The sequence below is a fragment of the Streptomyces scopuliridis RB72 genome, assembly GCF_000718095.1.
Lineage (GTDB): Bacteria > Actinomycetota > Actinomycetes > Streptomycetales > Streptomycetaceae > Streptomyces > Streptomyces scopuliridis.
Map to the genome: position 1 here is coordinate 114,880 of NZ_JOEI01000010.1, position 93,606 is coordinate 208,485.

At 70.8% G+C, this 93,606-nt stretch carries 64 protein-coding genes and 3 pseudogenes (1 of these 67 only partly in view); 36 read left to right on the forward strand and 31 right to left on the reverse strand.

The window, feature by feature from the left end:
- The 7 genes from IF11_RS0115210 to IF11_RS0115240 form a co-directional block, all read left to right on the forward strand.
- Positions 1 to 912, forward strand: partial view of a B12-binding domain-containing radical SAM protein gene (locus tag IF11_RS0115210; protein ID WP_030352119.1) — the 3' portion only. 396 nt of this gene lie to the left of the window's left edge; only the last 912 of its 1,308 coding nucleotides appear in the window; the start codon falls outside the window, past its left edge; it ends in the stop codon at positions 910 to 912.
- Positions 913 to 916: 4 nt separating this feature from the next.
- A complete protein-coding gene (locus IF11_RS0115215) occupies positions 917 to 2,023 on the forward strand; it encodes a Gfo/Idh/MocA family protein (protein WP_030352120.1) in 1,107 nt (368 codons plus the stop codon).
- Positions 2,020 to 2,877 (forward strand): class I SAM-dependent methyltransferase, encoded by an 858-nt coding sequence (locus IF11_RS0115220; RefSeq protein WP_240627760.1) that lies wholly within the window; start codon positions 2,020 to 2,022, stop codon positions 2,875 to 2,877. Before IF11_RS0115215 ends, IF11_RS0115220 begins: the two co-directional genes overlap by 4 nt.
- On the forward strand, positions 2,877 to 4,511 hold the full coding sequence (locus IF11_RS0115225) for a serine hydrolase domain-containing protein (protein ID WP_030352122.1): 1,635 nt from the start codon (positions 2,877 to 2,879) through the stop codon (positions 4,509 to 4,511). Before IF11_RS0115220 ends, IF11_RS0115225 begins: the two co-directional genes overlap by 1 nt.
- A 30-nt stretch (positions 4,512 to 4,541) precedes the next feature.
- Positions 4,542 to 5,666: a methyltransferase gene (locus tag IF11_RS0115230; protein WP_051745937.1), complete on the forward strand. Its 1,125-nt coding sequence runs from the start codon at positions 4,542 to 4,544 to the stop codon at positions 5,664 to 5,666.
- A gap of 164 nt (positions 5,667 to 5,830) precedes the next feature.
- Positions 5,831 to 6,958 (forward strand): cytochrome P450, encoded by a 1,128-nt coding sequence (locus IF11_RS0115235; protein ID WP_037727796.1) that lies wholly within the window; start codon positions 5,831 to 5,833, stop codon positions 6,956 to 6,958.
- A 727-nt stretch (positions 6,959 to 7,685) separates the two neighbouring features.
- On the forward strand, positions 7,686 to 10,508 hold the full coding sequence (locus IF11_RS0115240) for a helix-turn-helix transcriptional regulator (RefSeq protein WP_030352125.1): 2,823 nt from the start codon (positions 7,686 to 7,688) through the stop codon (positions 10,506 to 10,508).
- Between the two features lie 101 nt (positions 10,509 to 10,609).
- On the opposite strand, the pseudogene IF11_RS42065 reads toward IF11_RS0115240, so the two are convergent.
- Positions 10,610 to 10,744: pseudogene (locus IF11_RS42065) on the reverse strand (right-handed parallel beta-helix repeat-containing protein); the annotation flags it as partial.
- Positions 10,745 to 10,799: 55 nt separating this feature from the next.
- Positions 10,800 to 10,892, reverse strand: a pseudogene (locus IF11_RS38910) (hypothetical protein); the annotation flags it as partial.
- Positions 10,893 to 11,256: 364 nt separating this feature from the next.
- Between IF11_RS38910 and IF11_RS0115250 the strand changes: the two are divergent.
- Positions 11,257 to 12,702 carry a glyceraldehyde-3-phosphate dehydrogenase gene (locus IF11_RS0115250; RefSeq protein ID WP_030352127.1) on the forward strand — a complete coding sequence of 482 codons (1,446 nt, stop codon included), beginning with the start codon at positions 11,257 to 11,259 and terminating at the stop codon, positions 12,700 to 12,702.
- 8 nt (positions 12,703 to 12,710) lie between these two features.
- On the opposite strand, the gene IF11_RS0115255 is transcribed toward IF11_RS0115250, so the two are convergent.
- From IF11_RS0115255 to IF11_RS0115265, 3 genes are all read right to left on the reverse strand, one after another.
- On the reverse strand, positions 12,711 to 13,436 hold the full coding sequence (locus tag IF11_RS0115255) for a restriction endonuclease (protein ID WP_030352128.1): 726 nt from the start codon (positions 13,434 to 13,436) through the stop codon (positions 12,711 to 12,713).
- 426 nt (positions 13,437 to 13,862) lie between these two features.
- Positions 13,863 to 14,108, reverse strand: coding sequence for a hypothetical protein (locus IF11_RS0115260; RefSeq protein WP_133243282.1), 246 nt, complete (start codon positions 14,106 to 14,108; stop codon positions 13,863 to 13,865).
- A 147-nt stretch (positions 14,109 to 14,255) separates the two neighbouring features.
- Positions 14,256 to 14,594 (reverse strand): MerR family transcriptional regulator, encoded by a 339-nt coding sequence (locus IF11_RS0115265; RefSeq protein WP_030352130.1) that lies wholly within the window; start codon positions 14,592 to 14,594, stop codon positions 14,256 to 14,258.
- 543 nt (positions 14,595 to 15,137) lie between these two features.
- Here IF11_RS0115265 and IF11_RS0115270 point away from each other — a divergent pair.
- A complete protein-coding gene (locus IF11_RS0115270; RefSeq protein ID WP_030352131.1) occupies positions 15,138 to 15,611 on the forward strand; it encodes a carboxymuconolactone decarboxylase family protein in 474 nt (157 codons plus the stop codon).
- A 348-nt stretch (positions 15,612 to 15,959) separates the two neighbouring features.
- Here the strand turns inward: IF11_RS0115270 and IF11_RS42070 are convergent, their stop codons facing one another.
- The 7 genes from IF11_RS42070 to IF11_RS0115305 form a co-directional block, all read right to left on the reverse strand.
- Positions 15,960 to 16,460 (reverse strand): SRPBCC domain-containing protein, encoded by a 501-nt coding sequence (locus IF11_RS42070; RefSeq protein ID WP_030352132.1) that lies wholly within the window; start codon positions 16,458 to 16,460, stop codon positions 15,960 to 15,962.
- Complete coding sequence (locus IF11_RS42075) at positions 16,457 to 16,777, reverse strand: ArsR/SmtB family transcription factor (protein ID WP_030352133.1); 321 nt, start codon at positions 16,775 to 16,777, stop codon at positions 16,457 to 16,459. The genes IF11_RS42070 and IF11_RS42075 overlap by 4 nt, the downstream gene beginning before the upstream one ends.
- A 262-nt stretch (positions 16,778 to 17,039) precedes the next feature.
- Complete coding sequence (locus IF11_RS0115285; RefSeq protein ID WP_030352134.1) at positions 17,040 to 18,659, reverse strand: VWA domain-containing protein; 1,620 nt, start codon at positions 18,657 to 18,659, stop codon at positions 17,040 to 17,042.
- Positions 18,660 to 18,678: 19 nt separating this feature from the next.
- Positions 18,679 to 19,896: an AAA family ATPase gene (locus IF11_RS0115290; RefSeq protein WP_030352135.1), complete on the reverse strand. Its 1,218-nt coding sequence runs from the start codon at positions 19,894 to 19,896 to the stop codon at positions 18,679 to 18,681.
- A gap of 91 nt (positions 19,897 to 19,987) precedes the next feature.
- Positions 19,988 to 21,088, reverse strand: a complete 1,101-nt coding sequence (locus IF11_RS0115295) for a winged helix DNA-binding domain-containing protein (protein ID WP_030352136.1) — start codon at positions 21,086 to 21,088, stop codon at positions 19,988 to 19,990.
- A complete protein-coding gene (locus IF11_RS0115300; protein ID WP_240627776.1) occupies positions 21,085 to 21,387 on the reverse strand; it encodes a hypothetical protein in 303 nt (100 codons plus the stop codon). Before IF11_RS0115300 ends, IF11_RS0115295 begins: the two co-directional genes overlap by 4 nt.
- Before the next feature lie 77 nt (positions 21,388 to 21,464).
- On the reverse strand, positions 21,465 to 22,043 hold the full coding sequence (locus tag IF11_RS0115305) for a DinB family protein (protein WP_030352138.1): 579 nt from the start codon (positions 22,041 to 22,043) through the stop codon (positions 21,465 to 21,467).
- 112 nt (positions 22,044 to 22,155) lie between these two features.
- On the opposite strand from IF11_RS0115305, the gene IF11_RS0115310 reads away from it, so the two are divergent.
- The 4 genes from IF11_RS0115310 to IF11_RS0115325 all read left to right on the forward strand — a co-directional run bounded on the left by IF11_RS0115310 (position 22,156) and on the right by IF11_RS0115325 (position 26,534).
- Positions 22,156 to 23,193, forward strand: coding sequence for a helix-turn-helix transcriptional regulator (locus tag IF11_RS0115310; RefSeq protein WP_030352139.1), 1,038 nt, complete (start codon positions 22,156 to 22,158; stop codon positions 23,191 to 23,193).
- 213 nt (positions 23,194 to 23,406) lie between these two features.
- Entirely contained in the window at positions 23,407 to 24,672 is a 1,266-nt protein-coding gene (locus IF11_RS0115315) for an ABC transporter substrate-binding protein (protein WP_030352140.1), read from the forward strand.
- Positions 24,669 to 25,619, forward strand: coding sequence for a carbohydrate ABC transporter permease (locus IF11_RS0115320; RefSeq protein WP_051745948.1), 951 nt, complete (start codon positions 24,669 to 24,671; stop codon positions 25,617 to 25,619). The genes IF11_RS0115315 and IF11_RS0115320 overlap by 4 nt, the downstream gene beginning before the upstream one ends.
- Positions 25,620 to 25,622: 3 nt before the next feature.
- A complete protein-coding gene (locus tag IF11_RS0115325) occupies positions 25,623 to 26,534 on the forward strand; it encodes a carbohydrate ABC transporter permease (protein WP_078490698.1) in 912 nt (303 codons plus the stop codon).
- Between the two features lie 71 nt (positions 26,535 to 26,605).
- On the opposite strand, the gene IF11_RS0115330 is transcribed toward IF11_RS0115325, so the two are convergent.
- The 6 genes from IF11_RS0115330 to IF11_RS0115355 all read right to left on the reverse strand — a co-directional run bounded on the left by IF11_RS0115330 (position 26,606) and on the right by IF11_RS0115355 (position 34,782).
- On the reverse strand, positions 26,606 to 27,988 hold the full coding sequence (locus IF11_RS0115330; RefSeq protein ID WP_030352143.1) for a family 43 glycosylhydrolase: 1,383 nt from the start codon (positions 27,986 to 27,988) through the stop codon (positions 26,606 to 26,608).
- Positions 27,985 to 29,454 (reverse strand): glycoside hydrolase family 43 protein, encoded by a 1,470-nt coding sequence (locus IF11_RS0115335; protein ID WP_030352144.1) that lies wholly within the window; start codon positions 29,452 to 29,454, stop codon positions 27,985 to 27,987. The genes IF11_RS0115330 and IF11_RS0115335 overlap by 4 nt, the downstream gene beginning before the upstream one ends.
- Before the next feature lie 123 nt (positions 29,455 to 29,577).
- Positions 29,578 to 30,525, reverse strand: coding sequence for a carbohydrate ABC transporter permease (locus tag IF11_RS0115340; protein WP_030352145.1), 948 nt, complete (start codon positions 30,523 to 30,525; stop codon positions 29,578 to 29,580).
- Position 30,526: 1 nt separating this feature from the next.
- Positions 30,527 to 31,432: a carbohydrate ABC transporter permease gene (locus IF11_RS0115345; protein ID WP_030352146.1), complete on the reverse strand. Its 906-nt coding sequence runs from the start codon at positions 31,430 to 31,432 to the stop codon at positions 30,527 to 30,529.
- Between the two features lie 34 nt (positions 31,433 to 31,466).
- A complete protein-coding gene (locus IF11_RS0115350; RefSeq protein WP_078490699.1) occupies positions 31,467 to 32,810 on the reverse strand; it encodes an ABC transporter substrate-binding protein in 1,344 nt (447 codons plus the stop codon).
- A 130-nt stretch (positions 32,811 to 32,940) separates the two neighbouring features.
- Positions 32,941 to 34,782, reverse strand: a complete 1,842-nt coding sequence (locus tag IF11_RS0115355) for a glycoside hydrolase family 2 protein (protein WP_030352148.1) — start codon at positions 34,780 to 34,782, stop codon at positions 32,941 to 32,943.
- A 140-nt stretch (positions 34,783 to 34,922) separates the two neighbouring features.
- Between IF11_RS0115355 and IF11_RS0115360 the strand changes: the two genes are divergently transcribed.
- The 3 genes and pseudogenes from IF11_RS0115360 to IF11_RS0115370 all read left to right on the forward strand — a co-directional run bounded on the left by IF11_RS0115360 (position 34,923) and on the right by IF11_RS0115370 (position 38,146).
- Positions 34,923 to 35,945, forward strand: a complete 1,023-nt coding sequence (locus tag IF11_RS0115360; protein ID WP_030352149.1) for a LacI family DNA-binding transcriptional regulator — start codon at positions 34,923 to 34,925, stop codon at positions 35,943 to 35,945.
- Between the two features lie 91 nt (positions 35,946 to 36,036).
- Positions 36,037 to 36,819, forward strand: a pseudogene (locus IF11_RS0115365) (carboxylesterase family protein); the annotation flags it as partial.
- A 178-nt stretch (positions 36,820 to 36,997) separates the two neighbouring features.
- Positions 36,998 to 38,146, forward strand: coding sequence for a site-2 protease family protein (locus IF11_RS0115370; protein WP_030352151.1), 1,149 nt, complete (start codon positions 36,998 to 37,000; stop codon positions 38,144 to 38,146).
- 27 nt (positions 38,147 to 38,173) lie between these two features.
- Here IF11_RS0115370 and IF11_RS38915 read toward each other — a convergent pair whose 3' ends face one another.
- The 4 genes from IF11_RS38915 to uvrA form a co-directional block, all read right to left on the reverse strand.
- Positions 38,174 to 38,419: an LSm family protein gene (locus IF11_RS38915; RefSeq protein WP_078490700.1), complete on the reverse strand. Its 246-nt coding sequence runs from the start codon at positions 38,417 to 38,419 to the stop codon at positions 38,174 to 38,176.
- On the reverse strand, positions 38,403 to 38,654 hold the full coding sequence (locus IF11_RS0115375; protein WP_030352152.1) for a DUF6400 family protein: 252 nt from the start codon (positions 38,652 to 38,654) through the stop codon (positions 38,403 to 38,405). Before IF11_RS0115375 ends, IF11_RS38915 begins: the two co-directional genes overlap by 17 nt.
- A gap of 228 nt (positions 38,655 to 38,882) precedes the next feature.
- Entirely contained in the window at positions 38,883 to 39,902 is a 1,020-nt protein-coding gene (locus IF11_RS0115380; RefSeq protein ID WP_078490701.1) for an RNA polymerase sigma factor, read from the reverse strand.
- Positions 39,899 to 42,748, reverse strand: coding sequence for an excinuclease ABC subunit UvrA (gene uvrA / locus IF11_RS0115385; RefSeq protein ID WP_030352154.1), 2,850 nt, complete (start codon positions 42,746 to 42,748; stop codon positions 39,899 to 39,901). The genes IF11_RS0115380 and uvrA overlap by 4 nt, the downstream gene beginning before the upstream one ends.
- Positions 42,749 to 43,043: 295 nt before the next feature.
- Between uvrA and IF11_RS0115390 the strand changes: the two genes are divergently transcribed.
- The 3 genes from IF11_RS0115390 to IF11_RS41605 all read left to right on the forward strand — a co-directional run bounded on the left by IF11_RS0115390 (position 43,044) and on the right by IF11_RS41605 (position 46,206).
- Positions 43,044 to 44,192, forward strand: a complete 1,149-nt coding sequence (locus IF11_RS0115390) for a winged helix DNA-binding domain-containing protein (protein ID WP_030352155.1) — start codon at positions 43,044 to 43,046, stop codon at positions 44,190 to 44,192.
- 186 nt (positions 44,193 to 44,378) lie between these two features.
- A complete protein-coding gene (locus IF11_RS0115395) occupies positions 44,379 to 45,554 on the forward strand; it encodes an epoxide hydrolase family protein (protein WP_030352156.1) in 1,176 nt (391 codons plus the stop codon).
- 256 nt (positions 45,555 to 45,810) lie between these two features.
- Positions 45,811 to 46,206, forward strand: coding sequence for a hypothetical protein (locus IF11_RS41605; RefSeq protein WP_030352157.1), 396 nt, complete (start codon positions 45,811 to 45,813; stop codon positions 46,204 to 46,206).
- A gap of 51 nt (positions 46,207 to 46,257) precedes the next feature.
- On the opposite strand, the gene IF11_RS0115405 is transcribed toward IF11_RS41605, so the two are convergent.
- Together IF11_RS0115405 and IF11_RS0115410 are read right to left on the reverse strand one after the other, a co-directional pair.
- On the reverse strand, positions 46,258 to 46,890 hold the full coding sequence (locus IF11_RS0115405; protein ID WP_030352158.1) for an SRPBCC family protein: 633 nt from the start codon (positions 46,888 to 46,890) through the stop codon (positions 46,258 to 46,260).
- The gene (locus IF11_RS0115410; RefSeq protein ID WP_030352159.1) at positions 46,883 to 47,236 is read right to left on the reverse strand and encodes an ArsR/SmtB family transcription factor; all 354 of its coding nucleotides are present in this window, start codon (positions 47,234 to 47,236) and stop codon (positions 46,883 to 46,885) included. The genes IF11_RS0115405 and IF11_RS0115410 overlap by 8 nt, the downstream gene beginning before the upstream one ends.
- A 197-nt stretch (positions 47,237 to 47,433) precedes the next feature.
- On the opposite strand from IF11_RS0115410, the gene IF11_RS0115415 reads away from it, so the two are divergent.
- Positions 47,434 to 50,709: a LamG-like jellyroll fold domain-containing protein gene (locus IF11_RS0115415; protein WP_420894614.1), complete on the forward strand. Its 3,276-nt coding sequence runs from the start codon at positions 47,434 to 47,436 to the stop codon at positions 50,707 to 50,709.
- Between the two features lie 83 nt (positions 50,710 to 50,792).
- Here IF11_RS0115415 and IF11_RS0115420 read toward each other — a convergent pair whose 3' ends face one another.
- Entirely contained in the window at positions 50,793 to 53,075 is a 2,283-nt protein-coding gene (locus tag IF11_RS0115420; RefSeq protein WP_240627777.1) for an AbfB domain-containing protein, read from the reverse strand.
- 619 nt (positions 53,076 to 53,694) lie between these two features.
- Here IF11_RS0115420 and IF11_RS0115425 point away from each other — a divergent pair.
- The 8 genes from IF11_RS0115425 to IF11_RS0115460 all read left to right on the forward strand — a co-directional run bounded on the left by IF11_RS0115425 (position 53,695) and on the right by IF11_RS0115460 (position 63,425).
- On the forward strand, positions 53,695 to 54,780 hold the full coding sequence (locus tag IF11_RS0115425) for an ABC transporter substrate-binding protein (RefSeq protein WP_030352162.1): 1,086 nt from the start codon (positions 53,695 to 53,697) through the stop codon (positions 54,778 to 54,780).
- Positions 54,781 to 54,893: 113 nt separating this feature from the next.
- A complete protein-coding gene (locus IF11_RS0115430; protein ID WP_030352163.1) occupies positions 54,894 to 56,504 on the forward strand; it encodes a sugar ABC transporter ATP-binding protein in 1,611 nt (536 codons plus the stop codon).
- Positions 56,501 to 57,487, forward strand: coding sequence for an ABC transporter permease (locus tag IF11_RS0115435; protein ID WP_030352164.1), 987 nt, complete (start codon positions 56,501 to 56,503; stop codon positions 57,485 to 57,487). The genes IF11_RS0115430 and IF11_RS0115435 overlap by 4 nt, the downstream gene beginning before the upstream one ends.
- Positions 57,484 to 58,545 carry an ABC transporter permease gene (locus IF11_RS0115440; protein WP_030352165.1) on the forward strand — a complete coding sequence of 354 codons (1,062 nt, stop codon included), beginning with the start codon at positions 57,484 to 57,486 and terminating at the stop codon, positions 58,543 to 58,545. Before IF11_RS0115435 ends, IF11_RS0115440 begins: the two co-directional genes overlap by 4 nt.
- Positions 58,546 to 58,646: 101 nt before the next feature.
- Positions 58,647 to 59,690, forward strand: coding sequence for a LacI family DNA-binding transcriptional regulator (locus IF11_RS0115445; RefSeq protein WP_030352166.1), 1,044 nt, complete (start codon positions 58,647 to 58,649; stop codon positions 59,688 to 59,690).
- A gap of 92 nt (positions 59,691 to 59,782) precedes the next feature.
- A complete protein-coding gene (locus IF11_RS0115450; RefSeq protein WP_030352167.1) occupies positions 59,783 to 60,883 on the forward strand; it encodes an aldose epimerase family protein in 1,101 nt (366 codons plus the stop codon).
- A 220-nt stretch (positions 60,884 to 61,103) separates the two neighbouring features.
- Positions 61,104 to 62,426, forward strand: a complete 1,323-nt coding sequence (locus IF11_RS0115455; RefSeq protein ID WP_030352168.1) for an NAD(P)/FAD-dependent oxidoreductase — start codon at positions 61,104 to 61,106, stop codon at positions 62,424 to 62,426.
- Between the two features lie 147 nt (positions 62,427 to 62,573).
- Entirely contained in the window at positions 62,574 to 63,425 is an 852-nt protein-coding gene (locus IF11_RS0115460) for an alpha/beta fold hydrolase (protein ID WP_030352169.1), read from the forward strand.
- Here the strand turns inward: IF11_RS0115460 and IF11_RS0115465 are convergent.
- Both IF11_RS0115465 and IF11_RS42710 read right to left on the reverse strand, forming a co-directional pair.
- Positions 63,422 to 64,246, reverse strand: a complete 825-nt coding sequence (locus IF11_RS0115465) for an NAD(P)H-binding protein (protein ID WP_051745939.1) — start codon at positions 64,244 to 64,246, stop codon at positions 63,422 to 63,424. The genes IF11_RS0115460 and IF11_RS0115465 overlap by 4 nt on opposite strands.
- Positions 64,247 to 64,367: 121 nt before the next feature.
- Positions 64,368 to 67,631 (reverse strand): AfsR/SARP family transcriptional regulator, encoded by a 3,264-nt coding sequence (locus IF11_RS42710; RefSeq protein ID WP_030352171.1) that lies wholly within the window; start codon positions 67,629 to 67,631, stop codon positions 64,368 to 64,370.
- A 174-nt stretch (positions 67,632 to 67,805) separates the two neighbouring features.
- On the opposite strand from IF11_RS42710, the gene IF11_RS0115475 reads away from it, so the two are divergent.
- The 4 genes from IF11_RS0115475 to IF11_RS0115490 all read left to right on the forward strand — a co-directional run bounded on the left by IF11_RS0115475 (position 67,806) and on the right by IF11_RS0115490 (position 72,520).
- The gene (locus tag IF11_RS0115475) at positions 67,806 to 68,417 is read left to right on the forward strand and encodes an NADPH-dependent FMN reductase (protein WP_030352172.1); all 612 of its coding nucleotides are present in this window, start codon (positions 67,806 to 67,808) and stop codon (positions 68,415 to 68,417) included.
- 27 nt (positions 68,418 to 68,444) lie between these two features.
- Entirely contained in the window at positions 68,445 to 69,200 is a 756-nt protein-coding gene (locus IF11_RS0115480) for a thioesterase II family protein (RefSeq protein WP_037727797.1), read from the forward strand.
- Between the two features lie 224 nt (positions 69,201 to 69,424).
- Positions 69,425 to 71,809: an ATP-binding protein gene (locus tag IF11_RS37765; RefSeq protein ID WP_133243295.1), complete on the forward strand. Its 2,385-nt coding sequence runs from the start codon at positions 69,425 to 69,427 to the stop codon at positions 71,807 to 71,809.
- Positions 71,810 to 71,854: 45 nt separating this feature from the next.
- Complete coding sequence (locus IF11_RS0115490) at positions 71,855 to 72,520, forward strand: hypothetical protein (protein WP_030352175.1); 666 nt, start codon at positions 71,855 to 71,857, stop codon at positions 72,518 to 72,520.
- A gap of 53 nt (positions 72,521 to 72,573) precedes the next feature.
- Here IF11_RS0115490 and IF11_RS37770 read toward each other — a convergent pair whose 3' ends face one another.
- Positions 72,574 to 74,823, reverse strand: coding sequence for an ATP-binding protein (locus IF11_RS37770; RefSeq protein ID WP_165840676.1), 2,250 nt, complete (start codon positions 74,821 to 74,823; stop codon positions 72,574 to 72,576).
- A 138-nt stretch (positions 74,824 to 74,961) separates the two neighbouring features.
- Entirely contained in the window at positions 74,962 to 76,578 is a 1,617-nt protein-coding gene (locus IF11_RS0115500; protein WP_037727798.1) for an aspartate aminotransferase family protein, read from the reverse strand.
- Positions 76,579 to 76,770: 192 nt separating this feature from the next.
- On the opposite strand from IF11_RS0115500, the gene IF11_RS0115505 reads away from it, so the two are divergent.
- The gene (locus IF11_RS0115505) at positions 76,771 to 77,319 is read left to right on the forward strand and encodes a flavin reductase family protein (protein ID WP_030352178.1); all 549 of its coding nucleotides are present in this window, start codon (positions 76,771 to 76,773) and stop codon (positions 77,317 to 77,319) included.
- 79 nt (positions 77,320 to 77,398) lie between these two features.
- Here IF11_RS0115505 and IF11_RS0115510 read toward each other — a convergent pair whose 3' ends face one another.
- Positions 77,399 to 77,818, reverse strand: a complete 420-nt coding sequence (locus tag IF11_RS0115510) for a YybH family protein (RefSeq protein ID WP_030352179.1) — start codon at positions 77,816 to 77,818, stop codon at positions 77,399 to 77,401.
- A gap of 102 nt (positions 77,819 to 77,920) precedes the next feature.
- On the reverse strand, positions 77,921 to 78,253 hold the full coding sequence (locus IF11_RS0115515; protein WP_326609219.1) for a YybH family protein: 333 nt from the start codon (positions 78,251 to 78,253) through the stop codon (positions 77,921 to 77,923).
- A gap of 291 nt (positions 78,254 to 78,544) precedes the next feature.
- Between IF11_RS0115515 and IF11_RS42090 the strand changes: the two genes are divergently transcribed.
- From IF11_RS42090 to IF11_RS0115525, 3 genes are all read left to right on the forward strand, one after another.
- Positions 78,545 to 82,930, forward strand: coding sequence for a type I polyketide synthase (locus IF11_RS42090; protein ID WP_244888235.1), 4,386 nt, complete (start codon positions 78,545 to 78,547; stop codon positions 82,928 to 82,930).
- On the forward strand, positions 82,927 to 91,968 hold the full coding sequence (locus tag IF11_RS36655; protein ID WP_244888236.1) for a type I polyketide synthase: 9,042 nt from the start codon (positions 82,927 to 82,929) through the stop codon (positions 91,966 to 91,968). Before IF11_RS42090 ends, IF11_RS36655 begins: the two co-directional genes overlap by 4 nt.
- A gap of 64 nt (positions 91,969 to 92,032) precedes the next feature.
- Positions 92,033 to 93,606 (forward strand): type I polyketide synthase (locus IF11_RS0115525; RefSeq protein ID WP_037727799.1); only part of this gene is annotated, 1,574 nt, incomplete at its 3' end.

Consider the following 93,606-nt stretch of genomic DNA (forward strand, 5'->3'; position numbering starts at 1 on the left):
CTGAGCGCGGGCGTGACCGCCCCGGTCCTGTCCGGTGACATCGCGCCCGCCTCCCCGCTCGCCATCGTCGGGGACCGCCCGAAGCCGTACGCGAACATCCCCTTGGAGGAGTTCGCGCTCCCCGCCTACGACCTGGTTCCCCTGCGGAGCTATACGGCCGAGGTCATCGTCGACGGACTGCCGCAGCCCGGCCCCTGCGGGATGGTGCTGGCCGCCCGCGGCTGCACGTACGGCTGCACGTTCTGCCATCTGCCGTTCGGCAACCGCATGCGGATCCAGCCCGTCGACCGGGTGATCGCCGAAGTGGAGGCCCAGCAGGCGGCCGGCCTGGATTTCCAGTTCTTCCTGGACTACGTCTTCGGCATCAACAAGACCTTCTACACCGACATCTGCCGGCGCCTGCGCGGCCAGGGAGTCGGCTGGGTCGGCCAGACCCGGGCCGAGATCGTGCTGAAGAGCGATGTCACCGAATGGGCCAAGGCGGGCTGCCAGGGCATGTGGCTGGGCGCCGAGTCGCCCGCCGTGGCCGGCACGGGCGTCCACAAACGCGTCAGCGAGCAGCAGATCCGCGACGCCGTGCTCAAGCTGAAGGACGCCGGGATCGTCCCCTTCGCGTTCATCCTGCTCGGACTCCCCGACGACGACGCCTGCATGTCCGACTGGCTGGTCGACTGGGCGGGCGGCGTCCCCGGGTGGTTCGGCATCAACCAGCTGTTCCTGCGCCCCGGGACCAGCCTCTACGACCAGCTCGCCCCGCAGTACAACGATGGCTCCGTGCCCACGAGTTGGCGTGAGATCCAGGAAGTGACCCGGCGCTACCGCGAGAGGTACCCGGCCGACCTGGACGACCAGGAACGCCGTCTCACCCAGCTGCCGAACTATCTCGGGAACGCCATTGTCCCGGTCGGCTGACCCCGTGGAGCTGAGGTTCGGGATCATCGGCTGCGGGTCCATCGGCGGTTTCCTGGGGCGGCTCCTCGCCCGGGAGGACCCCGAGCTGAACGGCCGGGCCCGGCTGACCGCCGTGGCAGGACGCGACCGGGCACGTGCCCGGGAACTCGGCGCCGAACTGGGCTGCGACCACCTCGACGTGCCCGGACTGCTCGCTCGTACGGACGTGGACGCCGTCCTGCTGTGCACACCGAGCGGAACACACGCCGACCTCGGAGCCGCCGCGCTCCGCGCGGGAAAACACCTGCTCGTCGAGAAGCCCATCGATGTGTCACCCGCCGCCGCCGACCGGCTGATCTCGGTCGCGCGGCAGGAGGGCGGAACGCTCGGTGTGGTCTCCCAGCGCCGCTTCGACCCGGCGACCCGCCTCGCCCGGTCGGCGATCGACGCCGGGGAGCTGGGGCGTATCACCTCCGTCCTGATCGAGCTGCCCTGGTGGCGCGAGCAGTCCTACTACAGCTCGGGCAGCTGGCGCGGCACCCGCCTCCTCGACGGGGGAGGGGCGCTGATGAACCAGGCCGTGCACGCGGTGGACCTGGCCCAGTGGCTGGCCGGACCGGTGGTGGAGGTGGCCGCGCACACCGCCCTGCTCGCACACCACGACATCGAGGTGGAGGACGTGGCCACCGCGAGCCTGCGGTTCGCGAGCGGCGCGCTGGGCGTACTGCTGGCCACCACCGCCGCCTACCCGGGCCGTACCGCCCGGATCTCGGTGCACGGCGACCGGGGCTCGGTGGTCATCGACAGCGACGAACTGGAGTACTTCCACGTCGCGCGCGAAGGTGAACGGGCGCCCGCCTACGGGGCGTTCGGCAGCGCCAACCAGGCGGCCGACCACGCCCCGTCCCAGAAGCGCGACACGGCCAGGGACCGGATCGGCCTGCTGTACCAGCCGCATCGCGACCAGCTTCTGGACTTCCTCGACGCGGTACGGGACGACAGGCCCCCGCTGGCGGACGCGGAGGCCGGACGGCAGGCGGTGGCCGTCGTGACCGCCGTCTACACATCGGCGGCGACCGGAGGACCGGTACGGCTCAGTACCGGCACGCGACACGAGGAAGGCACAGCGTGAGCGACGTCATGCACGACAGGGAAGCCGACCGGAAAGCGGCGCTGGCCCAGCTCTTCGACCGCAGCTCGCCGACCTACGAACGGGTCGGGGTCGAGCACTTCAACGACCTCGGCCGCCGGCTGGTCGCCCACGCCGGGGTCGCGGCCGGGCACCGAGTGCTGGACGTCGGGTGCGGCACCGGCGCCGTACTGATTCCCGCCGCACGGGCGGCCGGACCCGACGGCGAGGTCATCGGCGTCGACCTGTCCGGCGGGATGGTGGCACGGGCTCAGGAGGAGGCGGCCCGGCAGGGACTGCGCCAGGTGCGGGCCGTCGTCGGCGACGCGGAGACCGTCGCCCTGGAGGACATCGCCACCGCACCCGGCTCGTTCGACACCGTCCTCGCCGGGATCTGCCTGTTCTTCTTCCCCCGCCCGCAGACCGCCGCGGCCCGCTACCGCGAGCTGCTGAAGCCGGGAGGACGGTTCGGGGTGTCCTGGTGGGGGCGGCCGGACCCGCTGTGGGACCCGGTGTACGCGGCCGGCGCACCGTACGGCCGGGGCCCCTCCTCGCACACCCTGCCCGAGACAAGCCCCTTCCGTTCCGTGGACGCCCTGCACGCCATGCTCGCGGAGGCCGGCTTCGCCGAGGCCGAGACGGCCGAGGAGGACTGCGTCACCCACTTCACCAACGCCGAACAGTGGTGGCGGTGGGTGTGGTCGACCGCCGGGCGCCAGTTCTGGGAGAGCGTCCCCGACGACGAGCGCGCGAAGGCCGTCGCCGCCGTGAACGCGAAACTGGACTCCCTCAAGGCCCCCGACGGGAGCCTCACCATGACCTCGAAAGTACGGTTCACCCTGGCCAAGAGGTCCTGATGGGGACGGCTCCCGCCAGGACGGACCCGTCCGCCACCACTGTTCCGGCCCGGTACGCACTGTTCTCGCCGGAGTGGCTCGGCGGCTCCAACGCCGCGTTCGCCGCGCTCCCGGCCGACGAGAGCGCCGCCATCCGGGTCTCCCTGGACATCACCGACGCGCCCGAAGGCACCGCCGACGCGCTCGACATTCTGATCGACCTCACCACCGGCGCCCTCCGGTTCACGGCGGGCCACAGCGCCGTACGCCCCACCCTCGCCTTCACGCTCACCCACGCGGACGCCGGCACGCTGCTGTTCGGAGACCAGACGCGGCGGACGCGACTGTTCGAACACGGCGGCCTCCGGCTGGAAGGCGCGTTCCTGTTCGTGTTCTTCCTCGACCGGATCTTCCAGCAGGACGTATCGGGGGAGCTGGCGAGACTGCGGGCCGGAACCGCCGGCCTCGTGGAGCCTCCGGGCCCGCCGCCCGCGCGGCGGACACACCGCCCGGTCGTCGGCCGGGAGGAGGACGAGACAGCGGCGGTGGAGTCGGCGCACGACACGCTGCCACGGACCATGGCGGTCCTGCGCGCCGAGCTCGGCCGCACCACCCCCGGGGCGCAGCTGTACGTCTCGCACGCCTCGTCGCGTACCGCCGTGTCCGTCGCCCTCGGGGAGAGCCGGCCCCAGGTGCCCTTCACCCGCCGGTCGTGGCCGATCTGGTACTGCTGCTCCAAAGCGGTCGGGGCCGTGGCCGTCGGACAGCTCTGGGAGCGGGGGCTGCTGGACCCGCTGCGTCCCGTCGCCGAGTACCTCCCGTGGTTCGAGGGCGAAGGACGGGAGAAGATCACCCTCTTCCAGTTGCTGACCCACACCACCCCGGTCCCCATGGCACTGGACCCCCTGCACGGCACCTTCGCCGCCCCGGCCGGAGTGCGCCGCGAGCAGCTGCGCACGATGCGGATCCCACTGGGCGCCGCACCGGGGACCAGGATCAACTACGCGCCCTGGTGGGCCTGGTTCCTGCTGGCGGACATCGTCCGTGCGGTTGACGGCCGGAGTTACGAGCGCTACCTGACGGAAGAGGTACTGGCGCCCTGCGGGATGACGGACACCCGGATGGTGCTCACCGCCGAGGAGTACCGGGACGTGGCCGGCCGGCTGCCGCTGATCCACATCACCGGAGGCGGCTTCCCGGCCGAACCGACCCAGTGGTACGCCACGGAAGCCTCCTGCACCCGCCCCATCCAGGGGCTCAACATGCGCGGACCGATCGAGGACCTCGGCCGGTTCTTCGAAACGCTGCTGGCCGACGGCCAGGGAACAGGCGGCCGGATCCTGCGGCCGCAGACCGTCATGGCGATGACCGCACGACACCGCGTCGGCCTCACCGACGCCTTCGGCAATGCCGACTGGGGGCTGGGATTCCGGCTGGAATCACACCACCTCGGCAAGGAGTACACAGCCTTCAGCCAATACGCCTCCCGCCGTGCCTTCGGCCACTACGGACTGTGGACGTCCGTGGCCTTCGCCGACCCGGACACCGGAGTCGTGGCCGCCGTACATCTCAACGGCAAGGCGTCGCAGGACGAACACCAGCAACGGATGCTCGCCATCGGCGACGCCATCCATCACGATCTCGGCCTCGTGTGATGTGCCAGTTCTTTCAAGAGGGGAATCAGAATGACTCAGTCGCGGAATGACGCCGGATCTCCCGGATCTCCCGGGTCTCCCGGGTCTCCCGGATCTCCACACGCGATCATCGACATCGCCACCGCGTTCTGGAAGTCGAAAGTCTTGCTGAGCGCAGTTGAACTTGGCATATTCACCGAGCTGTCGGGGCGGTCCCGTACGACCGAGGAGCTGTGCGCGCGGCTCGGGATCAAAGGCCGGGGAGCGCCCGACTTCCTGAACAGTCTGGTCTCTCTGGGAATGCTGGAGCGCATGGAGGGGCGCTACCGTAACTCCCCGGTGGCCGAGGAATACCTCAACCCCCACAAACCCGCCACGGACGTGTCCGGTTATCTGTCCTTCCTGAATTCCGGATTCGGCTGGTGGTCCCGGCTCACCGAAGGGCTGCGCAGCGGCGATCGGCTGGACTTCTCCGGTGCACTCGCCGAATCGGGCGGCGGCGACGGCCGTACGGCGGGCGACGGCACGCTGGTGGAGGCCGACGCCGAAAGCGACACCTTCGGCGAGGCGTTCGCGACCCCCGACCAGGTCACGGGCTTCGTACGGGCCATGACCGGCTACAGCATGGGGGCGAATCAAGCCATCGCCACCGCGTTCGACTGGAAGCCGGTACGCACGGTCGTGGACGTGGGCTGCTCCGAGGGCGCGCTGCTGGCCCAGGTACTGGGCGCCCACGAGCACCTGCACGGCGTCGGGTTCGACCTGCCCGCCGTGAGCGACCGCTTCACCCACCATCTCGACCAGGCGGGGGTCACCGACCGGGCCCGATTCGCCGGCGGCGACTTCTTCCACGATCCGCTGCCGGCCGGGGACGTGATCGTCATGGGCCATGTGCTGCACGACTGGAACGTGGACATCAAGCAGATGCTCATCCGGAAGGCCTACGAGGCGCTGCCGTCCGGCGGCTCGCTGCTCATCTACGAGTCGCTCATCGACGACGAGCGCCGGACCAACACCACAGGGATGCTGACCAGCCTCAATGTCTCGTTGGTCTCCGCCGGGGGACTGGGCTACACCGGTTCCCAGTGCCGGGACTGGCTGACCGAGGCTGGCTTCGGGTCCATCACCGTCAGCCACCTCGACGGGCCCGAATACATGGTCGTCGGCGTCAAATAGACGGATCCGGCCAGATGACGACCGACGAAGGAGAGCCGTCCCTGTCCGGGACCGCTCCCGGCGGCTGTCCCCGGACCAGGTCCGGGGACAGCCCTCCAAGTCCCCTCGGAAATCAGGCGGTTGCCGCGCACACCCAGCACGCCACCGGGGTGCAGCGCGGCCCCATGCTCCCCTACCTCCCACGGCATCCGGTGCCGGACGTCGTGCGTGTGCTCGCGCCGACCGGCGACCGTCTCTGGCTTGTCACCCGCTACGAACTCGGGCGTCAGGTGCTGACCGACCCCCGGTTCAGCCGGGCCCTGGCCGTCGCGGGGTCGGCACCCGCCATCCACCCCCTGCGGCCGGACCCGGTGGCCCTCACCAGCCTCGATCCGCCCGCGCACGGCCGGCTGCGCAAACTGGTCAACCGCGCCTTCGTCCCCGAGGCCATGGCCGCCCAGGAGGGCCCGATCCGGCGGACGGCCCGTGGCCTGCTCAAGGACAGGCGCGCGATCGACCTCGTATCCGGCTACGCGATGCCGCTGTCGGCCTCCACGATCTGCCAGGTACTGGGCGTACCGGAGGCCGAACAGGACCGATTCTCCCGGCTGGCCGACCGGGCGCACGGCATCACCCCTTGCTCACCACAGGAGTCGGAGTCGGCCAGGAGCGAACTGCGCGCGTACTTCGCCGCGTTGGCTGACCTCGCACGCCGTGAACCCGGGGAGCATCTGCTCGGCACGCTGATCCTGGCCCAGGAGCAGGACGGCGCGCTGGACGAACAGGAACTGCTCGCCCTCATCGAGCTGCTGCTCAACGCGGGGTACGAGACCACGATCGGCCAGACCGGTCTCGCGGCGCTCGCTCTGCTGGAACACCCGGCGCAGTGGCGGGAGACGGTGTCCCGGCCGGGGCTGATCCCAGGGGCGGTGGAGGAACTTCTGCGGTACGCGCCCGTCGTCCCGATCAGCTTCACGCGTGTGGCGCGGCAGGACATCGAGCTGGGCGGGGAGCGGATCGGGACGGGGGAGGGTGTCGTCGTATCGCTGCTGCACGCCAACTTCGACGCGGCCGAACACGCGGACCTCGAAGTCCTCGACGTCCGGCGTGACATGCCCAGAAATCTGACCTTCGGGCATGGACCGCATGTGTGTCTCGGGGCCCAACTGGCCCGGCTCCAGCTCCGCGTCGCACTGGAAGAACTGGTCCGGGCGGCCCCCGGGCTGCGCCTGACCGTCCCTCCGACCGCCCTGCGCTGGCGGCCGGCCGAGGCCGTCGTACGCGGGCCGACCACACTCCCGGTGTCGTGGTGACGCGCGGCCCCGGGAGGTGAAGCGGTACGCCGTGCGGCGGCGGTGAGCCAATCCGCGGGCGACGACCGGCGTCGGAACAGTCCGCCCATGCCCGTCCTTCCCTTGTTTTCGCCCGTTGTTCGTCGCCCGTCGCGGTCTTCGCGGCGGGCGACGTCTGTTGTCGTCCTCCCGTAGTTATCGGCGGCGCGGTAAATCGCGGCAAAGCAATGGCCGGATATCACTGGCGATGATTGGTATGTACCTGATGGGGTCGCGCGGAGAATCAGTCCGGCAAATCGTAGCTGTGTGGCCGATCCCTCCACTCAATGGACGGAGCGGAAACACCGGGTCACTCCGTCGCCAAACTCCTGGATTTGGCTTGTATTTTCTCACGCGATGTTCATTCGCCGTTCTTGCTGGTTCATGATTCCGGCCCGGGGTGGCGGCCGGGCCGGACGCCTGAGCGGCGCACTTCGCGGAAGGGTGAAACCGTGAGGATGGCGAATACGCGTGGTCTTCCACTCGTCCGGGTCCGGGCCCGGTCGTGCTCCCGGAGTCGACGAAGAATCAGCTGAGTGATGTCCGTTCGGGCATGTCGAAAACGTTTACCTGAGGGATTCGGACCCCTCTGCGAACTCAAGACAGTTCGCACTCGACTGATTACACTGGATTACCAGGAGGTTCGGATTGCGATGATTCTACGTTCCTGAGTTTGAGCGACGTATTCCTTGAGTGCAAAGGTAGGACGATGAACTGGGCGAGCCCACGGGATTACGCGGCGGAATTCGGTGAGCTGCTGGCGGAAGCCGGGCCACATCAGGGCGGCGTGATGGCCCTGCACGGAGGTCCGGGGACGGGGAAGACCACGCTGCTGCGGAGATTCCGCGAACACGCGGCGGAGTCCGGAGCGTTGTATCTGGCCGCCACCGGTTTCCGGAACGAGAGCGACGTTCCCTTTGCCACCATCGAACAACTGACGCACTCCTCGGGCCTGCCCGCGGAGGCGCGGGCGGCCGTGCACCGGTTGTGGGAGGGCGGTGTGCCGCGGGAAGCGTCCGACAGCGGGCATGTCGAGCGGATGCGGGATCTGACCTCGGCGCTGGAAGCCGCCGCGCGGAAGACGCCCCTCGTGGTCGCGGTCGATGACACGCAGTACGCGGATGAACTGTCCCGGGCCTGTCTGCTCCATCTGGCCCGGCGCGCCCAGAACAGCGGAATCATCATGGTCATAACCTTCGGTCAGGCGCTGTGCGAGGGCCACGCGGATCGAACGGAGGAGTTCCTCCTCGTTCCGGGATGTCGCGTGGGGGAGATCGCACCGCTGTCGAAGGCGGAGGTACGGCGGCTGCTGGAGGGCAGGCTCGGCGCGGGTACGGCGGAGGAGCTGCTCGCCGCCGTGCACCGTGTCAGTGGCGGCAGCCCCGCCCTCGTCCACGCGCTGATCCGCGACTACAAGGCCGCCCGCAAGGCCCGCCCGGAGCCCGGGGCGGCCGGTGAAGAGGACGCCGTGGTGGGTAAGGCCTTCGAGTGGGTGTATGTGGCTCGTCTGAAGCACCACCCTCAACTGCTGGCGTATGTAAGGGCGCTGGCCGTCCTCGGCCCACACGCGACCCCGGCCCGGCTGGGGCAGCTGCTCGACCGTGGCCCGGAGCGGCTGGCCATGGAGATGAGGGAGCTGGAGCTGGCGGGGTTGCTGGAGGACGGCGGGTTCCGGCATCCGGCCGCCCGCAGGGCTGTGCTCAAGGCGCTGGGCGGTGACGAGTGCGCCGGGCTCCATCTGCGTGCGGCGGGGGTGCTGCAGGCGGAGGGGGTGTCCGTGACCACGGTGGCGGAGCACCTGGTGGCCGGCGGCGGGATACCGGACGACGCCGGCGTCGCGGTGTTACTCCGCGCGTCGAGGCAGTTGCTGGCGGAGGGGAAGGTGGACGCCTCGCTGCGGTGCCTGCGACTGGCGGACCGGGCCGAGCCGGCGGAGCCGCAGCGGGTCGAGGTCGACCTGGGGTTGCTCGGCGCGCTGTGGTGCGTCAATCCCGCGGCGGCGGAGCCGGAGGTGAGCCGTCTGATGTCCGCGATGAGTGCGGGAGCGCTCGACGCGCGGGCCGTCCACGCGCTTGTCGCGTGGCTGTTGTGGTTCGGCCGGACGAAGGAGGCCGGCGAGGCGATCACTCATCTGGGGAAGTCCTACGACCCACGGGATCCGCGCGCGGGGGAGCAGCTGACGGCCACCCGGGCGATAGTGGCGCACTTGAGTCCGGCGTTGCTCCCCGACCTGCCGGAGTCGGATCCGTCCTCGGGCATACGGGACATGACGTCAGCCGCCTATCTGGAGCACGCGGCGCACATGTCCCTCGGCCCGTCGGGCGTACCGCTCGGCGACAACGACCTGCTTGTCCTCGACCGCGACGAGACGGACACGGGCGACGCGGGGACGTTACCGCCTCCCGTCCCCGGAGCGCGGTACTCCTGGGACCGTGACGCCATCACGCTGCTGGAACTGGTCCAGCACGGGGATCTGTCCCAGGCCGAGCGACTCGGTGCGGCGTTGCTGGCCCGGCTTCCCGCCGAAGGATCTCCCGCCCGCTTCGCGATCTTCCAGAGCGTCCACGCCTATATCGCCCTGCAACGAGGTGAGATGGACACCGCGGTCACTCGCGCGGCCACCGCTCTGGAACACCTTCCCCACCACGGCTGGGGTGTGGTCATCGGCACTCCCCTGTCCACCCTGGTGCACGCCCACACCGCCATGGGCCGGTCCGACGAAGCCGCCCGCTACCTCGAATATCCCGTCCCCGATGAGATGTTCCACTCCACCATCGGCCTGTTCTACCTCGTCGCCCGCGGCCACCACAGCCTGGCCACCGGACGCCCCTACGCGGCTCTCAACGATTTCACCGCCTGCGCCCCGCTGGGCGAGAAATGGCACTCCCGCTCGCGCCACCTCCTCGGCTGGCGCACCGGAGCCGCCGAGGCCTACGTCGCACTCGACGAACCGGCCCGCGCCCGCACCATGGTCGAACGCGAACTCGCCGACATCGGCCCCCGTCCCTCGCGCTTGCGTGGCAACGCCCTGCGGATCCTGGCCGCCACGAGCCCTCCGGATCAGCGCGAGGCACTCCTCCGGGAAGCCGTGCACATCCTGCGCCTGTCCGACAACCGCTTCGCCCTGGCCCGGGCTCTCGCCGATCTCGGCCGGAGCCAGCTCGACAACGGCCGCGTCCAGGAGTCCCGCACCGCGTGGGAGGAGGCACAGCAACTCGGACACCAGCCCGAAGCCCGTACTTCCCCTTGGATGACGTGGATGCCCAGCCACCCCCGCACCACCTCCGACCTTCCCGCCGTCAGCTCCTCCTCTGCCGACAAGCCTCTTCTCTCCGACGCCGAACGGCGCGTCGCCGCCCTCGCCTCCGAGGGCAAGTCCAACCGGCAGATCGCCCGGCACCTCTACATCACCGTCAGCACCGTCGAGCAACATCTCACTCGCGTCTACCGCAAACTCTCCGTGCGCCGCCGGGCCGAACTCTCCCAATTCCTCGGCCTCCTGACCAACGGGATGGACTTCCCCGCCGACTGAAGTGCCTGGTGTGGCCGCGGGAGCAGGGCGCGCCGAAGCGACCGTGGCTGGACGCTCGGGCTGCCGGACGGGCCGGCCCGGTGGCCAGGTGGCGGGGTCGGTTACGGCGTTACCGCATTGCCGCCGAAGGTCACGACGAGGCGGCCATCCGCGGCGAAGGACCAGTTCAGTGCGCCGTTGTACGAGGCGCACCGGGACCCGTTGGAGCCGGACCAGAACTGGTTCGAGCTGTCGGCCCTTGGTGACCAGGTCCCGAGTGCGCAGTCCGTCGACGACGCGGGTGATACGGCTGGGAGTCAGGCCCATCGGCGCAGCGAGCTCAGCCATCCGCAAGCGGTGCTCGGGTGCTTCGCTGAGCCTGAGGAGGACGGCGAAGTCCGTCATCGTCAGGCCCGCGGTCCGGTTCACCCCGCGCAACTGCGCGGCGCGGTCAAAGACGCCGCCGACGGGCTCGGACGCCTCGACATCCTCGTCAACAGCGCCGCGGTCATGGTGCCCGGCACCATCGACCCGGCAATCTACCGCTCCGCGTGCTGTCTCGCGCCCCGGGTTGACCGCCTGCGAGTTGACCGCCCGCGAGTTGGCGCCCCGTAACGGCGGGTACCCCCGCAACCCCCGTAACGGCGGGTCCCCCGTAATGGCGGATCGTCCGGGGCCGGTCGGGCATCCCGCTCAGGTGGCACCGTTTGAATGATCAAAACAGCGAGGGGTTACCATATGAGCGCCGCCTAGCTCGAAAGATAAATCTGTGACTGTCGCTGAGGAATCGTTCACCAACTGGAAGAACCGCGAGGAGATCGCGGAGGCGATGATCCCGATCATCGGGAAGCTGCACCGGGAGCGGGACATCACCGTCCTGCTCCACAGCCGCTCCCTGGTGAACAAGTCGCTGGTCAGCATCCTCAAGACCCACCGATTCGCCCGGCAGATCGCCGGCGAGGAACTCTCGGTCACGGAGACGCTTCCGTTCCTGCGAGCTCTCACCACGCTCGATCTCGGCCCTTCTCAGATCGACATCGGCATGCTCGCCGCGACGTACAAGGCAGACGACCGCGGTCTCTCCGAGGAAGAGTTCACCGCCGAGGCCGTCGCCGGCGCCACGGGTGACAACAAGATCGAGCGCCGCGAGCCGCGCGATGTCGTCCTCTACGGGTTCGGCCGCATCGGCCGCCTCCTCGCCCGCCTGCTCATCGAGAAGACCGGCTCCGGCAACGGCCTGCGGCTGCGCGCCATCGTCGTACGCAGGGGCGCCGGCCAGGACATCGTCAAGCGCGCCTCGCTGCTGCGCCGTGACTCCGTCCACGGCCAGTTCCAGGGCACGATCACCGTCGACGAGGCGAACAGCAAGATCATCGCCAACGGCAACGAGATCAAGGTGATCTACTCCGACGACCCGACGTCGGTGGACTACACGGCGTACGGCATCAAGAACGCCATCCTCATCGACAACACCGGCAGGTGGCGGGACCGCGAGGGCCTGTCGAAACACCTCCGCCCCGGCATCGACAAGGTCGTGCTGACCGCGCCCGGGAAGGGCGACGTCCCCAATGTCGTCCATGGCGTCAACCACGACATGATCAAGGCGGACGAGCAGATCCTGTCCTGCGCGTCCTGCACCACCAACGCGATCGTCCCGCCGCTGAAGGCGATGGCGGACGAATACGGCGTCCTGCGCGGTCACGTGGAGACCGTCCACTCGTTCACCAACGACCAGAACCTGCTGGACAACTACCACCAGTCCGACCGCCGCGGCCGGTCGGCGCCTCTCAACATGGTCATCACCGAGACCGGTGCCGCCTCCGCCGTCGCCAAGGCGCTGCCCGACCTCAAGGCGAGGATCACCGGCAGCTCGATCCGCGTCCCGGTGCCGGATGTCTCGATCGCGATCCTCAGCCTGCAACTGGCGCGCGAGGCCAGCCGCGAGGAGGTCCTCGATTACCTCCGTAACGTGTCGCTGAACTCGCCGCTCAAGCGGCAGATCGACTTCATCAGCGCCCCCGACGCGGTCTCCAGCGACTTCATCGGCTCGCGCCACGCCTCGATCGTCGACGCCGGGGCCACCAAGGTCGAGGGCGACAACGCGATCCTCTACCTCTGGTACGACAACGAGTTCGGCTACTCCTGCCAGGTCATCCGCGTCGTCCAACACGTGTCCGGCGTGGAGTACCCGACGTACCCGGCCCCGGCGGTCTGATCCTGGTATCAGGACAGTGCGGACGGTTTCCGGGGCGGGGGCAGCCGGTTGAGGATTTCCCACAAGGGCCGGGAGCCGGCGGCCCATTCGCCCAGCAGGTGCCGGTCGACCAGATGAAGACGCTGGGACTTCGCGTACGGGGGGCACTTCGAGCTGAAGCGGCCGTTCGTGACGAGGACGATGACATCGCCGCCGTGAAGCTGGCGCCCGGTGCCGTTCAGGACGTGGAGGTCGGGGGTGCCGATCGCGGATCCGGACCAGCCGGCCCGGCGGTGTTTGCACTGGATGACCCAGCGGCGCCCGAGCGGGTCGGTGGCCTTCACGTCCGCGCCGTTGTCGCCGCGGCCACCGACCTGGACGGCGTCGTGGCAGCCGTCCCGCTTCATCAGATCCCGCACCGCGTACTCGAACTCCCGGTGATGCAAGGCGTCCAGCTGCGAGAGCTGGTAGCGCAACCCCTGCTCCTTCACCCGTGCCCACTGCGCGTGCTGGCCGCGCCAGTGCACCCAGGCCGCACCGGCCCCGCCCGCCAGTACGGTCAGGACCACCAGCACCCACCGGTGCGCGGCCAGCCACTGGAACACTGCCACCGTGACGGACGCCCCCGCCACCACCATGAGCAGCCGTCCGATGCCCTCGATCGGCGCGGCCTGCTTCCCGCGCGTCCGCTGGCCCACCACCCTGCCGCGTCGTGCCGCGGGACGGTACCGGGTGGGCGGCCTGCGCCGGGTCATCGCCGCGCCTCGGTATCGATGGCGATGCGACCGTCTCCGGCCGCCCGGGCGGATAAGACCGCCAGGCCCAGCGCCGAGTCCCCTTGGCGCGCTCCCGTCGCGGACCGTCGAACCCCCGGAACCTGGGGGCCGTTCCGCTTCACGTAGGCGTCAATCCCCATAGCTCTCCCCTTGGTTGGAACGGCGCTCCCCGCACCGGTGAACATCCAAGCACTCGCCGGAGACGGTCAGCGACCGATTGTCCACACTCTGTTATGGGATTGGCGGGTGAGACCACAGAGGCATCTGCCCATCCCGGCAGGGGGAACTGCTCCGCCCTCAGGCCGTCGGCTTCGAGCCGCCGCGCCCCGGGGCCAGGGCCTGGGCGCACCAACCGCCGGCGTGCCGCGAGGCGGGTGGCGCGGGACACGCCGTTGGCGGTCAGGGTCAGGACGCGGTCCTCGGCGTCGAGGACGTGCCGACCGCGCAGGCGGCGGCGATCAGGATGAGGACGGGCACCGGGCGGGTGCGGCGGACCGTGAGCGCGACAGCCACCAGACCGCCTACCAGCGTGGCCGCCAGGAGGTCCGCGGCCGTCGGAGCGGCACCACGCGACAGCGCGTACCCGGGCCACACCGCGGCCTGGGCGCCGAGCAGCAAGACCGGGAGGAACTGGTTGTCAGTTCGTTCCATGATGTGCCGCACGCTACGGTCACGTGCGGACCGCGGGCATCCGGCCGCAGGACGATCACCACCTCTCACCAGAGATAGGGACAGGCCCCGCGGCCACCCCCGCACGGCCCCAGCCGCGCACCGCAGGGCCGCGGCCAACGCCGAACGTCAGGCGTCGGTTGTGTGGTGGGGCGTCGCGTGTGAGTTACGCAGTTCTTCGTTGAGGCGCTGGGCTTCTTCGAGTTGGTCTTCGAGGATGACGATGCGGCAGGCTGCTTCGACGGGGGTGCCCTGGTCGACGAGTTCGCGGGCGCGGGCGGCGATTTTCAGCTGATAGCGGGAGTAGCGGCGGTGTCCGCCTTCGGAGCGCAGGGGCGTGATCAGGCGGGCTTCGCCGATGGCTCTCAGGAAGGCGGGGGTGGTGCCGAGTATTTCGGCGGCGCGGCCCATGGTGTAGGCGGGGTAATCCTCGTCGTCGAGACGGTCGAGAGAGCTCTCTGCGCTCATGTGCACCTCTGATCAGGGGAACGCGTCGAGGGGCCTCGATGCCGTACGCCGACGCGGCCCCGCGTGTTGTGCAACACCATCTGCCGGCCTACTGGGATGGCCAGCCTTCTGCACCTCTTGCCTACGAGCACGACATTAGTCCCGACAGGCCCGCATGTCTACTCTCGCCATAACAGATTTTCTATGAGGGGGAATGTCGGTCTTCTGCCGTCACCGCTACGTCGACCGGAGCGCCGTAGTGCTTGCTCATGGCGAAGCTGAAGCCCCGCAGTCGGAACAGGGCGACGTCGAGCGTCCAGCCCGTCCTATGTTCGCTCCACGTGCAGCCGCAACCGGGTGGCCACGGGCTGCACCGGCAGTGCCAGCCCTCCGAGGAGAGGCGGAAGACGCGCGGGAGCCGGCGGTGGCAGCGGTGTGGTCGATGCGTGATGCCTCTGATTCGCGGTGCGGCAGGGGAGACGCACGTCACATCCGCTCATGTCACAGCTTGCCGAGCTGTTCCGTCGTATCGGTACAGCCACCAACAACGGCAAGGAGTGCATCATGGGTGCTCGCTTGAATCTCTTCGACAACCCGGTCGCGGCCAAGTCCCTGAGGCACATCACCTCGGCGGGCAAGGTGGTCTCGGACTCGACGCTGCCGGCCGCGACGCGCGACCTGGTGCTGCTCCGGGCCAGCCAGATCAATGGCTGCGGTTTCTGCACCGACATGCATACCAAGGACGCCGCACACGCGGGGGAGACCTCCACCCGCCTCAACCTGGTCGCGGCCTGGCGAGAGGCCACGGTGTTCACCGATGCCGAGCGCGCTGCCCTGGAGCTGGCGGAGCAGGGCACCCGCATCGCCGACGCGGCCGGTGGTGTCACGGACGACGCTTGGGCGAATGCCGCCAAGCACTATGACGAGGACCAGCTCGCCGCCCTGGTATTGCTCATCGCCGTCATCAACCTCTTCAACCGCGTGAACGTCATTGTCCAGCAGCCCGCCGGTGACTACCAGCCGGGCCAGTTCGGATAACGGGAGTACCCGGCCGGGACCGCCGGAGCCGTCCCGCACCAGAGGCGGCACACGCCCCGGGTGCCCCTCGTCAGGGCCCGGGGCGTTGTTGTGTGGCGTGTCGTCAAAAGTAGCGCCGTACTCCCGCAGTGAGGGGACGGTTGTCATCCGCATGCTGCCGCTGAGGCAGGCGGACACTTTGTGCTCGGCCCAGATGCAGCGGAACTCATCGCTCGCTCCAGCATACGGTGCACGCCATGCCCGACAGGCCGCCGAAGCGGGCGGCATTCATCCCCTTCGGTGGCCTGTCAGGCGCCAGGGCTCACGTCCGACGCGGCCGCTCCTCACACGACGGACAGGGCGATACACCTAGTTGGTCATCGCTTTGCCGGTCTCCAGCAGGGTCTTCAGGTCGCTGAGCACGAGACTCCAGCCGCCGCCCGCTTCGCTGATCTCTCCCGCGACCTGGGCCGCGTGGGCCGGCGCGCCGGTGACGTCGTGGGTCACGGTGAGTCTCGTGACGCCGCCGTACGGCTCTTCCTCGATCTCGTAGGTGAGGCGCGTGAACGGCTCGCCCGCCAACTCGGGGGAGAAGAGCATCCGGTACGTCTGGACGAGCTTGCGCGGCGGATCGGCTTCGATGATCTCGCCCTCGATGATCTGTTCCGGCGCGCCGTGGCGGCGCATCTCGTCGCTCGACAGCACCCGGTATGCGCCGCCGGTGCGGGGATCGAGTTCGGACGCGCAGCGGTAGCCGTACTTCTCGCTCCACCCGGGCTTCGTGATCGCGTCCCAGACCGCCTGGGGTGTCGCCCTGATGTAGACCCGGTGGACCTGAACGGTCGTGGTCTCCTCGGCTGCGACTGTCATGTGTTTCCCTCCAGCTCGTTCTTGAGTTCTGCGAGCGCCGTCACCTGACGCTCGGTGTACTTGTCGATCCACCGGTCATGGATCAGCCGGATCGGCACCGGGTTCAGGAAGTGCAGCTTCTCCCGGCCGGACTTGCGCGTGACAACGAGTCCTGCCTCCTCCAGCACCTTCAGGTGTTTCATCGCTCCGTACCGCGTCATCTCCAGCTCGGACTCCAGCTCGGTCAGCGTGCGGCCGTCGCGTACGAAGAGCAGGTCCAGCAGGAAACGACGCGTCGGATCAGCCAGCGCCTTGAAGACACGGTCGTCGTCGGTCACAGCTCCAAAATAGGTGACCAGAAGGTCACATGTAAAGGGTGTCAGCCTCACGGTCATGAGCCTCGACCCGACCGGCACTGGCCCGGACTCGGGTACGGCGATAAGGGGGCAGCCCATCGACTCGACCCCCCGGTCCACCCACGAACTCGGCCTCCAGCCCGAGGCGTACGACCCGCAGGCGGGGTGGGGGCCCCGGTTGACGGGTGCCCAGCTGCGGGAACTGACCCTCTCTCGGGTCGGGGTTGTGCGGGAGGAGGCCGGGTCAGATCACGCGGAAGAGGTCGGCGGCGGCGTGGACGTCGGTGAGGTCCTCGATGGAGCGGAGGTTGTCGCACAGAGCCTCCAGGACCGAGCCGGCTTCGGCGGCGCGCGGGGCGCCGATGGCCACGCCGAAGACCCGGAAGCCCAGCAGGTGCTTGGCGTCGTTCCAGCCGCGCATCCATTCCTCGGTGACGCCGCATTCGTCGTCGGTGATCATCACGATGTCGCCGCGCGTGCGGGCGGTGTCGTTGAACTCCTCCTCCAGCAGTTCGCCGGCCGCTGTCAGCGGCCTCTGGTAGCTGGTGCCGCCGCCGAGAAAGGTCTCCGCGAAGTCGAGCACCTGGGCGATGCCGGCGGGCCGGCCGGCCGGGAAGCGGAAGACCTGGATCTTGTCGGCGGCGGAGAACAGGATGCCGACGAAGTCACGCTCGGCGTGGCGGGCCTGATCCAGCAGCGCCAGGGCGCACGCCTTGGACCACGCCTCCCGGGTGACTCCGCCGGGCCCTGTCTCGTACATGGAGTGCGAGGTGTCTACGCACGCGATGATGGCGCCCCGGCCGGTGCTCTGCTCTCCCTGGCTGTCGTAGAGCATCAGCTCCCCGGCGGCGTAGCGCGCGGCGAACACCGCACGCAGCTCAGGCAGGCCGAGGTTGGCCAGCTCGGAGGGGATCACGCGGGAGAGGTCATCGCCGAGCGTGACGCCGACCAGCTCCCCGGCGGTGTTCTCCACCTTACGGGCGCGCTCACCGCTGGCCATCTGCCGGAAACGGCCGATCAGCTCGGCCCACTGTGCGAGACGGCTGGTGCGCAGCCGCTCGGCGAGTTGGGCACGCTGGTCGAACGGCATCCGCTTCAGGTCGCCGGGAGCAACGCCCCATGCCCGCATCAGCGCGGCCTCCTCCCGCGCGGCCTCGGCGGCCTTCGCCGCCGCGTTCCGTGCGCCGGCACGGGTACCGGGGGCCGCCGCCGCGAGGGCCCGCGCGGCGTCCTGGGCGGTCCGCTGCGCAGCGGACTCGGCGGACTCGGAGGCGTCGATCGCCTGTTGGACGGCGTCGGCGGCCGGGGTCGGCACGGTGCCGTCCTCGTCGGCCTCGTCGGCGGCCCGCTGGAGCGCCGCGCCCACGGCGGTCGCCGCGCCTTCGGCGTTCTGCTGGGCCGTCTTCGCCTGCTCGGCCTGTTCCTGGGCATCCTGGGAGCGCTCCAGCATCCGGCGCAGCGCGGCAGCCTGGGCGAGCACGGCCATGGCGGCGGCGTAGGGGTCGCCGGCAGTCTCCCGGCGCAGTTCGGCGAACTCCAGTGACTCCACCAGTGAGGCGATGACCTGGTGGTTGACCAGTCGGGAGGCGTCCATCTCCGCGCGCTCGCGCAACCGCGGGCCGACTTTGTAGGCGGCCAGGAACGCGTCGGTCAGGAGGTCGGTGGCGTAGTCGTAGCGCTCGCTCAACTCATGGGCCAGCTCGCGCAGTCCGGCCGACTGCTCGTAGGTGTCGCGCCATGCGATCTGTTCGAACCGGTCCGCGACCACGGCCGCGGTGTGCCGCTCGGAAGCGGCAGCGGACAGGCCCAGCCACTTCCCGGCCCGGCTCGCCAGCTCGTCGAGCTTGCTCGGTGTCGTGCCCATGGTCCTGCTCCCCCGGCGTTCAGAGCTGGGCCTGCACCATGCTCGCGTCCACGCCGAGGGCCTCGGTGAGAACGCGGGCGCGGACGGCGCGCTGGCGGCCGGTGACTCGGTCGATGGCGGCGGTGGAGCGGCCGGCACCCGCCGCCTCCTCGCGCAGCTTCTCCAGCCGCTTCCCCGCCATGGCGAGCTTGTTGTGCGCCTTCTTGATGACCCACTCGCTCAGCGCCTCGCGGGACTGACCGGCCATGGCGTCGAGCTGGGCCTCCAGCTCCTCGATGGCGTCGGCCAGGTCGAGTGCCTCCTTGGCGTCGGGGTTGACCAGTTGCAGCACCTCGCGCTCGACGGTCGGGCGTTCGGCGGGGGAGTCCCACAGCACGTGAGTCAGCACCGACAGGTCGGTCTCGGCGACCGCCGGGCGGCCGTCGAGGTACGCGGACGCCTGGAGCAGGCCTACCGCCTGGCGCCAGCGGCGGTCGGAGGCGACGAGTTCCTTGCGGCGCAGGGCGGCCCGCAGCGTACAGATCGCGTCCACGATCACGTCAGGGACGTCTACGGCCGGGACGGCTTCGGTCACGGCGTGCTGTAACGCGGCCAGCTCGATGGTGGTACGTGTCGGTGCCGCCGGGCGGCTGACGGCGGAGCGGACCAGCGCGGCGAAGTTCGAGGGGTCCGCCAGGTACCCGACCTCGATCCGCACCAGCAGCCGGTCGTAGATCGCGGCCGAATCCTCCCCGCCGGGCAGTTCGTTACTCGCCGTGATGGCCCCGATCAGGGGGCAGCGGATCGGCTCGCCGCCGCTCTCGGGGTGGTAGATCCGCTCGTTGAGGTAGCCCAACGTCTCGTTCAGCGCCGCCGTGGAGCACTTGAAAATCTCGTCGATGAACGCGACATGCGCGGTCGTGGCGCGGCCGTCGTAGACCTGGCGGTACTCACCCCGGGCCAGCGCGGCGACGTCGATGGGACCGAACATCCTCGTCGGCGCGGTGAACTTCGACAGGAGGATCTCCCAGTAGGCCGCCCCCTCGACCCTGCCCGTGAGCTCCCGCGCCATCTCGGACTTCGCCGTTCCGGGAGGGCCGAGCACCAACGAGTGCTGACCGGCCAGGAGCGTCACCAGCAGCGTCCGCACCACGTCAGTCCGCTCGTAGAAACGGTCCGACACCTCGTCGCTGATCGCCCGCAGCTTCTCAGCCGTGTCCTGCGCGTTCCGCGTGTCCTGCGCGTTCTGTGCGCCCATCTTCAACTCCTGCCCAGTGAAGCCCTGTTGGGCTGACGAGACGGCCCTTTGCCCGAGCAAGATAACTTGGGGTTCGGAGCGGGTGTGTCGCTCAGTGGGGAGACCCGGCGATCTGTACGCGGTCGCTGTCGTTGTCGGAGAGGAACGACGCCAGTTCCCGCCCCTGCTCGGCCACGGCGGTGCGGTCGGCTGCGGAGAAGCGGCGCAGCGGCGTGACGAGCACGGTGCCGGCCGTGACGCTCCAGGTCGCGGCCACCCGGCCGTCGACCAGGACGACGCGGGCGCCGGTGACGGACAGGCCGCGGTGGGCGTCGTCGATGATCCGGGTGCGGTCGTGGTAGCCGAGGATCGCGTTGTCGAACGCCGGCAGGAACCGCACCGGGGCGGGCGTGTCGGGGTCGGGGCGCGGCGCGTCGGGGAGGTCAAGCAGTTCCCGGCCTCGCTCGTCGCGGAAGGTGACCAGCTCCTCGCGTATCGCGGCCACCGCGGCCGGCAGTCCGGCCAGGCCGCACCAGGCGCGCAGGTCGGCCGAGGCCGCGGGGCCGAACGCGGCCAGATAGCGCCGTACCAGCGCCTGGCCCACCGGATCGGAGCCGTCCGGGGACGGAGGGGCGATCTCGCGACCCAGCCAGGACGAAAGCAGGACGTTGCGCACTCCCGCCTTCGTGCGCCAGAGCCCGCGCGGTGGCAGCTGTGCCATCGGTACGAGGGCGGCGACCAGCATCTCGCCCAGTGCGCGCGTTCCCGGCGCCGGCCAGCGCTCGGCGAGCGCCCGCGCGAGCTCGGTCATCGAGCGGGGCTCGCCGTCGGCCATGACCGCCCGGCCCGCCGCGGCGAGTTCGTCGAGGTCTGTCCCGGCGAGCTCGCGACGGTAGGTCCCGAGTACCCGTTGGCGCAGCATGGTGTCGTGGCGGGCCCGCCAGGCCAGGGCGTCGTCGGCGGTGAGGAGGTGGACGGTACGGCGCATGAGGTGGGTCCGTACGACGCGCCGCCCGGTCAGCAGGTCCGAGAGCACCGCCGGGTCGAACGCGCGCAGCCGCGACCAGAGCCCGACGAACGGTTCCTGCGGTTCCTGCGCTTGCAGACCGCCGAGGTGCGCGACGGCGTCGAGGACCGGCACGTCGGCGCGATCGAGCAGCAACTGCCGTGCCAGCGTCGCGCGGTTGAGCGCCCGGGTGTCGAGAACGGTCATCGGGTCACGCCCGCGGCACGCTGGTCGGCCGGTCGCCGGCGCGGAGCCGCCCGTCTGAGGGCCGGTGGCGTGTACGACACGTCGAGCGGGCCGAGGCCGGTTCCGGGCGCCACGATCCGGTCGATCCGGTCGAGGACTTCGCCGTCGAGAGTGGTCGCGGCGCCGGAGAGGAGATCCTCAAGATGCTCCATGGTGCGGGGGCCGACGATGGCGCCCAGGCGGTAGGGGCTGACCTGAATCCCGGTCCGCCCCAGCTCGCGCATCTTCACGGTGACGCCATTCCCTTCGATTCCGTTCACGTCCTGGTTCACCGCGTCCGGTGCGCGGTACCGGATCGGGCCGGTGGCCCGATCCGGACAAGGTCCGTCACCGGTGGTCAGGTCGACTTCTGCCCGTCGAGCGTCTCGCGCAGGATGTCCGCGTGCCCGGCGTGCTGGGCGGTCTCGGCGATGACGTGCGTCAGCACCCGGCGGACGCTGCGTACCGCTCCCGGCTCGTTCCAGGGCGCCTCCGGCAGCGCGTGCGTCGCCGACAGGTCGGGCACGGAGGCGATGACCTCCTCGCTCCGGGCGGCGACCCGCTCGTAACGCGCGACGATCCCGGCCAGCGTCTCGCCGGGCAGCAGCTGGAAGTCGTTCTGGTGGTCGATCGCCCACTGCGGGAACTCGCGTGCGGTGCCGGCCGCGAGGTCGTCCCAGGTGACACCGTCGGGCAGGTCGTAGCGCATCGCCGAGGGGCCCTCGACCACGAAGCGCATCCAGCCTTCCTCGATGGACGCGACGTGCTTGATCAGCCCGCCCAGGCACAGCGCGCTGACCGTCGGGCGCTCGCCCGCCTGCTCGTCGCTGAGCCCGCGCACCGTCTTGGTCAGGGCGGATCGCGCGGTCGCGAGCGCGTCGAGCAGGTCGGCTCGCTCGGCGTCGAGGGGGGAGAGAGGCGTGGTCGTGGCGGTCACGGTGATCAGGTCCTTCCGGTTGTTCTCGTTCTTGTTCTCGTTCTCTGGCACGAGACAACAATCGCAAGAGAAGCGGACAGGTTGTGGCCGCTTCTCAGGTCAAGATGGAGTCATGCCGAAGACCTCAGCGCGACTGCTCTCCTTGCTCTCGCTGCTCCAGGCGCGCCGGGACTGGCCCGGGGCGCTGCTGGCCGAGCGGCTGGACATCAGCCCGCGCACCGTGCGCCGCGATGTCGATCGCCTGCGCGAGCTCGGCTATCCCATCGTTGCCTTCAAGGGGCCCGACGGTGGGTACCGCCTCGACGCCGGTTCGGAGCTGCCTCCGTTGCTGTTCGACGACGAGCAGGCCGTCGCCCTCGCCGTCGCCCTCCAGATCGCCACCACCAGCGGCGCCGGCATCGAGGAAGCCGCGGTACGCGCGCTGAACACCGTCCGGCAGGTCATGCCCGCCCGGCTGCGCCACCGCATCGACACCCTCCAGGTCACCGCCGTCGAGCGGCCCGCGATCCGGCCGAACCCGCAGGTCGACAGTGGCGTGCTCATGACGCTCAGCGCGGCCGTCCACGCCCGCGAAGTGCTGCGCTTCGACTACGTCCCAGCGTCCCCACCGGGAGCCACCGACGACGACCGCGCCGAACCCCCTCCGCGCCGGGTCCAGCCCCATCACCTCGTCACCTGGGGCGGGCGCTGGTACCTCGTCGCCTGGGACCTCGACCGCGAGGACTGGCGCACCTTCCGCGCGGACCGGATCACTCCGCGTACCCCCACGGGGCCCCGCTTCACCCCGCGTGAACTGCCCGGAGGGAACGTGGCGGCCTTCGTCGCCGGCAGATTCCGCGGCTCAGACGGCTCAGACGGCTCACACGGCTCGGGCGACTGGCCCTGCCGCGGCGAGGTGATCCTCGACCTCCCCGCCGCCGCCGTGTCCCCCTACACCCGCGACGGAGTCGTCGAGGAACTCGGCCCTGACCGCTGCCGGCTCGTGCTGGGCTCATGGTCATGGCCCGGCCTGGCCGCCGCCCTCGGCAGGTTCGACGCCGGCATCGAGGTCGTCGGCCCGGCCGAGCTCAAGGACGCCTTCGCGCACCTGGCCCGCCGCTACGCCGACGCCGCAGCCGACGCACCCGCCCCACCGCCCCCGAGCCCATGAGCCGAGCGCACGTCGACCACCGTTCGGCGTGGCTCGGGCAGTGCGAAGAGCTGACACCGCGCCGCTTCACCGTCATCCATTCGGCTGTTCTTTCACGAGCCCGCGGAATGGGGGCAATCGACCGCTGACGGGCCCAGCGGCCGGCCGGCTCAGGTGGGACGTTTCATGTGCGAGCAATACCGCTTACACGTAGCGGCGTCACACTGATGAACCATGCGCCACTCAAGATCCTCCACCACCCGCATCAGCCGTCGGCAGCTGCTCGCCGTCTCCGGTGCCCTCGCGCTGACCGCCGCCTGCGGCTCCAACACCGGCCGCGGCGGGGGAGCGGGCGGTGGCCCCGCGCTCGGTCAGTGGTATCACCAGTACGGCGAGGCCGGCACCGAGGAGGCGGTGAAGCGCTATGCGGCCGCGTACGGGAAGGCGCGGGTCAACGTCCAGTGGCGGCCGGGGAATTACGACCAGCAGACCGCCGCGGCACTGCTGACCGAGAACGCGCCGGACGTCTTCGAGGGCGGGCCGACCCTGGACCAGATCCGGGGCGGTCAGGTCGCCGATCTCACCGGCCTGCTGAAGGGCGTACGGGACGACTTCCATCCCGCGGTGCTCGCCCCCAAGACGTATCAGGGCAAGGTCTACGGCATCCCGCAGGTCATCGACACGCAGATGCTCTACTACCGCAAGAGTCTGCTGGACAAGGCCGGTGTCCGGCCGCCGGGGACGCTTGACGAACTGATCGACGCCGCAAAGGCGTTGACCACGAAGGACGTCAAGGGCCTCTTCCTCGGCAACGACGGCGGCGCCGGTGTCCTCGGTGCCACCCCGCTGCGCGCCGCCGGCCTGGAACCGGTCACCGCCGACGGGGAAGTCGGGTTCGACGACCCGCGGGCCGCCAAGACCCTTGGCAAACTGCACCGGTTCCACGCCGACGGCTCCCTCCTGCTCGGTGCACCCACCGACTGGTCCGACCCGTCCGCGTTCGTCCAGGGGCTGACCGCCATGCAGTGGACGGGACTGTGGGCCCTGCCGCAGATCCAGAACACACTGGGCGACGACTTCGGCGTCCTGCCCTTCCCCGAGGACGGCCCACAGGGCGGCCCGTCGGTCCCGGTCGGCGCCTACGGCGCGGCCGTCAGCACGCACAGCGGTCATATCGACGCGGCGAAAGCGTACGTGAAGTGGCTGTGGGTCGAACGCACCGACTTCCAGGAGGACTTCGCGCTCTCCTACGGCTTCCACATTCCCGCCCGGATCTCGCTGGCGAAGAAGGCGGCCAAACTCGCCAAGGGCGCGGCGGCCGACGCCGTCCGGTTCACGGCCGACCACGGATACGCACAGCCCCTGCTGTGGACCGAGAGGAGCCGGACCGCCTACCAGGACGCCCTGAGCCGGATCATCACCGACGGCGCCGCCCCGGACGCACAGCTCAGGACGGTCGTCGCGACGACGAAGGCCGAGCTGAAGCGGGTGCGGTCATAACCACCCGGACAACTCACAAGAACTGCGACTCACTTGGGCGGCGACTGCGCGGACCCCAGAACCGCTACGTGTGGTTCTGGGCCTTCGTCGGCCCCTTCGCCGCCGGGCTCGCTCTCTTCACCTACGTACCGCTGGTGTGGAGCGTCTGGCTGAGCTTCTTCGACGCCCACAACACGGTGACCCCGACCGAGTTCGTGGGCTTGGACAACTACACCGAAATCCTCGGCGACCCCTCCTTCACCTCCAGCCTCACCACCTTCGCCGTCTTCTCCCTCTTCATCGTCCCGGCGACATACGCCCTCTCGCTCGCCCTCGCGCTGATGGTGCACCGGCTGCGCTTCGCCCAGGCGTTCTTCCGCTCGGTCTTCTTCCTGCCCACCGCCTGCTCCTACGTCGTCGCCGCGATCATCTGGAAACTGTCGGTCTTCAACGGCGTGCGGTACGGGCTGGCGAACACGGTGCTCGGCTGGTTCGGCGGCTCCGACATCGCCTGGCTGTCGACCACCAGTCCGCCGTGGTACTGGCTGGTCATCGTGACCGTACGGCTGTGGCTCCAGGCCGGGTTCTACATGGTGATCCTGCTGGCCGGACTCCAGCGCATCCCCGCCACCCTCTACGAGGCCGCCGCGGTCGACGGCGCCCGCCCCGGCTGGCAGGTCTTCCGGCACATCACCTTCCCGCAACTGCGCGCGACCTCCGTCGCCGTCGTCCTGCTCCTGGTGGTCAACGCCTTCCAGGCCTTCGACGAGTTCTACAACCTGCTGTCCACCGCGGGCGGTTACCCGCCCTACGCCAGACCGCCCCTGGTCTACCTGTACTACGCCGCACTGGGCCAGGGGCAGAACCTGGGGCTCGGCAGCGCGGGGGCCGTGATCCTCGCACTGATCATCGCTGTCGTGACGGTGATACAGGCACGCTGGTTCGGCCTCGGACGCCGGGAGGACTGACCCATGCGACGACACCCCAGACGCCCCGGACGCCTCAGACATTCCAGACACCCCACGAACGGTCCGGCGCCGTACCCGACGAGCCGGGCCTTCCACCGGCTCGCCCGCGGACTACGGCTCGTCCCGCTCATCGCACTCGCCGGGCTCTTCCTCCTCCCGTTCTACCTGCTGGTACGCAACGGACTGGCCGCCGAGGCGGACATCACCGGCACCGACTGGACGTTCTTCCCGGACAGCCCGCACTGGGAGAACCTCCGGGAGCTGTTCGACGACAGCAGCGTCCCCATGCTGCACGCCCTGGGGAACTCGGCCGTGATCGCCGTCCTCACCACCGCCGGAACCCTGCTGCTCGCCTCGCTCGCCGGATACGGTCTGGCCCGTATCGAATACCCCTACGCGAACCACGTCTTCTACGCGTTCCTGGTCACCCTCATGATCCCGTCCGCTGTCACGTTCCTCCCGAGCTTCGTCCTGGTCTCCTCGCTCGGCTGGATCTCCACCCTGCGCGGACTGATCATCCCGACCCTCTTCAGCGCCTTCGCGGTCTTCCTCTTCCGTCAGTACTTCCTCGGCTTCCCGCGCGAACTGGAGGACGCGGCCAGGGTGGACGGGCTCGGCCACTGGCGTACGTTCTGGCGGATCGTCGTGCCCAACACACGGCCGGTCTTCGCCGCCGTCGGCGCGATCGTCTTCATCGGCTCCTGGAACTCCTTTCTGTGGCCGCTGGTGATCGGCCAGGACCGCGACGCCTGGACCGTGCAGGTCGCACTCGCCACGTTCACCACCGCCCAGACCGTCAATCTCCATGAACTCTTCATCGCCGCCGCCGTCTCGATCCTGCCCCTGCTGGTGGTCTTCCTGGTGCTGCAGCGCCAGATCGTCGCGGGCGCCGAGCGCTCCGGCATCGACGACTGACCGAGCCCGGCACGGACACACCGGCGCCCCGGAGGCCCGGAGGCCGGCGGGGCGCCGGTGCGTTGCCCGGGTCAGGCCAGTTCGATGCCGTCGAGTTCGGCGTACAGGGCGCCCTTGCTCAGCCGGATCGTGTTCCAGCCCTCGCGCAGGCCGATGGTCGCCCGCGCGCTCTGCCAGTTGTCCCAGCCCGTGTACGGATAGCGCATCTCGCCGGACGCGGTCCCGTTGACGGTGAGACGGTGGGAGGACGCCGCGGGGGAGCCAGCGGCTGTGAGCGAGCCGTTGCCGAAGCGGACGGTGAGCGTGTGGGAGCCCGGGGCCGGGGTGAAGACCGAGAACTCCACATAGCTGTCGTCGTAGTCGATGTGTCCGACGGCCCTGCCGTCCCACGCACCCGCCGCGTCCCGTACGACAGCGTGGTGCACCAGCGCGTTCTCCGCCTGATAGATGACTTTGCTGCCGTCGACGACAGGGTAGCCGTTCGCCCAGCCGAGGCCGGCGACGTACAGACCGCGGTGGGAGCGGTCGGCACTCCAGCCGTGGAAGACGATCAGGTCGCGGCCGTCGGGCCCGGTCACCACGTCCTGGCCACCGGGCCCGTGGACCGTGCCGGAGAAGGAGTCGGTGGTCATCAGCGGAGCCGCGGCCTTCGTGTACGGGCCCGTGAGGCTGTCGGCGACCGCGTAACCGGTCTTGTAGCGGTCGTCGCCGTAGTGGTCGGCCGAGTAGAACAGCACGTAGCGACCCGCGCGCTTCACCAGGGCCGGTGCCTCGATGACATTGCCCTCCCAGGAGCGGTCCTGGCGGATGAGACGTACGGGATCCGCGGTGGTGCGCGTCCCGTCCCAGGTCACCTCCTGGAGGTGCAGCCAGGTGTCCTGGCCGCAGCAGTTGCCGTCGTTCTTCCACAGCAGATAGCGGTGGCCGTTCTCGGTGTACGACGACGGGTCGATCGCGCCGCCGAGGCCGGCCGGGCACACCAGCGGTCCGTCGCCCACGGGCCGGAACGCGCGGTCCGGTGAGGCCGCTTGAGCCACCCCGATGCACTGCTTGTCGCTCGCCCGGTCCCGGGCGACGTAGTAGAGGGTGAAGCCGGCGCCGTTGTCGAACACTTCGGGCGCCCACACCAGGGAGCGCTCCGGCATCGCCCAGCTTCCCACGGCGGGCAGGGCGTCGGCGGTGGCCACGGACCAGTTCACCAGGTCCATGGACGTGCCGTGCTGGATGTTCTTGCCCTCCGCGTTGGTGGCGAAGGCGTGGTAGGTGTCGCCGGCCTTCACGACGTCAGGGTCGGGGAAGTTGCGGTCGAGGACCAACAGGGCGCCGCCCGCGGCCGACGCGGGTGCGGTGCTCAGACACAGCGCCATGGTGGCCAGGGCCGGCACGGCCGCGGCCAGGCGGGCGGCGCGGGGGAGGAGCCCGGCCTTTCCGCTACGACGTCCACGACCGGTCACGAGGTGTACACCTCCGCCCGGTCCACACTCACGAACCCGCCCTGGGACGCGGCATTGTGCTCGCCGGTCACCCGTACGCGCAGGGTGTGCCGGCCGTACGGCAGGCGGGGGCTGAGGTACTGGACGCTCTCGCCGGTACGGATCGCGCCGTAGAAGTCGACGCGTCGCTCGGTGCCCCCGTCGATACTCAGGGCCGCGATGCCGTTGCCGGTGTCCCGGACGGACAGCAGGGCGACACGGGTGCCGGTGAAGGTGAAGGTCGCGGTGTTGCCGGCCCGGTCGCTCCAGTGGTCGTCGCCCCAGAAGCACTGAGTGGCGCAGCCGGTACCGGAGTTCCAACCGCCGGTGTAGGCGACGGTCCCGTCGCCGCTGGAGCGGCCGTCGTCGTTGATCCAGTGGCCGCCGGATCCCGGGTCGCCGGAGGGCAGGTCCTGCGTCGCGCCCAGGGCGAGCGGGCGGCCGAGGTTCGGGCTGCCGTCGGCGTTCCAGGTGATCTTCTGGGCGCGGGTGGTGCGGTCGGTGTAGGTGTACGTGGAGGTCGTCTTGGCGTGGTAGACCATCCAGTCCTCGGTGCCGTCGGGGGAGCGGAAGAAGGCGTGGTGGCCCGGTCCGTACACGCCACGGTCGTCGGCGCGGGAGAACACCGGCCCGGAGCGCTGGGTCCAGTTACGGGGCAGGAGCGGGTCGGCGCCGTTCGGCAGGGACATCATCCAGACCTGGTAGTCCGGCTTGCCCGTGTCGCACGTGGAGTACGTCATCCACGTACGGCCGTTGCGGTTCAGGAACTCCGGTCCCTCGCGGACCTCGGGGCAGCCGCCCGCGGCGTCGAGGGCGACCGCGTCGCCGGAGACGGTGTAGGGGTTCGACATCGGAGCGATGTTGAGGCCGTTGTGCTGGTAGGGGTTGAGGCCGCTGTAGGCGAGATAGAGGCGGCCGTCGTGCTGGAAGACGCTCGGGTCGATCGCGAAGTCGGAGGCGTGGTTGGGCGGGGTGAGCCTCGCCTTGAAGTGGTACGGGCCGGCCGGGTCGTCGCGTTCCGACTCCAGGACGTAGAGCCGGTGGTGTTCGTCGGTGCCGTCGTCGGCGGTGTAGTAGAGGTACCAGCGGTCGCCGAAGCGGAAGAACTCCGGAGCCCAGATGTTGCGGTTGCGCGAGGTGTCGGTGTCCGTCCACACCGTCACGGGGTCGGCGGAGAGCAGTGTGCTCAGCGAGGGCGAGCGCCACATCCGGATGCTGTCGCCCTGTGTGCTGGTCAGGTAGTACGCCCCGTTCCAGTACGTCGTGAACGGGTCGGCGCTGGGGTTGAGCGGATTACGGAAGGTGGTGCCCGCGGCAGCCGGGGCCGGGCTCGCGGCGATGGCCGGCGGGGCGGAGACGGCCGGCGGGGCGGAGAGAAAGCCGAGCAGGAGGGCCAGGAGCGCGGTGACGAGTGCCGCGCGACGGGCTGTGCGGGGTTCTGTATGCATGGGCAGTCCCTTACATCGATGTAAGTCCGGTCGGCACCGTAGGGAAGAGGCGTGGAGGTGTCAACGGCACGGGAGGTAAAGGCAGTTAGTCCGGACAGGGCTCAGCAGCCCTGACCGCTCGGTTCACTGCCCGCCGAGCCCCGTCGTGGACACGGACTTGACGATGTGCCGCTGGAAGAACATGAACACCACGACGAGCGGCAGCGCGGCCAGGACGGCGGACGCCATCGACTGGGCGTACTGGATGCCGTAGGCGTCCTTCACCGACGTGATGCCCACGGGCAGGGTCATCAGGGCGGGGTCGGAGGTGGAGATGAAGGGCCACAGGAAGTTGTTCCACGCCCCGATGAACACGAAGATCGACACGGCGGCGAGCATCGGCCGGGACAGCGGCAGCAGCACCGACCAGAAGATCCGCCAGTGGCCCGCGCCGTCGATCCGGGCGGCCTCTTCCAGCTCGTGGGGCAACGAGTCGAAGTGCTTCTTCAGGATGAACACCATCACCGGTGCCACGGTCTGCGGCAGGATCACCGCCGCGTACGTGTCGAGCAGACCCAGGCTGAGCATCTGCTGGAACCACGGCACGATAAGGATCTGGGGCGGGACGAGTACGGCCGCCACGGTGAGCGCGAACAGCCACCGACGGCCGGCGAACAGCGTGCGGGAGAAGGCGTATCCGGCCATCGCGGAGACCAGCACCGTGATCACGGTGACGGCGGCCGAGATGAGGAAGCTGTTGAGCATCCACAGCGGCAGGTCACCGCGCTCCCAGACGCTGCTGAAGCCCCGGAGCGTGAAGCCGTGGGAGGGCAGGAACCAGTGGACGGGATCGCTCGCGTCCTGCTCGGACTTGAAGGCGGTCAGCAGCGCCCAGGCCATGGGCAGCAGCCACACCAGGGCCATGACCGCGAGGGCGGCCAGGGCGAGCACACGCGCGGTCCGGCCGTCCCCGAGGGTGAGGTGCGCCCGAGGCCGGGGTGCGCGGCGCCGGTCCGCCAACGCCCGTACGGATCCCGGGACGTGTGGGGCGGGGGAAGGGGCGGAACGGACGGGCAGATCGGTGGAGGTCATGTCACTTCTCCCGGCGGCGAAGGGCGGCGTACTGGGCGGCGGAGGCGAGGATGACCAGGGCGAAGAAGATGTAGCTGATCGCCGAGGCGTAGCCGAGCCGGTAGCCCGTGAAGCCGACGTCGTAGACGTACTCGACGACCGGGCGGGTGGAGTTGTTGGGGCCGCCCTTGGTGATCAGATAGACCTGGTCGAAGACCTTCAGCGAGGCCAGGATCTGCAGCACGGTGATGACGACGGTGATCCGGCTGAGCTGGGGCAGCGTGATCGACCACAGGCGCCGCCAGGCCCCGGCGCCGTCGATGGCGGCCGCCTCGTACAGATGGTCCGGAATGGACTGCAACGCGGCCAGATAGAGCAGGAAGTTGAAGCCGACGGTCCACCACAGCGTGGTCAGGGCGATCGCCGACATGGCCACCGACTCGTCGCTGAGCCAGGCCACTTGACCGAGTCCGACCGCGTCGAGCAGGTTGTTGTACAGGCCCAGGTCGGGCTGGTACAGCCAGATCCACAGCAGGCTGACGACACCGACGGGCAGCAGGTACGGGGCGAAGAACGCCAGCCGCCACACCCACTGGCCGGGCAGACCGGTGTGGACGAGCAGCGCCATCCCGAGCGCGACCGCGACGAGGGGAACCGTCGACAGGGCGGTGAACCACACGGTGTGGCCCAGGGCGCGCCACATCTCGGCGTCTCCCAGGGCCTCGGTGAAGTTGTCGAGGCCGATGAAGGAGGGGGCGTGGGCCGACAGGGAGGTGTCGGTCAGGCTCATCCACAGTCCCTGGCCCAGCGGCCACAGCATGAAGACGGCGAGCAGGACGAGGAAGGGGAGCGCGAAGAGCAGGCCGGGGGAGAGCAGCCGGCGCGCCGACAGGGCCCCGGGGCGGGGTGCTGCGTGGGGAGAGGACATCGTTGTGCCTCCTGCGCGGTGGTTCGCAGCCGGGTCAGGCCGGGCTGGGCTTGGAGAGGAAGGTGTTCAGGCGCCGCACCATGGCGCGGGCCGCACGGTCGGGGGCGAGGCCGTCGAGAAGGGCCTGCTGGAGGACCTGGGACATGGCGTTCTGGAAGTCGGATCCGGCGCCGGCGAACCAGACGGCCGGGTCGAGTACGACATGGCTCTGCGCCTGCACATAGTGCGCCTGGGGCCGCAGACGCTCGTACGCCTTCGTACGGGTGACCGGCCGGTAGGCGGGGATGTGGCCTGCGGTGGCCCAGATCTGACCGGCCTTCAGCAGAGCGGCCGCTGCCTGGTGGGTGCGGCGGCGCTGTGCGCGGTCCGGATCGGGGCGGTGCGGCAGGACGAAGGAGTGCGCGTCGGCGTATACGGCGGGTGTGCCGAACACCGTGGGGAACGGGGCCGCTTGGACGTTCTTGTCCGCGGCCCGGAAGGTGCCGAGTTCCCACTCGCCCGACAGGATCATCGCCGTCTGCCGGTTGGCGAAGGCGGCGATGGCGGCCGCGTAGTCGAGCCGTTTGGGATTGACGCGGCCGTCGACGAGCCGGGCCATGAAGGCGATCACCTCCGCCATGCGGTCCTCGTCGACCTCGGCCGGTCCGCCCGCGGGCAGCCGGAAGGCCCCGCCGGTCTGCCGGTACAGGCCGTAGAACAGGCGCCAGCCCTGTGCGGTGTCGGTGACATACCCGAAGGCGATGCCCTGCTTGCCGGAGGCCTTGGCCAGCTCCCTCCCGGCGGCCAGGAAACGGTCGGGCGAGCTGAAGGCCTCCGCGTCCAGGGTGCCGTCCTTGGCCAACAGACCCGCGTCGGCGGCCGGTTCGGGGTGGAAGAAGACGATGAACGGATGGGTGTCCAGCGGGATCGCGTACGTTCTGCCCTCGGACTGCGTGCGGGACCACACCGCGTCGGCGAAGTCGTCGCGCGTGACACCGTACTCCGCCAGGACGTCCAGGTCCCACGGGTCCAGCAGGCCGGTGGGCGCGTACCCGGCCAGGCGGGACATGTGTGCCACCGCCATGTCCGGGCCTCGGCCGCCGGCGGATGCCATGGCGAGCTTGGTGTAGTACGGGGTGCCCCACTCCAGGACAGTGCGTTCGATCCGCGTGCCCCGCATATCGGGACGCGCGGCGTGCACCATGTCGTTGAGAAGACCGCCGTCGGCCCCGCTGAACAGATCCCAGAGGCGGACGGCGGGCTCGCCGGCCGCGACCGCGGATCCGCAGCCGCTGAGCGCACCGCCGCCGAGGACCGCCGCCCCGGAGGCGAGGGCCGCCGTCAGCGCGCGGCGCCTGGTCAGGCCGGGGCGACCGACTGGTACGGGCATGCCGGTCATGTGGCTCCTTTCCCGCGGGCGGCGGTGCGGAGGGCGGGGCACTGTGGCCGCACCTCGCCGACACCGCCGCACTGCGGTACTACATCGATGTAAATCATGGACAGGGCAGGCTGCTTCCGCTCGCGCGGAATCAGGGGACGCGGTGCTGCGGAGCGCCTTCGAACGCCGCCGGGCGGGTCTGGGCGTCGCGCAGCGGCGCGGTGTCGACCTTCTCGGAACGGTCGAAACGGTAGACGCCGTTGCGTTCCTGGAAGACGTCGGTGAGCTGGGTGTAGCAGTAGCCGAACATGTCGGGGTCCGAGAGGAGTACGCCGGTCAGACCGGTGAAGCGTGCGATGAACTCCTCGGCGGTACGGGGCCGTTCGCCATAGCCCCAGGAGGCCTCCCGCTCGTCGCCGGCCGTCCCGGCCGCCGCCTGCGGGTCCCACCAGATGCCGCCGAACTCGCTGCAGAAGTAAGGCTGTCCGCGGTAGGGCACCGACCACGGCTGTCCGTCCGGTGCGGCGTTGGCATAGGGCCGGTCTTCCGCCAGGCCGTCCATGGTCCTGGCGAAGGCGGCCGGGTCCTGCTCGTAGCAGTGGGAGTCGTATACGTCGGTCTCCGGCACCCGGTGCGCGTATCCGGAGGCGTCGATCACCGGGCGGGTGGGGTCGGCCTGCTTGGTGGCGAGGAACATCGCCCGGGTGACGTCGTCGAGTGCGGTGATGCGGTCGTGCAGCGGCTGGTACGTCTCGTTCAGTGGGCACCAGCCGACGATCGAGGGGTGCGAGTGGTCCCGCTCCAGGGCCTCCAGCCACTGGGTGACATACGACGCGTCGGGGCGCTGGTTGTCGTCGCGGGCGCCGACCTCGCAGCCCCAGTCGCCGAACTCGCCCCAGACCAGGTAGCCGAGCCGGTCGGCATGGTGGAGATAGCGCTCCTCGAAGACCTTCTGGTGCAGCCGGGCGCCGTTGAACCCGGCGCGCAGGCCCAGCTCGATGTCGCGGACCAGGGCGGCGTCGCTCGGGGCGGTCATCAGCCCGTCCGGGTAGTACCCCTGGTCGAGCACCAGGCGCTGGAAGACGGGTTCGCCGTTGAGTACCAGCCGCTTGCCGTGGACGGCGACCGAGCGCAGACCGGCGTACGAGCGTGCCGTATCGACGACCGTGCCCTCGGGGTCGAGGACTTCGAGGGACAGGCCGTACAGATGCGGATCCGTCGGCGACCAGACACGCAGGCGGTCGTCGGGCAGCCGCAGTACGAGGCGCGGGCACAGGTCGAGGTCCGCGCGGGCCTCGGCCGTGGTGATGGCGCCATGGCTGTCGCTGAGCGTGGCGCGTACGCGGTGGCCGGGGGCGTTCGCGGTCAGCGGCAGTTCGAGGTGGAAGGAGCCGGAGGCCAGGTCGGGGGTGATACGGGGACGCTTGAGGGCGACGGTGCGCGGGACCGGCTCCAGCCACACGGTCTGCCAGATGCCGGTCGTACGGGTGTAGTGGCAGTGGGAGTTGGCGTACCAGGTGGCCTGCTTGCCGCGGGCCTGGACACCGTGCCGGCTGTCGCGGGCCCGTACGACGATCGTCAACTCCCCGCCGGACACGGCGACATCGCCGAGGTCTGCCGTGAACGGGGTGAAGCCACCGCGATGCCGGGCGACTTCGCCGCCGTTGACCCACACCGTGGTGTCGTGATCCACGGCCCCGAAGTGCAGCAGCACCCGGGCGTCGGCCCAGTCGGCGGGCACGGTCACCGTCCGCCGGTACCAGACGGCCTCCAGGAAGTCCGTCTCCCCGATCCCGGACAGCTCCGACTCGGGGCAGAACGGGACGAGGATACGGTCGGCGAGTTCGCGTTCCAGCAGACCGCGTTCGAGACCGGTGTCGGACCGGTCGATCTCGAACTGCCACTCACCGTTGAGATTCAGCCAGGCCGCACGGGTGAACTGCGGCCGGGGGTACTCGGGACGGGGCACGTCCGAGGGGTGCGGGACGGGCATGGTGCTCCTTGCATCGAGAGTGCCGGTCGGTGCGAGGCTTATGGCACCATGGCGATTACATCGATGTAAATACGTCGGCGGAGGATGGTCCGGCCCGAAACCGATTCGTGATGGTCGGTACGATCATGGTCGGCGGAAGGATGAACACAGTGGCGGCCAGACCGAGGATCAAGGACGTGGCGCGGTACGCCGGGGTCTCTCCCAAGACCGTCTCCAACGTCATCAACGACTTCGAGCATGTATCCGAGCAGACCCGCGCCGCCGTCCGCGAGGCGATCGACGCGCTCGGTTACCGGGTCAACATCGCCGGACGGCAGCTGCGCCAGGGCCGCACCGGCATGATCACCCTGGCGGTCCCGGAGCTCGACGTCGCCTACTTCTCCGAGCTGGCCAAGCACGTCATGGCCGAGGCCGACCGCCGGGGACGCACCGTCCTCATCCACCAGACCGAGGGCGTGCGCGAACGCGAGCTGGCCGCGCTGCACGGCTTCGACACGCAGTTCTCCGACGGCGTCATCCTCAGCCCCCTCTCCCTCCTGCCCCGGGACCTCACCACCCGCGACCAGCGCCTTCCCGTGGTGCTCCTCGGCGAACGGCCCGCCGAGGGCGGCACCGACCACGTGGGCATCGACAACGTACGGGCCGCGCGGGAGGCCACCGAGCATCTGCTGTCCCGGGGGCGCCGCCGTATCGCCGTCATCGGCGGAGCCGTCCGCGGACGCCAGGGCACCGACAGGCTGCGCACCGACGGCTACCGCCAGGCCCTTGAGGTCGCCGGCCTGCCCTTCGCCCCCGGCCTCGTGGTGCCGGTGGAGGCGTACCACTGGCAGGACGGTGCCCGCGCCGCGAGCGCACTGCTGGAGAAGGAGCCGCACCCCGACGCCCTGTTGTGCCTGAACGACCACCTCGCCCTGGGCGCGCTGCGGACGCTGTACGAACGGGGTCGCTCAGTCCCCGGAGATCTCGACGTGGTCGGCTTCGACGACATCGAGGCCTCGCGGTTCAGCGTGCCCAGCCTGACGACGGTCGCCCCCGACAAGCCGGACATCGCGAAAGCCGCCGTATCCCTGCTGCTGGAACGCATCGACGAGCCGGACGCGGGATCCCTTCAGGACCATGTGGCCGGGCATCGGCTCATCGTGCGGGAGAGCAGCGGCGGCTGACAGCACGTCAGATGTCATTCGCCGGAGTGGGCCCTCATCCCCCGGCGGCCGGCCGTCGGGAGGGCGCCCTCGATGAGATCGCGCGGCTGGGGCGGCCGAGACCCCGGGTGTCGAGCCCCATGCGGACGCCTTCGCGGAGATCTCCGACGGGCGCCTGGCCGAGGCCGCCTCCCGGCTCGTGGGCATCGACCCGCGGACCGAGACGCACAGCGACCCGTTGATCGGACTCGGCCCCTTCAGTCTGGTCCTCGACACACAGCCCGCCGTATCCGTCGCCGCCGGCCTCGGCGCCGATGTCGACCTGCTCATCGGGACCAACACCGAGGAGGGAAACCCCTATCCGGTCCCGGTGGGCCAGTACTCCTCCTCGACCGCAGGGGACGTCGACACGGCGGCGGCCCGCTCGCACCCGGATCCGGCGCGGCTCGTCGAGACGTACCGGAAGGCACGCCCCGAGGCGTCCTTCGGCGAGCTGCGGTCAGCCCTCATGGGCGACGCGCTGTTCGGCGCGGGCAGCCGGGCCCTGGCCGGCGCGCATGCCGCCCACCCCGAATCCGCCACCTTCCGCTACGAGTTCGCGTGGCGCTCCCACGCCTTGGACGGAGAGCTCGGCGCCACTCACGCGGTGGAGCTCCCCTTCGTCTTCGACCTCACGCACCTTCCCCGGCTGCGCGGACCAGGCGGCCTGCTCGGCCCCGACGAGCCCCCGGCGGATCTTGCCGCCCGCGTGCACGAGACCTGGGTACGGTTCGCCAGGACCGGCAACCCCGGCTGGGACCCGTACGACAACGAGCGCCGGGCCACGATGCGCATCGACGCCGCGTGGACCCAGGCCGATGACCCCCGCGGCCAGGAACGGCGGGCCTGGAGCTGAGCCGAGGCGCCTTCCGTCCTCCAGCCGGATGTCTCTCACGTTCAAGAGGCGCATGATGGAAACGGACCATCGATTATTCCGCTATTCCGCGCGGGTGGGGGTGCCGCCGCCCCTACGCCGCGAGGGCCGGCCGCGCGGCAGGGGCCGGCGGGTCGGGATCGCGAGACCGGAGTACGCGATGCGCGCTACTTTCACACTGGGCCGAATCGCGGGGGTACGGATCGGGGTCCACTGGAGTGTCCTGGTCATCTTCGTACTGATCGCCTTCAGCCTCGCGCAAGGCCGCTTCCCCCAGACGTATCCCGGTCACACCCCGCTGCTGTACTGGGGCGCCGCTCTCGCCACGGCCGTGGTCTTCTTCGCCTCCCTCCTCGCCCATGAACTGGCTCACGCGATCGTCGCCCGGCGTAACGGCGTGCAGGTGGACGACATCGTTCTGTGGCTGCTCGGAGGCGTGGCACGGCTCCGGTCGGAGGCAGCCACCCCGGCCGCCGAGCTTCGTGTGGCCGGCGTCGGTCCACTGGTCAGCCTGCTGCTGGGCGTGTTCTTCGGACTCTGCGCGTGGCTGCTGCGTCTCGGTTCCGCTCCGGGGCTGCTGGTGGAGGCCACCGCGTGGCTGGCGGGGATCAATGTCCTCCTCGCCGTTTTCAACGCCATTCCGGCCGCGCCCCTGGACGGCGGGCGGCTGCTGCGCGCCGTGCTCTGGTGGAGGTCCGGGGACCGGTATCGGGCGACCGCGGGGGCGACCGCCGCGGGCCGTGCCTTCGGCTGGTTCCTCGTCGTGGCCGGTTTCCTTCTCTTCGTGACGAGCAGAGCCCTGGGCGCTCTCTGGCTGGCTCTGATCGGCTGGTTCCTGATCGGGGCCGCCACGACCGAGGGCAGGCAGGCGCAGCTCAAGAACCTCCTCGCGGGCGTTCCGGTGCGCCAGGCCATGACACCGGATCCCGTCGTCGTGCCACGCTCACTGTCCGTGTCGGAGTTTCTCGGCGACCCCCGGTACCGATACCGGCATTCGGCGTTTCCGGTCGTGGGGCCCGACGGGAACGCGCTCGGCCTGCTGACTCTGGAGCGGGCCAGACACAGCGCCGCCGCCGACCCGGGTGCCTGGGTCACGGACGCGATGCGGCCCCTGCCGGAGGTCCTGACCGCGGCGCCCGGCGACTCACTGGTGGATCTTCTGCCTCGTATGCGGCCCGGCGCCGAGTTCCGCGTCCTGGTGCTGGACGGGGACAGGCTCCTGGGCATCGTCTCCCCGTCGGACGTCAGCCGTACGATCTCCTGGCTGTCCTCGTCCCGCCCCGCCGGATGGGGCGGGAGGCGCGAATGATCACCCGCCCGAGGGGCGGGCCGCTGGTCAGGAGGAGGGGGCGCTGTCGTCGCGGCAGGTAATGCCGGGACGGGTGTTCAGTGACCACATGTGCGTGCATCGCGGGCACTGAAGGTGGACGACCGGTCCCTTGCTGGAGATCAGATAGCGCCAGTGCTCACCGCAGTTGCGACGGCCTGCGCAGGTCGCGCAATGACGGGCGTCGTCGCAGACGGGGCAGGCCACCCAGGCGCGGCGGGCGAAGTCCGCCTGCGGGTCAATGGGCAGCCGCACCGCCGGGCTCCTCCCTCGGCAGAACACCGGCCGCCACGAGCAGGTCGTAGGTGCGCCGCTGCTCGGCGTCCAGGCCCGAGTAGAGGAGCGCGTACGCCTCGTCCTCAGCGCGGAGTGCGGCCACCGGGTCCCAGTCGGGCCCGAGCGCGGCCACGACCTCCGCCCGTCGCCGGGCTTCTTCGAAGGTCAGATCGATGGTGAAGGGTATGAGGTCGGTGCCGTTGTCCTGGTTCATGGAGAAACTTCCGATGTGCCGACGGGACTCCGCCATCATTACCAGGCGACCGCGCGACAGGGAAGGGTGACCTTAGTCGCCCCGGATCCACGTACCACGGAGTACGTCGACGGGGCACCCTCGGATGAGCCGACGAGGGCGGCCCGTTGCCTGCACCGGGCCCCGCGCCGCAGACCCGGTTCGCGCGCGGCACTGTGACGTACTTCATGCCGCCCGGCCCGGCCCCCGTCACTGGTCATCGAGGTAGTCCCGCAGCGCTTGCGAACGCGACGGATGGCGGAGCTTGCTCATCGTCTTGGCCTCGATCTGGCGTATGCGTTCGCGCGTGACGCCGTAGATCTGCCCGATCTCCTCCAAGGTCCGGGAGCGACCCCCGAAGAGCCCGTACCGCAGGGAGATGATTCCCGCCTCGCGCGGGGCCATCTCCGCCAGGAGATCCCGGATGGCCCGCTGGAGGAGGCCGAACGTGACCACGTCCCAGGGGGAGGGCGAGTCGCTGTCCATGATGAGGTCGCCGAACTCGGTGTCGCCGTCGTCGGACAGCGTGATGTCCAGCGAGACGGGTTCCTTGGTGCAGGCGCTGAGTTCGGCCAGCCGCTCCACCGTGACGTCCGCCTTCTCCGCCAGTGTCTCCGGCGTGGGCTCGGTCCCGGTGTCGCGGATCAGCTCGCGACGGACCCGCGCCACGCGGTTGATGACCTCCACGGCGTGGACCGGTATGCGGATGGTGCGGCTCTGGTCGGCCAGGGCTCGGGTGACCGCCTGCTTGATCCACCACGTCGCGTACGTGGAGAACTTGAAACCCTTGGTGTAGTCGAACTTCTCCACGGCCCTGATCAGCCCGGTGTTTCCTTCCTGGATCAGATCCAGGAACTGCAGTCCCCGTCCGGTGTAGCGCTTGGCGACGGAGACCACCAGGCGGAGGTTGGCCTCGGTGAGGTGGTTCTTCGCGCGGCGGCCGTCCTCGGCGAGGAGGGTCAGGTCGCGGCGCAGGCGCGGATCCGGACCGGGCTCTTCGGCGAGAAGGTGCTCGGCGTACAGCCCGGCTTCGATGCGTTTGGCGAGCTCCACCTCCTGCTCGGCGGTCAGCAGCCGGACTCTGGCGATGAGCCGCAGGTAGTCCTTCACCTGGTCGACCGTGCCGCCGTCCACGGAGAGCCGAGGTTCGGGCGCGTCGGTCTCGTCGTCCTCCGCGCGCGGGAGTTCCTCCGCGTCCTCCACCTGGGCCGCTGCCTCCGAGACGCTCACGTCGGCTCCAGCAGTGAGCGCAGGAACCGTCCGGTGTGCGACCGGGGATCGGCCGCGATGTGTTCCGGGGGGCCTTCGGCGATGACCTCTCCGCCTCCGTGACCGCCTTCCGGTCCCATGTCGATCAGCCAGTCGGCCACCTTGATCACGTCGAGGTTGTGCTCGATCACGATGACCGTGTTGCCACCGTCGACCAGCCGTTGCAACGCCGTCAGCAGCCGGTCGATGTCGGCGACGTGGAGGCCGGTGGTGGGTTCGTCCAGCACGTAGAGAGTGCGGCCGCGGGTACGGCGCTGGAGTTCGGTGGCGAGCTTGACGCGCTGTGCCTCGCCGCCGGAGAGCGTGGTGGCGGGCTGGCCGAGCTTTACGTAGCCGAGCCCGACGTCGTCCAGGGTCCGCAGATGCCGGGAGATGATCTGGTGGCCGTCGAAGAAGTCCAGGCTCTCCGCGACGGTCATGGCGAGGACGTCCGCGATGGACCTGCCCTTGTAGTGCACGTCGAGGGTTTCCCGGTTGTACTGGGCGCCCTTGCACACCTCGCACGGGACGTACACGTCCGGCAGGAAGTTCATCTCGACCTTGATGGTGCCGTCGCCGTAGCAGTGTTCACAGCGGCCGCCCTTGATGTTGAAGGAGAACCGGCCGGGCTGGTAGCCGCGCACCTTCGCCTCCGGGGTCTGGGCGAACAGCTTGCGCAGGTGGTCGAAGACGCCCGTGTACGTCGCCGGGTTGGAGCGGGGGCTGCGGCCGATCGGCGACTGGTCGACCTGGACCATCTTGTCGATGTGCTCGATGCCGGTGATCGTGCGGTGCCGGCCCGGCACCTTGTGCGCGCGGTGGATCCGCTGGGCCAGGGCGGTGTGCAGGATGTCGTTGACCAGGGTCGACTTGCCGGAGCCGGAAACACCGGTGACCGCGGTGAACAGGCCGAGCGGGAACGACACGGTCACGTCGCGCAGGTTGTGCTCGGACGCCGCGTGCACGGTGAGGGCCCGGCCCCGGGCGGGCTCTCGGCGCCGCGCGGGCAGGGGGATCGTACGGCGCCGTGACAGGTAGGCGCCGGTGACGGACTCGGGGTGCTCGGCCAGGTCCCGGGCGCTGCCCGAGCAGACGATCCGGCCGCCGTGCGTGCCGGCGCCGGGGCCGATGTCCACCACCCAGTCGGCGACCCGCAGGGTCTCCTCGTCATGCTCCACGACGATCACCGTGTTGCCGCGGTCACGCAGCCGCTTCAGCGTCTCGATGAGCCGCTGGTTGTCGCGCTGGTGCAGCCCGATGGACGGCTCGTCCAGCACATACAGCACGCCGGTCAGCCCCGCTCCGATCTGGGTGGCCAACCGGATCCGCTGCGCCTCCCCGCCGGAGAGGGAGGCGGCGGGCCGATCGAGCGAGAGATAGTCCAGCCCGACGTCGAGCAGGAACCGCAACCGCTCGCCGATCTCCGCCAGCACCGTCTCGGCGATCCGCCGCTCGCTGTCCGTCAGCTCCAACGCCCGTACGAACGCGACGAGTTCGCCGAGTGGCAGCGCGGCCGCCTGCGCGATGCTGCGCCCGCCGACCGTGACCGCCAGTACACCCGGGGCGAGCCGGGCGCCCCCGCAGGCCGCGCACGGCACCTCGCGCATGTAGCCGGCGAACCGGTTCTGAGCGGCCCCGGACTCGGTGCCCTCGGCGTAGCGGCGCGTGATGTGCGGGATCACTCCTTCGTAGCGGGCCAGATGCGAGCGGTCACGGCCGAAGCGGTTCCGGTACGCGAGACGCTGCCGCCGCTCCGCTCCGTGCAGCACCATCTCTCGTACGTCGGCGGGAAGCTGACGCCAGGGGGTGGCGGTGCTGAAGCCGGCGTCGGCGGCCAGGGCTTCCAGCAGCCGGGTGAAGTACTCGGCGCCGCTGGTGTTGGTCCACGGGGCGATGGCGCCCTCCGCCAGGGACTTGGTGTCGTCCGGCACGACGAGAGCGGGGTCGATCTCCATCCGCGAGCCGAGGCCGGTGCAGGTGGGGCACGCGCCCCAGGGTGCGTTGAAGGAGAACAGGCGGGGCTCCAGCGACTCCAGGCCGATGTCGTGGGAGCGCGGGCAGGCCATCGCCTCGGAGAACACCAACTCGCGCCCGGCCGAGCCAAGTTCCTGATCCACGAACTCGACCCGGAGGACACCGCCCGCGAGCCCCAGCGCGGTTTCCACGGATTCCGTCAGCCGCTGCCGGACACTCGGCTTGACGGCCAGCCGGTCCACGACCGCGTCGATGGAGTGCTTCTTGCGCTTGTCCAGTGCGGGCGGCGTGGCCAACGAGAAGACGGTCCCGTCCACTCGGACCCGGCTGAACCCGTCGGCGGACAACTGCCGGAAGACCTCGGTGTGTTCGCCCTTCCGGTCGCGGACGATCGGGGCCAGCACCTGGAAACGGGTCCCCTCCTCCTCGTCCAGCAGCAGATCGACGATGCGCTGCGGCGTCTGCCGGCTGACCGGCTCGCCGCACTCCGGGCAGTGGGGGTGGCCGATCCGGGCGTACAGCAGACGTAGGTGGTCGTAGACCTCGGTGATGGTGCCGACCGTGGAGCGCGGGTTGCGACTCGATGTCTTCTGATCGATGGCGATCGCCGGGGACAGCCCCTCGATGGCATCGACATCGGGCTTGTCGAGCTGCCCGAGAAACTGCCGCGCATATGCCGACAGGGATTCGACATAACGCCGCTGCCCCTCGGCGAATATCGTGTCGAATGCCAGACTTGACTTTCCGGATCCCGATACACCCGTGAATACGATCAGCGCGTCCCGGGGCAGTTCGACGGACACGTCACGGAGATTGTGCTGACGGGCACCTTTGACGACGAGCCGATTTCTCACTTCGTGAACCTCAGGTCTTGAGAGCTGGCCGGGGCCAACCGTAACACCGCAACATCGCTGGTTAAGGCCGCTGTTCAGCGCCCTTCGAGTGTGGGGAATATCGCCCTTGACAGGAAAGTCGAGCGTGTGGGCAATGGAAAGGGCTCACGCAATGGTTCCGGGTTTCCGAGGGGGTTGCCGGTGGGTGATCGGATCGGTCAGTACGCACCCGAGCCCGACCGACGGGCGCCGGAGCGCGACGGCCCACCCGGAGGCCGGCGCTTCCGCGTGATTGGGGGAACGAGAGAATCCCGGCATGGAAATCACCGCGCACGCGCTCAACCGGGCCACGCTCGCCCGGCAACTGCTGCTGGACCGTGAGCCGCTCGACGTCGGAGACGCGGTGCGACGTGTGGTCGCGCTGCAGGCACAGCAGCCCGCCTCGCCGTACATCGCGCTGTGGAACAGACTCAGCGGCTTCGACCCGGCCGGCCTCGACACGGCCCTCGCCGGACTCCGGACGGTCAAGGCGACGCTGATGCGACTCACGTTGCACGCGGTCCACGCCGAGGACTACCGGACCTTCCGCGAGGCCATGGAGCCGACGCTGCGCGGCGGACGGCTCGGCGACGCGCGCTTCAAGGCCTCCGGGCTCACCGCCGACGACGCCGCCGTACTGGTCCCGGATCTTCTGAAGTACGCCGACGAGCCCCGTACCCCCGCCGAGATGGGGGGCTGGCTGGAAGCGAGGCTGGGCGCACCGATGGAGTCGGCGGCCCAGCGGATGCTGCGGCAGTACGCGCCGCTCTGGCACGCGCCGACGGGCGGGCCCTGGTCGTTCCGGACCCGGCCGTCGTACGTCGCGGCGGGCATGCTGCCCGTACTGGCGGATCCTGACGTGGCCGCGGGGAGTCTGCGGACCCTGATCCGCCGCTACCTGGAGGGCTTCGGGCCGGCGTCGGTGGCGGACATGGCGCAGTTCGCGCTGGTACAGCGGGCCCGGGTCAGAACGGCGGTGAACACGCTCGCCGGCGAACTCGACCAACTGGAAGGCCCTGGCGGCACGGTGATGTACGACATCCCGGGCGCACCGCGGCCGGCCGAGGACACTCCCGCTCCACCCAGACTGATGGCGATGTGGGACAGCACCCTGCTGGCCTACGCCGACCGCAGCCGCGTCATCCCGCCCGCCTACCGCAAGCAAGTGACGCGTGTGAACGGCGACGTGCTGCCCACGCTGCTGGTCGACGGCTACGTCGCCGGCGTCTGGCGTGCCGTCGACGGCGGAATCGAGGCCACCGCCTTCCATCCCCTTCCAGGCGGTGTGTGGGAGGGATTGGCCGCGGAGGCCAGGTCGCTCATCGGGTTCCTCGCCGCCCGCGACCCCAGGGTCTACGGACGCTACGACCACTGGTGGGCCAAGGGACTGCCGGGCGCGGAAATACGGCTGCTCCCTGGTGACTGAGCCGGGTGACAGCGGGAACGGGCGGCCGTCGGGAGCGCGGGCTCACGTGTCCGGGGTCGTGCGGTCGGCGGCGCGTCATCCCGTTCCTGGAACAGCGCGGCCTGCTCCTCGTCGCGCGACGAGCGGGCCGGGCGCCGGCTCAGCGCGTTCGCGCGGTCGTGCGGCGCGGCTTGTAGGGTGCGTCGTATGCCGGATGCCCTGCCCCGTCCCGAGCCGTTCACCCAGCAGACCGCCCCCGCGGCGCTTGAGGACCTCCGCGCACGGCTGCGCGCGACGCGCTGGCCGGACGCGCCCGAGGACGCCGGGTGGTCGCTCGGGACGGACCTCGCCTACCTCCGCGAGCTCGTCGCCTACTGGGCGGACGGCTTCGACTGGCCGGCGCAGGAGGCGGCGCTTGCCCAACTGCCCCGCTTCCGCGCGCGGCTCGGCGGCCTCGGGATCCACTTCGTGCACGCCCGGGCCGTGGCGCCGGCCGGGCCCGTCCTGCCGCTGGTCCTCAGCCACGGCTGGCCGGACTCGTTCTGGCGCTACGCGAAGGTCATCCCGCTCCTCACCGATCCCGGCGCACACGGTGCGGACCCCGCCGACGCGTTCGACGTGGTCGTACCCGACATGCCGGGCTACGGGTACTCCGACCGCCCCACCGGCCCGCCGCTCAACTCCATCGCCGTCGCCGGTCTGTGGGCCGAGCTCATGGGCGTCCTCGGCTACGAGCGGTTCGGCGCGGCGGGCGGGGACATCGGCAGCCACGTGAGCCGCTACCTCGCGCTCGACCACCCGGATCGGGTCGTCGCCGTCCACCGCATGGACGGGGGCCTGCCCGTCTTCGCCGGCGACCCGGCGGACCTCACGCCCGAGGAGCGCGCCTGGTTCGAGGGCGCCGCGGCCTGGGGTGCGACGGAAGGTGCTTACGGAGCCATGCACCGCACGAAGCCCCAGACCGCCGCCTTCGGGCTCACCGACTCACCGGCCGGGCTCGCCGCGTGGATCGTCGAGAAGCTCCGGGCGTGGAGCGACTGCGACGGAGACGTCGAACGGCGCTTCACGAAGGACGAGATCCTCACGAACGTCACGCTCTACTGGCTCACGGGGACGATCGGCTCGTCGATGCGCATGTACCACGCGAACGGCGCGATTCCGCCCGAGCAGCTCACCCGCCGGGTCGAGGTGCCGTCCGGCTTCTCGCTCTTCCGCGGCGATATCGTCCGGCCGCCGCGAGCGTGGCTGGAGCGCACGGCGAACGCCGTGTTCGTGACCGAGCCCGCGCGCGGCGGGCACTTCGCGCCGTTCGAGGAGCCCGAGCTCTACGCGGAGGAGCTGCGCGCGTTCTTCCGCCCCTACCGCCCGGCGGCGACCGACTGAGAGCGCCGCCCGCGCGCGGGGGGCGGCCGGCTTCCCCAGATGCGGCCGGTGCGGCGGGGCAGGACGATGGGAAGGTGTTCTGCCCGCCGGCCGGGGTCCTGCTCGGCCTCGGCCTGGGGCGGGACCGCTCGGGCGACCAGGCCCTGTCCGGCCGGTCTTCGCGGGCCCGCGACGCCGCAGTGACATGAGCCGCTGCCGCGGCCTGATCCGCGAAGACCGACCGGACAGGACCTAGCCGCGCATACAAGGGGTAGCCATGTTGATCATCGGGATTCTGCTGATGGCGGCCGCCGCCGCTTTCACCGCTCTGCTCATCGTCTTCAACCTCTCGGGAGGACCGGACTACGTCGTGTCGCTGTTCGGTAGCCACCCGTTCACGATCAACGCGCTGGGTGCCTTCCTGAGCGGGATCGCGCTGACGCTGATCTTCGGCCTCGGGCTGTGGCTCGCGCTGGGCGCCGCGGCTCTCATGGCCCGCAGGAGCAGGAAGCGGCGCGCAGCACGTGATGCCGTGGCCGAGCGCGAGGAACTCAGGGGGCGACTCGACGAAACCCGCGCGGACTCGGACAGGGCGAGCTCCGCGGCCAGGGGCACCACCGAGGCCTCGCGCCGCCCGGCGCACCGCTTCCATCTCCCCAGGCACGGCCATTAGTTCCGGGGCGGATACGTGCCTGAACCGGGCCGGTGTGTCCACGCCCCAGGCTTACGCTCCCGTGTAGAAGCGGATCGTCGCGTCCGTGGTGGCCGCCACGACTTCGGCGTCCGCGCCCGAGGCGGCATACGCGTCGCCCCATGCCTGGCCCGACCGCGACATGAGCGCCTTCGCCTCGGGTGACGTCTGCCAGGCCGCGGCCTCCTCCTTGCTCATCGCGCCGCCCGCGAGGTGCATCCCGAGCCCGAGGGACATCAGGTCCCAGCCGACCCCGACCGCCCCGGGACCGAACTGCCCCCAGAACTCCTCCGGCACCACGGACACATGCTCCAGCTCGAACACCGTCCGCCCCTCGCCCTCCGGCGCGAGCCGCACCTCGACCTCGCTGAATCCCGGCTCCGGCCCGAACAGCCAGCTCACCCGCAGTCGCGCCGGCGCGGCGCACTCAAGGATCTCGCCCCCGGCGTTCCCCTCCAGCTGGTAGCGCCCGCCGACCTTGAACTCCCCGCTGACCGGCAGGAACCATCGCCCGATCCGCTCGGGCGAGGTCACCGCGTCCCATACGTCGGCGACGTCGGCGTCATACGTGCGCCGCAACAGCACCGTACGCGCCTCACCCGCCGCGACCCGCCGCGTGCCGACCTCCCGGTGCAGCCGGTTGATCTCGTCGACGATCTCACTCATCTCCGCTCACTTCCTCTCTCATCCTGCGCTCGCGCTTTCCCCGCGCGAGCTCCGTCCCGAGCGCGTCGAGCCGTTGCTCCCAGAACCCCCGGAACCTCTCCAGCCACGCGTCCACCTCACGCAGCGGCTCGGCCTCGACGGCGTACAACCGCCGAGTCCCCTCCGCCCGCACCGATGCGAACCCGCTCTCCCGCAACACCCGAAGGTGCTGTGACACGGCCGGCTGAGAAATCCCGAACTCGTCCTGGATCACGGCACTGACCTCACCCGACGCCCGCTCGCCCGAGGCGAGCAGCTCCAATATCCGGCGTCTGACCGGATCCCCCAGAACGTCAAAGGCGTGCACGCGGCGACTATGCCACCACTCGCTTATATAAGGCAAGGGTTATGAATGGTCGACGGCTGTCCCGCCAGCTTTCCATCGTTGAAAATGTGCGTGCACGACTGTTGTTATGTGTTTGGGGCTGTGGCTCAATGTTCGACTGTGTGCTGCCGCATCCCGCAGGTGCGAGGCACTTCTGTCCCTTCGACGAGGACGACGCCTTGAGACGACAACCACTTCGCCCCCGCACGCTGCTTCGAGCACTCGCGTGTGCCGCCGCGCTGCTGCTTCCCGTGGGCGCCACGCTGGTCCCGGCCGCCGCTGCCGCTCCGACCGCCGCTGCGACCGTGAACGCCTTCGCGTCCGACGACCCGGCCACCGAGGTGCACGGACTGAAGGGGGAGTACTTCCGCATGTCCGCGCCGGGGGCCCGCGACTTCGCCGAACTCGGCGGCGTGGCACTGGACCCCGAGATCAACTTCCCTGGTCTCACCGGCACGTTCGAGTCCACGACCGGGCGCACCGAGCACACGACGGCCCGCTGGACCGGGCAGATCGAAGCCCCCGCGACCGGTGACTACACCTTCTCCGCGATCGGCGACAACGGGTTCAGGCTCTTCCTCGACGGCGCTGTGGTCATCGACCACTGGCAGCCCGACTGGGACGTCGAGCAGCACAGCGAGCCGATCGCGCTGACCGCCGGCGAACCCCACGAGTTCCGGCTGGAGATGTTCCAGGACACCGGCGGCGCCAACATGTTCCTGCGCTGGGCGAGCCAGGACCTGAAGAAGCGGATCGTGCCGGAGGAGGCGTTCACACCGCCCGCCGACTTCGAGGTCTACCCGGTCGCGCTGAGCGTGGCCGAGGACGGCAGGCGGCTCCAGGCGACGTTCAACGACAAGGTCGAGAACACCGGCGGCGTGAAGGACCATCTGAAGATCGAGGCCGACACCTCACCGATGCCGGTGACGTCGGTGGCCAGGGCGTCGGACAACCCCAAGGCGCTGATCGTGACGCTGGCGGCCCCCGTCCAGAAGGGCCAGCAGGTCCGCGTCGCGTACGACGGTGCGGGCGGCCTGCGGGCAGGCGGGGAAACCGTCCCCGAGATCAGCCGCACCGCCAAGAACCGGTCCACACACCGGCTCACCACCACATGGGGCGACAAGCTGGACCGTAACCACCCGCTGCCGGAGTACCCCCGGCCGCAGCAGGTGCGCGATCAGTGGAAGAACCTCAACGGCCCCTGGGAGTTCGCCGGAGCGGCAGCGGGCGAGCAGCCGGCCTTCGGCAAGCGGCTCGGCGAACGGATCACCGTGCCGTTCCCGGTGGAGTCCCAGCTCTCGGGTCTTGAGCGGCACGAGGATCACATGTTCTACCGCAAGCTCGTCACCGTGCCGGAGAACTGGTCCATCGGCAAGGGCCGCGACGGCGGCAAGCGGCTGAGGCTCAACTTCGACGCCGTCGACTACCAGGCCGCCGTCTGGGTCAACGGCAAGAAGGTCGCCGAACACACCGGCGGCTACACCGGGTTCACCGCCGACATCACGGACGCGGTCAAGGGCACCGGCCCGCAGGAGATCATCGTCGCGGTCACCGATGTCACCGGACCGAATCAGCCGAAGGGCAAGCAGTCCACCCACCCGGGCGGGATCGTCTACACCCCGTCCTCCGGAATCTGGCAGACCGTCTGGATGGAGCCGGTCGCGCCCGCCGCGGTGGACTCCCTGACCACCACCCCGGACATCGGCAAAGGCACCCTCGCGCTGACCGTCAACTCCGCCGACGCCTCGCCCGGCGCCCGGATCAAGGCCGTCGCCCGCGACACGAAGGGGAAGGTCGTCGGTACGGTCACCGGTCCGGCCAATCGCGCGCTGACCCTGCCGGTCAGGAACCCGCGCCTCTGGTCGCCGGACGACCCGTATCTCTACGACCTCCAGGTGAGCCTGACGGACGGCCGGTCCACGGACCGCGTCGACAGCTACTTCGGGATGCGTTCCCTCCGTGTCGAGAAGGTCGGCGGCTACCAGAAGCTCGTACTCAACGGGAAGCCGTTCTTCTCGCTCGCCATGCTGGACCAGGGCTTCTGGCCCGACGGGCTGTACACCCAGCCCAGTGACGCCGCGCTCACCTTCGACCTGAAGGCGCAGAAGGACCTCGGCTTCAACGCGGTGCGCAAGCACATCAAGGTGGAGTCGCCCCGCTGGTACTACCACGCCGACCGGCTCGGTCTGCTGGTGTGGCAGGACTTCGTCTCCAGCGACATCACCGGCGATCAGGGCAAGCAGGCGTTCCTCGCGCAGGGCAAGGAGATGATGACGCAGCTGCACAACGCGCCCTCGATCGGCGGCTGGATCGTCTTCAACGAGGGCTGGGGCGAGTGGGACCGGGTCGAGACCGGGAAGATCACCGAGACCGTACAGGCCGATGACCCGTCGCGTGTCGTCAACGCCCACAGCGGGGTCAACTGCTGCTCGTCCAAGGGCGACTCGGGCAAGGGCGACATCATCGACCACCACGACTACCTGAACAACGACGCGCCGTTCCCCGACCACCGCGCCGCGATGGACGGTGAGCACGGCGGCTTCACGCTCCGTACCGCCGGACACATGTGGCCGGGTGCTCCCGCGGCGATCTACAGCGGGGTCGCGGACAAGGCCGCGCTGACGGCGAAGTACGTCGAGAACACCCGAACGTACTATCTCGCCGCGGCCGGAGCCGAACTGTCCGGCTCCGTCTACACCCAGGTCAGCGATCTGGAGAACGAGCTCAACGGGCTCTGGACATACGACCGTCGTGAGATCAAGGTCGACCCGAAGAAGGTGCGGCAGATCAATCAGCAGGTCATCGCGGCCGGCGCGGCGGCCGGCGACCGCGACCGGCTGAAGGGCGGCGCCGCCTGGTCGCTGGACGAGAACAAGGGCACGACGGCCCGGGACAGCGGTCCCAACAAGGCGTCCCTGACCCTCGGTGAGGGCACCACCTGGGCGCCGGGCGTACGGGGCTCCGCCCTCCGGTTCAACGGCCAGGGCCAGTACGCCGAGACCCGCGGCCCGGTGGTCGACACCACCGAGAACTACTCGGTGTCCGCGTGGGCCACGCTCGACTCGCTCCCCGGCAACTACGCCACGGTGGTCAGCCAGGACGGCCGGCGGACGGAGAATCCCTTCTATCTCCAGTACGGCCAGGGCGCGTTCGCCTTCAGCACCCCGGGCGGTCACCGCGCCCGTCTGGAGATGAAGCCCGAGACCGGAAAGTGGTACCACCTCGTCGGTGTGCGGGAGGGAGACGACCTGAAGCTGTATGTCGACGGCACGCTCGCGGCGACAGCCCCGGCCGGGCCCGCCGATGTCAGCACCGGACCGCTCTCCGTCGGCCGTGCCAAGTGGAACGGTGGGAACGTCGACTTCTGGACGGGCTCCGTCGACCAGGTGAGGGTGTACGACAAGGCGCTCACCGCCGCGGAGGTGAGCGCGCTCCACGACGGCGAACAGCCGTAACGCACGACGGCCCGGCAGCGACGGAGCGAGTCGCTGCCGGGCCGGGCCGCCCCCGTGGCCCTCACGCCGCACGGAGGCTCAGATCAGGGCGCCCACGGAGCCGCCACCGCCCAGGTGGTGTCCTCGGTGAACGTGGCCGGGTTGTCCCACGCGTGACCGCCGCCGGGAGTGGCCAGCCACACGTCGGAGTTGATGTGACGGATGTAGCTGCCGGGGAGGTTGGCGCTGGACAGGCGCACGCCGCCCGTGCCGGCGACCGTACAGAAGGTGGCGTCGGCCTTGAAGAGTGCCGAGCCGTCGTCGGCGTCCCGCCGGACCCGGAAGTCCCGGTGCCGCAGATACTCGCCGGGGTAGTTGCGGGACTCGAACGAATAGCAGTTGCCGTTGGCGAGACCGGTGACGACCTTCCAGGTGGCGTCGTTCTTGAGGAGTCCGTCGCTGCCGCTGTCGACGACCGCGGTGTGGGCCAACTGCTCGAAGTGGCGCAGGTACTTGTTGGTGTGGCCCGGGGTGGTGACCCGCAGGGAGATGTACTGCCCGGTGGGCAGGGTGACCGGTGGGGCGGGGGTACGGGAGGCCTGGATCAGCGCCTGGTTCGCCGCTCTGACCCGTGCGGCGTCGGCCTTGACCACCTGGCGGTCGTAGGTGAGCAGCCCGTTCACCTCGTTCTCGACGTCCGTGATCTCCGTGTAGACGGAGGCGGAGAGCCCCGCGGGCAGCTGACCGACACGGATGCTGTCGAGCAGACCGACGAGGCGGTCGTTGAGCGCGGCGAGGCTCGGCTGATCCTCGTAACTGAAGCCGCCGCCCGGATACCACTCGTGCCCCGGCACCTTGTACCCGAGCCCGCCGAACTCGCCGAGGACGGCGGCCCGGGTGGCGGTGGGGGCGGTGTTTCCGGGACCGACGTAGATGTGGTTGTCGACCACATCCCCATTGCCCCCGTCGACCGAGCCGCAGCAGTTGACCCCGCTCATGTTGTTCACCAGACGGGACGGGTCGTACGCCTTCACCTCGTCGGCGATCCTGGCCTGGTCGTACTGTCCCCAGCCCTCGTTCTGGTTGACCCACATGACCAGGGACGGCGAGCTGCGGTGCTGATCGATGACGGCGTGGTACTCGGCCTCCCACTGGGTGCGGGCCGCCGCGTCGGGGGTCTTCGCGGTGTCCATCGCCGGCATGTCCTGCCACACCAGGAGCCCGAGCCGGTCCGCCCAGTAGAACCAGCGCTGGGACTCGACCTTGATGTGTTTGCGCACCATGTTGAAGCCCAGGTCCTTGTGTGCCTGAAGGTCCGACCTCAGCGCGGCGTCGGTCGGCGCGGTGTAGATGCCGTCCGGCCAGTAGCCCTGGTCCAGGGTGCCGGTCTGGAAGACGAACTGTCCGTTCAGCACGGGGCGCAGGACATCGCCGACCTTCGACGTGGCGATCGACCGCATCCCCGCGTAGCTGCCGACCGCGTCGACGACCGTGGCACCGTCGAGCAGTTCGGCTCGTACGTCGTAGAGGAACGGGTCCTCCGGGCTCCACAGGCGGGGGTTCGCGAGGCGTACGGAGATCTCCGCGCCCGCGGCGCCGGTCGCCGTAGCGACCACGGTCCCGCCGCTGGAGACCGTCACCCGGACACTGCGGCCGCCCGCCGCGGCGGCCCGCGCCGTCACCCGGAGCGTGCTGTCGCCCAGGTCCGGCGTCATGTCGAGACGGGTGAGGTGCGACGCGGCGACCGGTTCCAGCCAGACGGTCTGCCAGATGCCGGACGCCGCGGTGTAGAAGATGCCCCCGCCCGGATGGGGCGTCACCTCGTTGATCCGCTGCTTGCCGACCGCCTGGCCGCCGGTCTGTGTCGGGTCGTGGACGGAGACCACGACGGTGTTCGTACCGCCGTTCAACTGGGGCGTGATGTCGTACGAGAACGCGTCGTACCCGCCCTTGTGCGCCCCGACCTGGGTGCCGTTGACCCAGACGGTGGTCTGCCAGTCGGAGGCGCCGAAGTGGAGCTGGACCCGGCGGCCGGTCCAGTTCGCGGGGACCGTGAAGGCGCGCTTGTACCAGAGCTTGTCGTTCTCGGTGATCCTGCGCTGGATGCCGGAGAGCGCGGACTCGGCGACGAACGGAACCCGGATGCGGTCGGGGAACGCCGACGGCTGCCCGGCGTCACGGCCGGTCACCGCGAAGTCCCAGATGCCGTTGAGATTGGTCCAGTCGGGGCGGGTGAGCTGGGGGCGCGGATACTCGGGCAGCGGATTGTCGACGGGCACCTGGGCGGTCCAGGGCGTGGTCATCGGAGCGGGCTTCGGCGTCCAGGGCGCCGCCTGGGCGGGGGTCGTCGCGCCCCCTACCAGCGCGGTCGCCACCAGCGTCAGCATGCCGGTCGCGGCTGTCAGACGTCTCCACCACGGCCGGCGGCCGGGGTTGGACACACGCTTCATCGGTACGTCTCCTCCACGGATGACGCTCCCCGCGACCGGACCGGCGTGGGGGAGCGGTGCGGATGGGGTCGTGCGGCGGTCGTGCGGGTGATGAGGCGGCTCGTGGTACGGGTGATGAGGCGGCTCGTGGTGCGGGTGATGATGCGGGCTCGTGGTCCGGGGCAACTCGCTTGCAACGTTGCAAAATTGACGGTCGGCCGTATGACAGCATGCCGTCGAACGAGTGTCCAGGGCTGTCACGGAACCCGGCGCCCGCCGCCCGCCCGGCCGGGACGCCCCGGGCGCCGCGCGCGGCCGACATATTTTGGAAACGCATCGACAACTCTCTTGCCGCCTGCGGCGCAGCGCCTATATAACGTTGTAAACCGAGCCGCCGACAGGCAGCGCGGACTCTCACGACCGCCCTCGTCACCGCTCGTGGCAGGGCCGTGAGGATGCGGCGTCATCAAGCCCTGACGCGGCTGATGACCGTTCAGCGCGCCCCGTCCATGCCCTGCCCCATGCCCCGACCGCACCCGACCGGAGTGCCGTCATCCCGCCAAGGAGCGTCCCGCGCATGATCAATCAGCGTCGATCCCGTACTCTCACCGCGGCCTGCGTGTTCGCCGCGACCGCTGCGCTGGCCGTCTCCGGCTGCTCCAAGTCGGAGACCACGGACAGCGCGGGCGGTGACAGCGGCCAGGGAGCCCAGGCGGCCAAGACCCCCGAGGCCACGTCCGGTTCGGGCTGCTCGCTGCAGACCTACGGCGCGCCGAAGCTGGACCTGAAGGACGCGGTGGTCGGCTTCTCCCAGTCGGAGAAGGAGGCCAACCCCTTCCGTATCGCCGAGACCCAGTCCATCAAGGACGAGGCGGCCAAGGTCGGCGTCAAGAAGCTGCTCACCACCAACGCGCAGTCGCAGCTCTCCAAGCAGATCAGCGACATCCAGGACATGCTGTCCCAGGGCGCCCAGTTCCTCATCGTCGCGCCGCTGAACTCGGACGGGCTGGAGCCGGCGCTCAAGGCGGCCGCGGCGAAGAAGGTGCCCGTCCTCACCATCGACCGCAAGGTCAACTCCACCGCCTGCAAAGACTATGTCGCCTTCCTCGGCTCCGACTTCGTGGAGCAGGGCAAGCGCGCGGCCGACGCGATGATCAAGACGACCGGCGGCAGCGGCAAGGTCGCCATCCTGCTCGGCGCCTCCGGCAACAACGTCACCACGGACCGCACCAAGGGCTTCGTCGATCAGCTGAAGGCCAAGGCGCCCGGCCTCGAAATCGTCGCCCAGCAGACCGGCGAGTTCGCCCGGGACAAGGGTCAGCAGGTGATGGAGCAGCTCATCCAGTCCAAGCCCGACATCACCGCCGTCTACGCGGAGAACGACGAGATGGGTCTCGGCGCGGTCACCGCGCTCAAGGCGGCCGGGAAGAAGCCCGGCAAGGACGTCAAGATCGTCTCGGTCGACGGCACCCGCAACGCCGTTCAGGCGCTGGTCGACGGGGAGTACAACGCGGTCATCGAGTCGAACCCGCGCTTCGGGCCGCTCGCCTTCGCCACCGCGCAGAAGTTCTACGCGGGCGAGGAGATTCCGGAGAACGTGATCATCGCGGACCGCGCGTACGACGAGTCCAACGCCAAGGAGTCCCTCGGCGGGGCGTTCTGACCCCTCCGCCGCGCGGCGAAGGGCAGCGCCCCCTTCGCCGCGCGGCCAGGTCCTGTCCGGCCACGGCGGTCCCGGGCCCACCCCCTTGGAACAGCGGAAGGCCAAGAAGACCCATGGCACCACCCGAAGCAGCAGCTCAGGCGCCGGCGGAGAGCACCCCGCCGGCGGCCGGCACCGTCCTCGAAGCCCGCGCGGTGAGCAAGCGGTTCCCGGGCGTCGTCGCGCTCGACAACGTCTCCTTCTCCCTGCGCGCGGGCGAGACCCATGCCCTGGTGGGCGAGAACGGCGCCGGGAAGTCCACCCTCATCAAGGTGCTGACCGGTGTGTACCGGCCCGACGAGGGCGAGGTACGGATGACCGGCCAACAGGTGCGGTTCGCCCGGCCGTTCGAAGCGCAGCAGGCGGGCATCTCCACCATCTACCAGGAGGTGAACCTCGTCCCGCTGATGAGCGTGGCGCGCAATATCTTCCTCGGCAGGGAGCCCAAGAACCGCTTCGGCCTCATCGACTTCGGCCGGATGCACCGCGAGACCACGGAACTGCTCGACGGGTTCGGTGTCCATGTCGACCCGCGCCGGCCACTGCACACCCTGGGCATCGGCACGCAGCAGATGGTCGCGCTGGCGCGCGCCGTGTCCGTCAACGCGCGGGTGGTCGTCATGGACGAACCCACCTCCTCCCTGGAACCGCGCGAGGTGGAGACCCTCTTCCGGGTCATCGCCGGCCTGCGCGGCCAGGGCATCGCCGTGATCTACGTCAGTCACCGCATGGACGAGCTCTACCGGATCTGCGACCGCGTCACCGTCCTGCGCGACGGCCGCCACATCCACACCGGCGACCTCGCGGAGCTGAACCGGATGCGGCTCGTGTCGATGATGCTCGGCCGCGACATGGCCGAGGTCCGGCGCAGCGGAGTGACCGGCTTCGCCGCCGGGGGACATGACGCGGAGCGCACGCCCGTACTCACCGCCAGTGGCCTGACCCGCCGTCACCAGCTCCAGGACGTCTCCCTGTCGCTGTACGGCGGGGAGGTGCTCGGCCTCGGCGGCCTCCTCGGCTCCGGGCGCAGCGAGACGGCGAAGGCCCTGGCGGGCGCGTTGAGCCTGGACGGGGGCGAACTCACCGTCGGTGGCCGCAGACTGCGCAGGCTCACCTCCGCGGGCGCGATCCGGGCGGGCATCAGCCTGCTGCCCGAGGACCGCAAGGCGGAGGGAATCATCCCCGGCCTGTCGGTGCGCGAGAACATCGTGCTCGCCGCGATGCCGCGTCTCTCCCGCGCAGGAGTGGTCTCGCGGCGCAAGCAGGACCGTATCGTCGAGGTCTTCATGAAGCGGCTGCGGATCAAGGCCGCCGGTCCCGAACAGAAGGTCGGGGAACTCTCCGGCGGCAACCAGCAGAAGGTGCTGCTGGCCCGCTGGCTCTGTCTGGAACCCAAGGTCCTCCTGCTCGACGAACCGACGCGGGGCATCGACGTCGGCGCCAAGGCCGAGGTCCAGGGCCTCATCGACGAACTCGCCGGCGAGGGCCTGGCCGTGCTGCTCATCTCCTCGGACATCGAGGAACTCATCGAGGGCGCCGACCGGATCGTCGTCCTGCGCGGCGGGGCCGTCGCGGGCGAACTGTCCGGCGACGACGTGGGCGAGAGCCAACTGCTCGAAGTGCTCGCCGACCACGCACCGGTGCCCGAAGGGAAGGCCCCGGCCGCACAGGAGGACCCCCGATGACCCAGGCCACTCTCACCCCCGCCCCCGCCCCCGCCCCCGCGCGCCCGCTGGCCCGGCTCCGTGACCCCGCCTGGTACCAGGAGTACGGCGTGTACGCGGCCGTGGCGGTCTTGCTGGTCTTCAACGCGCTGTTCACCGAGCACTTCATGACCGCCGACAATCTGCGCACCCAGCTCGTCCAGGTCGCCCCCATCGTCATCGTGGCGCTGGGCATGGCCTTGGTCATCGGCACCGAGGGCATCGATCTGTCGGTCGGCTCGACCATGGCACTCGCCGCCGCCCTGCTCCCGCTCTATCTCGGATACGGGCTGGTGCCGGGGCTCGTCGTGGCCCTGCTCGCGGGAGCCGTCGTCGGAGCCGTCAACGGCACCCTGGTCTCATTGATCGGGCTGCAGCCCATCGTCGCCACCCTGGCCCTGTTCGTCGGCGGCCGGGGCATCGCCCTGGTCATGGCCGACGGCCAGCTCAAGCAGATCATCAACCCCGACATCCTCGCGCTCGGCACCGGATCTTTCCTCGGTGTCCCGCTGGTGGTGCTGATCGCCGGGGTGCTCGCGGTCGCCGTCGCCTTCCTGGTGCGGCGTACCACCTTCGGCCGTCAGATCGTCGCCGTCGGAGGCAACCGGTCGGCCGCCTCCCTGGCGGGACTGCCGGTCACCCGCGTTCTGATGGGGGTGTACATACTCTGCGGAGTGCTGGCCGCCCTGGCGGGGATCCTCGCCACGGCCAGGCTGACGGCGAGCGACCCCTCCTCGCTCGGCACCCTCATGGAGCTCTCCGCCATCACGGCGGTCGTGGTCGGCGGAACCCCGCTCAACGGCGGCTCCATCCGGGTCCTGGGCACCGTCGCCGGCGCCCTGCTGATGCAGCTGCTGCGCGCCACCCTCGTCAAGCACGACCTGCCCGACTCCACCGCACAGATCGCCCAGGCGGCCATCATCATCGCCGCCGTCTACGTCGCCCGGGAGCGTCGGTCCCGATGAACGAAACCACACCCGCTCCGGTCGCTGCCGTCCCGGCGCCGAAGAAGACTCCCGCACCGGCCGGCGGCGGGGCTCCCCGCGAGGAACCCGCCGCCGAGACGCCCCTCAAGCAGCGTCTCGCCGAGCTCGTGCAGCGTCAGGGCGTGCTCGCGGTCCTTCTCGCGGTCATCCTCGTCGCCTCGTTCGTCTACCCGACGTTCGCCACCCTCGACAACGCCCGCGGCGTGACCGTCCAGGCGTCGTTCCTCGCCGTGGTGGCCCTCGGCATGACGCTGGTCATCATCACCGGAGGCATCGACCTGTCGGTCGGATCGGTGTTCGCGCTGGGAGGTGTGCTCGCGGCCTGGGCTTCACAATGGGGCTTCTTCACGGCGCTCCTGGTGCCCCTCGTGGTGTGCGGGGCGATCGGGCTGCTGAACGGTTTCCTCATCGCCCGCGCCGGCATGGCCCCCTTCATCGTCACGCTCGCCACGCTGCTCGCGGCCCGGGGTCTGCTCCTCGCCCTCACGGACGAGGGCGCCACCACCTATCTGGTGCCCAAGGACTCCGTGTTCGCCGAGCTCGGGCAGGGCAGCGTCCTGGGCTTCGGTTATCCCCTCCTGATCGCCCTGGTGCTGTTCGGGGCGGGCGGAGTGCTGCTGCAACGGACCTCTTTCGGGCAGTCGCTGTTCGCGGTCGGCGGGAGCAGCGACGCGGCCGGCCTGATGGGGCTGCCCGTCGCCCGTACCAAGATCCTGGTCTACACGCTCAGCGGGCTGCTGGCGGGACTCGCCGGCGCGCTGAACGCGGCCAGGCTGTCCTCGGGCGTCACCATCGTCGGCGTCGGCATGGAGCTCGACGCCATCTCCGCCGTCGTCATCGGCGGCACGCTCCTCATCGGTGGCGCCGGCTCGGTCAGCGGCACGCTCTGGGGCGTCCTGCTGCTGGCCGTCATCCAGAACCTGATCAACCAGATCGGCTCGCTCAACTCCTCGTACCAGTCGGTGGTCAGCGGCGGCTTCCTTATCGTGGTCGTCGTGGCACAGCGCTATCTGGCGCGCAGCCGCAGAACCACCTGAACCAGGCCGGGTTCCGCGTGGCCGTCCGGCCACCGGGACCCGGCCACCCCAGGGCCCCGGACCTCACCGGGGCCGGGTTCCCTGTCGAGTCAAGGAGTGCCGTGGGCGTCAGCCTCAAGGACGTTGCGCAACGGGCGGGCGTGTCCATCAAGACCGTGTCGAACGTGGTCAACAACTATCAGCACGTCACCCCCCAGATGCGGGCCAAGGTGCAGCGGGCCATCGACGAACTCGGCTACCGGCCCAATCTCACCGCGCGCCATCTGCGCAAGGGGCGCACCGGCATCATCGCCCTGGCCGTACCCGAGTTCGGCAACCCGTACTTCGCCGAACTGGCCGGCGCGGTCATCGACGCGGCGGCCAGGCACGACTACACCGTGCTGGTCGACCACACCGCCGGCCTGCGCGAGAACGAGCTCCTGGTCTGCCAGGGCTTCCGCTCGCATGTGATCGACGGCGTCATCCTCAGCCCGATCCACCTGGAGACCGAGGACCTCATGGCGCGCAGCGAGACCGCGCCCCTGGTCCTGCTGGGGGAGCGCGAGTACGAGGCCCCGTACGACCACATCGCCATCGACAACGTCACGGCGGCCCGCGCGGCCGTACGCCACCTCCTCGACCGCGGCCACCGCCGTATCGCCTTCCTCGGCTCACGCACCGGCCGCGAACGCCAGCCGGCCCATCTGCGGCTGCGCGGCTGGCGCGAGGAACTGGTGGCCGCGGGCATCGCGCCCGACGAGAGCCTGGTGATCGTCACCGACGGCTACGGACGGGAGGACGGCGCCGCCGCCATGGCCGCGCTTCTCGACCGGGGGGAGCGACCGGACGCCGTCTTCGCCTACAACGACCTCATCGCCATCGGCGCGATGCGCACGCTCACCGAACGCGGTCTGCGCATCCCTGACGATGTCGCCGTCGTCGGCTTCGACGACATCGAGGAGAGCCGGTACGGGGCCACCACGCTCACCACCATCGCCCCGGACAAGGAGGCCATCGCCCGGCTCGCCGTCGACAGTCTCGTCGAACGGCTCTCGGGCGAGCCGGTGGCCGAACCCCGCAGGCCCCGCCCCGGCTACCGCCTGGTCGTCCGCGAATCCACCGCGTCCCGAAGGACCCCGGACCCGGGGCAGCCGGGACACGCCTGAAGCGCGGCGGCGGGACCCCGGGACGCATCCGCACGCGCCGCCCCTGGCAGCCCACGCTCCTCCCCGCCATCCGTTCGTCGCAAGGATCCCTGATGCCCACCCCCACCGCGCACAGCAAGCCGTTCGGCACCGCTCCCGGGCGGAAGGAGGTCGATCTCTGGACGCTCGACTCCGGATCCGGAGTCCGGGCCGAGATCCTCACCTACGGCGGCATCCTGCACCGGCTCATGGTGCCCGACACCGCGGGAGACACCGCGTCGGTCGTCCGCTCGCTCGCCTCCCTCGACGACTACACGGGGAAGAACCCCTACTTCGGGGCCCTCATCGGCCGTTACGCGAACCGCATCGCGCACGGCCGCTTCACCCTGGACGGCGCGGTGCACCACATCCCCGCCAACGACCGCGGCCACGCGCTGCACGGCGGTCCCGACGGCTTCCACACCAGAGTGTGGAAGGCCGCGGCCCACCGTACGGACCGCACCGCGGCGCTCCGGCTCACCCTGCACAGCGCCGATGGCGACATGGGATTCCCCGGCGCGCTCGACGTCACCGTGACGTACACGCTCGACACCGAAGGCACCCTCGCCCTCGACTACACCGCGACCACCGACCGCCCCACGGTCGTCAACCTCACCAACCACGCCTACTTCGACCTCACCGGCGGGGGCGGCATCCTCGGCCATACCCTCCAGGTGGACGCCGACGGGTATCTGCCCGTCGACGGAGGGGGCATCCCGCGCGGCCCCGCCGTACCCGTCCGGCACACCCCCTTCGACCTCACCGTTCCGCACCCGCTGGGGGACCGGATCGGCCTGCCCGACGAACAGCTCAGTGCGGCCGGGGGTTTCGACCACTGCTGGGTCCTGCGGGACGCGGAACCGGGACGCGCCGCAGACCCGCGCCGAGCCGCCCGTCTCGCCGCCCCCGGCGAGGCGAGGGTGATGGAGGTATGGACCACGGAACCCGGCATCCAGGTCTACACCGCCAACCAGCTCGACGGCTCCCTCACCGACCCCGCCGGCCGGCCGCACGAACGGCACGGCGCCGTCTGCCTGGAGACCCAGCACCTGCCCGACTCGCCCAACCGCCCGGGTCATCCCTCCACGCTGCTGCGCCCGGATGAAGTGGCCTCCAGCCGGACCGAGTTGAGGTTCCCACACCTCAGGCGGGGACGGGACGCCACCGGCGGCTGAACGGTCCCCGCGGACGACGGCGGGACGGCGCGCGGCCCTTCTGAGTGCGTCGTCCCGTGCTGTCAACGGAGCATCGGCAGGGGAATTACCGCGCGATGGGCCACCGGTTACCGCCCGGAGTTAGCGTCCGTGAGTCCTCAGGGACACAGGCGTCCTCCAGAGGCGGACGGCGGGGGTGTGTACATACGAGCGGTGACGAACATAGAGGAGGCGCCTCGCCATGACAGGCAATGAGTGGCGACGGGCCGTGGTGTTGGGCGGGAGCATCGCGGGCCTGCTCGCGTCCCGGGCACTGTCGGAGACGTACGACGAGGTCGTCGTGGTGGACCGCGACGAGTTGACCGGCCTTCCCGAGCCCCGGAAGGGGGTGCCCCAAGGGCGCCACGTGCACGGGATCCTGGCGCGGGGGCAGCAGATCCTCGAAGAGTACTTCCCCGGTATCACCGGGCAGTTGGAGGAGTCGGGCGCGGTCACGGGCGATGTGGCCGGGAATGTCCGCTGGATCATGGACGGCGTCGCGATGAGCAAGGGCGACTCCGGGCTGCTCGCGGTGTCCGTCTCCCGGCCGACACTGGAGGCCCATGTCCGCCGCCGGGTGAGGGCGTTGCCGAATGTCGAGTTCCTCGACCACCGTGAGGTAGTCGGCCTGCGCTTCGCCCCTGGGGCGCGCCAGGTGACGGGCGTACGGACGGTGGAGCGCGGCGGTTCCGGCGATGCCTCCGTCCTCCCCGCCGATCTGGTGGTCGACGCCCTGGGGCGTGGCTCGCGGGTCCCGCGCTGGCTGAGACACCACGGCTGGCCGACTGTCCCGGAGGAACGGACCCAGGTGGGCCTCACCTATACGACACGCCACTACCGCGTAGGGCCCGAACCGTCGCCCGGTGATCTCTCGGTCGACATCGTTGCCACACCGGACCACCCGCGAGGGGCGATTTGCGCCCGCATCGACGGCGGGCGCCAGATCGTGACCGCGTACGGAATCCTCGGCGACGTGCCGCCCACCGACCCCGAGGGCTTTCTCGACTTCCTCAAGTCGCTCTCGTCACCCGAGGTCTACGAGGCGATGGTCGACCGGGAGCCGCTCGACGCCCCGGTGTCCTACCGGTTCCCCGCGAGTCTGCGCCGCCGCTACGAGCGGATGACACGCTTGCCGGCCGGGCTGCTCGCCGTGGGCGACGCGGTGTGCAGCTTCAACCCCACGTACGGACAGGGCATGACGGTCGCGGCCCTCGGTTCGCTCGTGCTGCGCGCGCACACGGCGGGCGGCAGCCTGCCCGATCCGCTCGCGTACTTCCGCGATCTCGCCCATGAGGCGGTCGACGAGGCGTGGCGGCAGGCGCTCAGCAACGATCTGGGGTTCCCCGGTGTCGAGGGGGACCGAACGCCGGAGATCCTCGCCGACCAGGAGTACATCGGCCGGATCCTGGAGGCCGCGCAGCGGAACGGTGACGTCGCGGCGGCCTACGCGCGGGTCATCGGTCTCGTCGACCCGCCCGAGGCCCTTCGCACCCCTGAGGTGCGTGCGGCGCTGGGGGCCGGCTGACGCGTTCGACGCGCCCGCGACGTCACGGTCCGGGCGCACTCCGCCGGGGCGGGTTTCCGCACCACGGCCCGGAAACCCGCCGGTCATGCCCGCGCACACCGGTCACCGACGCCGACACGCCCATCTCCCCATGGACAGGCAGCCTTGATGCAGATCCCCTTGAACGAGCTGGTCTTCGACGTCGATGTGGCGGGACCCGAGGACGGCGAATCCGTACTCCTCCTCCACGGCTTTCCCCATAACCGGCAGTCCTGGACCGACATCGCGCCGGTCCTGCACCGGGCCGGGCTGCGCACCATCGCCCCCGACCAGCGTGGATACTCACCGGGTGCCCGTCCGGAACCGACCGAGGCGTACGCGCTGCCGGAGCTCGCGGGCGACGCGCTGGGCATCCTGGACGCCCTCGGCATCGCGTCGGCGCACGTGGCCGGCCACGACTGGGGCGCGGTCGTCGGCTGGTACATGGCGGCGCGTACGCCGGAGCGGGTACGGAGCCTGACGGCGTCCGCGTTCCCCCATCTGGACGCCTACCAGCACGCGCTGCGCGTCGACCCGGAACAGCGCGACAACTCCGGGTACATCGAGGTGCTCAGCGCCGAGAACGCGGCCGACTCCTTCCTCGCCGACGGCGCGGCCGGGCTCGACGGCTGGTTCCGGCAGGCCGGCGAGGGCGTGCTGAGCGAGGAGCAGATCCGGCGGTACGTCCGCACGCATACCGCCCCCGGGACGCTGCGGGCCGCGCTCCAGTGGTACCGGGCGGGCACCCTGCGGGACGACAACGGTCCACTCGGGCCCGTCACCGTACCGACCACGCACATCTGGAGCGAACACGACCCCTCGGTCAGTGTCTTCGCCGCGGAGCACACCGCCGACCATGTGACGGGGGAGTACCGTTTCGTGCGGCTCCAAGGGGTCTCGCACTGGCAGCCCCAGCAGGTGCCGGAGACGATCGCCGCGGAGATCCTGCGCCGTGCGGGCCGAGGCGGGGGGCTCGTCTAGGGCCTGTCTTCAAAGTAGCGCCGTCCGCCCGAAGGGCGGGCCCGGGGGCGTCCGGTGCGTGCGATCGCAAGGCGGAGGGTCGCCCCAGTACTGGACCAGCCGAACAGTTTCGCCACAAAGCGGGCCTGCTCCTCCGGCAGGCCCTCCGCGGTGAGCCCGGCCACATAGTCCTCCTCGGAGACCGGTACGTAACGGATCGCGCGGCCGGTCGCCTTGGCGATCGTGTCGACCGCCTCACCCATGCTCAGGGCGCGCGGGCCCGAGAGCGCGTAGGTGGTCTCCTGGTGTCCGCCGCCGGTGAGTACGGCCGCCGCGACCTCCGCGATGTCCTCCGCGTCGATGAACGGCTCCAGTCCGTCGCCGCACGGCAACCGCAGTTCCCCGGCCCGTACCGGCGCGCTCAGGGTCTCGTCCTCGGTGAAGCCCTGCATGAACCAGGTCGGCCGGAGAATCGTCCAGGCGGCGCCGGAGTCCTTGAGCGCGTTCTCCGTCGCCAGCAGCTCCGGTTCGCCGGAGTCGTCCCAGCCGCGCGCCGAGAGCAGCACCAGCCGCTCGACACCCCTCTCGACGGCGAACGGGGCGAACGCCCGCATCCGTTCGCCGGCGTTCTCATCCTGCGAGTCCACCAGATAGGCGGCGCGCGCCCCGGACACCGCGGTCTCCCAGGTGGCCTCGTCGAACCAGTCGAACCGGACCGAAGTGGAGCGCGACACCGGCCTGACGTCCTCGCCGAGCCGCCGAAGCCGCTCCACCACATGCCGGCCGGTCTTGCCGGTGCTGCCGACGACCAGGAGGGGACCATGTTCGTTAGCGCGTCTCATGGGGCGAGTAGACCATGAACTCTCCATGTGGATCAGAGCAGTTGGCCGAAAGGCGCCGGTGATCCGGGGCGTGTCGCGAGGGCGGGAACGGTGTGCTCGCGAATCCGCCGCGACCGCGGTCTCACCGGGGCACACTCCCGGGGTCCGACGCGAACCGCTCCTCTTCGTGTGCCGCGGTCTCGTGGTCCCGGGCCGCCCCGGCCGCCAGCCCGGCGCGGAACGCGTCCTCGCCCAGCGCCGCGCTGATCCGCGCGGAGATCCGTTCCACATCGCGGCGCTCGGCCGGCGGCAGCGGGGCGCCGGACCGGGTCCTGGTCTCCGCGGCGGTCCCCAGCAGCCGCGCGGCCCGCGTGTACCGTCCCGCCAGCGTATGCGCCCCGGCCAGTCCCTCCAGGGCCAGCGCGACGGCCCGGGAGTCACCCGTCACCCGGGCGGTGGTCAGACAGTCCTGGTGCAGGGAGAGTGCGGCGGCCGCGTCCCCGCGCTGCTCGGCGATGAACCCCAACTCGGCCAGAACCAGAGCGAGTCCGGTGAACGCTCCTCGGCTGCGGTTCCACTCCCGCCACGGCCGCAGATGCTCCTCCGCGATATCCAGCCGGCCCTGACGCCGGGCGCCCAGCGCGAGTCCCAGCTCGGCGAACTGCTCCACCGGACGGTTCCCCTGGTCGACCGAGAGCCGCAGCGCCCGCCAGTGCAGTTCCTCCGCCTCCGTCAGCCGCTCCGCCAGCAGGGCGATCCGGCCCAGGCCCGACAGCTTGCGGGACACCTCCGACCACAGCTCCAGCGACTCGGCGATCCGCAGCCCCTCACGGTGCAGCCCGGCCGCCAGCTCGTAGTCCGCGTTGATCTCCGCGAGGACGCTCAGCACCTCGGTCGCCTTGAGCTGGCCCCAGGCGTCACCGAGGGCGATGAAGTGCCCCCGGGCCTCCAGGGCGTTGCCGCGCATCGCCTCCAGATTGCCCCTGGCCATGGCCAGGGCCGCGCGGGTGCTGAGCGCGGCTGCCACTCCCCAGGTGTCGCGCAGCGCGCGGAAGTCGGTGAGGGCGCTGTTCATCCGCTCCTCACCGGCCGTCAGGGCTCCCAGGCTCCACTCGGCGAACCCGAGGAACCACTCCGCCCTGGCCCGGCCCACCGTACGCTCGGGCCGGTCCTCGTCCAGCGGGGCGTCGCCGCCCGGCCCGCTCTCGCCCAGCAGCATGCCGAGCCCCGTGTACCAGGTCTGCGCCTCGGCCCGGTCGGCCGTCGGCGCCTCTCCTTCCGCGCCGAGCGCGTTGGCCAGCGCACGGCACCCTTCACCGAGCCTGCCGCGCAGAAACCAGTACCAGGTCAGGGCGTTCGCCAGCCGCAGCGCCCACGGCGCGGAGCCGGTACGCCGTGCCTCGTCCAGGGCCCGCTGGAAGTTGGCGGATTCCGCGTCCAGGATCTGCAGCCAGTGGCGCTGGTCGCGGCCGTGCAGATGCGGCCGGGCGCGTTCGGCCAGTTCGGTGTAGTGCCGCAGATGGCGAGCGGCCAACTCCGCGGCATCGCCCAGCTCCTGGGACTTCCGCTGTGCGTAGACCGCGACGGACTCCAGCAGCCGGTAGCGCGGCACGGGCTGGCTGTCCGTCCTGATCACCAGGGACCGGTCCACCAGCCGCGCCAGAATGTCCAGCACCTCGTCGCCGGAGACCTCCGTGCTGACGCACAGGTCCTCGACGGCTTCCAGCGTGCAGCCCTCGGCGTGCACGGCGAGTCCGCGCAGAAGCGTCTGCTCCTGCGCGCTGAGTAAGCTCCAGCTCCAGTCGATGGTCGCCTGGAGCGTCCGCTGCCGCTGCGGCGCGCCCCGGTATCCACTGTTCAGAATCCGGAAACGGTCGTCGAGCCGGTCCAGCAGCTCCTGCACGCCGAGTGTCCGCAGCCGGGTGGCCGCGAGCTCCAGCGCCAACGGCAGCCCGTCCAGCCGACGGCAGATGTCCGTGACCTTGGGCGCTGTGACCGCGTCGAGGACGAAACTCGGATCCACGGCCCTGGCCCGCGCGGTGAAAAGCTGGACGGCACTGGAGCGCCGGAGCGTGGCCGTGTCGCTGCCGGGCAGTGGCAGGCTCAGCGGCGGCACGGGCCACACCGTCTCACCCGGTATGCGAAGCCCCTCCTGACTGGTCGTCATCAAGGTGAGGTGCGGGGCGGCTTCCATCAGGGCGCTGACCAGTTCGGCCACCGCGTCGACCACATGCTCGCAGTTGTCCAGGACCAGCAGAAGCCGCCGGGAGCCCAGCGCTCCCGTCAGCCGCTGTACGGAGCCGCCTGCGGACGAAACGATCCCCGCCGTGCCCGAGTCCTCGCGGATACCGATCACCGCCATCATGTGCTCGGCCAGCGGCCCCGGCCCCGCGGGCCCCGCTCCACCGAGCCCCGCCAGCTCCACCAGCCAGACCCCGTCGGGGAATTCGGCGTCCAGTTCCCTGGCCGTGGCGGTGGCGAGCCGGGTCTTGCCCACCCCGCCGGGGCCGGTGAGGGTGACCAGCCGGCGCTCGCGTACCAACTGCGTCACCTCCGCCAGCGCCTCGTGCCGCCCCACCAGAGGGTTCACCCCCGCGGGCAGATTGGTGCGCGACCGGATGCCGGGGATCGTGTGCAACGCGCCCTTGGCGTCCTGGAGTTTGGGGTCCTGGCGGAGTATGGCCTGCTGGAGCTCCTCGATGGCCGGCCCGGGGGTGAGCCCCAGCTCCTCGTCGAGGCGCCTCCTCAGCTCCGCGTAGCTGTCCAGCGCCTCCGAGGAACGCCCGACCCGGTAGAGGGACCGCATCTGCACCACCCGGAGCCGCTCGCGCAGCGGATGGGAGGTCACGAGCGTGGTCAGTTCGCCGATCAGCATGCTGTGCTCGCCCAGTTCGAGACGCGCCTCGGCATGCTCCTCCACCGCGGTGAGGTGCTCTTCCTCCAGACTGGCGATGGCGGCCTGGGCGAACGGCTCGTCCGCGAAGTCGGCGAAGGCGGGTCCCCGCCAGAGTGCGAGAGCGTCCGTCAGGACGGTGGCCTTCGCGCGCGGGTCCTCCGTCGTACGGGCGCGTGCCACCAACGTCCGGAAGCGGTCCGCGTCCACGGATGTCTCCGGTGCCTTGAGCGCGTAGCCGGGAGATCTGTGCGTGATCAGCTCGCGGCTGCCGGGCTCGGCCTCCTCCAGCGCGCGGCGCAACTGCGAGACCTTCGCCTGGAGGGCCCCTACTGGGTTGGCGGGGAGAGTGGAGCCGCCCCACAGGTCCTCGACGAGCCTGTCCGCCGGCACCACCCGCCCGTTGTGAGCGAGCAGGTCGGCGAGCAGGGCCCGGACCTTCACCTCTGGTACCCGTACCAGCCTTTCCTTGGTCGCCCACACCTCCAGCGGTCCCAGCACCCCGAATTGCATATGCCCAGCGTAGCCCAGGCAGTTCGGCGGGGAATGGAATTGTCGCAGGTCACCATTGTCCCCACCGGCACCGGAGGCGGCCCGAAGCGGACCCGAAGGAAATCCGAAGGCGCATGTCGCACAGTGATTTCCGGCAAAAGGCGGAAGCGGAGCGGCGAAGGGGATGGGGCGCGTATGAGCGACATGGACCGACTGCGGCTGGTGATCATCATTGGCAGCGTCAGGAAGGGCCGGTTCGGGCCCGTCGCCGCGGAGTGGCTCGCCTCACGAGCGCGCCTGCGTGACGATTTCGACATCGATGTCATCGATCTCGCCACCGCCTGGCTGCCGGATGTGATGTCCACCGAACTGTCGGCCCGTAAACCGCAGGCGGTCCAGGATCTGGCGCCGTGGCTGGCGGCGGCGGACGCTTTCGTGGTGGTGACGCCCGAGTACAAGCAGAGCTTCCCCGCCTCCCTCAAGAGCGCCATCGACTGGTACGACGAGGAGTGGCACGCCAAGCCCGTCGGATTCCTCTCCTACGGTGGCGCGTCGAGCGGGCTGTGTGCCGTCGCCCAGCTGCGGCAGGTCTTCGCGGAGGCCCATGCCGTGACGATCCGGGAGACCGTCAGCTTCCACGACTACCAGGAGCGCTTCGACGCCCAGGGCCGGCCTTTCGACATCGAGGCCGGCCATGAGGCGGCCCGCGTGATGTTCGACCGGCTGAGCTGGTGGGCCCGCGCGCTGCGCCAGGCACGCCAGATCGAACCGTACGAACGCGCCACCGACGTGTGCGCGGGGGCGTGAGTCGTGGAGAGAGGAGGGAGAAGCGCCATGGACAGCAAGTGGTTCCGACGTTACGGCCAGGCCGGTCCCGGTGAACCCGGCAGTCCCCGGCTGATCTGTTTCCCGCACGCGGGCGGCGCGGCCAGTGCCTACGCCGGGCTCGCGCGCCTGCTCGCACCGCACTTCGACGTCCTGGCCGTGCAGTACCCCGGCCGGCAGGATCGCAGGCGCGAGACACCGGAGCGGGGGATCGCCCCGCTGGCCGGGAGGATCGCCGCGCGACTGCTGGAAGGGGGCCCCGGACCGTATGTGCTCTTCGGGCACAGTATGGGGGCGCTCGTCGCCTACGAGACCGCTCGCGCACTCCAGAAGCGGGGCTCGGCCGGCCCCGGCCGGCTCTTCCTCTCCGGGCGCGGTGCCCCGGGGGTGACCCCGTCCCCACACGATCAACTCGACGGCGACGAGGCGATCCTGGCCGCCGTCCGGCGCCTGGGCGGCACCGACGCCGCCGTGCTGGACGATCCGGAACTGCTCGACATGGCGCTTCCCCCGCTGCGCGCCGACTACGCCGCCCTCGCCTCGTACCGCTGGGCGCCGGATCCCGTGCTGGACGTTCCGGTCACCGTCCTCGTCGGGGCCGACGACCCGGTGGTTCCGGTCGAGGCGGCGGACGGATGGCGGGAACGGACCACGCAAGAGGGCGAGATGCTCGTCTTTCCCGGCGGTCACTTCTATCTGGGTGGACAACTCGGGGAGGTGGCCGGGGTGATCGCGGACCGGGCCGGGGTCCGGGTGAGGTCCTAGGGCGTGTTTCACCAGGGAACCGTCCGGCGGAGGCGGTAAGAGGCGGTCATACACCCGGGATTTGTGATCGGCGGATTTTGCAACGTGGGAAATTTTGCCGGCTTGACACCAGATATCGACCACTACAGACCGGTTCGCGGCAGTACGTCTATGCGTGCATCGAATCAGCACACTTCACCCATGAGGGGACAAGCGTGGAGTTCAGGATTCTGGGTCCGTTAGAGGTGTCACTCAGAGGCCGGGCGGTACCGCTGGGGGGCTTCAAACAACGAGCGGCGCTGGGGCTGTTGCTGCTCCGGGTGAACCGGGTGGTGGCCACCAGCGAGATGCTGGCCGCCCTGTGGCCCGAGGAGGATCTGCCGGCGACCGCCCGGAAGATCGTGCAGAACGCCGTTTGGGGGCTGCGGGCCATCCTCGCGGAGCCGCCCGGCGTCGGCGCGGTGCCGGCGGAACGTCCCGAACTGCTCACCCAGGCACCCGGGTACATCCTGCGCGTCGATCCGGGCCGGCTCGATGCGAATCGGTTCGAACGGCAGGTCGCCGAGGGGCGGGCCCGGCTGGTCGCGGGGGATGCGGAAGCGGCGGCGAGGCTGCTCCGTGAGGCGCTCGCCGAGTGGCGCGGACCCGCGCTGGCCGACCTCTCCGAACAGGGCGTCGCCTGGCCGGAACTGACCGCGCTCCGCCAGCTCCGGCTCGATGTCATGGAAGACCGCTTTGAGGCCGAACTGGCGTGCGGTCGTCATCAGGGTGTTCTGGGTGAGCTGGTCTCGCTCGTCGCGGCCGAACCGCTGCGGGAACGTCTGTGCCGGCAGCTGATGCTGGCCCTCTACCGCTGCGGCCGACAGGCGGAGGCCCTCAGCGTGTTCACCCGGGTGCGCCACGCCCTCGTCGAGGAGTACGGTCTCGAACCTTCGCGTGACCTCCAACTCCTCCAGCAGAGCATCCTGACCCATGATCCGTCCCTGGCCGCGCCCGTCGAGGCCGGGGCCGACCGGCTGGAGCTCGCGACCGTACGCCCGCTGCACGCCGGCCCGCCGCGAGCCGCGGAACCGGTACGGCAGGATCACGGGGCCGGCGAGGAGTGGCGGTGGCCCGAGGGCGAGCGCCGGGAGAGCCACCGCACCGGTCCGGATCACCGTTCCGAAGGCGGGGTGCGCCGGGATGCCGGTGAAAGACCGGCGCCGGAGCGAAGAACCGGACACGAGCCCCGGCCGGACGTGCCGCCGGGCGCCGTCGGCGGCCCGGACGCGACGGGGGCAGCCGCGGGACCGGTGGCCGAGCGGCGGCAGGTCAGCGTGGTGCTGGTGCGCACCGGATTCAGCGGCGAGGCCGCCGCGCTCGCCGCCGACCGGATCGCCCTGTCGCTGCACGACGCGGTCAGCGCCTTCTCCGAGAGCGTCGAGGGTTTCGGCGGCACAGTCGTCGGCTCGCTCGGTTATGTGTCCGTCGCCCTGTTCGGGCTGAGAGAGGACCGGCCGACGGCGTCACTGGACGCGGTGGCGGCGGCGCTCGCCGTACGGGACCGGCTCAACCGGATGCCGGGACCCACCTTCCACGCGGTCGTGATCGCCGGTGCCGCCCTCGTCCGCCATGATCCCCACGACCCGGGCGCGCCCGTCACCGTCGTCGGCCGACTGCTCGACGACGCCCAGACCCTGCTGACCGCCGTGCCGCCCGGCGAGGTGTACGTCAGCGGGGACGCGGCCCGGGTCACGGAGGTCCGGATGCGGCACCGGCCGGTGGTCCATCTGGAGGCCGACGTGGAGGGACCGCGCCAACGCACGCCCGGGGAGCGGTATGACGCGCCGTTCGCTCCACCGGACGATCAGGCCCCGCACGAACGCGAACTCGCCATCCTCACCGATCTGCTCGACCGCTCCCGGAGCCATGAGGCTCCGCACCTGGTGACGATCCTGGGAGAACCGGGCGCCGGGAAGACGCGGTTCCTGGAGGAATTCGAGCACCGGGTCTCCCTGCGCTCCCCGGAGGTGCGCGTGGTGCGGGTGGGGGCCGCGGAAGCCGACGACAACGGGCCTCGACTGGCCCGTGACATCCTGGCCGCCTGCTGTGGGCTCCCGGCCGGGGCGGGCGCCGACAGCCGCTTCACCGAGGCGGTCAGAAGGCTGGCGGGCCACGGCGCCCGCGCGGAGCGTCTGCTGAAGGTCCTCCATCCGCTGATGGGCCCGGCGGCCAAGGCTCCGAGCCACGAGGAAGTCCATGAGCGCTGGATCGAGTTGGTGACACTCTCGGCACGCGAACGGCCCCTCATCCTCTGCTTCGACGATGTCCACCGGTCCCAGGACTCCGTGCTCGACTGCGTCGAGCAGCTCGTCGCCACGGCCGGGGCCGCACCGCTGTTCGTGGTCGCCTCCGCGCGGCCGGAACTGCTGGAGCGCAGGCCCTTCTGGGGGAGCGGACAGCGGCACGCCGGCACCCTGACCCTGGACCGGCTGTCGGACCGGAGAGGCGATCTCGTCTCGCGGTTTGCCGGCCGCCCGGGACCGGCGGAGGGAACGGCCTACGCTGCCGGTCACCCGCGCCGGCGTGCGCACTGGGGCCAGGCACTCTCCGGTCATGAACCGTTCGCGGTGGGGCACGCGGAGCGATGACCGCCGAATGGAGCGGCGGTGCGAGGGACTTGCTTCCCTGAAAGCATGGATGACGACACGATCCCGCCGCACCCCGCCCACCGGACCGCTCAAGCCGGGGACATGACCCTGGCCGCGCTCGTGGGCCGGCAGTTCGTCGAAGCGCTCGATGCCGGTCTGCGGCGGGCGAGAGCCACCGACCGGTACCGGGCGCGTCCCTCGGCCCTTCCCTCTGCGGTCGAGCCGGAGGCCGCCGTCCCAGCCGTCTCCGCCGTCTCTACCGCGGAGCGGTGGCCGGAGGCGGAACGCCCCGCTGTGCCCGCCCCGGAGCGGCGGCCGGAGCCGCTTCGTCCCGCCGACACGGCCGCGGCGCTCCTGGGGCGTCATGCCCACGCGATCCTGCGGGGCTTCGAGACCTCGTTGCCGCTGGCCGTGGTCCCGAGCGGAGTGCCACGTCGTGTGTCGCGGCTCTCGCTCACCGTCTGGGCCCGGGAGGTCCTGCGGACCGCCATGGACCTCGACGACCCGCCACGTCCGAGGACGCCACCGCCCGGCGCGGAGCAGCGGGTGATCGCGGCGGCCCTGCTGCTGGAGTGCGCGGCCGTGGTGCTGGCCGGACATGCTGCCGGTGCCGAGGCGATCGGCGCTCTGGCCCGGGCGATCCGTACCCCCAGGACCGACGCGGTGACGACCCGGCCCGCCCCGGCGGCGGTCTCCCGGCAGAGGTCGTGACCAGTGGCGAAGGCGCGCGGTACGCGGACGGGTGCCGGGCGCCCGGACAGGGCCTACGCGACATCCGCGCTGCCGTCCGGGACGGGCAGCGACCGCAGCAACCGGTCGAGCGTGTCCCCGGCGGCGGAGGCGAGGCTGATGGTCAGGGAGTGCTGACGGCCGCCCGCCCAGTCGGGGCGGAGTTCGAGCAGGAGCGCGCGGGCACCGACGACATTCAGCAGGGGGACATCGACGGAGGTGTCGGTGAGATGCTCGACGGTCTCCAGAAGGATGTCGTCGGCATGGTGCAGATCATCCCAGATGAGGACCAACGGCTGTTCGAGCGCGGCCTTGACGACGAAGTCCCGCCAGGCGCCGAGCGTTTCGCCGGTGGAGGGCATGCGCTGTGCCGGGCGGACCGGAGCGATCAGCGGCTTCAGCGCGGCGAGCATCGCCCGCGCGCCGTCCGCGGTGCCCGCCAGCCGTATCAGCGTCCCCTCGGCCTTGCGGAGCGCGGTCCGCTCCGTGTCCTCGTGGCCTATCCCGCAATACGCGGCGAACATCTCGGCGGGCGCGCTCAGCGGCCCGCCGGAGCCCGGACACCGGACCGAGCCGGTCAGCACCCGTACCGTGTCCTTCTCCGCCGAGAGCCGGCGCCGGAATTCCATCAGCAACCGCGTCTTGCCGAGTCCGGACTCGCCGAGCACGGTGATCAGATGAGGTATCGACCGGTGCCGGGCGCGACGTAACAGACCGTGCATCAGATCGAGTTCGTACTCGCGCTCGCCCGCCTGCGACGGGCACCGCTCCCCGAGGGCGCCCGTGACCGGGCAGATCGTCCGGACCTGCCACCGCGAGCGGGACGAGCCTGCCCGGTGGTAGACAACGCGCGATTCGGTCAGCCGGTGGGTCAGGTCGCACACCCGCACCATGCCGTCCGGCGTCTGGTCCAGCATGTCCTGGCAGACGTCGATCAGATCGCCGCCTATCCAGGGCCGTACGGCGCCGGCCACGGTCCACTGGGTCACCACGGCCTCGCCGGTGGTGACCGCCGCCTGTACGTGGAGACCGCGCACCACGGGCGTGGGCGGCGCCGACGGGGCCGCCGGAACGCTGAGGCAGTCCCTGACCGAGGTGCCGGCACGCACCGCGCGCTCCGCGCCGCAGGCGCGTTCCGGGGTGTGGGCGAAGTAGCCCAGCTGGACGGAGCCGATCGACGCCGCGACCTCGCCGCCGAACTCCTCGATCTTCTCGCGGGCCAGTTGGGAGACCGCGTCGAGCACACGGTCGATGTCCTTCGGGGGCAGATGGTCGAACTCCGCGCCGAGATGGAACCGGAGCATCAGGATGGTGGCCGGCTGACGGGGGTTCGGCGGCTCGTCCGTCTCCTCGGGCGGTCCCGTCAGGACAAGACCGGGAGCGGTTTGCGGGGTGTCGTCCGCGGCCGGGGCCGGGGTGGTCGCGTCCCCCGCCCCGTGCGCGTCGTGCTCGTCGCGCTCCCGCTCCGTCGAGCCGGGGGCGGGCGACGCCACGGCCGCCAGGCCCTGTTCGCGCCGCGCCATGACCTCCGGAGGCAGGTCGAGCGAGGGATCCTGGGTGAGGACGGACTGCTGGAGCAGCTGCATCTGGCGGCCCGGTTCCAGGCCCAGCCCTCCGACAAGGGCGGCGCGCACCCGGCTGTAGACCCCCAGCGCCTCGGCCTGCCGGCCGCACCGGTACAGCGCGGTCATCAATTGCTGCGACGCCCGCTCCCGTAAGGGCTCGGCCTCGACGTACGCCTCCAGCTCCCGCAGTACGGCGTGGTGCCCGCCGCAGGCCAGCTCCGCCTCGAAACGGTCCTCCATGACATCGAGCCGCATCTCCTGCACCGCCGTGAGCTGCGGCCAGATCGTGCCGTCCTCCACCAGGTCGGCGAGCGCCACCCCCTGCCACAGGGAAAGCGCCTCACGCAGCACCCGGCTCGCCGTCATGGGATCGTCGGCCGCCAGCGCCGCGCGCCCCTCGGCCACCCGCTGCTGGAAGACGAGCAGATCGACCTCCTCGGGCCGGACCCGGACCATGTAGCCGGGGGCACGCGTGACCAGCTCGGGGCCGACCTCGGGGCCCGCCGCGTGGGCGAGGGCGCGGCGCAGCCTCCAGACCGCGTTCTGGAGGATCTTCCGCGCGGTGAGGGGTGCGCGGTCCGTGGGCCAGAGCGCGTCGAGCAACTGGCTGGTGGGCACGACCCGGTTGGCGTGCAGCAGCAGAAAGGCGAGTGCCGCTCGCTGCCGGGCTCCACCGAGCTCCACCAGTCCGGAGTCGGTCTCGACTTCCAATGGGCCCAAGAGCCGAAAGTGCATGGTTCTCCCCGCTTGAAGCCCCGCACGCTACAAACCCATGATGACCTGTGTCAAAGACCTGACTGGCCGGCCGGATCGGAGGTATGGGCGTCGGCGTGCGGGGGCGAGGCACGCGGCGCCCGCTCAGTGGACGGGGGCGCCCATGAGTCGTTCACCCGCATGGTCCCTCAAGATCCCGCAGATGTCCCGGAGTCCGAGATCGAGTTGAGAGATCTCCTTGTCGGAGAGGTGGAGGGACGGTTCGAACCGCAGGGTACTGAGGGCGCTCGCGGTCGGGAACGTCCGGATGTCGTGGCGGTGCAGCAGATGTCCGGCGAGGACGTAACCGAAGAGGCCGCCGGTGGCCGCCTCCCGCAGGATCGTCGAGGAGGAGCCGGAATGGTCGTGGAACTCCAGACCGAGCATGAGGCCCTTGCCCCGCACGTCCTTGACCACCTCCGGGAAGTCCGCGCGCACCGAGTCCAGTACGGCCCGCAGCGCCTCCCCTCGCTCCGAGGCCCGGCGATAGGCCGATCCGCCGTCCGCCTCCAGCAGTTCGAGCACCTTGAGCGCGATATGGCAGGAGAAGCTGTCCTTGGCGAAGGTGGAGCTGTGGACGATCTCGAACTCCTTGCGGTAGCGGGCCTCCCGCACCAGCATCACCGAGGTCTTGGCGATTCCACCGCCCAGCGTCTTGGCCAGTGTGTAATAGTCGCCGCGCAGCCCGATCTGCGAGCTGGCCAGGAGGGTTCCCGTCCGGCCCATGCCGCTCTGGATCTCGTCGATGATCACCGGACAGTCGATCTCCTCGCAGAACCGCTGGATTTCCCCGGCGAATTCGGCGGAGAGGACGTGGATTCCGCCCTCGCCCTGGATCGGCTCCACCAGAAAGCCGCAGAACACCGGGAATTCGAGTTCCGTGATCTCCACCCGGCCGTCCGAGACAGTCAGGTCCCACACCGCGCGCCGCTCCTGGGCGTAGATCTCCTTGAGCGCCTCGGGCCGTTCCCGGGGGACGAATCTGGCCTGCGCCGCCAGCGACTTGAAGGGGACGCGGTACGCCTCGTTGTGTGTCAGCTGCACACTAGCGGCGAGCTTTCCGTGGAAGCCGCCCTCCAGAGAGAGGAACAGCGGCGGGTGCGCGAGCTGTTCGGCGTTCCGGCGCGTCAGCTCCGCGGCGAGCGCGTCGAAGCCGTCCCCGGGTGCCGGGGCATCCGTGCCGAGGCGCGCGTAAACGTCGGGCGTCACCGCCGCCGTACGGGACGCCACCGCCTCGCGGGCGCGCTCGCGGTGCACGGCCAGCTCCTCCTGGAGTGCCGCCAGCCGTATGCCCCGGTCGAGTTCGGCGTGTTTGACCGCGGCCTCGACGGCCTCCGCCCCGGTATTGGCGAAGATGGCGAAGTGCGGCTCCTCGGTGCGCAGTTCGCGGTGGATGATCCGGTTGAGTTCCGAGGCGAGGCGGTTGGCATAGGGGTGCCGCGAGAACTGCGCGTGGACGGGGGTTCCCGCGGCCAGCAGTTCCCGGGCACGGTCGACGATCGCGGGGTGGTTGTGGCCGAGCAGGACGGAGCCGTATCCGCCGGCGAAGTCCACCACCGGTATCTCGGCGCCGTCCTCGCCGATACGGAAGAGTGTGTTGTTCTCGGCGCGGACGTATTCGACGGCGAGTCCCGCGGTGCCCAGCACCTGACGCAGATACGGCTCGGCGAGTTCCGGCCCGGTGAACTCTGGCTCGGTCGATACGGAGTCTGTGTGGTCCATGGGCACAGGGTGCGCCCGTGAGGTAAACCTGCGGTCATTGTGGAGTCACCCCCGGCGACTGCCGTGAGGGGAGCGCCGCGGTTACTGAACGGTGGAGGTCCGTCGGCAAGCCGCCGGTACGTTGATGAGCGCCGGCCCATATGTCGCACCGGAACGGGCCGAGCGTGCCCCAACTGATTCGGAGAAGGTGGCATGAATTCCGCGTCCGCTGAACTCGACTCCTCGGCTTCCCCATCCGTACCGCGCCGGGTGGGTCCCGACCGGCTGAGGGAAGTGATGTCCCGTTTCGCGACCGGTGTCACGGTGATCACCGTGGGTCGGGAGCATCTGCACGCCATGACGGCGAATGCCTTCAGCTCACTGTCGCTCGAACCGCCCTCGGTGCTCTGCAGTGTCGGGCACGGCGCGGTGATGCATCAGGCACTGACCTCCGCGGGCCGGTTCGCCGTCAATATCCTCGGCGCCGAACAGGAGCCCCTCGCACGGCACTTCGCCGACAAGAAGCGCACCCTGGGCGCCGCCCAGTTCGACGGTGTCGAATGGCGCCCGGGAGAGCACACGGGAGCGCCGCTGCTCTCCGGCTCACTGGCCTGGCTGGAGTGCGAACTGACCGCGGCGCACGCGTTCGGTGACCACACCATCTTCATCGGGACGGTGCTGGAGGTCGGCAGTGGTGGCGACGGGCACGGTCTGCTCTTCGTCAACGGTGCCTTCGGCCGCCCGGAGCCATCGGTCCGCTGAACGGCCGGCAACGACAGCGGAACCCCCCGGAAGGATTCCGGGGGGTTCCGTGCTGCGTGGTGCGGTACGGGCCCGCCCGCTACTCGGCCACCAGGCCCGTGGCGGCCACCGGACGGTCGATGGCCATCAGCCAGCGGCCGTCGTCGAGACGCCGCAGGACATCCGTGCAGTTGCCCTCCAGAAGGAGGGGTTCCCCGTCCGGACCGGTGGTCTCGATGCTGTAGTCGACCCCGATCAGCGCCACGTCGCCGGCGACGTACGCGTGCGTCACCGCGGCCTTCAGGCTCGGCTTCGAGGCCAGGAACTCCTTGAAGAAGGCCAGACGGTCCGCGCCGGTGAGGGGCTCGCCGGAGAAGTTCGAGATGGAGTCTTCGAGGTACAGACGGTTGAACAGCTCGCCGTCACCGGAGTTGAAGACCTGGATGAAGATCTCGTTCTGGGTGTCGGTGTCGTTGGTGAGGTCAGGGTTCTCGGGGTCGAAATCGACGGTGAAGGCCATGATGAACCGGCCCGCCTCTCTGTGATGGCCGAATGGGTGGGTGTGCGGTGGAAACCGCCGCAGGCGGTATGACCGGGCAGACGGGACTTCGGACTTACTCGTCTAGCCCTGGCCGTAGGGGTCGTCGACGGCGTACCGCCAGACCGCGTCCTCGCCCAGGCGCAGCACATCCACGCCGACGCCCTCCAGCCGCTCCGGTGCCCCCGCGTCGTCGATGGTCTCGATCACCCAGTCGACGATCAGCAGCGCGGTGTCACCGGTCACGAAGGACTGCCGCGGTACGGCGGTCATCCGCGGACCGCGGGCCAGGAACTCCCGCTGATACTCCCTGCGGGCCTGGCCCGTCAGCGGCTTGCCCGGCTCCCAGACCGCGACGGCCTCCTCGGTGTAGAAGCGGTCGAGCGTGTCGAAGTCCCCGGCGTTGAAGGCATCCACATATAGCGACGTGTGCTTTTCGAGGTTATCGGTGAGTTGAGACATGGCGAGCTTCGGCCTGCCCTTCTGGGGTGAGGTGGCTGAGTTCCACGTACCGGGACGTTATTCCAACCACGCAACACCCCGGGCACCGCCGGGTAATACGGTGCTCTTCCGCTGTTCGTTCACCGAATTACCCGACGGAGGCCATGCGTTGAGTTTCCGGAGAGATTGATTGCCTACGCTGACGTCACAGCTTGCCTCAATGCTTTGGGTTGTCGGTCAATTCAGCCGGAAGGGTAGTCGAGCGCGATGACGAACCAGCACCACCTTGAGACGCCCGTGGTCCAGCGGGGCCACCACGAGGCCATCGCGGTCGTCGGACTCTCCTGTCGTCTTCCGGGGGCGGGCAGCCCCGCCGGCTTCTGGGATCTGCTGCGCACCGGATCGGACGCCATCACCGAGGTGCCCGAGGGCCGTTGGCGGACCGCGACCGAGGATCCCGCCCCCGGGGAGACCGGGAACGCGATGCGCCGGGGCGGATTCCTCGACCGCGTGGACACCTTCGACGCCGCCTTCTTCGGCATCTCGCCCCGCGAGGCCGTCACCATGGACCCGCAGCAGAGGCTCGTGCTGGAACTGGCCTGGGAGGCGCTGGAGGACGCCGGAATCGTGCCGGCCGCGCTCCGTGACAGCCGTACCGCCGTCTTCGTCGGCACCCTGCGCGACGACTACGCCGCACTGCTCTACCAGCACGGCGCGCGGGCGATCACCCAGCACACCATGGCCGGGGTCAACCGGGGTGTCATCGCCAACCGGGTCTCCTACCACCTCGGTCTGCGCGGCCCCAGCCTGACCGTCGACTCCGCGCAGTCCTCCTCGCTCGTCGCCGTCCACCTCGCCTGCGAGTCCCTGCGTTCCGGGGAGTCCGAGGCGGCCGTCGTCGCCGGTGTCAACCTCAACATCCTCGCCGAGAGCGCGGTCACCGAGGAGCGGTTCGGTGGCCTGTCGCCGGACGGGACGTCCTACACCTTCGACGCCCGTGCCAATGGATTCGTACGCGGCGAGGGCGGCGGCGCCGTCATCCTCAAGCCGCTCGCCCGCGCCATCGAGGACGGCGACCGGGTCTACGGCGTGATCCGGGGCAGCGCGGTCAACAACGACGGCGCGACCCCCGGTCTGACCGTTCCCGGCCGCGCCTCCCAGGAGGGGCTGCTGCGCGAGGCGTACGAGAAGGCCGGTGTCGACCCGACGGCCGTCCAGTACGTGGAGCTGCACGGCACCGGCACGCCCGTGGGCGACCCGATCGAGGCCGCGGCGCTCGGCGCCGTCCTCGGCGCGGGCCGCGCCCCCGACCGGCCTCTGCGGGTCGGATCGGCGAAGACCAATGTCGGTCATCTCGAAGGGGCCGCCGGGATCGTCGGCCTCCTCAAGGCGGTGCTGGCACTCCACCACGGCAGGCTTCCCGCGAGCCTCAACTTCGCGACGGAGAGCCCGGACATCCCGCTGGCCCGGCTCGGCCTCACGGTCCAGACGGAGCTGTCCGACTGGCCGGAGCCAGGTCAACCGCTGCTGGCCGGTGTGTCCTCCTTCGGCATGGGCGGTACGAACGCGCATGTCGTTCTCTCCGGCCCGCCGGTACGCGAGCCCGAGCCCCGCCCCGGGCCGGAGGGGCCTTCCGCACTCACCCCCTGGGTGGTCTCCGGCCGTGGCGCCGCCGCTCTCCGCGCCCAGGCCGGCCGGCTGCGCACCGCCGTCGCCGCCGACCCGACGCTCGACCCGGTGGACGTGGGGCTGACCCTCGCGGCGCACCGTACGGTCTTCGACCACCGCGCCGTCGTCGTCGCCGACAGCCGGGGCGCGCTGCTGGACGGGCTCGCGGACCTGGCCGGAGGCGTCCCCTCGGCGGCCGTCGTCACCGGCACGGCACGGCCGGGAGGCGCCGCCCTGCTGTTCACCGGGCAGGGCGCCCAGCGCGTCGGGATGGGGCAGGAGCTGTACCGTACCCACCCGGTGTTCGCCCGCGCCTTCGACGAGGTGTGCGCTCATCTCGACCCGCTGCTCGACCGTCCGTTGAGCGAGGTCATCGCGTCCGGCGACGGACTGGACGGGACGGGCTTCACACAGCCGGCCCTCTTCGCCGTCGAGGTGGCCCTCCACCGCCTCGTCGCCTCGTGGGGCGTCGTCCCCGCGCAGGTGGCCGGACACTCCGTCGGGGAGATCGCCGCGGCCCATGTCGCGGGGGTCCTCTCGCTCGCGGACGCGGCGCGCCTGGTGGCGGCCCGGGGCCGGCTGATGCAGGCCCTCCCGGCCGGTGGCGTCATGGCCGCCGTACGGGCCACCGAGGACGAGGTGCTGCCGCTGCTCGCCGACGAGCCGCGCGCCGCGATCGCAGCGGTCAACGGGCCTCTCTCGACCGTCGTTTCAGGAGACGCCGACGCGGTCGACCGGATCACCACCCGCCTGTGCGCCCAGGGCAGAGGCGTCCGCAGACTGACGGTCTCGCACGCCTTCCACTCACCGCTGATGGACCCCATGCTGGACGACTTCCGCCGGGTCGTCGCCGGACTCACCTTCCACGAGCCGACCGTGCCGGCCGTCTCCACCGTGACCGGGCGGCCCGTCACGCCCGGACAGTGGTCGTCGCCCGAGTACTGGGTGGAGCAGGTGCGCCGCCCGGTGCGGTTCCTGGACGCCGTGCGCGCGCTGGAGACCGCGGGTGTCACGACGCTGCTGGAACTGGGCCCCGACGGCGTCTGCACGGCGATGGCCGTGGAATGCCTGCGCGACGGGGACACCACGGCGGCGGTGGCCGCGCTGCGGTCGGGACGGCCCGAGTCCCGGTCCCTGCTCACGGCCCTCGCCTCGGTCTTCGCCCGGGGGACGGACGTGGACTGGTCGGCTGTGTACGCGGGGGAGGGGGCCCGCAGGGTTCCGCTGCCCACGTACGCCTTCCAGCGCGAGCCGTACTGGGTCGCCGGCCCGGCGCGGGCCGCCGCCCTCCCCGCGAGCGACGCGGAAGAGGAGACCCGGGCGGAGATCCCGGCGGACGCCCCGGTGACTCCGGCCGCGGACACCACCGACCTCGTCGGACTCGTCACCGCGCGTATCGCCGCCGTACTGGAGTACTCCGCTGACCGTCGAGTCGAACTCCACACCAGCTTCAAGGAGTTGGGCTTCGACTCGCTGATGTCGGTGGAGCTGCGCAACGTGCTCTCCACCGCCATCGGAATGCGCCTGCCCAGCGGGCTCCTCTTCGACCACCCCACGCCCACCGAACTCATCGACCATTTGCGCACGCTGACCACGGGACCGGACGGCACCTCCGACGACGGCCCGTCCCCCGTCGAGGACGCGACCGGTGAGCCCATCGCCATCGTCGGCATGGCCTGCCGCTACCCCGGCGGGGTCGACTCGCCCGAGGACCTGTGGCGGCTGGTCGCCGAGGGGACCGACGCGATCTCCGGCTTCCCCGCCGACCGGGGCTGGGACGAGGAACTCTTCGACAGCGATCCGTCGAGCAGCGGCAGAAGCTCCGTACGCGAGGGCGGATTCCTGCATGACGCCGCCCGGTTCGACAACGGTCTCTTCGGGATCTCCCCGCGTGAGGCGCTGGCCATGGATCCCCAGCAGCGGCTGCTGCTGGAGACCGCGTGGGAGACGGTGGAGCGGGCCGGGCTGGACGCCGGCACGCTCCGGGGCAGCCGCACCGGAGTCTTCGTCGGCGCCACGGCGCTCGACTACGGACCGCGCATGCATGACGCGCCCGACAGTGTCGAGGGCTACGTACTGACCGGTACGACGCCGAGCGTGATGTCCGGCCGTATCGCCTATCAGCTCGGGCTCGTCGGCCCCGCGGTGACCGTGGACACGGCGTGCTCGTCCTCACTGACGGCCCTGCACATGGCGGTGCGGTCGCTGCGGTCCGGGGAGACCACGTTGGCACTCGCGGGCGGCGCCACCGTGATGTCGGCGCCTGGCATGTTCGTGGAGTTCTCCCGGCAGCGGGGTCTCGCGGCCGACGGGCGCTCGAAGTCCTTCGCGGCCGGCGCCGACGGCACCTCCTGGGCGGAAGGGGTCGGTCTGCTGCTCGTGGAACGGCTCTCGGACGCCCGCAGGAACGGCCACCCGGTACTCGCGGTGATCCGGGGAACCGCCGTCAACCAGGACGGGGCGAGCAACGGCCTCACCGCGCCCAGCGGTCCTTCCCAGCAGCGCGTCATCCGTCAGGCGCTGGCCGACGCCGGGCTCGGCCCGGCCGAGGTCGACGCGGTCGAGGCACACGGCACCGGAACCCGGCTCGGCGACCCCATCGAAGCCGAGTCGGTCATCGCCACCTATGGGCAGGACCGTGAACGGCCCCTGTTCTTGGGGTCGTTGAAGTCGAACATTGGTCATGCTCAGGCGGCGGCGGGGGTGGGGGGTGTGATCAAGATGGTGCAGGCGATGCGTCATGGTGTGCTGCCCAAGACTCTGCATGTCGATGAGCCGAGCACGAGCCGGAGAGCGAGCCCGCGGCCCCCGAGCCTCCCGGTCTCACGGCTCCGGCCCCCTGGCTGCTCACCGCGCAGGACGGACCGGCGCTGCGTGCCCAGGCCGCCCGGCTGCGGGACCACCTCGCCGACAGCGGCGCACACCCGGCGGACATCGGCCTCTCCCTCGCCACCACCAGGACCGCCCTCGACCAGCGGGCCGTGATCCTCGGCACCACCCGCGACACGTTCCTGACGGGACTCGACGCCCTGGCCCGGGGCGCCGACGCCCCGCGGCTCGTGACCGGAAGCGCCGCGGGAGCCGGCCGTACCGCGTTCCTGTTCACCGGGCAGGGAGCGCAGCGCGCCGGAATGGGCCGGGAACTCCACGCGTCGTCCCCGGTGTTCGCCGCCGCCCTCGACGAGGTCTGCGCGGCGCTCGATCCGCACCTCGAACGCCCGCTGCGCGATGTGCTGTTCGCCCCCGAACGAAGCGCGGACGGCGCGCTGCTGCACCGTACCGCGTACACCCAGCCGGCCCTGTTCGCCGTGGAGACCGCGCTGTTCCGGCTGCTGGCACACCACGGACTCACCCCCGCGCTCCTGGCCGGCCACTCGATCGGTGAGCTGACCGCCGCCCATGTGGCCGGTGTGCTCTCCCTGGACGACGCGGCGCTGCTGGTCGCGGCCCGGGGACGGCTCATGGAGTCCGCACGGACCGGTGGCGCGATGATCGCGATCGAGGCGACGGAGGACGAACTCGCCGATGATCTGGCGCGGTACGCGGGCCGGCTCTCCATCGCCGCCGTCAACGGCCCCACCGCGCTGGTGATCTCCGGCGACGAACAGGCGGCCGAGCTGGTGGCGGAGCGCCGGCGGGCACAGGGCCACCGGGTCCGTCGCCTCCAGGTCAGCCACGCCTTCCACTCACCGCACATGGACGAGATCCTGGACGAGTTCCGCGCCGTCGCCCGCGGGCTCACCTTCCACACTCCCGTGCTCCCGGTCGTCTCCACCGTCACCGGTGAGATCGCGGAGGCCGCCGCCCTCGCCTCCCCCGACTACTGGGCGGGGCAGATACGCGGGACCGTCCGTTTTCTGGACGCGGCCCGCACCCTGGAGCGGCAGGGCGCCACCGTCTTCGTGGAACTGGGCCCCGATGCCGTCCTGACCTCCCTCGTCCGTGACTCCCTCCCCGGCGACGCGGCGGCCGTGCCCCTCCTGCGGGCCGGACGGCCCGAGCAGGACACCCTCGCCCTGGGGCTCGCGACGGCCCTCACCCGGGGCGCGCCCCTCGACACCGCCTCGTTCTTTCCCGGCGCCCGCCGCACCGAACTGCCTACGTACGCCTTCCAGCGCGAGCACTACTGGCTCACCCCCGCCCCCGCCACCGACGCCAGAGGACTCGGTCTCGAATCCGCCGACCATCCGCTGCTGTCCACCGCCGTGGAGCTGGCCGGACGCGAGGAACTCGTCCTCACGGGCCGCCTCGGCATCGGCAGCCACCCCTGGCTGGCCGACCACGCCATCGACGGTACGGTCCTGGTGCCCGGCACCGCCTTCCTCGAACTCGCCCTGACGGCGGGCGGACACGTCGGCGCCGACCGGGTCGCGGAACTGACCCTGGAGACACCGCTCACGCTGCCCGAGAACGGCGCGGTCCGTGTCCAGGTCGTGGTGGACGCCCCCGACCCCTCCGGCGCGCGGGGCTTCGCCGTCCACGGCCGCCGCGACAGCGCGGCCGACGACCCCCGGCCCTGGACCCGCCACGCCTCCGGCATCCTGCGGGCCCAGGGAGCTCAGGCCCAGACCGCCGGGAACCCCCTGCCGTGGCCGCCCGAGGGCTCCACCGAGCAGCCGCTCGACGGGGTCTACGACCGGCTCGCGGAGCTGGGCTACCACTACGGCCCCGCCTTCCAGGGGCTCACGGGCATCCGGCGCGCGGGCGACGAGCTGTACGCCGAGGTGTCACTCCCCGCCGAACTCCACGCGGACGCGGCCCGCTTCGGGATCCATCCGGCCCTGCTCGACGCGGTTCTCCACCCCCTGGTGCTGCACGCCGCCGGGGCGGCGGGCGGCCCGTCCGACGGCTCGATCCGGCTGCCGTTCGCGTGGACCGACACCGTCCTGCACGCCACCGGGGCCACCGCCCTGCGGGTACGTATCTCTCCCACCGGCTCCGACACCTTCTCGCTGACCGCCGTCGACTCCTCCGGCCGGCTCGTCGTCGCCGTCGACTCCCTGCTTCTGCGGCCCGTGGCACGGGACCGGCTGGCCGGGGCCGAGAGCGCTTCCGACGCGCTGTACGGTGTGGAGTGGACGGCCGTCCCCGAACCCGCCACGGCCCCGCCCGCCCTCCGGATCACGGAGGCGCTCCACGGTGAACTGCCCGGCCTCGCGGACGAGTCGGCCGCCCCGGACATCGTCCTCGTACGCGTCGACCGGTTCCGTCCGGACGGCCCCGGGACGGACGGGCCGGCCGCCGCCCATGAGACGGCGGCGGACGCGCTCCGGCTGATCCAGCGGTTCCTCGCCGACGAACGCTACGACGGGGCGCGCCTGGTCTTCGTCACCCGGGGAGCCGTCGCGGCGGCGCCGGGGGAGAACGTCACCGCGCTGGCGAGCACGCCCGTGTGGGGTCTGGTCCGCGCGGCGCAGTCGGAGCACCCCGGCCGGATGGTCCTCGTGGACGTCGACGCGGACGTGGACGCGGAGCGTACGGAGCCGGACCCGGGCCTGCTCGCGGCCCTGTCCACCGGAGAGCCGCAACTTGCCCTGCGCGAGGGCCGGATGGCCGCGCCCCGGCTGGTGCGGGCGGCCCGGACCGCGACGGACACGCCCCCGGCCCTCGATCCCGCGGGCACCGTACTGATCACGGGCGGCACCGGCGGGCTCGGCGCGCTGTTCGCCCGGCATCTCGTGGTGACGCACGGGATACGGCGGCTGTCGCTGGTGAGCCGCCGGGGAGCCGACGCGCCGGGAGCCCGTGAACTGGTCGCCGAGCTGGCCGGGCTGGGCGCCGAGGCCACCGTCACCGCGTGCGATGTGACGGACCGCGCCGCGCTGGCCGAACTGGTGGGCGGCTTCACCCCGGACCACCCGCTGACCGCCGTCGTCCACACGGCGGGTGTCCTCGACGACGCCACTGTCGGCGCCCTGACCCCGGAGCGGCTGGCCGCCGTCCTACGGCCCAAGGTGGACGCGGCCTGGCATCTGCACGATCTCACCCGGGACATGGGCCTCACCGCCTTTGTGGTCTTCTCCTCCGTCTCGGGTCTCCTCGGCACCGCCGGGCAGGCCAACTACGCCGCGGGCAACTCCTATCTGGACGCCCTGGCCGCGCACCGCCGGGCCCAGGGGCTGCCCGGTCTCTCGCTCGCCTGGGGTCTGTGGGACGGCAGCCACGGCATGGGCGGCACGCTCGGCGAGGCCGATCTGACCCGGTGGAGCCGCACAGGCGTCAAGCCGCTCGCGCCGGAGCGGGGACTCGCCCTCTTCGACCGGGCACTGACCGAGGGATCCGCGCTGCTGGCCCCCGTGGAGCTGGATCTGCCGGCCCTGCGCGCCCTCTCCGACGAGCCGCCGTCCCTGCTGCGCACGCTCGGCCGGGCCCAGCGACTCCGGACGGCCGCACGCGCCATGGACACCGAGGGGCCCGGCTGGGCGCAGCGGACCGCCGCGCTCCCCGAGGACCGGCGCCGGGAGACCGTGGAGGAACTGGTGCGGGGCACCGTGGCCGCCATCCTCGGTCATGCCGACGCCACCGCGCTCGACCCGCGACGCGCCTTCAAAGAGATCGGCTTCGACTCCCTCGCCGGGGTGGAGCTGCGCAACCGGCTCACCACCACGACCGGACTGCGACTGCCCACCACGGTCGTCTTCGACCATCCATCGGCCCAGGCCGTGGCCGACCACATCCTCACCCGGATCTCCGACGCCGAACCGACGCCGGCCGTATCCACCGCGCGTCCCGCCACGGTGGCCACCGACGACCCGATCGCGATCGTCGGGATGGCGTGCCGCTATCCGGGCGGGGTCGCCTCGCCGGCGGATCTGTGGCGGCTGGTGCTCGACGGCACGGACGCGGTCAGCGAGTTCCCGGTCAACCGGGGCTGGGACCTCGACGCGCTGTACGACCCGGACCCCGAACGGACCGGCACGTCCTATGTACGCCACGGAGGGTTCCTCCACGAGGCGGACCTGTTCGACCGGGAGTTCTTCGGGATCCCGCCGCGCGAGGCGACCGCCATCGACCCGCAGCAGCGGCTGCTGCTGGAGACCGCCTGGGAGACGCTGGAGAGCGCCGGGCTGGACCCGGCCGAGCTGCGCGGCTCACGGACCGGCGTCTTCACCGGAGCCATGTACGACGACTACGCCTCCCGGCTCTCCGCGAGCCCCGAGGAGTACGAGGGCTTCCTGCTGGCGGGCAACCTCTCCAGTGTCGTGTCCGGCCGGCTGTCGTACACGTACGGGTTCGAGGGTCCCGCGGTGACGGTGGACACGGCGTGTTCGTCGTCGTTGGTGGCGCTGCATCTGGCGGCGAACGCGCTGTCGGCGGAGGCGGATGGTACCGGCTGGTCGGAAGGCGTGGGGCTGCTGCTGGTGGAGCGGCTGTCGGACGCGCGGGCCAAGGGGCATCGCGTGTTGGCGGTGCTGCGGGGCAGCGCGGTGAACCAGGACGGCGCCAGCAATGGCCTGACGGCGCCGAATGGTCCGGCTCAGGAACGGGTGATCCGGCAGGCGCTGGCGAGCGCGGGTCTGACGGCTGCCGATGTGGACGCGGTGGAGGCGCATGGCACGGGGACCCGGCTCGGCGATCCCATCGAGGCACAGGCGCTGCTGGCGACGTATGGGCAGGACCGTGAACAGCCTCTGCTCCTGGGGTCGTTGAAGTCGAATATCGGTCATGCTCAGGCGGCGGCGGGGGTGGGGGGTGTGATCAAGATGGTGCAGGCGATGCGTCATGGTGTGCTGCCCAAGACTCTGCATGTCGATGAGCCGGAGACAGCGGGCGATGAGCCGGACCCCGTACAGAAGCCCGCACTCACCGCCGTACCCGTGCTCGTCTCCGCCCGAGGCGAGGAGGCGTTGCGCGGACAGGCCGGACGGCTGCTGGCCCATGCCACCGCCCACCCGGAACTGACCCTCGCGGACCTCGGCGGCTCACTGGCCACCACCCGCGCGCTGCACGAGCACGCCGCGGCCGTCGTGGCCGGTGACCGCGACGAACTCCTCCACGGCCTGCGGGCCCTGGCCGAGGGAACCGTCTCACCCGCCGTCGTCCACGCAGGTCCCGTACGGCGCGGCAAGACGGCGTTCCTCCTCACTGGACAGGGCTCGCAGCGCCTGGGCATGGGACGCGAACTGCACGCCTCCTCACCGGTGTTCGCCGCTGCCTTCGACGAGGTCTGCGCCCACCTGGACCGCGCGCTCGACCGGCCCCTCACCCACGTGCTCTTCGCCCCCGAGGGATCCGCCGACTCGGCCCTGCTCGACCAGACGGCGTTCACCCAGGCCGCCCTCTTCGCACTGGAGACGGCGCTCTTCCGGCTCGCCGAACACCATGGCCTCACACCGGACTTCCTGCTCGGCCACTCCATCGGTGAGGTGAGCGCCGCGCATCTCGCCGGGGTGCTCGACCTGGCCGATGCCTGTGCCCTGGTCAGTGCGAGGGGAAGGCTGATGCAGGCCGCCAGGGAAGGCGGCGCCATGGCGGCGCTGGAGGCGGCGGAGGACGCCGTACGCGCCACCCTCGGCGAGTACGGCGACACGGTGACCGTCGCCGGGGTCAACGGCCCCCGTTCCACCGTGATCTCCGGCGACGAGACAGCGGTCGAGGCCGTGGCCGCGCTCTGGCGTGAGAAGGGCAGCCGCACCAAGCGACTGCCGGTCAGCCATGCCTTTCACTCGCCGCACATGGACGACGTCCTGGACGAGTTCCGTACCGTCGCCGAGGGCCTCACCTTCCATCCGCCGCGCATCCCGGTGGTCTCCAACGTCACCGGCCGGCTCGCCACCGCGGAGCAGCTCACCTCCCCCGCCTACTGGGCCGAGCACATCAGCCGGCCCGTCCGGTTCCTCGACGGCGTACGGTCGCTGGCGGCCGAAGGAGTCACCGACTGGCTGGAGCTGGGCCCGGACGGGGTGCTGACCGCGCTCGTCCAGGATTCCCTGACCAGTGACGCCGGCGCTCTCATCCCGGCCCTGCGCAGAGGCCGTCCGGAGGACCGTTCCTTCGCCTCCGCCCTCGGCCTGCTGGCCGCCCGGGGCGCCGGCGTACGGTGGAACACCGTCTTCCCCGGCGCCCGCGTGGTCGAGCTGCCCGGCTATGCCTTCCAGCGGCAGCGGTACTGGCTGGAGGACCCGGGGACCACGGGAGACGCCGCCGGACTGGGACTGACCGCCACCGGCCATCCGCTGCTCGGCGCGGCGGTCACCCTCGCCGGCCGTGACGAACACCTCGTCACCGGCCGGCTCTCACGCCACGCCCATCCCTGGCTGGCCGATCACACCGTCGGCGGTACGGTCCTGGTGCCCGGCACCGGCCTGCTGGAGCTGGCCCTGCGGGCCGGTGAGCAGATAGGCGCCCTCGGTGTGGACGAACTGACCCTGGCGGCGCCGCTGGTGCTGCCGGAGCGGGGCGCGGTCCAGGTGCAGGTGGTCGCGGGAGCCACCGACCAGGACGGTGGACGTCCCGTGCGGATCTACTCGCGGCCCGACACGGCCGTGGGCGAGGCCGAGGGCGAATGGGTCCTGCACGCCCAGGGCAGGCTGGCCACGGCCGGTGATACGACGCCCCCGGCGTCCACGGCCGACGGACTGCCGGTCTGGCCGCCGGCCGGCGCCACCGAGACCGATCTGACGGGGGCCTACGAGCGGCTGGCCGAGCGGCAGTACGCGTACGGTCCCGCGTTCCGGAACCTGCGCCGGCTGTGGACCGCGGACGGTGACCTCTACGCGGAGGTCGCCCTCGGCGAGGACCGGCGGTCCGAAGCGGGCCGGTTCGCGATCCATCCGGCCCTGCTCGACGCGGCACTCCATCCGCTGCTGCCCGGGGTGGCCGGGGACGAAGGACGCGATTGGCTGCCCTTCTCCTGGTCCGCCGTCTCCGTACGGGCCACCGGCGCGGCTGCCCTCCGCGTCCGGCTCGCCTTCACCGGCGGCGATCCCGACTCGCCGACGGTACGGCTGACCGTCGCCGACGACACCGGGGCACCGGTCGCCACCGTCGAGGCGCTGACCCTCAGGCCGCTGTCGGTCGAGGCGCTGCGCGCGGCGGCGGGCGGCGCCGGGGACGCGCTGCTCCGGGTCGACTGGACTCCTCTCCGCGACGGGCACACCGCCGGGGAGTCCGACGACTGGGCCGTGCTCGGTGAGACGGCGTTCGACGGGCTCGGGCTGCCCGGTGGCCCGGCGCGGTCCTACGCCGACGGCGAGGCCGTCGCCCGCGCTGTCGACGAGGGCGCCGAAGCCCCGTCCGTCCTGGTGATTCCCTGTGTGTCCGGGACGGCCGGCGGTGAGGTGCCCGAGAGGGTCCGGGCCGCCACGCACCGTGTGCTGGCGCAGGCGCGGTCGCTGCTCGGGGACGAACGGTTCGCCGCCACCCGGCTGGCCGTGGTGACCAGGGGCGCGGTCGCCGCGGTGCCGGGGGAGGAGGTGACCGATCTGGTCCACGCTCCGGTGTGGGGCATGCTGCGTTCCGCGCAGACCGAGCATCCCGGTCGCCTGATCCTCATCGACCTCGACGCCATCGACACCGACAGTGCCCACGACGGCGCCGACGCCGACGGGCCGGGCGGTCTGCTCGCGCGGGCTGTGCGGAGCGGTGAGCCCCAGGCGGCGCTGCGCGGCGGGGGCGTGCTTGTGCCCCGGCTGGCCCGTATCCGGCCCGGCGCCCCGCAGGCGCCCGACACGGCGGCGGAGACCACACCGCGATGGGACCACGGCACGGTTCTCATCACCGGTGCCACCGGCGCCCTGGGTGCGATCGCCGCCCGGCATCTGGTGGTCTCGCACGGGGCCAGGAGTCTGTTGCTGGTGAGCCGCCGGGGAGCCGACGCGCCGGGCGCCCGTGAACTGGTCGCCGAGCTTACCGGGTTGGGTGCGGACGTCACGGTCGCCGCGTGCGATGTGACCGACCGCGCCGCGCTGGCCGGGCTGTTGGGCCGCTTCTCTCCGGACGACCCGCTGACCGGCGTGGTGCATACGGCCGGTGTGCTGGACGATGTCCCCCTGGAGGGACTGACCCCGGACCGGCTGGACGCCGTCCTGCGGCCCAAGGTGGACGCGGCCTGGCATCTTCACGAGCTGACCCGGGACATGGGGCTCACCGCCTTCGTGCTGTACTCCTCCGTCGCCGGCCTGCTCGGCACGGCGGGGCAGGCCAACTACGCGGCAGGCAACACCTTCCTCGACGCCCTGGCCGCGCATCGCCGGGCCCAGGGACTGCCGGGCCTCTCGCTCGCCTGGGGACTGTGGGGGGAGACCGGCTCGCTCGCCGGCCATCTCGCCGACGCGGATCTGCGTCGGCTGGCGCGCTCCGGGCTGCTGCCCCTGGCGAGCGACGAGGCCATGGAACTGTTCGACGCCGCGTCCGCCACCGATGAACCGCTCCTCGCCGTCACCCGTCTGGACACCGCCGCCCTCCGGAGTTCCGGCACTGAAATCCCCCCGCTGCTGCGTGCTCTGGTGCCGACCGCTCCCCGGCGCGCGACGGTGGCCGCCGGCCAGGACAGCGGAAGCGGGCTCGCGGAGCGGCTCACCGCCCTGGCCCCGGCCGAACGCCTGCGCACACTCACCGATCTGGTGTGCGCTCGGGTGGCCGCCGTCCTCGGCCACGCGGACCAGGGCGCGATCGACCCCGAACGGGCCTTCCAGGAACTCGGCTTCGACTCGTTGACGGCGGTCGAACTCCGTAACCAGCTGGGAACGGCGACCGGCGTACGACTGCCCACCACGACCGTCTTCGACCACCCCACCCCAGCGGCGCTCGCCGAGCATCTGCTCGGGCAGCTCGTCACGGACGCCGTACCCGGCGTACCCGTCCTGGCCGAGCTGTCCCGGCTCAAGTCCGCGATCGAGCAGTCCGCTTCGGACACCGAGGCGTACCACCGCATCACAGCCCAACTGCGGGAACTCCTCGACGCCGCGGATCTGGCGAGCGGCGGCACGGGGGCCGGGAGCGGAGACGAGGCCGGCAACGAGGCCGACCTCGACTCCGCCTCCGACGAGGAGCTGTTCGCCCTCGTCGACGAACTCGACTGAGCACACCCCGCTGTTCCGGCGCGACCGAGGCCATCGAACACACTGCATCTGGGAGTTGAGAACCATGGCGGACGAGGTGAAGCTGCGCGATTACCTCAAGAAGGCCATCGCGGATGCCCGCGACGCGCGCAAGAAGCTGCGTGAGGTGGAGGACCGGCAGCGTGAGCCGATCGCGATCGTCGGGATGGCATGCCGCTATCCGGGCGGGGTCGCCTCGCCGGAGGATCTGTGGCGGCTGGTGAGCGAGGGCACGGACGCGGTCGGTGAGTTCCCGGCCGACCGGGGCTGGGACATCGGGGCACTGTACGAACCCGACCCCGACGCCGGGCGGACCGGCACCTCGTACAGCCGTGAGGGCGGCTTCCTCCATGAGGCGGACCTGTTCGACCCGGAGTTCTTCGGGATGTCCCCGCGCGAGGCCATCGCGGTCGACCCGCAGCAGCGGCTGCTGCTGGAGACCGCGTGGGAGACGCTGGAGAGCGCCGGGCTGGACCCTGCGGAGCTGCGCGGCTCGCGGACCGGTGTCTTCACCGGGGTGATGTACAACGACTACGGCTCGCGCCCCCATCTGCCCCCGGAGGACTTCGAGGGCTATCTCTTCAGCGGCAGCGCGGGGAGTGTCGCTTCCGGGCGGCTGTCGTACACGTACGGGTTCGAGGGTCCCGCGGTGACGGTGGACACGGCGTGTTCGTCGTCGTTGGTGGCGCTGCATCTGGCGGCGAACGCGCTGGGTACGGGCTGGTCGGAAGGCGTGGGGCTGCTGCTGGTGGAGCGCTTGTCGGACGCGCGGGCCAGGGGGCACCGAGTGCTGGCGGTGCTGCGGGGCAGTGCGGTCAATCAGGATGGTGCGAGTAATGGTCTGACGGCGCCGAATGGTCCGGCTCAGGAACGGGTGATCCGGCAGGCGTTGGTGAGTGCCGGTCTTGAGGCGGCTGATGTCGATGCGGTGGAGGCGCATGGGACGGGGACGCGTCTGGGTGATCCGATCGAGGCGCAGGCGTTGCTGGCGACGTACGGGCAGGATCGTGAACGGCCCCTGTTCTTGGGGTCGTTGAAGTCGAATATCGGTCATGCTCAGGCGGCGGCGGGGGTGGGGGGTGTGATCAAGATGGTGCAGGCGATGCGTCATGGTGTGCTGCCGAAGACCCTGCATGTCGATGAGCCGTCACCGTTTGTGGACTGGGAGTCGGGCGCGGTCGAGCTCTTGACGGAGCGGACCGACTGGCCTGATCCGGGCCGACCCCGCCGCGCCGCCGTCTCCTCCTTCGGCTTCGGCGGCACCAACGCCCACGTCATCATCGAAGAGGCCGCGCCGGAGGCGCTGCCCGGGGACGGGCCGGGATCCGAGGACTCCCCCGAGGGGACTCCCGGGGACGGCGAGCCGCCGCTTACCTGCGTGGTGCCCTGGCTGCTCTCGGGCCGTACACCGGAGGCGCTGGCCGGCCAGGCACGGAAACTGCTCGCGGTTGCCGAGACCGACGAGGCGCTCTCCGCCGCGGATGTGGCGTACTCCCTCGCGACCTCGCGCGCCCGCTTCGGCCACGGCGCCGCGGTGGTCGGTGTGGATCGTGGTGAGTTGTTGTCGGGTTTGCGGGCGTTGGTCGGTGGTGTGTCTGGTTTGGGTGTGTCTGGTGTGGG

What these genes read in the sequence shown, in the direction of transcription:
- IF11_RS0115225 (WP_030352122.1), top strand. Translation starts at nt 2,877, where the DNA reads ATGGGGACGGCTCCCGCCAGGACGGACCCGTCCGCCACCACTGTTCCG.
- IF11_RS0115230 (WP_051745937.1), top strand. Translation starts at nt 4,542, where the DNA reads ATGACTCAGTCGCGGAATGACGCCGGATCTCCCGGATCTCCCGGGTCT.
- IF11_RS0115235 (WP_037727796.1), top strand. Translation starts at nt 5,831, where the DNA reads ATGCTCCCCTACCTCCCACGGCATCCGGTGCCGGACGTCGTGCGTGTG.
- IF11_RS0115240 (WP_030352125.1), top strand. Translation starts at nt 7,686, where the DNA reads ATGAACTGGGCGAGCCCACGGGATTACGCGGCGGAATTCGGTGAGCTG.
- IF11_RS0115255 (WP_030352128.1), bottom strand. Translation starts at nt 13,436, where the DNA reads ATGACCCGGCGCAGGCCGCCCACCCGGTACCGTCCCGCGGCACGACGC.
- IF11_RS0115260 (WP_133243282.1), bottom strand. Translation starts at nt 14,108, where the DNA reads ATGGAACGAACTGACAACCAGTTCCTCCCGGTCTTGCTGCTCGGCGCC.
- IF11_RS0115265 (WP_030352130.1), bottom strand. Translation starts at nt 14,594, where the DNA reads ATGAGCGCAGAGAGCTCTCTCGACCGTCTCGACGACGAGGATTACCCC.
- IF11_RS0115270 (WP_030352131.1), top strand. Translation starts at nt 15,138, where the DNA reads ATGGGTGCTCGCTTGAATCTCTTCGACAACCCGGTCGCGGCCAAGTCC.
- IF11_RS42070 (WP_030352132.1), bottom strand. Translation starts at nt 16,460, where the DNA reads ATGACAGTCGCAGCCGAGGAGACCACGACCGTTCAGGTCCACCGGGTC.
- IF11_RS0115285 (WP_030352134.1), bottom strand. Translation starts at nt 18,659, where the DNA reads ATGGGCACGACACCGAGCAAGCTCGACGAGCTGGCGAGCCGGGCCGGG.
- IF11_RS0115290 (WP_030352135.1), bottom strand. Translation starts at nt 19,896, where the DNA reads ATGGGCGCACAGAACGCGCAGGACACGCGGAACGCGCAGGACACGGCT.
- IF11_RS0115295 (WP_030352136.1), bottom strand. Translation starts at nt 21,088, where the DNA reads ATGACCGTTCTCGACACCCGGGCGCTCAACCGCGCGACGCTGGCACGG.
- IF11_RS0115310 (WP_030352139.1), top strand. Translation starts at nt 22,156, where the DNA reads ATGCCGAAGACCTCAGCGCGACTGCTCTCCTTGCTCTCGCTGCTCCAG.
- IF11_RS0115315 (WP_030352140.1), top strand. Translation starts at nt 23,407, where the DNA reads ATGCGCCACTCAAGATCCTCCACCACCCGCATCAGCCGTCGGCAGCTG.
- IF11_RS0115325 (WP_078490698.1), top strand. Translation starts at nt 25,623, where the DNA reads ATGCGACGACACCCCAGACGCCCCGGACGCCTCAGACATTCCAGACAC.
- IF11_RS0115335 (WP_030352144.1), bottom strand. Translation starts at nt 29,454, where the DNA reads ATGCATACAGAACCCCGCACAGCCCGTCGCGCGGCACTCGTCACCGCG.
- IF11_RS0115340 (WP_030352145.1), bottom strand. Translation starts at nt 30,525, where the DNA reads ATGACCTCCACCGATCTGCCCGTCCGTTCCGCCCCTTCCCCCGCCCCA.
- IF11_RS0115345 (WP_030352146.1), bottom strand. Translation starts at nt 31,432, where the DNA reads ATGTCCTCTCCCCACGCAGCACCCCGCCCCGGGGCCCTGTCGGCGCGC.
- IF11_RS0115350 (WP_078490699.1), bottom strand. Translation starts at nt 32,810, where the DNA reads ATGACCGGCATGCCCGTACCAGTCGGTCGCCCCGGCCTGACCAGGCGC.
- IF11_RS0115355 (WP_030352148.1), bottom strand. Translation starts at nt 34,782, where the DNA reads ATGCCCGTCCCGCACCCCTCGGACGTGCCCCGTCCCGAGTACCCCCGG.
- IF11_RS0115360 (WP_030352149.1), top strand. Translation starts at nt 34,923, where the DNA reads ATGAACACAGTGGCGGCCAGACCGAGGATCAAGGACGTGGCGCGGTAC.
- IF11_RS0115370 (WP_030352151.1), top strand. Translation starts at nt 36,998, where the DNA reads ATGCGCGCTACTTTCACACTGGGCCGAATCGCGGGGGTACGGATCGGG.
- IF11_RS0115375 (WP_030352152.1), bottom strand. Translation starts at nt 38,654, where the DNA reads ATGAACCAGGACAACGGCACCGACCTCATACCCTTCACCATCGATCTG.
- IF11_RS0115390 (WP_030352155.1), top strand. Translation starts at nt 43,044, where the DNA reads ATGGAAATCACCGCGCACGCGCTCAACCGGGCCACGCTCGCCCGGCAA.
- IF11_RS0115395 (WP_030352156.1), top strand. Translation starts at nt 44,379, where the DNA reads ATGCCGGATGCCCTGCCCCGTCCCGAGCCGTTCACCCAGCAGACCGCC.
- IF11_RS41605 (WP_030352157.1), top strand. Translation starts at nt 45,811, where the DNA reads ATGTTGATCATCGGGATTCTGCTGATGGCGGCCGCCGCCGCTTTCACC.
- IF11_RS0115405 (WP_030352158.1), bottom strand. Translation starts at nt 46,890, where the DNA reads ATGAGTGAGATCGTCGACGAGATCAACCGGCTGCACCGGGAGGTCGGC.
- IF11_RS0115420 (WP_240627777.1), bottom strand. Translation starts at nt 53,075, where the DNA reads ATGCTGACGCTGGTGGCGACCGCGCTGGTAGGGGGCGCGACGACCCCC.
- IF11_RS0115425 (WP_030352162.1), top strand. Translation starts at nt 53,695, where the DNA reads ATGATCAATCAGCGTCGATCCCGTACTCTCACCGCGGCCTGCGTGTTC.
- IF11_RS0115430 (WP_030352163.1), top strand. Translation starts at nt 54,894, where the DNA reads ATGGCACCACCCGAAGCAGCAGCTCAGGCGCCGGCGGAGAGCACCCCG.
- IF11_RS0115435 (WP_030352164.1), top strand. Translation starts at nt 56,501, where the DNA reads ATGACCCAGGCCACTCTCACCCCCGCCCCCGCCCCCGCCCCCGCGCGC.
- IF11_RS0115440 (WP_030352165.1), top strand. Translation starts at nt 57,484, where the DNA reads ATGAACGAAACCACACCCGCTCCGGTCGCTGCCGTCCCGGCGCCGAAG.
- IF11_RS0115450 (WP_030352167.1), top strand. Translation starts at nt 59,783, where the DNA reads ATGCCCACCCCCACCGCGCACAGCAAGCCGTTCGGCACCGCTCCCGGG.
- IF11_RS0115455 (WP_030352168.1), top strand. Translation starts at nt 61,104, where the DNA reads ATGACAGGCAATGAGTGGCGACGGGCCGTGGTGTTGGGCGGGAGCATC.
- IF11_RS0115460 (WP_030352169.1), top strand. Translation starts at nt 62,574, where the DNA reads ATGCAGATCCCCTTGAACGAGCTGGTCTTCGACGTCGATGTGGCGGGA.
- IF11_RS0115465 (WP_051745939.1), bottom strand. Translation starts at nt 64,246, where the DNA reads ATGAGACGCGCTAACGAACATGGTCCCCTCCTGGTCGTCGGCAGCACC.
- IF11_RS42710 (WP_030352171.1), bottom strand. Translation starts at nt 67,631, where the DNA reads ATGCAATTCGGGGTGCTGGGACCGCTGGAGGTGTGGGCGACCAAGGAA.
- IF11_RS0115475 (WP_030352172.1), top strand. Translation starts at nt 67,806, where the DNA reads ATGAGCGACATGGACCGACTGCGGCTGGTGATCATCATTGGCAGCGTC.
- IF11_RS0115480 (WP_037727797.1), top strand. Translation starts at nt 68,445, where the DNA reads ATGGACAGCAAGTGGTTCCGACGTTACGGCCAGGCCGGTCCCGGTGAA.
- IF11_RS0115490 (WP_030352175.1), top strand. Translation starts at nt 71,855, where the DNA reads ATGGATGACGACACGATCCCGCCGCACCCCGCCCACCGGACCGCTCAA.
- IF11_RS0115500 (WP_037727798.1), bottom strand. Translation starts at nt 76,578, where the DNA reads ATGGACCACACAGACTCCGTATCGACCGAGCCAGAGTTCACCGGGCCG.
- IF11_RS0115505 (WP_030352178.1), top strand. Translation starts at nt 76,771, where the DNA reads ATGAATTCCGCGTCCGCTGAACTCGACTCCTCGGCTTCCCCATCCGTA.
- IF11_RS0115510 (WP_030352179.1), bottom strand. Translation starts at nt 77,818, where the DNA reads ATGGCCTTCACCGTCGATTTCGACCCCGAGAACCCTGACCTCACCAAC.
- IF11_RS42090 (WP_244888235.1), top strand. Translation starts at nt 78,545, where the DNA reads ATGACGAACCAGCACCACCTTGAGACGCCCGTGGTCCAGCGGGGCCAC.